We start from the raw sequence: 115,343 nt of genomic DNA, 5'->3' as shown, positions 1-115,343 counted from the left end.
GGCGGGAGGGCTGTGGATCGCCTTGTGGCGCACTCGCGTCCGCTGGGCGGGCGCGTTGCCGTTCGCGATCGGGCTGGGCTGGGCGTTGCTAACGCCGCCGCCCGACCTGCTTGTCACCGGCGACGGCCGCCATCTGGCGATTCGGATGGTGAACGGCGAAATGGCGCTGCTGCGCGATCGTGCGGGGGACTATACCCGCGCGATGCTCGGCGAGAATAGCGGCGCGGAGGAGGATCAGCTCCTCCTGCTCTCCGAGGTGCCGGGCGCGCGATGCAGCCCCGATCTGTGCATGGTCGAAGTTCCGGCAGGCGCGCGGCGCTGGCGAGTCCTCGCCACACGAAGTGGCTATCTGGTGCCGTGGCGTGAGATGATCGCGGCGTGCCGGACCGCCGACGTCGTGGTGAGCGAGCGTCGCCTGCCGCCCGGCTGCTCGCCGCAATGGTTGAAGCTCGACCGCGATACGCTGGCGAAGACCGGCGGGGTGGCAATCACCCTCGCCGACACCAAGGTTCGAACCGTCCGCGGCGGCGGATCGCACCCGTGGCTGGATCCATTGACCGTACAACCGCCCTTCACTGCGCCCGGCAGCGCGCAACGGGCGCCCGGTCGATCAATAGCGCCGCAATAGCCCCGCGAGCTTGCCCTGCACGCGCACCTGATCGGGGCGGTAGCGCTGGGCACTGTAATCGCGATTCGCCGGATCGAGCCTGATCATCGCGCCTTCCTTGCGGAAATATTTGAGCGTCGCCTCGGCATCGTCGATCAGCGCGACGATGATCTCGCCGTCGCGCGCCGTCTCGGTGCGGCGGATCAGCGCATAGTCGCCGTCGAGAATGCCCGCTTCGACCATCGAATCTCCAGCCACCTCGAGCGCATAATGCTCGCCCGCGCCGAGCAAGGCGGCGGGGACGGGAAGCATGGTCGAGCCTTCGAGCGCCTCTATCGGCGTACCCGCGGCGATACGGCCATGGAGCGGGATCTCGACCACGTCGTTGGCCGGGCTGGGCAAAGTTGCGGGAGTCGAGCTCGATTTGTCAACTTTGGCCGCGACGGGCTTCTTCGCCTCGCCACCGCGTTCGGGCACGCGCAGCACTTCGAGCGCGCGGGCGCGATTGGGCAGGCGGCGGATGAACTCGCGTTCCTCGAGCGCGCTTATCAGCCGGTGCACGCCCGACTTGGACTTGAGATCGAGCGCTTCCTTCATTTCCTCGAACGAAGGTGAAACGCCGGTCTCGGCCAACCGATCGGCAATAAAGCAGATGAGCTCGTGCTGCTTGCGCGTGAGCATCCAGATCCTCCTGTCCAGAACAGACAAGGAACGTTTATGCAATGTTCCGGTGGCTTGTCAAGCCAGGTCGAGGATTTCCACCGCTTCGCCCGTCTGTGCGGCCGGAGCATGGGGCTCGCGGGCGATCAGGCACGACGCGCGGGCGAGCGCCTGGAGCATCGCGCTGTCCTGAAGCGTCGAGGCGAGGACGCGACCGTCGCGGAGTTCGGCGCGCAGATAATCGGTGCGTTCGCCATTGGCGGCGAGCGGTTCCCCGAGCGTCGCGGTGCGCGTGCGGGGCAGCGGATCGGCGGCGCCGGCGAGGTGCGCGATGAGCGGGCGGACGAAGAGCAAGGCCGTGACGAAGGCTGAGACCGGGTTGCCGGGCAGACCGAGCACGATCGTATCCCCGAGTGTGCCCGCCATCATCGGCTTGCCGGGGCGGAGCGCGATCCGCCAGAAATCGATCTTGGCGCCGGCGGCCTCGAGCGCGGGACGGACGAGATCGTGATCCCCCACCGACGCACCTCCGCTGGTGACCAGCAGATCGGCATTGACGGCGCGGAAGGCCTCTTTCAGCGCCTCCTGGCGATCGGGCAAGATGCCGAGATCGATCAGATCGACCGGCAGGTCGGCGAGCTGTGCCGCGAGCATCAAGCGGTTGGTCTCGGGGAGCTGGGCTTCACCCACCGGCGCGCCCGGCGCGACCAGTTCGTCCCCGGTTGCAGCGATGGCGACGCGTACCTTGCGGCGCACCGCGAGTTCGCCATGGCCCGCGGTGCCGGCGAGTGCGAGGCGGGCGGGGGTGAGGCGCTCGCCCGCGCGGATGAGCAAGTCGCCTTCCGAAAAGTCGAGGCCGCGGCGGCGGACGTTGCGCCCTGAATTGGGCGGGCCTTCGCCAGCGAGGCGGAGAGTGTCGCCTTCGCGACTCGCCTCTTCCTGAATCAATATCGTGTCGGTGCCCGCGGGCAGCGGGGCGCCGGTGAAGATGCGGACCGAGTCGCCGGCATTCGTCTCGCCCGCGAAGCCGCGCCCGGCCGCGCTCTCGCCGATTACCCGCCACGGGCCGGGCAGGTCGGCGAAGCGAATCGCATAGCCGTCCATCGCCGAGAGGTCGGCGCTCGGCTGGGTTCGCCGGGCGTGAATGTCCTCCGCTGCCCAGCGGCCGGCTGCCAAGGCGAGCGGGACGCGTTCGATCGCCAGCGGGGTGGTCAGCGCGCGCAGGCGCGACCAGGCCTGGGCGAGGGGGAGGAGCGTGGTCATCGCGTCAGCCTTGTGCCGGGAAGCGCGCCCGGCGCAAGGGCTCAACGCGGGGTCTGGCTCGCGGAGACGAGGCTCAACTCGCGCGGGCGCAGCGGCAGGCGGAACTCGCAGAGGATGCGATTGTGCACCGTCTCGATCACATTGGCCGGTGCGCCGCCGATCTCGGGGAGCGACACCCAGAGCTGAGCGCCGGGAGCGAATATGGCGCGGGTCTCCAGCTCGACGAGATGCGCGGTGAGGCCGCGGACCCGCGCATTCCACCAGCGCACGCCTTCGCGGATGCTGGCCGGCGCATCGAGGCGGATCGCGTGCTTGTCGGGGATCATGCCTGCGCTCTCGGGGTTGAGCGGCGTGGGCGCCGGAGCGGCGGGGGTGGCGCTGGTCTGCGCGCGCTGGGCATGGCGCAGCCACGGCATCAGCGTCTGCCAGCCCAGCTCTTCGTTGAAGGCGATGCCGGCATGACCGTCCCGCGCCCAGCGAACAACGCCGTCGAGCGGGCGCAGCGCATCGAAAGTCAGGTGAACCGGATCGCCGGCAGCAAGCGCGAGCTTCGTGTCGATGCCGACGCCGCCATAGGAGATGTTGCGCGTGCGGGCGTGTTCGACCTTGTTGCCGCAGCGGATCGCGACGAGCTGGTGGATCTCGACCCGCGGCATCGAGCGGCGCTCGGCGGGCAGATTCGCCAGCGTGCGCGCAAGCGTGCTGATGATGTCGATCGGATCGTCGAACAGAAAACCGATCTCGCCATCCGCGCACCAGTCGATCTTGCCCTTTATGGTCTGGCCGCTCGCCATTTCGAGGCGCAGCGGTTCCTCTTTGGCGAGCTGTGCATGGATCTGGAGCGTGGCACCCGCGGACGACAGCCGCCCAAGCGAACAGGCAAAGCGCTCGGATTCGCCGACGAGGAAGGCGGCATCGAACGCGGCATGCGCATCGGGCTGATGCTGCACGGCGCGCGGCGGCCCGGACGACAGCGAGAAAATGGTTGCGGACCTGAGTGCTTGAATCATCGCCAATTTTCCACCCCGGTCGTCGGGCGACCTTGATTAGCGGGGCTGAAAGCGGGGTTAATTTACGCGGTTGTAGAATCCCTAATTCAGGTCCGGGAAAAGCGATGCGAGCGCCAGCGCAACAATATGCCCGCGTTCCGGCGGATCAGGCGGTCCAGTCGCCCGACTTGCCGCCTTTCTTCGCGAGCAAGCGGATGTCACCGATTATCATGGCCTTATCGAGCGCCTTGGCCATGTCGTAGAGAGTCAGCAGCGCGACGCTGGCGGCAGTGAGTGCCTCCATCTCGACGCCGGTCTTGCCTTCGGTCGCGGCAGTGGCGGTGACAGTAACGCCGGTCTCGTCGGGGGCGAGATCGACGGCGACGCGGGTGAGCGGCAGCGGGTGGCAGAGCGGGATCAACTCGGCGGTTTTCTTTGCAGCCATGATTCCGGCGATGCGCGCGGTCGCGAGGACGTCGCCTTTCTTGACGGCGCCAGCGCGGATCGCGGCGGCGGCCTCGAGAGACATGGTGATGCGCCCGGTGGCGACAGCCTCGCGCGCGGTGACGGGCTTGCCGGCGACGTCGACCATGTGCGCGGCGCCGGATTCATCGAGATGGGTGAGGTTGGTCATCCGACCAACGCCCGCGTCGCCGCCTCGACATCGGCTTGCCGCATCAGCGACTCGCCGATCAGGAAGCAGCGGATGTCATGCTCGGCCATCGCATCGAGATCGGCGCGGCTGGTGAGCCCCGATTCGGCGACGAAGGTACAGTCCTTCGGCGCATGGCGGACAAGTTCGTAAGTTTTCTTAAGATCGACTTCGAACGTCTTGAGGTTGCGATTATTGACTCCGATCAACCGCGACTCGAGGCGGAGCGCGCGTTCGAGTTCGTCTGCGTCGTGCACCTCGACCAGCACGTCCATGTTCCGATCGATTGCCGCCGCTTCGATCTCGGCCATCTGGCCATCGTCGAGCGCGGCGACGATGATCAGGATCGCATCGGCGCCGATCCCGCGCGATTCCTCGACTTGCCAGGGATCGACCATGAAATCCTTGCGGATCACCGGCAGCTCGCATGCCGCGCGCGCCGCGATCAGATAGTCTTCATGCCCCTGGAAATATTCTTGGTCGGTGAGCACCGACAGGCAGGCGGCGCCGCCCGCCTGATAGGCGCGGGCGTGTGCCGGGGGATCGAAATCGGAGCGGATCAGGCCTTTGGATGGGCTGGCCTTCTTGATCTCCGCGATCAGCCCATAGCCGCCCGCCGCGACTTTGGCATCGAGCGCGGCCTTGAAGCCGCGCGGCGGCGAGGGCTCGCCGTGCGTGGCCGGCGCGGCACGGCGCGCGGCGACTTCGCTGCGCTTGGTGGCGAGGATCTTGTCGAGAATCGTGCTCATGCGAAGGCGATCCAGCAATCGAGCAGCCCGTTGGCAAGCCCGCCGTCGATCGCCTCTGCGGCCTCCTCGACTCCGTCGACCAGATTGTCGGCGCGGCCGGCGACCATCAACGCGGCGGCGGCGTTGAGCAGCACCGCGTCGCGATAGGCGCCGGTCTCGCCGAGCAACAGGCGGCGGAGCGCGAGTGCGTTATAGGCCGGATCGCCGCCACGAATTGCCGCGAGCGGGTGACGGGGAAGGCCGGCGTCCTCGGGGCTGATCCGCGTCGGCAGTCGCGCGCTGCCGACATTGACGACGATGCTGGCGCCTTCGGTGGAGAGTTCGTCGAGATTCTCCTCGCCCGAGACGACCGCGGCCGCTTCGGAGCCGAGCTGGAGCAAGGCTTCGGCATAGATCGGCGCGTAATCGGGGCGGGCGATGCCGATCAGCTGACGGGTGACGTGCGCCGGATTGGCGAGGGGGCCCATCAAATTGAAGATCGTTCGCCGGCCGATGCGGCGGCGCAAGGGGCCGATCCGCGCCAATGCGGGATGGTGATGCTGGGCGAAGAGGAAGGCGATGCCGAGTTCGCGCAGGCTCTCCTCGGCGCGCGCGGCGGCGCGATCGAGGTCGAGGCCCAAAGCCTCGAGCGTATCGGCCGCGCCGGCCTTGGACGATGCGGCGCGATTGCCGTGCTTGGCGACGGGCACGCCGCAGGCAGCGACGACGAGGCTGACCGCGGTCGAGACGTTGAGCGTGTGGTGGCCGTCGCCGCCCGTGCCGCAGACGTCGATCGCCCCATGGGGCGCGGTGATCGGGATCAGCCGATCACGCATCGCGCGCGCGGCTTCGGCGATCTCGATACTGGTCTCGCCGCGGATGCTGAGCGCGATCAGGAACTGCTCGATCGCTTCCTCGGGCACGCTGCCGTCGAGAATGTCGGCAAAGGCCTGCGCCGCGCTCTCGCGGGCGAGTGGCGAAGCGGGGTCGGGGAGGAGCGTGGAGACAGTCACCGCGCCTCTATCCCGAGGGCGGGCGGCTGAGTCGAGCAAATCCTGATGGGGGCGGGCCCAAGTCCGACTGTGCCAGCGGATTTGGGAGAGTCTGCTTTCGACCCTGACCGTGCTGGTTCAGCTATTCAGTGCTGCGCTGATCGCTGCCTCCGCATGGATCCGGGTCGTATCGAAGAGCGGCACCGGGCTGTCCTCCGGACGGACGAGCAGCATGATCTCGGTGCAGCCGAGGATGATCGCCTCGGCCCCGTCCTCGACCAGCCGGGCAATGACGGCGCGATAGGCGTCGCGCGACGAGGCGATGACCTTTCCCGCGACCAGTTCCTCATAGATGATCCGGTGGACGGTAATGCGGTCCGCATCGCGGGGGACGATCACCTCGAGGCCGTGTCGTTCGGAAAGCCGGCCCTTGTAGAAGTCGTGCTCCATCGTGAAGGCGGTGCCGAGCAGCCCGACCTTGCCGAAGCCTTCGGCCTTGATCCGCTCTGCGGTGGGATCGGCGATGTGGAGCAAGGGAATGCGCACGGCTGCCTGAACCTCGGGCGCCATGCGATGCATGGTGTTGGTGCAGATCAGCAGCATCTCCGCGCCGACGGCTTCGAGGCGGCGGGCGGCATCGACCATGCGCGCGATCAGCCCCTGCCAATCGCCCTGGTGCTGGAGCGCCTCGATCTCGGAGAAGTCGAACGACCAGAGCAGGCAACGCGCCGACGCCGTCGGGCCGAGGCGGTCCCGGACCCCTTGGTTCAAGATGCGATAATATTCGGCGGAGCTTTCCCAGCTCATCCCGCCGATCAGGCCTATCATTCGCATTGCGTGTGCTCCGGAGCGGGATCGGCGGACCCTGATGAAGGCCGCACAGAACGCTGCGGCCTAGCGGAGGGGCGCAATCGCGCCAACTCTCTGCAACAGAAGGTATGCACTTGCGCCTGACGGTTGATCCTGTTATTTCTGAAATAACAGAAAGAAACGATATGCCACTGACCGATCTTCCCGCCGCCAGGGCCTTCATCCTTCACTGGGGGGAAATGGGAACGCATTGGGGCGTGAACCGCTCGGTCGCACAGGTCCATGCCTTGCTGTACCTGAGCGATCACCCGGTGCCGGCCGACGACATTGTCGACCAGCTCGTGCTTGCACGATCCAACGTATCGACCGCGCTCAAGGAATTGCATGGCTATGGCATCGTCCGGCGGGTGCATGTCGAGGGCGACCGGCGCGACCATTTCGTCGCCGAGACGGACCTGTGGGAGATGCTGATACGCATCTCGGCGGAGCGCAAGCGGCGCGAAATCGATCCCACCGTCGCATTGCTCGCCGAGCTTGCCGGGCAACTGGCGAGCGATACCAGTGCGCCGGCGCATGTGCGCGAGCGGATAACGCGGATGCACGAATTCATCTCGACCTTGAGCAGCTGGTACGACCAGGTCCGCGGGCTTCCCAAGCCAACCCTCGTCACGCTGATGAAGCTGGGGGGCAAGGTCGCCCGCTTCGTCACGCCGGGCAAGAAACGCAGCAGCGAATAATGGGGGGCCAGCGATGCCGTAGCCGTTCCCGCACGCACATTTATTTCTGAAAGTACAGAAATTACAGAATGAAAGGATGCATCATGATCGAGATTTCCTATGCGCTCTATCTCGTGATCACGCTGGCGGTCACCATCTGGGTCGCACGCACGCTGTCGAAGAATGGCGAGGTGTTCCTGATCGAATGCTTCAGCCATGACGAGCGGCTTGCCAAATCGACCAACCATCTGCTCGTGGTCGGCTTCTACCTCATCAATATCGGTTTCATCACGCTAACGCTGAGCCTCGGTGCCGAGCCGCACACCATCCCCGATGCGATCCGCTTCCTGAGCGGCAAGGTCGGACTGGCGGTGGTCGTGCTGGGCGCGATGCACTTCTTCAACATGGGCGCGATCGCGCATTTCGGCCGCAAGGTGAACGGCTGGCTGGGCGACCAGCACGAGCGGACGGCGCGCGCATGACGAATGGTGCGCGGTCATGCAGGTGGCCGCGCCCCTCCAACCGGGAGGACTGAAGAATGCCGAGAGCTGGAAATCATTGGTCGGGGATCGGCCTGGCCTCGGTCGCTGCCGGACCGGTGTTTGTGCTGACGGCAGCGCTTGCCGATCTCTATCTGAAACTGCCGGCGCCGATTGTCATCGAGCCGCAATCGGTGCTGCTGCTGGTCGGGCTGTGCTTGCCTGCCATGGTGATTGGGACGATCGTAGCGCTGCCGATCAACGGTGTCGGTGCGCTCGCAATGCTCGCCTTTGGCGGATCGTTCGCGCCGGCGCGGAGCCGCACAGCATGGGCGCTTGCCGGTGGCATCTTGGGCGGGGTGGGCGTCTGGCTGTTTGAGACCGACGCCAATTTCAGCTTCGCAGTGGTGGCGACCTCGGTGTTTTGCGGCTGGCTGAGCAGCTGGAGCGATGCCGGGATCGCCGACGCCTGACGCAGGTCGGTCAGGCGAGCGCCTTCGCTTCGATTCCTGCCAGCCGCAGGAAGTTCGCCAGCATCGCATGGCCATGCTCGGTAGCGATGCTCTCGGGATGGAACTGGACGCCGTGGATCGGCAGTTCCTTGTGGCGGAAGCCCATCACCGAGGCATCGTCGGCGGTGGCGTTGACGATGAGGTTGTCGGGAATGTCGGTGACGATCAGCGAGTGATAGCGAGTCGCGGTGAAGGGCGAGGGGAGGCCCTCGAACAGCCCCGTGCCATCATGCTCGACCGGGCAGGTCTTGCCGTGCATCAGCCCTCCGCGCACCACCTGGCCGCCGAAATGCTGGCCGATCGCCTGATGGCCGAGGCAAACCCCAAGCAGCGGCTTGTTCAACTCGGCACAGGCGGCGACGAGATCGAGACTGATCCCCGCCTCGTTGGGGGTGCATGGACCCGGCGAGATCAGGAAGGCCCGGGCGTTGCTGGCGATCGCGTCGCGCGCAGTGAGCGCGTCGTTGCGGACCACCTGCACTTCGGCGCCCAGCTCCATCAGATAATGGACGAGGTTCCAGGTGAAGCTGTCATAATTGTCGAGGACGAGGATCATGCAGGCCCGGTTAAGGCGTTTCGCGCTTTCTCACAATTGCCTTGGCCCAGAATTGCCTTGGCGCGGCCATAGTGCGGCGGCAACGCTGGCCGCGCAGAGGGCCACGTTCGCTGTCTAAGGAGTATCCATGCTTTCCACCTTGCTCTTCGCGGCGCTGATCGCCGGCCCCGCCATGGTCCCCCAGGACAGTGGCCAGGGCGAGGGGCCGCCCAAGCGCGTGCGTTCGATCCTGGTTTACGGCGACGAGCAATGCCCCAAGGCGGAGAGCCCCGACGAGATCGTGGTGTGTGCCAATGCCGGGGAATCCCCGTATCGGATCCCGAAGCGCTTCCGCGATCAGCCCAAGGAAGGGCCCACCTCCAACGCGTGGACCAATCGCGTCGAGAGCGTCGAGCAGTTCAATCGCGCCGGGCTGCCCAACAGCTGCTCGCCGGTAGGGACGGGCGGCCAGACCGGATGCACCCGGGCGGCGATCCGGCAATGGTATCAGGAGCGGCTCGACCAGAAGGCCAAAGCCGCTCGGGCGACGGCGCCGTAATCTTCTCCCTCTCCCGATGGGAGAGGGATTTTATTGCCCGAACCCGGCCTCGCTGGCCCGCGCCACCGCCTCACGCGCGGCGGCGAACAGGGCGCCGGCCTTGGCCTCGCATTCGCGTTGTTCGGAGGCCGGGTCTGAGTCCGCGACGATGCCGGCGCCGGCCTGGACGTGCATCACGCCGTCCTTCACCAACGCGGTTCTGAGCACGATGCAGCTGTCCATCGATCCATCGGGCGAGAAATAGCCGACGCCGCCGGCGTAAGGCCCGCGCGTTTCGGGCTCGAGCTCAGCGATGATCTGGCAGGCGCGGACCTTGGGCGCGCCGCTGACCGTCCCCGCGGGGAAGCCCGCGAACAAAGCGTCGAGCGCGTCGCTGCCGGGGCGGAGCATGCCGACCACGTTCGAGACGATGTGCATGACGTGGCTGTAGAATTCGACGGTATAACTGTCGGTGACGCGCACGCTGCCCGCGTCGGCGGCGCGGCCGACATCGTTTCGGCCGAGATCGAGCAGCATCAGATGCTCGGCGCGCTCCTTGGGATCGGCGAGCAGGCTGGTGCGATTGGCTTCGTCCTCGGCCGCGGTCTTGCCGCGGGGGCGCGTGCCGGCGATCGGACGAATGGTGATCTCGCCGTCGCGCGCCCGGACGAGGATCTCGGGGCTCGAGCCGGTGAGCGCGAAGCCGGGAAGATCGAGGTGGTAGAGGAAAGGTGAGGGGTTCACCCGGCGCAGCGCGCGGTAGAGCTCGAACGGGGGCAGCGCAAAGGGGGTGGTGAAGCGCTGGGCGAGCACGACCTGGAAGATGTCGCCCGCGGCGATATAGTCCTTGGCGCGCGCGACCATCTCGCCATAGCGGCCCGGCGCGAGCACCGGGGTGAGCGCGACTTCCTGCGGATCGGCACGTACCGGCGCGGGGAGCGGGGCGCCGGCGAGGCGGGCGGCGGTGGCGTCGATCCGCTCGGCGGCGGCCTGGATCAGCGCCGCGGCATCACGCGATGCGTCCGGCCAGACGGGGGCGACGAGGAACAGGGTGTCGGCGAGCCGATCGAAGATCAGGATCACCGTTGGCCGCACGAACATCATATCGGGCACCCCGATCGGGTTCGCCGGAGGCCGCGGCAGCTTCTCGACCAGTCCGACGGTCTCGTAGCTGAAATAGCCGACGAGGCAGGCGAGCGCGCGCGGCAGCTCCGCCGGAACCTCCATCCGACAGCTCTGGACGAGGCTACGCAACGCGTCGAGCGTGGGCTCGGGGCAGGGCGCGAAGGCCTCGCGGTCGGTGAGCCAGTGCGGGTTGATCGCCGCCTCCGCTCCCGTCGCGCGGAAAACCAAGTCGGGGGCGAGTCCGATCAGGCTGTGGCGGCCGCGCACCGAGCCGCCTTCGACCGATTCGAGCAGGAAATCGCCGCGGCCCGGCTCGACCAGCTTGAGCGCCGCCGCGACCGGAGTCTCGGTGTCGGCGACCTGGCGGCGCCACAGCAATGCTGGCCGGCCGGCGGCGAGCGCCGCCCGGGCGGCTTCGACGCCTTCGATCACCTCAGCGTGCCGAGCCGGTGCGGCTCAGATCGGTGCGCAGCTGAGCGATCGCCTTGTCGTTGCGCGTGACCTTGAGATGATTGCGGATCGAGGCGATGAACTGGCGCGCATATTCGGGGCCGATCTGTGGGGCGATGTCGCCGCGCACTCGCTGGATCGCGGCGGGATCGCCCGCGGCGCTGTGCTCTTCGACCTTGTCGAGATAGACGACGTAATAGCCCTCGCGATTGGCCCCTTCGACCAGCTTGGCCTTTTTGGGGGCCATGCTGAACGCCATCTGGAGATAGGGCGCCATATTGGGGCCGAGCACTTCGGAGCGCTTGAAGTCGAAGGATTTGGGCGGCGGGCCCTTGGTCACGCCCGCTTCGGCGAGGGCCTGCTGCATCGGCACGCCCTTTTCGAGTTTGGCGATCATCGCCGTGGCGACCGCCCGTGCCTTGGTGAGCGCCTGTTCGACGAGATAGTCCTTCACCACGCGCTCGCGGATCTGTGCGAGCGGACGCGGCGCGGCCGCGACGACGCGCTCGAGCCCGATCAGCGCGAAGCTGCCGTCGGGGCCGAGCGGCGCGATCTGCGGCTCGTCACCGGCCTGCTCGAAGCCGAACCCGGCGCGCATCACCGCTACGATGGCGGGATCGGGCTTGAAATTGGCGTCTTCGGGGTTCGCACCTGCTGCCGTGAGCGCGGGGGTGCGCTCGGCGGTCAGCTTTGCGTCGGCAACGGCCTCATCGAAATTCTTGCTGTCGGCGATCCCGTCCTCGATCGACTGGCGCAGGTTGGCGAGCGTCTGGGTGAGCTTGCGCGCACTGATTTCGGTGGAAAGCTCGGCACGCGCCTGATCGAGCGTCTTCGCGCCGATCGGCTCGACCTTGGTGACGCGGTAGACGAGCCAGTTCGGTCCCATTTTCACCGGGCCGACCAGCGCGTTCGGCGAGGCGCCGAACGCCGCATCGGCAAAGGCCTGGGAGACCTGCGTCGCCACTGCTGCCTTTTCGAGCGCGGTCAGCGTGCGCGCCTCGAGGCCGGTAGCCGTCGCGGCCGCTGCGAGAGAGCCTGCCTTTGCCTTGGCTGCGATTTGCCCGGCGGTATTCTGATCGAGCGCCGTGACGAGCTCCACCGTGCGCTTCTCGGTGGCGGCGAAGCGCTGCCCGGCCTTTTTGTACGCGTCGACGATCTCGGCCTCGGTGGCCGCGGCGCCGGCACGCAGCGCGTCGGGTTTGACCGTCGCATAGCGGACGATGCGGCGCTCGGGCACCATGTAGCGCGCGCGCTTGTTATTGTACCAGGCGGTCAGCGTCTTGTCGTCGGGGTCGGGTCCCGGATCCATCGCGATGGTCGAGACGAGGCCGACGATCCCGGCGCGGCGCTCGAGCGCCAGCGAGGCATAAGGCAGAAGGACGCCCTCGGGCATCTGGTTGCCCAGCGTGGCGCGGTTGATGAACCAGTTGCTGTAGCGCTCGTTGGTCATGCCCTCGCGAAAGGTAGCCGGCGAGATTCGATTCTGCCCGAGCAGCTCTTCGAACTGCTTCTGGTTGAACTTGCCGTCGACGCCCAGGAAAGCAGGATTGCTCGCGATCTCGCCGTCGATCAGCTTCTTGCTGACCTGCATGTCCGACCCTTCCGCGAACTCGACCATCGCGGCACTGTTGATGATCTCGTCGAGCGCCAGTTCGAGCCCGCCCTGGGCGAGGAACTGCTCCATCGTGACGTTCTGGCCGTCGCGCTGGAGATTGCGCAGGAACAGATCGATCCGCTGACGCACCTCGACATCGGTGATCTTGCGATCGCCGACCTTGGCCACGACCTGACCGCCGCTGCCGCCCCCGGTGGCGCGAACGCCGGTGATGTCGCCCGCGGCGAACGCCAGCGCGATCACCGCGAGGAACACGAATACCGCGATCAGGCCGAAGCGCGACTTGGTGAAGCGGCGGAAGAAACTGAGCATGAAGGGCCGTTCTAAAGAGGAATCTGGCGTGCTTTAGGGCGCCGGCGGGCTGCCTTCAAGCTTGTGCAGCGCGTGCGGGTTGGTATCGCCTGCCGCAAAACAGGAGGAGTGGGACATGCGTCGCAGGTTGATCGCCGGAAACTGGAAGATGCACGGGCTGAAGGCGCAACTCGGCGAAGTCGAGGCGATCGCGGCCGCCGCGGCGGCTAATCCACAGATCGATGTCGCCTTGTGCGTCCCCTTCACATTGATCGCCCCGGCGGTGGCAGTGGCAGGGGCGCTGCCGATCGGCGCGCAGGATGTGCATGCGGCCGACAAGGGCGCGCATACCGGCTGCACCTCGGGCGAGATGCTGCGCGAATGCGGCGCGACCCTGACGATCGTCGGCCATTCGGAACGCCGCGGCGACCAGCACGAGACCGGCCACGACGCCTGGGCCAAGGCAGTGGCGGCACGGCGGCACGGGCTGCAGGTGATCCTGTGCTGTGGCGAGACCGCGGCCGAGCGCGATGCCGGACGCGCCGAGCGGATCGTCCAGTCGCAGATCGAGAAGTCGCTGCCCGACGGCGCCTCGGCCGACTGGCTGACGCTCGCGTACGAGCCTCGTTGGGCGATCGGGACGGGCAAGACCCCGACGCTCGAGGACATCGCCGCGATCCACGCGATTGCGCGGGCGAAGCTCCGCGCGATGGTAGGCGACGCGGCCGACGGAATTCGCATCCTCTATGGCGGATCGCTGACCGGCGCGAATGCGGTGGAGATCCTCGCGGTGGACAATGTCGATGGTGCTTTGGTCGGTGGCGCCAGCCTGACGGCGGGCAAGTTCGTGCCGATCATCGAGGCCGCGGCTTCGCTTCCCTGAGCTTTTCTGCGCGTGATTGGCTCGACGGTGTCGAGCCGGGGCCGAGCGTCAGCAGCGCCGCCGCGCTCGATACGGCGGCGAGGCCGGCGCCGACCAGCGCCCCGCCATGGAAGGCGGCGATCAGGCTCGGCCCGGCGCTCGATATCACCGCGCCGGCGATCGCAGTGGCGATCAGCCCGCCGGTGCGCGCGATCGCGCTGTTGAACCCGGAGGCGGTGCCGGCATGGGTGTCGTCGACCGAGGCGAGCACGGCGGTGGTGAGCGGCGCCGCGACGCTCGACATGCCGATCGCGATGATCAGGCAGCCGGGGAACACCGAGGTCCAATAAGGGGCGCCCGCATCGACCAGCACGAGCAATGCGAAGCCGATCGCGACGATGAAAGCGCCGATGGTGAGCGGCCAGCGTGGCCCGACCCGTGCGGTCAGCCGCCCCATCACCCGTGAGGCGAGCCCCATACCGAGCGGCATCGGCAACAATGCAAGACCCGCCTGCAGCGCGGTATAGCCGGCCGCCTCGATCAGCACGAAAGGCAGGAGCAGCAGCACCCCGCCGAGCGCGCCGTAGAGCAGGAAAGTGAGCAGGGTCAGCCCGGCAAAGGCGCGCGAGCCGAACATCGCGAACGGCATCATCGCGCGGGCACCGCGACGATGTTCGATCCACAGGAACAGCAAGATGGCGAGCAGCCCCGAGATGAGGCCGATCGCGACGGTGGAGTCGAAGGCGCCGTGACTCGACCAGAGCGTGAGCGCCCAGGTGAGTGCGCCCAGCGCCACGGTCGCGGCAAACGCGCCGGGCAGGTCGAGCGGCAATTCGCCCTCGGCGCTCTCCTCGACATAGCGCAAAGCGATCAGGATCGCGGCGGCCGCCACCGGCACGTTGATATAGAAGATTGCGCGCCAGCCGATCGCATCGACCAGCCAGCCGCCGAGCGGCGGGCCGACCGCGCCGGCGATCGCGCCGACCCCGGCCCAGGTGCCGATCGCCTTGCCGCGCGCCTCGCCGGTGAAGGCGTGGCCGAGCGTCGCCAGGCTGTTCGGAAGCAGGATCGCCGCGCCGACGCCCTGCACCGCGCGCGCGGCGAGGAGCTGGGTCAGATCCGCCGCCAGCGCGCAGGCCGCTGAAGCAAGGGCAAAGATCGCAATGCCGATGACGAGCAGCTTGCGTCGGCCGAAATGGTCTCCCGCCGCGCCGCCGATCAGCAACAGCGCCGATAACGGCAGCAGATAGGCGTTGATCGTCCATTGCAGCTCGGCTGGAGTCGCGCCGAGATCCGTGCCGATCGCCGGCAGCGCGACATTGGTGACCGAGCCATCGATGAAGGCGAGGCTGGAGGCGAGGATGCAGGCGACGAGGGTGAGCCTGGGATGCGCGGCGGACATCCCCGCACGCTAGCAGGGTTCGGCGCGCCACGGGAGCTCCACGCGTGTCGGCGAGGCGCTCAGTCAAGCCGCTGAATCCTCGCCGGAAACGCAATCGCAACCTTGGTTGCTGCTATATTTGACTATGTTCAGGCGCGCTTCCCTGGCCGTCGGCGTCCGCACCGAGCAGAATCGCGCGATTCTGGTCGAGCAGTTCCGCGCCCTGCGCCAGCAGGTTCCGCTGATGTACGCGCTGATGCTTGTCGACGCGACGTTCCTCAGCTTCGCTTCCCACGGCACCGTGAACATGTGGTGGAGCCTGGGGATGCCGGTCGCGCTGGCATTGCTCGGCGGGGTGCGCGCGGCTTTCTGGCTGCGGCGGCGAAGCGCGGTGCCGGATCCGGAGATGATTCCGCGCTACCTGCTCGGGACCACCATCGTCGCCGTGGTGCTCAGCCTCGGCTTCGGCGGATGGGGGCTGGTCCTGTATGTCCAGGCCGACCTCGTGCGCCGCGCCTGCATCGCGCTCTATATCTTCATCGGGGCGATCAGCTGCTGCTATTGCCTTCAGTCCTTGCCGCGCGCGGGGCATGTGGTGTTGCTCTGCGGCGCTGCGCCGGTCACGCTCTGCCTGCTCTTTTCGGCCGACTGGTTCCTGCGGGGTGTCGGCTTCAACATCGTCGTCGTCACCACCGTGATCCTGAGCATGCTGCGGGCCAGCCATGCCGGTTTCATCGAAGTGCTGACCTCGCGTGCCGACATGGTGACCGAGCAGCGTCGCGCGCAGGGTGCCGAGCAGCGCGCCCACCAGCTCGCTTATCACGATCCGTTGACCGGCCTGCCTAACCGGCGCGCGCTGGCCGAGGCGCTGGAGACCCGGATGGCGGGGGATAAGCCGCTCGGACTGCTGATCATCGACCTCGATCGCTTCAAGTCGATCAACGATGTCCACGGCCATCACGCCGGCGACCAGCTGCTGCGCGACGTCGCGGCGCGGCTCGGTTCGGTGACCGGCGGGCAGGGAGTCAGTTACCGGCTCGGCGGCGACGAGTTCGCCGTGATCGTCGACGCCGATGGCGAGGGCGTGCGCCGTGTCGCCCATGCCATCGTCCAGGCGATGCTCAAGCCGTTCGCCGGTCCCGATCTGGTCCATCATATCGGCGCGAGCGTGGGAATTTCGCTCTATCCCAACGACGCAGCCGACCGCGAAACGCTGATGCGCCGCGCCGACATCGCACTCTACAAGGCCAAGCAATCGGGACGAAGCCAGCATTGCGCGTTTGAGCCGATGCTCGACGCCGAGATTCGCCGTCGCGCCGAGATCGAACGCGAGTTGCGTGAAGCGATGGAGACCGACGCCTTCGTGCCGCACTACCAGCCGATCGTCGCGCTCGCGAGCGGTGTGGTGGTCGGCTACGAGCTGCTCGCGCGGTGGCCGCGCGGCGACCGCGAGGAGATCGGACCCGAGCAGTTCATTCCGATCGCCGAGGAATGCGGGCTGATCAATCTGCTGATGCTTCGGCTGTTGCGCCGCGCCTGCCGCGAGACTCGCGACTGGGACGTCGCGATCTCGATCAACGTCTCGCCGATCCAGCTCAAGGATCCGTGGTTCAGCCAGAAGGTGCTGGCGGTGCTGACCCGCGAGCGGTTCCCGCCGCAGCGATTGACCATTGAGATCACCGAGAATGCGTTGATCGTCGATGCCGACAGCGCGCAGCAGACGATCGCGTCGCTCAAGAACCAGGGAATCCAGCTGGCGCTCGACGATTTCGGCACCGGTTATTCATCGCTCCAGCATTTGCAGATGCTGCCGTTCGACCGGCTAAAGATCGACCGCTCCTTCGTCACCGCGATGGAGCGCGATCCCGCGGCGATGCGGCTGGTCCACGCGATCATCACGCTCGCCAGCACGCTGGAACTGCCGGTGGTGGCCGAAGGAATCGAATCGGCCTCCACCGCGCGCACGCTCGCCCGGCTCGGCTGCGCGATGGGACAGGGCTTCCATTTCGGCTATCCGATGTCGATGGAGGACATCGAAGCGGCCCGGACGGCGGCGGCTCAGCCCGCGTAGCGGTCTTTCAGGACTTTCCACGTCGCGCGCAGGCTGACCGCCTCGGCGCCCTTGGGCCGGCCCGGCTTGGCCGAGCCATTCCAGCAGAAGATGTCGAAATGCGCCCATTGCGCCTTTTCGGGCGCGAATTCCTTGAGGAACAAGGCCGCGGTGATCGCCCCGCCGAACGGCCCCTCGGCCGCATTGACCAGATCGGCGACGTCCGATTTCAGCGCTTCCTTGTACGGATCGTAGAGCGGCATCCGCCACATCGGATCGGCTTCGGTTTCCGCCGCGGCGAGCAATTCGGCTGCCAGCGTGTCGTCATTGGCGAACAGCGCCTGCAGGTCGGCGCCGAGCGCGACGCGGGCGGCACCGGTGAGCGTCGCGAAGTCGAACACCAATTCGGGATTGCTCTCGGCCGCCTTGGTCAGCGCGTCGCCGAGAATCAGCCGGCCCTCGGCATCGGTGTTGCTGTTCTCGACCGACAGGCCCTTGCGCGAGATCATCACGTCGCCGGGGCGGGTGGCCTCGCCGTTGATCGAATTCTCGACCGCGGGGACAAGCATGTGCAGGCGTACGGGCAGGCGATGCTGCATGACCAGTTCGGCAAGCGCCAGCGCGTGCGCGGCGCCGCCCATATCCTTCTTCATCAGCCGCATGCCGGCGGCGGGCTTGATATCGAGTCCGCCGGTGTCGAAGCACACGCCCTTGCCGATGATCGCGATGCGCGGATGCTCGGGATTGCCCCATTCGAGCTCGATCAACCGCGGCTCGCGGCCCACGCCGGCGGCCTTGCCGACCGCCCAGAGCATGCCATAGCCCTTCTCGACGTCCTTGCCCTTCACGACAGTGAGCGTGGCGCCATAATCCTTCGCCAGATCGGTGGCGGCCGCTTCGAGATCGGCGGGGCCCATGTCGTTGGCGCCGGTGTTGATCCGGTCGCGCAGCTTGAAGGTGACGCTGGCAAGACGCAGCGCCTCTTCCATCCGGGCGGGATCGGCGGTGAGCAGGACGCGCGGCCCCTGCGCCTTGTCGTCCTTCTTCTTGTAGCGATCGAACTTATACTGTGCGGTGAGCCAGCCATGAAGCGCCTTGCCGGGCTCGCGCCCATCGACGCGGTAGGTGCCTTCGGGCAGCGTCTCGGCGAGCTTGGCGAGGCACCAGGGGGTGAGCCGCTCGACATTGGCGACCACGGTCACCACCGACCAATCCTCCGGGCCGTCCCCGGCAGGACCGCGCTGGAATAGGCGGCCGGCGCGAGCTTCTGCGCCTGCGCGGCGGTGCGGTGGCGAGGCGGCTGCGCGGCGAGCCACGCGTCGAAGCCCTTGGCGTCGATCAGGTGGATGGTGCGCGCGGGCTGGCCGCGGTCGGGCTGAATCAGCGTGGAGAGATCAGGCATGGCCAGTGATCTAGGGTCGCGAAGCCGCCGCGCCTAGCCCCCGTACTCAAGATGAAATTTTGTTCATTACGGAACCGGCCCCTGTCCGGCCGGTTGCTCCAGCGCCCTGACGCCTCCCGCCCAGTGGGGGCGCCGCGCTCGCGGGAGACAGCGTGTGACCGATGCTCGTGGCTATTCCGACACTCCGTCCGCGCACTCGGATACGCCGATCGGCGGCGCGCGATCCAGGTGGGGAAGCTGGCTGTCGATCCTGATCGGCGCGATCGTCGCGCTGATCGGGCTGGTGCTCGCGATCGGCGGCCTGTGGCTCGCCATACTCGGCGGGTCGCTTTACTATCTGCTGGCCGGAGCGGCGATGATCGGGGCGGGTGTGCTGCTGGCCCGCGGGCGGATGACCGGAGGGTGGCTATACCTCGCGATCGTCGTGCTGAGCCTCGTCTGGGCGTGGTGGGAAGTCGGCGCCAATGCGTGGGCGCAGGTGCCGCGGGTGATCGCGCCGGTGGTGCTGCTGCTCGCCGTGATCGCGGCAATGGCGACGCTGACCCGGCGACCGGATCGCTGGCGGCTGGCGCTGATCGGCGGAGTCGCGGCGCTGGTGCTCACCACCGCCGATTTCTGGCTGGCCGCCGCCGGTGCGCCGGACCCCGTCCTTGCCGCCTTGCCCGTGGCGGGTACGCGTGGGATGGCTGATCCCTCCGGCGAGCAAGTCGGTGCCGACTGGCCGGTCTATGGTGGCACCACCAGCGCGCGGCGCTATTCGCCGCTGACTCAGATCAACGTCGAGAATGTGGGCAAGCTCAAGCGCGCCTGGACGATCCACACCGGCGACCTCCCGTCCTCGCCGCAGATTCGGGGCACCTATGGCGCCGAGAACACGCCGCTCAAGGTGGGCGACAGCCTGTATCTGTGCACGCCGAAGAACATCATGATCGCGCTCGATCCGGCCACCGGCAAGGAGCGCTGGCGCTACGATCCCAAGGTGCCGGACACTGCGATCCCCTACACGGCCGCATGTCGGGGAGTCGTCTATTACGCGGTGCCCGGCATGGCCGCCGACCAGCCCTGCGCGACGCGGGTGATCGAAGGCACGCTCGATGCGCGGCTGATCGCCGTCGACGCGCGCTCGGGGCGGCTCTGCGCCGATTTCGGCACCAACGGACAGGTCGACGCCAAGATCGGCATGGGCAAGGTCCCCGACGGCTTCGTCTCGATCAATTCGCCGCCGACCGTGGTGCGCGGTATCCTCGTCACCGGCCATCAGGTGCTCGACGGGCAGGATCGCTGGGCGCCCTCAGGGGTGATTCAGGGCTTCGACGCACGCACCGGCCAGCTCCGCTGGGCGTGGGACATGATGCACCCTGAGTGGAACGGCGCGCCGCCGCAAGGGCAGGAATGGGCGCGCGGCACCCCGAACATGTGGACCATGGCGAGCGGCGACGAGCAACTGGGGCTCGTCTATCTGCCGATGGGGAACGCGGCGGCGGATTATTATTCGTCGCTGCGCCGGCCGCAGGAGAATGCATTCGCCACCTCGCTGGTCGCGCTCGACGTCACCACCGGCAAGCCGCGCTGGCGCTTCCAGGCGGTGCGCAAGGACGTATGGGATTACGACTTCGGCGCGCAGGCGACTTTGGTCGATTACAAAGGTGCGCCGGCCTTGGTGCTGCCTTCGAAGCAGGGCGACATCTATGTGCTGGACCGCCGCACCGGGCGGCCGCTGACGCCGGTCGGCGAGATGCGCGTCCCCGGCGGCGGCGTCGAGCCCGAACAACGTGCGCCGACCCAGCCGGTCTCGCTCTGGCATAGCTTGCGCAAGCCCGACCTGACCGAGCGTGACATGTGGGGCATGTCGCCGATCGACCAGATGATCTGCCGGATCCAGTTCCGCCGGGCGAGCTACAAGGGCTTCTTCACACCGCCCGAGAGCGATCGCCACTCGATCGAATATCCAGGTTATAATGGCGGGACTGATTGGGGCGGGATCGCGGTCGATCCGGCGCGGGGGGTTATCGTCGCCAATTACAACGACATGCCCAATTACGTTCGGCTGGTGCCGCGTGCGGAGGCAGACAAGAAGGGTTGGGCACCGCGCGATCAGGCGCGCGGCGCAATCGGCGGGGCCGAGGGCGCGGGCGATCCGCAGGCCAACACGCCCTATGCGATCGACGTCAATGCCGGCTGGCGGCTGCCCTTCACTGGAATGCTCTGCAAGCAACCGCCTTATGGCGGGATCCGCGCGATCGACATGGCGACGGGCAAGACGATCTGGGACCGCGCGTTCGGCGAGGCGCGGACCAACGGCCCGTTCGGCATCCCGTCGATGCTGCCGATCACCATCGGCACGCCCAATAATGGCGGCGCGGTGGTGACCGCGAGCGGGCTGGTGTTCGTCGCGGCGGCGACCGACAATTTGATCCGCGCGATCGATCTGCGGACCGGCAGGACGGTGTGGAAGGACGTGCTGCCGGGCGGCGGGCAGGCGACGCCGATGACCTATGAGATGAACGGCAAGCAATATCTCGTCCTCTATGCCGGCGGGCACCATTTCATGGAAACGCCGGTCAGCGACGAAGTGGTGGCGTATGCGCTGCCCTAGCCCGGATGCGCCCTCACATAGTCGATGAAGGCGCGCAGCGGCGCCGGGACGAGGCGGCGGCCGGGATAATATAGGAAGGGGCCGGGAAAGCTCTGCCACCAGTCTTCGAGGACCGGGACAAGAGCGCCGCTGTCGAAATGCGGGCGCAGCAGCCCTTCGAACGAAGTGACGACGCCCGCACCCGCGATGGCGGTGGCGATCAGCAGGTCGAACGCCGTGCTGAGGCTGACGATCAACGGGCCGGCGGGTTCGACCCGCACCGTCTCGCCGTCGCGGGTGAACTCCCAAGAGTGCAGGGCGCGATTGGCGAAGCGGCCGCGCAGGCAGGCGTGATCGAGCAGGTCGCGCGGATGGGCGGGCGTGCCGCGGCGTGCGAGATAATCAGACGACGCGCCAACTGCAAAGCGCTGCACGCGCGGGCCGATCGGCACTGCGATCATGTCCTGTTCGAGCCGTTCGTCATAGCGAATGCCGGCGTCGCACCCCGAGGCGAGCAGATCGACGAAACTGTCCTCGGCGATGATTTCGAGCTGGATCTCGGGATAGGCGGCGAGAAAGCCAGGCAGGATCCCGGGGAGCACCAGCCGCGCGGCGATCACCGGCACGTTGAGCTTGAGCGTGCCGGCCGGCCGATCGCGGAAGAGATTGACCACGTCGAGCGCCGCCTCGACTTCGCCGAGCGCCGGGCCGAGGCGTTCGAGCAGGCGCGCACCGGCTTCAGTTGGCGCTACGCTGCGGGTAGTGCGATTGAGCAGGCGGACGCCCAATCTGGTTTCCAGCCGGCGCACCGCGTCGCTCAGTCCTGATGCGCTGGCACCGGTGATACGCGCCGCATCACGAAACCCCTTCGCTCGCGCTACCGCGAGAAAGGCGTCGAGGTCGCCGAGATCCATTGTGCGAAATTCCGTACAGCCTGTGCCGATTGTGCCGGATTATCGCGCGAAGATGCAAGGCCTAGATGGGCGGGGTCTCGATACAGGAGTGCAGACGATGTCCGATTTTCCGATGACCTGGCAACTGGGCGACCGCAGCGTGAATCGCGTCGGCTATGGCGCGATGCAGCTCGCCGGACCTGGCGTGTTCGGCCCTCCCAAAGATCGCGATCAAGCGATCGCCGTGCTGCGCGAGGCAGTGGCCTCGGGCGTCAATCACATCGATACGTGTGACTATTACGGCCCCCATGTCACCAACCAGATCCTTCGCGAGGCGCTGCAACCGTATCCGGACGACCTCGTCCTCGTGACCAAGGTCGGCGCCAGGCGGGACGAGAACGGCGCGTGGCTGCCAGCGTTCAGCCCGGACGAGATCGAGTCGGCGGTGCACGACAATCTGCGCAACCTCGGGCTCGAGACGATCCACGCGGTCAACCTCCGCGTGATGGGCGATGGCGGCCATGGGCTCAGCGAAGGCACGATCGCGCCGCAGTTCGAGCGGCTGGCGCGCTTGCGCGAGCAGGGGCTGATCCGTCACCTCGGGATCAGCAACGCCACTGCGACGCAGATCGAGGAGGCGCGGAGCATCGCGCCGGTGGCCTGTGTCCAGAACCACTATAATCTCGCACATCGCGACGACGATGCACTGATCGATACGCTGGCGGAGGCGGGGATCGCCTATGTGCCATTCTTCCCGCTCGGCGGATTCTCGCCGCTTCAATCGGGTGTGCTCGATCAGGTTGCGAAGCAACTGAACGCGACGCCGATGCAGGTCGCGCTGGCGTGGCTGCTGCAGCGGGCGCCGAACATCCTGCTGATCCCGGGCACGTCCTCGGTCGCGCATTTGCGCGAAAATCTGGCGGTGCGGGACCTGAGACTGCCGGCGGACGCCGTGGCGGCGCTCGACGCCATCGCCGGCTAGCGCGCCACCGGCCTGACTTTGGGCGCGCACATCGCCAGCGCGCGGTCGATGATGTGGACCAGTCGTTTGCGGCCCTCGGCGAGTCCATCGGCCCCATCGCCGCGGTCGAGCGTCTCGAAGTTGAGATAGTGCAGCCCATGGAGCACCGCATAGTTGGACAAGGAGCGATCGCTAGCGACAACGCGCTCCTGCACCACGTTGAAGTCCGCGGCGATCATCTGATTGCGGCAGAAAGCGGCGGTCGGACTGTCTTTGGTGCGCCAGGTCGCGAATGCGACGGTGTCGTCGTCATCCCACGGCCAGGCACGGCCTTGGGAGGGGCTGGGGGTGAGCACATCGTCGCAATAGCGGATCGAGATCACCCCCTGGCCCGGCGGATCGGACTGATTGCAGCGCGACTCGCCGGTGTCGAAGCCGCGGCCGTTGGTATGGAGCGCGATGATCGGCATGCCGGGCCTCAAATCGGCGAGGATGCGGCGCGCATAGCCGGGGAGCGCGCTGTCGAAGTTGCGATTGGGATCGACCGGGCGGCCATAATCGACTGCGCGGTTCATCCGCGCGCCATCGTCGGCAATGCCGGCGTCGACAGCGATCAGCGTGCCGCCATATCTGCGCACTGCCTCCAGCCCGGCCTCGAACCCGGCATTCTCATTGTCGTGCGGCACGAACCAGAGCGGGCCACGGCGGTGGCGGACGTTTTCGATGCGCCAGAGCCGCCACGCCGCGCGCTCCTCGCGGAACTCGATACGGCTGACGGCGAGGCCTCTCCACTCGGCGGGATCGCGATGCCGCGCGAAATCGTCGTCCTGCACGGTGAGCGGATCGACCCGCATGACCTGCGTCGCGGGATCGCCTGGGGCGGCGCTCGTCAGGCTGAGCCAGGCGAGGCTGGCGAAGAGCGCGAGCCGGTGCATCAGCGCACCCAGCCCAGGTTGAGACGCGTGAGCGTCATGTCATGACCGGAGTCGCCGTGGCTGAACAGCGAGGGGAGTGGCAGCGGCACGTGCATTGATCCTCGATTCAGCGGATGCTGAATGATCGCGGTGTGAAGTTAGTGTCTAATACAGCAAGATGCCATTGCCGCTTGGTGGGGGAGGCATGGCATGCGCGCATGGTTGGCAGGAGCCTTCGGGCTGCCGCTTTTGTTGGGCTGCGGGCAGCAGACATCATCGGACGCGCATCAAGCCGTTTCTAATCCGCAGCAGATCGCACGCGCTGCGGCGGGTAAGGCGCAGCCCGGGACCCCCGAGCCGAAAACGTTGGAAATCACCGGCTATTACCAAACGATTGCGCCGGATGACGACGAGGAGCCGCCGGTCGCGATATGATGCGATACGGACAAGTTCCGGCTGTCGATCCGCCCCGGTTTCGGAAATCGCTCGATTGCAGCTTTCCGGCGCGCCTGGCGATCCCGCTCGCCACGCTGATCCAGCCGAGCGTATCAACAGGCGCGGGCCCGAATGCCTGGGCGCCCGGGCGACACGAATCGATCTCGACTATGAATCGAAGCGTGAAAAGGTGGCGGTCGCGGAGCAGACTTGGTCCTCCTACGAACTCCAGGATGACAGATCGGCGAACCGCGAGCGCAGCGAACGGCGCTACGAGTCGCAGCGCTCGCTGAGCATGTGGGAATCAAGACGAGACGACCGTAAGCAGAAAGCGGCGCGGTCCGCTCAGAGAAGCGGCACGCCGTAGAGATCGTGTTCGTCCGCATCCTCGATCGTCACGCGGACGATGTCGCCCTGTTTGAGGTGCCCGGCGTCGCGCAGGAACACTTCGCCGTCGATCTCGGGCGCGTCGGCCTGGCTGCGGCCGGTGGCGCCGTCCTCGCCGACTTCGTCGATGATCACCTCCAGCGTGCGGCCAATCTTCGCCTGGAGCTTGGCGGCGGAGATCGCCGCGGTCTTTTCCATCACGCGGGCATAGCGCTCTTCCTTGACTTCCTCGGGCACTGGATCGGGCAGGAAGTTCGCCGAGGCGCCTTCGACCGGCTCGAAGCGGAATGCGCCGACGCGATCGAGCTGGGCCTCATCGAGCCAGTCGAGCAGATATTGGAAATCCGCCTCGGTCTCGCCGGGGAAGCCGACGACGAAAGTCGAGCGGATCGTGATGTCGGGGGCGATTTCGCGCCAGCCGCGCAGTCGCTCGAGCACCTTCGCCTCGTTGGCGGGGCGGCGCATGCGGCGCAGCACGCTGGGCGAGGCATGCTGGAACGGGATGTCGAGATAGGGGAGGATCAGTCCCTCGGCCATCAGCGGGATGACCTGATCGACATGGGGGTAGGGATAGACATAGTGCAGCCGCACCCACGGCGCGATCTTGCCGAGCTCGCGGGCGAGATCGGTCATGTGGGGGATCACTTCCTGCCCCTTCCACATCCGCGGCTCCTTGCGGATGTCGACGCCGTAGGCCGAAGTGTCCTGGCTGATGACCAGCAATTCCTTCGTCCCGGCTTCCACCAGCTTTTCCGCCTCGCGCAGGATCGCGTCGGGGCGGCGGCTGACGAGATCGCCGCGTAAGGAGGGGATGATGCAGAAGGCGCAGCGATGGTTGCAGCCCTCGGAGATCTTCAGATAGCTGTAATGCCGCGGCGTCAGCTTGAGCCCGGCATCGGGGACGAGATTGACGAACGGCGAGGGCGGCATCGGCGCCGCTTCATGGACCGCGCCGACGACTTCCTCATATTGATGCGCCCCGGTGACCGCGAGGACGTTGGGGAAGCGCGCGCGGATCAGCTCGGCCTCCTTGCCCATGCAGCCGGTGACGATGACGCGGCCATTCTCGGCGATCGCCTCGCCGATCGCTTCGAGCGACTCTTCCTTGGCGCTGTCGAGAAAGCCGCAGGTGTTGACCAGCACGATGTCGGCGCCCTGATAATCGGGGGACATCGCATAGCCGTCGCTGCGCAGCTTGGTGAGGATGCGTTCGCTGTCGACGAGGTTCTTCGGACAGCCGAGCGAGACCATCCCGATGCGAGGGGACTCAGGGAGTTTGGTTGCCATGATTGCCGCGCGACATAGGCTTTTTGGCGCAAATTGCTAGCCGGGGGTTTCCGGCGTAGCTTCGCTACCCTGCAGATACACGGAGGGGAAGATGCCGTTTCATTGGCTTGCGATTCTGCTGGCGGCGCTGGCCGGCTTCGTGGTGGGCGGGCTCTGGTATGGGCCGCTGTTCGGCAAAGCGTGGATGAAGGCGCGCGGGATCACGCCGGAGAGCGCAGCGAAGGCCAACATGCCGTTGATCTTCGGCGCGACCTTCGTGCTCAACCTCGTCGCCGCGTTCATGCTCGATCATCTTTACGCGACCTATGATGCGCCGCCAGGGCTGCACCATTCGCTGGTGATCGCGGCGATCATCGGGGTGGGCTTCATCGCGACCTCGATCGGCGTGAATTATCTTTTCTCGCGCCAGCCGCGTGTCCTGTTCCTGATCGATGCGGGATACTGGATCACGATCTATCTGGTGATGGGCGCGATTCTGGGGCTGCTGAGGTGAGGTCGTAGAGTCATGGATCGCGCGCTGATTGCCGAAAGCGAGACCCCTTGTCTTGTTCCTCATCCGTTCTAAAGGGCGAGAGAAGATTGGAAGGGGCGACGTAGCGATCTCCTTTCGCAAATGGAGAACGTGCATGACAATCCCGGCCCTCGGCGATCCTTCCCCAACCGGCGAGGCCGAGCTTCTCCGGGAAACCGAACGTGCCAGGCTTCGCGCCCTGGTCCGTGGCGACGTCGATCAGGCACGAAAGTTTCACGCGCCGGACTTCCAGTTGATAACGCCGATCGGCGCTGCTTTGTCCAACGACGACTATATGGGCGCGATCGCCTCCGGGCAGCTCAAATATCTGACATGGCAGCCCGCCGACATCGCGGTGCGGCTATATGGCGGGGGCGCGGTCATTCGGTATCGTGCCCAGCTCGAACTTGTCTTCGGCGGGCACAAGATCCCCCTCAGCGACTATTGGCACACCGACATTTATGAGAAGCATGACGGGCGCTGGATGGTCGTCTGGTCGCAAGCCACCGCCATTCAATAGGTCTTCGGCGCCGCGCCGCGACCTTCGCATTATGAGCCCACAACCTAGGCCGGGGCGATCGGCGCCCGGAACAGGAAGAAGGCGCCCGCGGCGATCAGCGCGAAGCCGATCAGATGGTTCACCGTGATCTTCTGCCCGAGATAAAGGATCGAAAAGGCCGCGAACACCGCTAGCGTGATCACTTCCTGCATGCCCTTGAGCTGCGCGGCGGAGTAGACGCTGCTTCCCCAGCGGTTGGCGGGGACGGCGAGCAGATATTCGGGGAGCGCGATTCCCCAGCTGACGAGGATCACCAGCAGTAGCGGTGCGGCCTTGAACTTGAGATGACCGTACCAGGCGAAGGTCATGAAGATGTTCGAGACGACGAGCATCAGGATCGGAAGGACATGCGCAGAGAAGGCGGGAGGCATGATGCGACCATCACCGACTCGGGCGAGGGGTCAAGAACCAAAGTGACGACATGCGCGGAAGTGGCGGCGCAGCTCCGCGCGATCGGCGTGCGCGAGGGCGGGGTGCTGCTGATGCATTCGAGCTTCCGCGCGGTGCGCCCGGTGGAGGGCGGACCGCTGGGGCTGATCGCCGCGCTGCAGGCGGCGCTGGGGCCGGAAGGCACGCTGGCGATGCCCTCGGCGACAGGCGACGACGACGCGCCGTTCGATCCCGCGACCAGTGCGAACCGCGAGGATCTCGGGATCGTGCCGTGCTTGTTCTGGCAGCAGCCGGGCGTGGTGCGCAGCGCGCATTTCGATGCGGTGGCGGCAGTCGGGCCAAGGGCGGAATGGATCACCGGCGGGCCGTTCGTGTTACCGCCCGCAGCGCCGGGGAGCGCGATCGACCGGATCCGCGAGGCAGACGGCCAGATCCTGCTGCTCGGCGTGGGGCATGATGCCAATACGATGCTGCATCTGGCCGAATTGCTGGGCGGCGCGCCCTATCGCAGCGCCTTCCACTATACCCGCGCCGACGGCGTGCGTGTGGATTATGGCGAGAATGACAGCTGCTGCGAGAAATTCGCACTCGCCGACGAATGGCTGCGTGCAGAAGGGCTCCAGCGCGAGGGGCGGGTCGGGAAAGCCCATGCGCGGCTTATCGAGGCGGAGGACCTCATCCGCGTGGCGGTGCCGCGGATACGCGCGGACCCCTTGGTCTTTCTGCACGACGCCGACGAAGGTTGCGAGGAGTGCGACGAGGCGCGGGAGAGCCTCAGCCGGTGACGATCTCGACGATCAGATCGCCGGCCCTCAACGCTTGGGCTTCGGGTGCCTTGTGGCCGTGGGCGACGCCATCGCGATAGAGGCGGACGCCGAGGCCGGTCTGGATCGCAGTGAGAGGCTTGCCGATCTCTTCGGTGCGCACCGGACGCTCTGAAAGTTCGACCTCGCCGTGAAACGAGGCGAGATCCATCAGATATTCGGAAAGATGCGGGCCCTTGCATGAGCTGGCGAGCAGGAGACCGGCGAAGCTGACCGGATTGACCACCGTGGTCGCGCCCGCGGCGCGCGCGGGCAGCTCGTTATCCTCGTTGCGGACGATGATGCTGATCGGGATCGCGGGAGCGAGGTGGCGGGCGGTCAGGGTGATCAGGATCGAGGTGTCGTCGCGGCCGGCGCAGACGATCATCGACTCGGCACTTTCGATCCGCACGTCCTTGAGCACCTGATCGCGGGTCGCGTCGCCCTGAAGCACGGTGCAGCCGCATTCCTTCGCACGACCGAGATTCTCCTCGCGCGTGTCGATCACGACGATGCGTCCACGATCGGTGCCGCGCGCGATCAGCTCATCGACGGTCTCCGAGCCGGTGGTGCCGTAGCCGGCCACGATGATGTGACCCGAAAGGGTCCGCTGGATCACTGCCATACGCCATTTGTCCCAAGTGCGTTTGAGCACGAAATTATAGGCGGTGCCGAGGAAGAGCAGCACCACGAAGACGCGGATCGGGGTAACCACGAAGGCGTCGAACATCCGCGCCGAATTGCTGACCGGCACGATGTCGCCATAGCCGGTGGTGGTCACCGAAATCGACGTGAAATAGAGGATGTCGAGAAAGCTGACATGCCCGTCAGCGGCGTCCTTCAGCCCGTCGCGCTCGAGCCAGTGGACCCCGACCGCGAGCCCGAGCAACGCAAGCACCGCGAGCACGCGCCAGCCGATCGAGATCCAGACCGGCAGGCTCGATTTGCGCTTGAGCGTCGCAGAGGGAAGCACGGGCATCGGCGCTAGCGCGCGGGCAGCCTCGACACCGGATCGACAGGGGTGCGCCCCTGACGGATTTCGAAATGGAGTTCAGGGCGGTCGGCGAAGCCCGAATTGCCGGAGAGCGCGATCATCTGGCCCTTCTTCACCGATTGGCCGCGCTGCACAAGCAATTGTCCGGCATGGCCGTAGACCGTCGTCGTGCTGTTGCCGTGCTTGACGATCACCAACCCGCCCAAAGCGGGGACGTCGCTGCCGACATAGGCGACGACGCCGTCGGCGGCGGCGAGCACGGGTGTGTCGAGCGGAGCTGCGATCTTGATGCCGTCGTTGCGCTCGCCGCTCTTGCCCGGGCCGAAGCGCTTCACGATCGAGCCCTTGAGCGGCCAGGCGAACTGGCCGGCGACGCGGCTGATCGGCGCGGCGACCGGGGTGGTGGCGGGCAGCACGCGCGACGAGGAGGGGCTGGGCCGGGCCGGCCTGGCGTTGGCCGCGAGCGCGGGCTCGCCGCCGGTGAGAATGTCGTCGATATCGAGATGGAAGCGTGCGGCGCGCTCCTCGATGCTCTCGGGCCGGCTGCCCGGGACCAGCAGCCGCTGGCCGGTTCGGAGAATATACGGCTCGGTGAGCGCATTGGCCGAGACGATGCGCGACCAATCGACGCCGTAAGCGCGCGCGATCGCTATTCCCGTCTCGCCGGTGCGGACCAGATGATAGCGGCCGCCGGGGATGCCCAGCCGCTGGCCGGGCTGGATGACGAAGGGCGCGACGAGATTGTTGGCACGGGCGATCGCCTCGGAGCCGGCGCCGGTCTGAATCGAAATGGTGCGCAACGAGTCGCCCGGCTGGACGACATAGGTCGAGCTCGCCACCTGCTTCGCGTCGGCAGTGACGCGGCGCGCCTCCCAGGCCGGCGGCGGCGCGGGCAGCACGCGGACGTCCTGATCCAGCGACCGGCGCTCGAACTGTTCCTGTTCCCGGTTTTGCTCCGGCGCGTCGTAGCCGCGCGTTCCTCGTCCGGTCTCAGCCGGTATGCAGCCCGCCGTCACAACGACGCCGAACAGCAGTGCCCCCATCCGGCGCATTGCGAACCCCCTTACCCCTTGAAAATTTAATAAGGTAAACGGAGGTGCTTAACAATAGACCGACTTGAGACTTTCCAGCGAGTTGCGATGGGTCAGATCGAGATGGAGCGGCGTCACCGTGATCCAGCCCTGCTCGATCGCCTCGAGATCAGTCTCGGGATCGGGCGTGTGCGGCAGCCGGCTCATCGCCAGCCAATAATAAGGGAAGCCGCGCGGATCGACGCGCTTGTCGAGCCCGGCCCGGCCATAATCGCGCAGGCCCTGCGCGACCGGCTTGATGCCCTTTACCACGTCGGCCGGGATCGACGGGAAGTTGATGTTGACTAAGGTGCGCGGCGCCCAGGGCGCATCGAGCAGCGGGCGCAGCGCGCGTTCGCCCCAAGCTTCGGCGGTGTCGAAGGGGACTTGATCGCCCATGCCGGTGCGTTCGTAACGCTGGCTCAGCGCGATCGAGCGGATGCCCGCAAGCGCGCCTTCCATCGCAGCGGAGACGGTGCCCGAATAGCTGACATCCTCGCCGAGATTGCCGCCCCGATTGACTCCCGAGAGGACGAGATCGGGCGGCGAATCCTTCATCGCCTCGCCGAGCGCGAACATCACGCAGTCGGTCGGCGTGCCGCGTACCGCGTAGCGATTGTCGCCGGCGCGGCGGACGCGGAACGGCTCGGTGAGGGTCAGCGAGCGGCTCTTGCCCGATTGCTCCTCGGCGGGAGCGACCACGGTGATGTCGTCGGAGATCGTTCGGGCAATGCGCTCAAGCACCGCGAGGCCGCGCGCGTGGATGCCGTCGTCGTTGGTGAGCAGGATGCGCATCAGCGCGGTTCGAGCTGGTTCAGCCCGCCGAGATAGGATTGCAGCACCTCGGGCACCGCGACCGAACCGTCTTCCTGCTGATAATTCTCGACCACCGCAACGAGGGTACGACCCACCGCCAGCCCCGAGCCGTTGAGCGTATGGACGAAGCGCGTCGCCTTCTCGCCCCCGGGGCGATAGCGCGCGTTCATCCGGCGTGCCTGGAAGTCGGTGCAGGTCGAGCAGGACGAGATCTCGCGGTAGCGCGCCTGGCCGGGCAGCCATACTTCGAGATCGTAGGTCCGCGCCGCCGAGAAGCCCATGTCGCCGGTGCAAAGCTTCATCCGGCGGAAGGCGAGGCCGAGCTTGGTCAGAATATCCTCGGCGCAGGCGGTCATCCGCTCATGCTCGGCTTCGGATTGGTCCGGCGTGGTGATCGAGACCATCTCGACCTTTTCGAACTGGTGCTGGCGGATATAGCCGCGGGTGTCGCGACCGGCCGAGCCGGCCTCGGAGCGGAAGCACGGCGACAGCGCAGTGAAACGCAGCGGCAGCGCCTCTTCGGAGAGGATCTGTTCGCGCACGCTGTTGGTCAGGCTGACTTCGGAGGTCGGGATCAGCCAGCGGCCGTCGCTGGTCTGGAAGCTGTCCTCGGCGAATTTGGGAAGCTGGCCGGTGCCGAACATGGCTTCCTCGCGCACCAGCAGCGGAACCACGGTTTCCTCATAGCCATGCTCGCGCGTCAGCGTGTCGAGCATGAACTGGCCGAGCGCGCGGTGGAGGCGCGCGGCGCTCCCGCGCAGGAAGGTGAAGCGCGAGCCCGCGAGCAGCGCCCCGGTCTCGAAATCGAGCCCGAGCGCGGGGCCGATCGCGTCATGCTCCTTCGCTTCGAAGGCAAAGGCGGGCGGCGTGCCGCGTTGGTGGACGAGAGCGTTGTCGTCCTCGTCGGCACCCTTCGGCACGTCGGCGAGGGGCAGATTGGGGATCGCGGCCAGCACGCCGGTGAGCTCGGCGCCCACCGCTTTCTCCTCGGCGTCGATCGCGGGCATCCGCTCCTTGAGTTCGGCGACTTCGGCCATCAGATCGGTGGGATCGTCGCGCCGGGCCTTGGCCGCGCCGATCGCCTTCGACGCTTCGTTGCGGCGGGCCTGGACCGTCTGCGCCTCGGTGATCAGCGCGCGGCGGCGCTCGTCGAGCGCGAGCAGTTCGGCCGAACGCGGTTCGAGGCCGCGCTTCGCCAGTCCGGCGTCGAATGCCTCGGGGTTTTCGCGGATGAACCGGATATCATGCATGGCCGGGCGTATGACTGCGCGCTTCGGCCTGCGCAACCCTGAGCGGTGCGGCTGCGTTGGGGACCCACATCCAAAACGAGGAGACGAATAATGCAGGTTCCCCATGATGCAGTCGTTCTGGTCGCCGATGGGCGAAAGATACTGTTCCTGCGGAACGAGGGCGATAGCGCGTTTCCGAACCTGCAGGTCGTCGACAAGGAAATCCACCCGAACCCCAAGGATTCGGACCAGAAGACCGACCTGGCCGGCCAATCCTCCTCCACTCGGTCGGGTCCAGGGGCACCGGCAGCCGCGCAGGGCGGATCGATGCACGCGCAGGGCGGCGGCGCACAGTTCGCGACCGCGGGCGGGACGATGGGCGAGGCGGACTATCACCAGCTCGAGGAAGACAGGTTCGCCGCCGAGACCGCCGAGATGCTCAAGCGGCGCGCGCTCAACAACGAATATGAATCACTGATCATCATTGCCCCGCCGAGGACGCTGGGCGAGCTGCGCAAACATTATCACAAGGAAGTGAGCGATCGGCTGAAGGGCGAGATCGGCAAGGATTTGACCGGGCACACCGTACCGCAGATCGAGGAAGCGTTGTTAAAGGCGGAGTAGCGCGCCGCTGCCCCGGCGAAAGCCGGGGCCTTGGGCAGCGAGCGAACGGCGTGCGGGCCGAGATCCCGGCTTGCGCCGGGATGACGTTCAGGCCTCGGCCGCAGCCTTCTTCTTTGCGAACCGCTTGCGCGCCACCAGTGCCGCCGCGGCGGCGCCGAACAGCAGGACCATCGGCGGGGCAGGGACCGGCTCTGGGCCGCCCGACGAGCCGCTCGAGCCGTGATGGCCGCTCGATCCGCCGCAATGCTTGCCCCATTTGCAGCCCCAGCCGCTCGACGTGCTCCAGCCGCTGGAGGTGCTCCAGTTGCCGCTCGACGTGCTCGACGAGGTCGAGGACGAAGTGGAGGAAGAGGTCGACGAGCTGACGCCGCTCGACGTCGAGGACGAAGTCGACGAGCTGACACCGCTTGAAGTCGAGGAGCTGACGCCGCTCGAGGTCGAAGTCGAGGAACCGCCGGTCGAAGAACCTCCGGTCGAGGTGGAAGTCGACGAACCACCGGTCGAAGTGGACGAACCACCCGTCGAGGTGGACGAGCCACCGGTCGAACTGCTGGTCGACGAGCCCCCGCTCGAAATCTCGATGTTGATGCCGCTGCTGCCCGAGCTGCTCCCCGAGCTGCCGAAGAAGCCACCGGCGAAGAAGCCGCCGCCGAAGCCGCCGCCATAGCCGCCCGAACCGCCGACCACTCCCGCCGCTGCCGCGCTGCTCGCCGCCACTGCCGGCATCTCGCGCTGCGGAAGCGGGATGGGGGCGCCCTGAGTCGTCACGACGACGACCTGAGGCTGCGTCTGGGTCGTGGTCGTGGTGACGCGGCGGACCAGCTTCTTGCGCACGGTGCCCGCGACCGCCGCCTTGCGGACGACACGCTTTTTTGCGACCGTATACTGCTTCACGACGCTGGGCTGCGTCACGCGCTCGACGGCATAAACGCCGCCGCCGCCGATGACTGCGCCGCCACAGGCACATGCGCAGAGTTTCGCCAAAGCCATGCGAACCGACATGATGTCCCACTCTTCCTGTTGCTGGCGCCTCGCTCCCCACGGGACCGTCAGCAGCTTCTGCGCCATCAATGCGCAACAAACGCAAAACAAACTATTAAGCGCAAGCGAAACGAGGGCCATTTACCTTGTTCTTGGACTAATTTTTGCGTCCGGGGCGCAGAGCTTATGGTTAATGTACGGTTTCGGTACGGTTCGCGACCCGCCAGTATCGTTACTTGTGAAGCAACATGGTTAACGAGGGTCGGCCTTCGATGTTGTTCAGCCGAGGCTAATTTCCTCCATGTTACCGGGAATTAGTCAGCGCGCCTGTCATAATAGCGCGCTTGTTTATGCCTCCGCGCGCAAGTATAGGGCGTCCGGGCAAAAGGCAGTCGTCCAGCGGCCAGGCCACTTGGGCGACCGGTGTGGAGAGTGGGGATGGCTACTGTTTTGGAACGCGCCGACGAACCGGAAAAACAATTTCTCGCGGCGGCGAATGACGGCGACGACGACGGATATCGTCCGCGTAACGACGAACCTTTCATGAACCCGCGACAGCAGGACTATTTCCGCGGGAAGTTGCTGGCCTGGAAGGACGCGATCTATCGCGAGGCGGCGGGCACGCTCAACCAGCTTCAGACGGACTCGCTGCGCGAGGCCGATCTCACCGATCGCGCGTCGAGCGAGACCGACTGGTCGATCGAGCTGCGCACCCGCGATCGCCAGCGCAAGCTGATCGCCAAGATCGACGCGGCGCTGCGCCGAATCGACGAAGGCGAATATGGCTATTGCGAAGTGACCGGCGAGCCGATCTCGCTCGCCCGACTCGAGGCGCGGCCGATCGCGACGATGACGGTCGAGGCGCAGGAGCGCCACGAGCGCAACGAGAGGGTTTCGCGCGACGAATAGCGTTGGTCGGGCCGCGCGATTTTTTAGGGCGCGGCCCTTCAAATTTACGCTTTCGTCAAGGATTGCTGTTCTAATTCCGGCAGATCAATTTGCGTTAGAGCAGCTCCGATGGACGACCAGTTCTCTACCGATACCGTGAGCGCGCTTTCCGCGGCCGATTTCGCCGGCCAGCGCAGCGGTTCACGCGACAGCCTGATGCTGACGGCGCAATTCCGCGTCACCGGCGACGACAAGGTCGCGCAGGTGCGCGTGCGCAATCTCTCGTCGGGCGGCCTGATGGCCGAATATGCCGCGCCGGTCGAAATCCGCACCCCGGTCGAGATCGAAGTCCGCGGGGTGGGCTGGGTGAAAGGGCGCATTGCCTGGGCCACCGACGGCCGGGTCGGAGTCGCCTTCGACATCGAGATCGATCCGATGCTGGCGCGCAAGCCGGTGGGCAAGGGCGCGCAAACCACGTCCTACGCGAAGCCGGTGCTCACGCGACGCTGATCGCTCTGGCGATTCTTCATCGATAGTCGGGAAACTTCATCGATAGTCGGGAAAGGTGCGGCCAAGCGGCCACACCTCCCGTAACAAAGCTGTGGACGGCCGCGCTAGCGGCCGAGCTCCTCCTTGACGCGCAGCTTCTGCTTCTTCAATTCCGCGATCAGTATCTGGTCAGGTAAAGGCCGTTGCGACTCGGCCGTGATCCGCTGATCCAAAGTCGAGTGCTTGGCGTTGAGTGCCGCGAAATGCGCGTTCTGCATGGAAGCGTTCCTCCTTCGATAAGCGCCGGGGGAAGCTAATAAATCACCTTTCGAACCGCTTGTCGCCCCCTGTATTGGGCGCAATCGACAGCCCGCGGAAAAGGCGCGATGGTTCGTTACCGGCGATGTGCGTAGACGATGTGATGCGTAAAAGGGGGCGGAGATGGATGACAGCGAGATCCAGCGGCGGCTCGAGGCGCTGAGGACCGAGCACCGCGATCTCGACACCGCGATCGAGGCGCTTGGCCAGACCGGGTCGGCCGATCAGCTCCAGCTCGCGCGCCTCAAGAAGCGCAAGTTGCGGCTGCGCGACGAGATCAGCATGCTCGAGGATGAACTTGTCCCCGACATTATCGCGTGATCCTCCCGGGGCGGGACGCAAGTGCCGCAATATTAAGCATTCAACTGGCGCCCACGATATGGCACTCCTTTGTCATATGACGGAGCAGGCAACCTCGGCGATCCATCGCAGGCTGGTCGACTCGCTCTATGTCGAGGCGATGCTGCTCGCCGACGAGGCGCGTGCCTATTTCGACGTCGTCGGGCGGGCCGAGCGCGAGTCGCTCGAGGCGCTGAGCCGGGTCACTTTCTCGTGCGAGTCGCTCAAGGTCACGACGCGGCTGATGCACATCATCGCGTGGCTGCTCACCCAGCGGGCAGTGGAAGCAGGCGAGCTGACCCCCGGCGACGCGCTGGCCCCGTCGCGCCGGCTGGGCGACGCGCCCGAGACCGACTCGGCGACACTCGACGCGATGCCGACACAGGCGCGCGCGATCATCGCAACCAGCATCGAACTCCACCGGCGCGTCGCACGCCTCGACGCTTCGCTCGACGAGCCGGTCAGAGACGAGAGTCCCGCGCGCCGTATGATCGAGCGACTTTCGGCTTCTTTCTAGGCGGACGCTTCGGACGACGTCGTGTTCTGAGGCGGTTCGGTAGCTGACATCGGCTTCGCCGATGCTATCGATCGTCGCAGGCAGATCGACGGGTGGGGTGACGTGGGGACAAACGCACTTGTGGGCCTGGGGGCCGCTGTCTCAATGATCTTCGCAGCAAATCCGCATGTCCAGGCCCAGAGCGCTGGCTTCAGCACGTTATTGGCCAGTTGGGATCATGACGAGCATCCCGACCTGAGGGGTGTCGTGGTGCTGCGTGACGGGCGGTCAATTGGCGAGCGTTACTATAACGACGCGACGTCTGACGAGCTTCACGATATTCGCTCCGCGGGCAAGAGCGTGACCGCGCTTCTGGTCGGCATCGCCGTCGATCGCGGCGCGATCCGATCGGTGGACGATCCCGTCGTCCGTTACTGGCCTGCCGCGGCAGGCAGCGCGATCGGCGCGGTGCGGCTGCGCGAAGTCCTGACCATGCGTTCGGGTCTGGCCGCATTCGATGACGATCCTGCATCGCCCGGCAACGAGGATCTGATGGACGAATCGCCCGATCCCCTCGCTTTCCTGCGCGCGGTGCCGCGCGCCGGCCCGCCGGGCGCACGCTACGTCTACAACTCGGTCACAGCCTATGCGGCGGGCGTCGTCGTGGCCGAGGCGACCGCGACGAAGATGGGTGCCTTTGCCGGCCGGCGTCTGTTCACGCCGCTGGGGATCACGCGCTGGCGCTGGGACGCCGATGCTTCCGGTGTCACCAAGGGGCAAGGGAATCTGTGGCTCACCACGCGCGGTATGGCGGCGATCGGCGAGATGGTGCGCAACGGCGGGCGCTCGCACGGTCACCGGGTCGTCAGCACCCGCTGGATCGCCGATATGCTTGCACCCAAGGTAAACATCGCCGCCGAAGATCCCTATGCGGACGGATACGGTTACTTCTGGTATCGCAAGGATTACCGCATCGCCGACACCGGTATCGCCGTATCGTTCGCGTCCGGGAACGGCGGCAACAAGATCTACGTGGTGCCAGGCTGCCGCCTTGTCGTGGCAGTCACGTCATCCGCTTATGGGCGCGGCTACGGTCAGCGTCGATCCGAAGCCATCCTGAAGGCCATACTCGCGAAAGAGATTGCGGCCGGCGGGTGCCGAACCTCCAGCAGCTTGCAGCGTGGCGCGATCTGATAGCGGCAGGAGCGCGTCCACCCCGGCCTGCGCGCGTGCACGCTACGGCTGCGACGGGCCCAGCGCCGCCTTCGCGGCTTGATATTCCCGCTTCAGCCGCTCGATCTTGACCGCCGCAGGCTCGATCGCGGTCACCGCGCCGATCCCCTGGCCCGAACCCCAGATTTCCTTCCACGCCTTGGCGCCGCCGAAGTTCATTGCGCTGGGATCGCTCTCGGGCAGCTTGTCGGGGTCGAGCCCCGCCGCGACGATCGAGCTGCGCAGATAATTGCCGTGCACACCGGTGAACAGGTTCGAATAGACGATATCGGCGGCACGGCCCTCGACAATGCCCTGCTTGTAGGCGCCCGGGGCATTGGCTTCGTCGGTCGCGATGAACGGCGACCCGATATAAGCGAGATCGGCGCCGAGCACCTGTGCGGCGAGCACAGCGCGGCCGGTGGCGATTGCCCCCGACAGGATGATCGGACCGTCGAACCACTCGCGGACTTCCTGAACGAAGGGGAAGGGATTGAGCAGGCCCGCATGTCCGCCCGCGCCGGTGGCGACGAGGATCAGGCCGTCGGCGCCCTTTTCGACTGCCTTGTGGGCAAAGCGATCGTCGATCACGTCGTGAAGCGTGATGCCGCCCCAGCTGTGCACTGCCTGATTGAGCTCTGGCCGGGCGCCGAGCGAAGTGATCACGATCGGCACTTTCCATTTGGCACAGGTGTGCAGATCAGCCTCGAGCCGGTCGTTCGAGCGGTGGACGATCTGGTTGACTGCGAAGGGAGCGGACGGCGCGTCCGGGTTGGCGCGGTCCCACGCGGCGAGTTCCTCGGTTATGCGATGCAGCCATTCGTCGAGCAGGGTCTGTGGCCGGGCGTTGAGCGCCGGGAAGGAGCCGACGATCCCCGCCTTGCACTGCGCGATCACCAGATCGGGCACCGAGATGATGAACAGCGGCGAGCCGATGACGGGAAGCCTGAGGCGATCGAACAGCGGGGGAAGAGCCATGGATCGGTTTTGTAGCGCAACCGGAATGCCTGTCTATCCCGCTGTCGGCGACGCTACGGCACGGCCGATCGGCGCATAGTGGCTTCAGCCGACTCGGCGGAGTTCCCGCGCATATTCGCGCTGTTTGGCCGCATAAAGCGCCGCAGATGCCTTGAGCATCGCCTTTTGCACATCGTCGAGCGGCCGGACTGCCCGTGCCGGGGAGCCCATGATCAGGTGACCGGGCGGGAAGGTCTTGCCTTCGGTGACCAGTGCGCCGGCGCCGATCAGACAATCCTCGCCGATCACCGCGCGGTTGAGGATGATGGCACCCATGCCGACCAGCACCCGGTCGCCGATCGTGCAGCCGTGGAGGATCGCATGATGGCCGACGGTGACGTCCTCGCCGAGCGTGCAGGGCGCGCCCGGATCCGAATGCAGCATCGCGCCGTCCTGGATGTTCGTTCGCGCACCGATCAGGATCTGGGTATTGTCGGCACGGATCACGGCGCCGAACCAGACGCTGACGCGTTCGGCGAGCTGGACGTCGCCGATCAGGTCGGCGCTCGGCGCGACCCACGCGTCGGGCGCGATCCGTGGCTGTCGGCCGCCCAGTTCGTAGAGCGGCATGCCTTTAGAAAAGCGGCGCGTCGAAGGCGGGGAGGGGCATGTGCAGCCCCAGCATCAGCGCGAGAACGACGGCGCCGAGCAGGATCGCCAAAGTCGAGGAGAGCGAGAACAATCCCCAGCCGACGAGCGTCACCATCTGCGGATTGGGCCGCTGTTCGCGCTGGTTGCGCTGCATAGCGAACAGGACGAACATCGCCAACAGCGCGTACATGGAGATGAAAAACTCGGTCATTGTCCTAAACCCCGCCCCACGAGATCCCGAGGCTATGGTTAGCGGGCCAAGGTTAAGGCATCAATGCAGGGATTCTGCGGATCGCCGCATTGCAGCAAGCTTTGGTCGCGAAGCACGGCTGGACTGCCTTTGTGAAAATACATAGCATGAATAAAAATATCGGGAGATGATGCTTGAGGTACTTGCCGGGGGTCGCAGCACTTGCCGCCATGCTGATGTCGGGCACGGCATTGGCGTCCGAAGTCGAGCGGGTGGCGCACGGCGTGATCGTCACGCCGGATCAGGGGGCGGCGAAGCGCGTGCGCGTGCTTGCTTATGGCGATGCCAGCTTCCGGGTCACGGCGGTCCCGGCGAGCGATCTCGATTTGCCGAAGAGCCTGATGGTGACCGCGGATGCGGCGGGCGATCCGGCGATCACCGAGGCCGCGGGACTGGTGACGCTCAAGCTGCCGAGGGCGACGGCCGAAATCCGCTTGTCCGACGGGCGGGTGCAGTTCCGCGACGCGGCGGGCAAGCTGGTGCTTGCCGAGGAGGCGCGGCGGCGCTTCACTGCGACCAGCCCCGACGGCAAACCCTTCCTTGCCACCGAGCAGCAATTCAATCGCGGCACCGACGAGGGCTTTTACGGGCTCGGTCAGCACCAGAACCGCCAGATGAACTATAACGGCGAGGACGTCGAACTTGCCCAGCACAATATGGACATCGCGATCCCCTTCGTGGTGTCGACGCGCAATTACGGACTGCTGTGGGACAATGCGTCGATCACCCGGTTCGGCAATCCGGTGCCCTATGCGCATGTCGGGCAGGGGCTGAAGGTCACCAGCGGCGGCAAGCCGGGGTGGAAGGCGGACTATTTCCTGGGCGAGAAGCGCGCGGTCACCCGGCAGGAAGCGTTCATCGACTATCAGTTCATCAGGGACCAGAAGAACTGGCCCGTGGCGGCGAGGGCGCAGACCGTTGCGTCGCCGGAGAGCGGGCAGAACACCGCCGGCGTGGTGGTCGGCAAGCAGAATGTGGTGTGGACCGGCAGCGTCACCCCGGACAAGACCGGGACGCATAAATTCCGGCTCTATTCGTCGAGCTATGTGAAGGTGTTCGCCGACGGCAAGGAAGTGCTGTCGCGCTGGCGGCAGAACTGGAACCCGTGGTTCCACAATTTCGAATTGCCGATGGCCGCGGGCAAGGCGATCGAGCTGCGTGTCGAATGGGAGCCCAATGCGGGCTATCTCGCGCTGTTCCATTCGGATCCGCTGGCGAAGCCCGATCGTCATTCGCTGTGGCTGTCGTCCGACGTGGCCAAGTCGATCGATTATTATTATGTCGGCGGACGCAGCATGGACGAAGTGATCGCCGGCTATCGCGGGCTCACCGGCAAGGCCGAGATGCTGCCGGCCTGGGCCTATGGCTTCTGGCAGAGCCGCCAGCGCTACGACACGCAGGAGCAATTGCTCTCGGTGCTCCGCGAATATCGCAAGCGCCAGATCCCGATCGACAACATTGTTCTCGACTGGCGCTATTGGGTCGACGATCAATGGGGCAGCCATGATTTCGATGCATCGCGTTTCCCCGATCCCAAGGCGATGGTCGACGAGGCGCACGCGCTGAATGCGCAGGTGATGATCTCGGTCTGGGCAAAATTCTATCCCCACACCGAAAACGGCAAGGCGCTAGACGCCAAGGGCTTTCTGTATCGCCGTCCGCTCGACGCCGGGCAGAAGGACTGGGTCGGGCCGGGCTATGCCAACACCTTCTACGATCCCTACGCACCGGGCGCGAGCGACCTCTATTTCAAGCAGATCGCCGACAAACTGGTGTCGAAGGGCTTCGACGGCTGGTGGCTCGATTCGAACGAGCCCGACTGGCATTCGAACCTGTCGATCGAGGAGCGCGCCTATCAGATGGGTCCGACGGCGATGGGTCCGGGCGCCGCGGTGTTCAACAGCTATCCGCTCGTCCATGTCGAAGGCGTGGCCGACAATCTGCGCCGCGCCCAGCCCGAGCGGCGGCCGTTCATCCTCTCGCGATCGGGATTCGGCGGCATTCAGCGGGCCAGCGCGGCCTTGTGGTCGGGCGACGTGACCGCGCGCTGGGACGATTTGCGCGACCAGATCTCGGCCGGAGTGAACCTGTCGATGTCGGGCGTGCCCAACTGGACGCATGACATCGGAGGCTTCGCGCTCGAGGATCGTTACACGAACCAGGACCCTGCGCACGTCGCCGAGTGGCGCGAACTCAATCTGCGCTGGTTCCAGTTCGGCGCATTCTCGCCTTTGTTCCGCAGTCACGGAGAGACCCCGAAACGCGAGATATTCGAGATCGCGGCGGGGGATCCGGCGATGTACGATGCGATGGTCGCTTACGACAAGCTGCGCTACCGGCTGATGCCCTACATCTACACCATCGCCGCCGACACCTGGCACAAGGACGGCACGATGATGCGCGGGCTGGTGATGGACTTCCCGCGCGACCGCAAGACGTGGAATGTCGACGACGCATACCTGTTCGGGCCGGCATTCCTCGTCGCGCCGGTGACGGAGTTCGGAGCGCGTGCGCGCGATATCTATCTGCCCGAGGGTGCCGGCTGGTACGATTTCGCGACCGGGATACTCTACAAGGGCGGCCAGACGATCAAGGCCGCTGCACCGCGCGAGCGCATGCCGCTGTTCGTGCGCGCAGGCTCGATCGTGCCGACCGGCGCCGCGCTCCAACATGTCGGCGAGCAGCCCGACGGGCCGATCGTGCTCCACGTCTTCACCGGCGCCGACGGCAGCTTCTCGCTCTACGAGGATGACGGGACCAGCCCGGCTTACAAGCAGGGCAAGTTCGCGCGGGTGCCGGTGAGGTGGGACGAGGGCAGGGCGACTCTGACGATCGGCGCGCGCGAGGGCGGTTTCGACGGCATGGCGAAGAAGCGCGCGGTTTCGGTGCGTTTCTACAATCCGGGCCGCGCAGTCGTGCCGGACTTTGCCGAATCGCCGCAGAGCTTCGTCTATGACGGGACGGCGATCACGGTGCGGCGGCCCTGACGGCGGACTGGTAAAGCACCGGCGCGCACCCCATATCCGGACCATCGCGCCGACGTCGTTCGAGCAAGGCGCGGCTGAGAGATGTGCATGCTCCCGCTCTGACGGGAGACTTACGTGTCGCGTGCAATCAACATCGATGCCGAGAGCGCCGACGTCATCGCCATGGCCGCCAAGCACAAGGCAGCGATCAGCGCGATCGAGCCTTTGCATCCGCGCGGCACCCGCGTGGTGCTGATGAATATCGAGGGCGCCAATGCCGTCGCCAAGGCCTTTGGCAAGCGCGTGCTCACCGGCGCGGTGACGCGTACCAGGCTGCGGCCGTGACGTCACGGCCGACCGTCCAAGCCTCGGCCGATCCGGATCCGGATCCCACCGGCGCGTGGTTCGAAATCTATCGGGCCAATCGAGTGAAACTCACCTCAATCCTGTTTTCGGGCGAGGATTGGCGCTGGCGCTTTCGCTCGAGCGCGGGTCTCACCATTACCTCCGGCACCGGGTTCGGCAGCCAGCGCGAATGCGAAGCCGCAGTCGATGCGCTGCGCAAAAGCGCGGGAACGGCCACCGTGCGCGCGAGTTCAGCTCAGGGCTGATCCAGCAGGCCGCCTTTGTGCCCGTGCCCTCATCGAAAGGACGTCTCATTCCCCCATCATCGATTTTATGCCGCGCGCAGGAAGCGCTCCAGCGTGCCCGCGCAGCCGCCTCGACGCTCGACAGCGTCCGCATTCAGGCCGAAGCAGCCGCCGCAGCTTGGGCGAAGGAAGCCGTAGCCGCCGAGCACCGCGAGCGGCGCAAGCTCCGTGTCATTGCGACGCGCGATGCCGAGCTTGCGACAGCCGCGCAGGACACCCGCATCTTCAGCGAAAATCCCGACCGCGGTCTCGCCAGCGCCTGATCGGCTAGTTCGCCGCGACACTGCCCTTATCAACGACGAAGCTGGCACTGAAATAGCGTACCGCAGCGGCGGGGACCGAGCTGGAGCGCCCCCTGGGTGCCTCGGCCGAGAAGGTCCGGGTGGCATAATGACAGGCGGTGCGATCGGCGAGAGCACTGCCGCTCGAGGTCATGACCGCACAGTCCCGAGGCGCGCCTGCAGCATAATAGACAAGCTGGACCTTGACCGGTCGATCATAGCCACTTGGCAACTCAGCAACCTGAAGCACCGCCTCGACCGCGGTGCGTGGCTGATGCTCCTTTTCGAGACCCCAGGGCGTGGACAGGCGGTATTGGCCGGCGACCTTGCGGCCGCTCGCATCGGTTGCCGGGGCGAAGCGCGCGCGCCGCGTCAACAAGTTGCACGTCTGTTCATCGAGCGGTTTCGAAAGGCTCGATTCGGTGACTTCGCACTGCGTCACCTTACCTTCGTCGGAAACCTTGAGCAGCACCGAGACGACACCCGCTTCGCCGCGTCGGATCGCTTCGACCGGATAGTCGTCATAGCTGATCGCCGGTTGCGTATCGAGCAACCGCGGCGGCTGCGCTACGGCGACGGGAGCGGACTGCAAGGCTGCGAACAACAAGACGATCATCATCGGCCTCCTTCGAACTGGACGCCTGCAGAATGGTCCGGCGCCAGAGAATAGGCAATGGCGCCTTTAGTTTGCGGCAGGCTCGCGGCGCACGGGCGCAGGGGCGGCTTCCCAGCCGCCGCCCAGCGCATTGAACAAAGCGACCTGCGCCTCCGCCAGCGCGGCGTTCGACTGGGCGAGCGTGGCGCGGGCGCTGGCCCGGTCGCGCTCGGCATCGATGCGCTGGAGCAGGGTATCGCGGCCGGCGGAGAAGCGCAGGCCGGCGATCCGCGCGGCGTTGTTCGCCGCCGCTTCGGCACGACGGAGCGCCACGTTGCGCTCGATCTCACCCGAATAGCGCGCCAATGCCTGTTCGACTTCGCGCAGCGCCGTGAGCACGGTGCCGTCGAAGCTGGCGAGTGAGCCTTCGGACGTCGCCTCGGCTTGGCGGAGGCGCGCGCGCGCCTGGCCCAAATTGGGGAAGCTCCAGCTGATCAGCGGCCCGAGCGAGAAGCTGAACGAGTCGGACTTTGCGAGATCACCGATGTCCTGTGCGCCGAGCGAGACCGAGCCGAGCAGACGGATCGACGGGTAGAGCGCGGCAGTCGCGACGCCGACCCGCGCGGTATCGGCGGCGAGCAAGCGTTCGGCCTGGCGGACATCGGGGCGACGCGCGAGCAAAGCGGCGCCGTCGCCCACCGGGATCAGCCCGCTAACCTGCGGCGGCGTCGCGCACTGCGCGGCGGCGGCATCGGTCTCTGCTGGAGGACGGCCGGTCAGCGTCGCAAGCGCGTACAGCGCAGCACGACGCTCGGCTTCGAACTGTGGGACCTGCGAGCGGGCATTCTCGGCGAGGACGAGCGTCTGGTCGACGTCGCGCTGGGTGCCGCGGCCGGCCTCGAGCAGCCGACGGGTGAGGCCGAGCGTCTGATCCTGCAGCTGCGCGGTCTCGCGCGCTACCGTCGCCTGCGCCGCGAAGCCGCACGCCTGGGCATAGACGCGCGCAGTCTCTGCGGCGACTGCAATGCGGGCTGCGTCGAGCGCCGCCTGCGCCGCGCCGACATCGCCGCGCGCGGCCTCGATCGAACGCGAGACCTGCCCGAAAATGTCGACCTGATAGCCGGCGTCGAGCCCGACCTGGAAGAAGTCGAACTCGGCGCTTTGCGCGCCCGGGATATTGGTCGTGTTCGCGCCGGACCGCTGACGGTTGTAGCGCGCGCTCACATCAGTGGTCGGCAGCCGCTGGTTGCGCGTTTCCGAGAGCAGCGAACGCACCCGGCGCAGATTAGCGGCGGCGACGCGGATGTCGGTATTGTGCGCCAGTGCGTCGACGACGAGGCGGTCGAGCACCGGATCGCGGAACAGTCGCCACCATTCGCCCTCGGCCGCACCGGTCGAGACCTTGGTGACGCCGGGATCGACGAACGTCCCGGCCGCGGTCGGCGGCGTCGCGGGACGCTCATAGTTCGGCCCGACGGCGCAGGCGGAGAGCAGGCCGGCGGCCAGTAGCGAGAGACGCTTCATGCCGTGGCCTCCGCTTCGGGCTTGCTGCGCTTCAACCGTGCCCGTTGCTTCTCCGACCAGCTCGCGAGCTTGCGGACCACGACATAGAAAGCGGGGGTGAACAGCAGGCCGAAGAAGGTCACCCCGATCATCCCGAAGAACACCGCGACGCCCAGCGCCTGGCGAAGCTCCGCCGCCGCGCCGGTTGCGATCACCAGCGGCAGCACGCCGAGGATGAAGGCGATCGAAGTCATGATGATCGGCCGCATACGCTGATGCGCCGCTTGCTCGGCCGCGGCGCGCGGTTCGAGCCCTTGCTCTTCCTCGCCCTGCCGCGCGAATTCGACGATCAGGATCGCGTTCTTCGCGGCCAGGCCGATCAAAACGACGAGGCCGATCTGCGTCAGGATATTATTGTCCATTCCCATTATATTCACGCCCACGATCGCCGCCAGCAGGCACATCGGCACGATCAGGATCACTGCCAGCGGCAGCACAAGGCTCTCGTATAGTGCCGCGAGAAGCAGGAAGACGAACACCACTGCGAGGCCGAACGCGATCACGCCGGTATTGCCCGCCTGGCGTTGCTCGAAGGCGAGCTCGGTCCATTCGAAGCCCATGCCCTTGGGCAAGGTCTGGTTGGCCAGCGCCTCCATCGAATCGAGCGACTGGCCGGTCGAGAAACCGGGCTTGGTGTCGCCCATAAGCTCGGCGGCGGGATAGAGATTGTAGCGCACCACGCGATAGGGACCCGCATCGTTCTTGAGTGCCATCACCGCACTCATCGGCACCATCTTGCCCGAGGCCGAGCGCGTCTTGAGCATCTGGATATCAGACGCGTCGTCGCGATAGGCGGCGTCGGCCTGCGCAGTCACGCGGTAGGTGCGGCCGAGATAGTTGAAGTCGTTGACTTAAGCAGAGCCCAGATAGGAGCCGAGCGTCGAATAGATGTTCGAGACGGGCACGCCCATCCGCTCGGCGCGGTCGCGATCGACGTCGGCGGTGAGGCGCGGCGTGCCGACGTTGAACAGCGAGAAGGCGCCGGCGACGCCCTCGGCCTGGTTCGCCCCCATCATCATCGCGAACGATGCCTGCGCCAGCGCCTGATAGCCTTGGCCGCTGCGGTCCTGGATCATCATCTTGAATCCGCCGCCGGTGCCGATGCCGGGAACGGGCGGCGGCGCGATCACCATGATGTCGCCGCCCTTGATCCCGCCCAGCGCCGGATAGAGCGCCTGCTGGATCTCGTCGGCGCTCTCCTTGCGATCAGCGTGCGGCTTGAGCACGAAGAACACCACGCCGGCGTTGGGCGCGGTCGAGAAGCTCGCGCCGTCGAGGCCGGCGAAACCGATCGAAGTCTGGACCCCGGGCAGCTTCAGCGATTCCTTGATCGTCTCGCGCACCACGGCATCGGTCCGCTGGAGCGACGCGCCCGGCGGCAGCGAGACCACCCCGATCAGATAGCCCTGATCCTGCGGCGGAATGAACCCGCTCGGCGTGGCAGTGAACCGCCAGCCGACGACGAAGATCAATGCGACATAGACCACGCCGACGATCAACAGCATGCGCACCAGCCGCGCGGTGAGGCGGCTATATTTTTTCGAGAGCCAGCTGAATCCGGCGTTGAACTTCTTGCCTGCGCGTCCGGGGAGCCCCAGCAGGCCGGGTCGTGGCGGTTTGTCATGGTCGGGCTTCTTGAGCACCAGAGCGCACAAAGCCGGCGACAGGGTCAGCGAGACGAAGGCCGAGATGATCGTCGCCGAGGCAATGGTGATCGCGAACTGTTGGTAGAAGGCGCCCGAGATGCCGGGGATGAACATCGTCGGCACGAACACGCCGACGAGCACGAGCGAGATCGCGATGATCGCGCCCGACACTTCGTCCATCGTCTTGTGCGCCGCCTCGCGCGGGCCGATATCTTCCTCTTCCATCAGGCGTTCGACATTCTCGACGACGACGATCGCGTCGTCGACGACGATGCCGATCGCGAGGACGAGCCCGAACAGCGACAATGTGTTGAGCGAATAGCCGAAGGCGAGCAGCACCGCGAAGGCACCGACCAGCGAAACGGGAATTGCGATGATCGGGATCAGCGCGGTCCGCCAGCTCTGCAGGAAGATCAGAACCACCAGCACCACGAGGATCAGCGCCTCGATCAGCGTGTGCTCGACTGCGCTGATCGATTCGGAAATATATTCGGTCGGATTGTAGTCGATCGAATATTTCATTCCCGGGGGGAAGCTCGCGGCGAGCGTGTCGAGCTCTTTCTTAACGGCGTCGGCAGTGGCGAGCGCGTTCGATCCGGGCATCTGGAAGATGCCCATGCCGACGGCGCTCTTGCCGCCGAGATAGCCGTTGAAGCTGTAATCCTGCGCACCGAGCTCGATCCGCGCGACATCGCGCAGATAGGTCAGCCGGCCCTCGGTATCGCGCTTGACCACGACCTTGCCGAATTCCTCGGGGGTGCTCAGGCGCCCCTTGGCCTGGACGCCCAGCTCGAAGGCGGGGCTGGCCTTGCCGTAAGGCGGTTGACCGACCGCGCCCGCGGCGACCTGGAGGCTCTGGCCGCGAATGGCGTTGACGACTTCGTCGACGGTCATGTCGCGCGCGGCGGCGAGACCGGGATCGATCCATACGCGCATGTTATAGTCGCGGCCGCCGAAGGCCTGTGCCTGGCCGACGCCGGGCACGCGGGCGATGCGGTCGAGTACCTGCAGCGTGACGTAGTTCGAGATATAGGGAATCTCGAGACTGTTGTCGGGCGAAGTGAAGAACACCACCATCAGGAAGTCGGGCGAGTTCTTGTTCACCGTGATGCCGAGACGGCGGACATCCTCGGGCAGCCGCGGTTCGGCCTGCTGGACGCGGTTCTGGACCAGCACCTGCGCCTGATCGACGTTGGTGCCCTGCTTGAACGCGATCGTGATCTGCGTCTGGCCGTTACCAGTCGACGACGAGGTCATGTAGATCATGTTCTCGACGCCGTTGATCGCCTGCTCGATCGGCGCGGCGACCGTCTCCGCCAAGGTCTCGGCGCTCGCGCCGGGATAGGTCGCAGTGACCACCACCGTCGGCGGCGCGATGCTCGGATATTGCGCGATCGGCAGCGAGGGATAAGCGATCGCGCCGATGATGACGATCAGGATCGACAGCACGGCCGCGAAGATCGGCCGGTCGATGAAGAAATGGGGGAATTTCATCGATCGGTCCTTAGCGGACAGTCGCCTGGCCCGAGGCCGGCTCCTGCGTCGGAGCTGTCGGCGCGGCCTGCTTGGTCGGATCGGCCTTGATCACACCCTTGACCGGAGAGACCGGTGCGCCGGGCTGCAACCGGCCGACGCCGGTAATGACCACGCGGTCGGTCGGCGCGAGGCCATCGCGGATGATGCGCAGGCCTTCCACCGTCGCGCCGACTTCGACGGGACGCGGCGCGGCCTTGTTGTCGTTGCCGACGACATAGACGAGACGGCGGGTCTGGTCGGTGACGATCGCCTCGTCGGGGATCAGCATCGCCTTGTAGGTGCCTGAGCCGAGCAGCCGCGCGCGGCCGAACATGCCGGGCGTGAGGAAGCGGTTCGGGTTCTGCACCACGGCATGCGCGCGAATCGTGCCCGAGTTCGGATCGACGGCGTTGTCGAGGAACTCCATCCGCCCGTTCCAGCGATATTCGCTCTCGTCGGCGAGCTGGATCTGGACCGGGTTGGCAGTGGTGCGCGAAGAGCCGCGCTCGCCGCGCTGATCCTGGCGCAGATTCTTGAGGTAGAAGCTCTCGGCGCCCTCGAACTCGAACCAGATCGGGTCGAGCGAGACGATGCGAGTGAGGATGGTCTGACCGTCGGCGACCGAATCGCCGATGCTCACCTTGCGATCCGACATGCGGCCGCTGAACGGCGCGCGGACGGTGGTGAAGCTCAGATTGAGCTGGGCTGCGTCGATCGCTGCGCGGGCGGCGGCGAGATCGGCTGCGGCGGTGCGCTCGGCGGCGATGTTCGCTTCGAGTTCCTCGGTGCTGACGGCCTGCGCAGTGGCCAGCTTGCGGCTGCGCGCAGTGATCTGGCGGGCGTTCGAAAGCGCCGCGTTGGCGCGCGTCGCCTGTGCCTGTGCCTGGGCGAGCGCGGCGCGATAGGGGCGCGGGTCGATCGTGAACAAGGGCGCGCCCTGACGGACGTCCTGCCCGTCGCGGAAGTGGATCGCAGTGACCACGCCGTTGACGCGCGGGCGGATCTCGACGTCCTGCGGGGCGACGAAACGGCCGGTATAGTCGTCCCAGTCGACAACCTCACGCTGTACCGGCGTGGCGACGGTCACCTGCGCGGGAGGCGGGGCAGGCGGCGCCTGTTCTCCGCCGCATCCGGCCAGCAACGACAATCCGAAAATCCCGAGTACGAGCCGCACAGACTTCCCCTTTCTTGCGCTGCAGCAAGTAACGCCGTCAGCCGGGGTTGCAAGCAGATTCGTACCTATCGGTACGGATGCAATAGGTCGCCCGGCCGTAGCGCCCGGCACGATCGCAGCCGTTCCTTCGTGCTCCCGGCGAAGACCAGGATCCGGGGCTGCGCGGACCTTCGTGCGCTGCCCGGGATCAAGGACTTCGTCAGAAGACGGAGCGCGTGTGGTGTTTCCGCAAAGGAAACGAGGCGCTTTAGTGGTGCCCCGGTCCGTTCGCCGGCAGAATGAGGAAGTTCTGCATCATCCCGGTGTCTTCGTGCGGCAGGATATGGCAGTGAAAGACCGTCTTTCCGGGCCAGCCGATGAAGCGCATCCGCACGACGACGGTGGTGTCCTTGGCCACCCAGATCGTGTCCATGAAGGTGCCCGGCGGCTGCAGCACGCCGTTGATCGAGATGAGTTCGAACGAGATCTCGTGGATGTGAAAAGGATGGCCTTCGGTGCCGCCATGATGCGCGCCCTCGACCACGAGATGCCATTCCTCGGTGTCGCCAAGAGTGACCACGGTCGGCACCGCGCGCTCGCCATATTGCATGTTGTTGATCAGGAAATCGATGCCGACATACGGGTTCACCACCCCCGGGAAGGCGCCGCCGAACTCGATCGTGCGGATGTTCTTGATCTCGGACGGTTTGATCAGCGGATAATAGCGCGCGGCGGGCGGCAGTTTCGTGGGCAGCGCCATGTTCATCGGCGTGCCGGCGACTTCGATCTCGCAGATCACCTTTTGCGGGCTGGCGAGGAATTGCTGCGACTGGGCGAGCTGGAGGATGCGATAGATGCCCGGCTTGCTATTGCCCTTGATCAGGAACTCGGCGCGGTTGGCGGGCGACAGCATCACCTGGCCTGATCCGTCGGCACCATAAGGCGGGATCGTCCGCACCGCGTCGAAATTGATCCCGTCGAGCGCGATCAGATGCAGGTCGTGGCCCTCGACTAGGATCGGCATCAGATTGTCCGAGCAGCCGTTGAGCATGCGGAAGCGGACCACTTCGCCCGGACGCATGCGGATGCGCTGGGGTTTGAGCTGATTCGGAGTCGGGCTGGTCGGATTGGCGTTGTCATGGACTTCCTTGAAGAAGGGCTCGCCGTTCATCAGGTAATAACGCAGCGCATAGTCGCCGGTAGTGAAGCCGCCCTTGAGCTTGGTCGGCTCGGCCTGCCCGGTCTTGGGGTTGTAGATCGTGACGTTGCCGCCGAAGGTCTGCCAGATTGCGTTCTGCTTCGGCTCATAGGTCCACAGATTCGAGTCGGTATCGCTGGGGAACAGCCCCACGTCGCTGATCACCAGCGCGATGTCGCGCGCTGCCTTGATCTCGGGGACCTCGTCGATCTTGCCGCGGACGATGATCGGACCCGCCATGCCGGTGACGACCTGCACCGCGGTCGAGCCGTGATGATGGGGATGGTACCAATAGAGGCCGGGCGGGTGATCGTCCGGAATCTCGAATGTATAGTCGAGATGCTCGCCCGGGCCGATGCCGATCATCGGTGCGAGCGGGTCGCTGGTGCCGAGCGGCTGAAACAGATGCGGGATCACGTCCATGCCGTGGACGTGGAGGTTGGTGGTATCGAGCTTGTGCGGGACATTGTGATCGCCGTTCCACCCGCGTGAATCGTAGCGCGGCAGGTCGTTCTTCAGCCGGATCCGCATCGTGTCGCCCGGCCGCGTGGTGATCAGCGGCCCCGGCACCTGGCCATTATAGGCGCGCAGCCGGACCTTGTTGCCGTCGAGCATCACCTCCTTGAACCCGCAGCGCAGCTCGAAGAACGCGCCGCCGTCCTTTGCCTGCCTTGCTTCGGTCGGCGCGAGCGCGACACCCGAGACCGCCGCGACGGTGACTCCCTTGAGCAGGTCGCGGCGCGATACCGGCGCCGGCATCAGCTCGGATCCTTGCAAGGCTGCGGCGCCTTCGAGGTCGCATATTGGCCATATTGCTGGAGCGCGACTTCGAGCTGGAGCGAGGTGTCGAGCGACATCGCATGCGGATATTTGCCGCCGGGGAAGCTCTGTGGCGGGCGCGTCGTCTGGAAATAGGCGGCGTTGTCGGCCGAATAGGCGGTGCACAGCCCGTCGAACCCGAACGAGGGCGGCACGTTGGTGCCCATCACCGATTTCGCCCCCGGTCGCGCGGCATAGGCGCTGCTGTGGCACGACATGCACGAGGATTGCGGATTGTCGACCGGCCCGGCGAGCCGGCCTTGGCAGCCCATGTGCTGGAAGATATCGAGCTTCGGATTGGCCACCGATTGCTGGAGCGCCAGGCTGTCGCGTTTGGGCACCGCGGGGAAGGTCCACGGATCGGCGCCCCATTGCACCCCCAGCGGAGTCAGCCGGTCCCAGAAGGTCGCGCCCTTCTGGGTGCCGTTATAGGCGTAGGTGCCGTAGACCCAGCCGGTCGGCGAGCGCGGATCGGTGACCGCAACGTCGATTTGGACGATCCGCGAGACCTGAACCTCGCGCTTGCACATATATTCCTTGGTATTGGGGTTCATCACGTGGCGGTTGACCCGCCATTCGGGCGAGCCGGCGAGGAACGGCACGCAATCGACCGGCGCGTTGGTGGTCAGCACCTTGACCACCGCGGTGCCTACCGGGAAGGGCAATCCGTCGGGCATCGGCGCGCCCATATAGTCGACCACCTTGGGCACCCCGTCCTTCGGGATCGCCTTGCCGATCGCATAGCCGCCATGCGGATTGTAATAGCCGACCGACCAGGTCTCGAACCCGCGCGGATAACGTTGCTTGCAGGCTGTCGTCATCTGCGGGAGGAAGTGCGCGGCGCCGATCGAATCCGCGTCCGCCGGCAGCGGCTTGCCGTCGGGGCCGACCAGATCCTCGAGCTCGGCGGTACGCTCGTTGGTGGTGCCGTGGCGGAACTCGCGCCCGACGCTGGGATCATAGGCCATCCACGGCACGTTGAACCAGCGGGTGCCGCCGCCGATATCGGTGCGGAAGCCCACCGCATCGGCCAGATTGGGGTCCTGCCCCTGGCGGACATAGGTCAGGATCGCGCCGATATAATCCGCCCATTTTCCCTGCGTCCATTCGTTCGGCGAGGATTTGGGCGGGAAGTTCGTGTCGAAGCTGACCGGAATATTGAGCCACGCGCATTCGGCGCACGGGCCGGGCATCGCTTTGGGGTAATCGGCGCTGAGCCTGAACACGCGGCCGGGGCCGGGCGGGGGATTGTCGACCGAGTCGCGGAAGGCGAGCGCCGCGGCGGGTGCGCCGCCGCCCTGCGCCTCGGCCTGCTTGCACCCGGCGGTGCCGATCGCGACGAGCCCGAACAGGGCAGCGAGCCCCGTCGCCCGGGTGGCGGTGCCCCGAAACGCTTTCCCCATGTTCGTCCCCTGTTGTTGCGTCACGCCGATCGGGCGAGGCGCGTGGTCACATAATCGTAGAAACCCGGTTGGTCGGCGAAGCTGAGATAGACATTGTGCGCGGGCCGGCCGGACGTCGGCGCGGACTGCAGCCAGCCCTGCTCGAAGCCCCATTGGACGACCTGCAACGGTGTCCGGCGCGGCGCCGAATAGAGTTCTGGCGCATCGAGCCACACCGTCGATGTGACGTTCCACATGTCGTAGAACGGCTCGTCCGAGACGAGGCCATATGCCTCATAGGCGAATTGCGAGAAGCTGTGCTCGGCACCTTGCGCCTGGAGCGTCGCCATCAGCGCCGGGGTGACCGCGGCGGTGTCGGTGATGTCGAGCGGGAACACGGCGATCTCGCTCAGGCTCGCCAGCGCTTCGTCGGCGGCGAAGGGGTCCCAGAAGACATTCCATTCGGCATGCGGGTTGGCGACCGCCGGATCGGTGGTCGCCGGATCGAGGTTGCCCTTCACTTCCAGCGCGCCGCCCATCCATGCGATCTGCCCGATCCCCTGCGCCAGTTCGGGCCGGGCCGAGAGCACTTCGGTGAGCGGCGTGAAGCCGGTGGTGAGCAGGATCGTCAGCGGAGTGCCGGTTTCGATGGCCGCCGCGAGCATCTCCGCCAGCAGATCGTCGCCCGAAGGCGGCGGCGTCGGCACATTCGGCTGGAAGGGCGCGAGAATCGGAATTGCTCCGAGCCGGATGCAATCGTCGCGATAGGGCCAGGGGAAGGGGTTCCAGCCGCGCGCCTTGCTGAGGCCCAGCGGCAGATCGGGCTTGCCCATGAACTGATTGACCCGCGACGCCACTTCGATGCCGGGCTGGGGCACGCAATCGGCATTGGCGATGATCACGCCCTTCAGATCGAATTGCGGCATCGCTTCGATCAGCAGCGTCGCGACGAAATCGTCGATCGCAGCATCGTGAATGAAGACCAGAGGCATCATTGAGTCGACGGCAACAGAAGCAGGCGGGACTTCGGCCATGACAATCCCCCAAGAGCATCAATAAAATTGCGCGCTGGACTCGATGCTATGCCAGTTTTTCACCATGCGCAACTTGTCAAAGTAAATATCGTGTCAAGAATGGGTGGTATTTTGCGTGATTACTGCAGATTCGCGAGTCGCGTCCATGTCAACCAGAGATTCGTCCCGGCTATGTTGCCGCCGGGCGCCTCGTGCGTTCAAATGTTTCGAACGTTCGGGGAAAAGATATGAAGCCGCTCACCGAAGCGCATCTCGCCATCCTTCGCCGCCACATGGTCGAAGTGGTCGACATCGAATTCGATTTGCTGCGCGAGGAAATCGGCCGTCCGGAACCGTCTGTGCGCGTTCGCGAGGCTTTGCTGGCGGTGCCGCGGCATTTGTTCGTGCCTGCGCAATTCGCCCCGCTGGCCTATCAGGACAGTCCGTTGCCGATCGGCTTCGACAAGACGATCTCGCAGCCCTTCATGGTGGCGCTGATGACCGAACTGCTCGACCTCGAGGAGGACGACAGCGTGCTCGAGGTGGGCACCGGGCTCGGCTATCAGACCGCGGTCCTCGCGCAGCTCGTGGCACGGGTGTGGAGCGTCGAGGTGGTCGAGGAATTCGCCGGTATCGCCGAGGCGCGACTGCGCGAGCGAGGGAAGAAAAATGTCGCGATCCGCGTCGGCGACGGATCGCGGGGCTGGGCGGAGCTGGCGCCCTTCGACGCGATCCTCGTCTGTGCGGCCGCGAAGACGCTGCCCGACCCGCTGGTCGCGCAATTGAAACCCGAGGGCGGCCGACTGGTGATGCCGATCGGCGAGCAGGGTGCGCAACGGCTCGTGCGCGCCGTGCGAAACGGCGATACCATGACGGTTCGCGAAGTGATGTCGGTGCAGTTCTCGGAGCTGGAGATGGTCTAGTGGCGGCGCTCGTGCCCCGGTCCGGCAAGTCATCGCTTGACAGCGCGGCCCGGGACAGGCGTTGAGGCGAGGCTATGGCAAAATCGGCTACCGACCTGATGCAGGAGATCCTGTTCTCCACCGTCCTCGATTCGATCGTGGCCCTGAAGGACGCATCCAACGGGCTTCCCAACCCGTTGCTGCGCGAGCTCAACAGCATCCATCCCAATACGACCTATGCCGATCTGCCCAGGGAAGTGCAGTCGGCGATCGCCACCAATGTGCGCTCGGCGTTCACCCGGCTGCTCAAGGAAGGCTATTCGGTCTCGCCGGGCACCGAGCCGCGTCGTGCGCCTCCGGCCGCCAGCGCGCCCACGCATCGCCCGCGAGGCGGCGAGCGCCGGCCTCCGCGGAGCGGCGGGCCAGGGCCGAAGCGCGGACCGGGGTCCGGGTCCGGACCGGGCAACAAGCCGCCGCGCCGGCCCTGACCATGTGCTCCTGCTTTCGCAGGAGCACTGAACTATTTTCCTTCCGGTTTCTGCGCGTCAGCACCGCGCCAACCCAAAGCGGCGCTGATCTCGCGCACCGTCCGCAGGACCTGCGGCGCGATCTCGCCCATCTTTTCCTCGTCGAGATACTGGACCGGGCTGGCGACGCTCAACGCGGCGACGATCGCGCCCGAAGCATCGCGGACCGGCGCGGCGACCGAGCGGATCGTGTCGTCGCTGGTGCTGTGATGGAGCACCACGCCGGCGGCGACATGCGCGCGCATCTCGTCGATCGCGGTGGCTCCGTCATCCTGTTCGGGCCGCGCCAGCATGAACAGCCGCGCCCACGCCGCCGGCGTGTCGTCGAACATCAGTGCCTTGCCGAGGCCGGTATCGGCCAGCGCGCGCCGCGTTCCCGGGCGAGTCGCCACTTCGATGCGTTGCCGGCCCATCGCGCGGTGGAGATGGAGCGCCACGTCGCCGTCGCGCGCGCCGATGAATACGCACAGCCCGATTGTGTCGCACAATGCATCCGCGCCGGCGCGGGCGAGGCCGAGCATGTCGATCTGCTCACGCGCGAGGAAGCCGAGCTGAACGAGCTTGGGACCGAGCGCGAGCTGGCCCCTGGGGAGCTTTTTGAGGAAGCCGCGGTCGATCAGCGCATAGGCCAGCCGCTGGGTGGTCGGAAAGGTCAGCTCGAGCCGGTCCGATACTTCGGCGATGCGCAGCGGTTCGCCGCTCAATTGCTCGATGATGTCGAGGCCGCGCAGCAAGGTCTGGCTGCCGGCGCGTTCGCGGGGCGGCTCGGGGGGATCGGCGTCGCTCATCCGCCGCAGGACTCGCGCACAATAAGCTCGGTTGGCAACCTCTTGCTCTCCTGATGGTCGTCTTTGTCCATGATCCGCGAGACCAGTAGTCGGCCCGCCGCGAACGTATCCTGCCGCACCGTGCTCAGCGTCGGCGTGCTCAGCCGGCTGAGCAGCATATCGTCATAGCCCACCACCGACACGTCTTGTGGCACCGACTTGCCGCCGCGCCGTAGCGCCTGGATCGCGCCGAGTGCAATAAGATCGCTTGCCGCGACAATGCCGTCGAACGCCGTGCCGCGGCGCAGTAGACCGCTCACCGCCGCATAAGCCGATTCGAGCTCGAATTCGACCGAGACGATCAAATCGGGATCCGCTTCGAGCCCGCTGTCGGCAAGTGCTTCCGAATAGCCGCGGCGGCGCTGCATCGCCTCGGGATCGCTGCCGCCGAGAAATAGAATTCGCCGCCGCCCGAGCCGCGCCAGATGCCGCGTCGCGCGCCCGCCGCCGAGCAGATTGTCCGAGCCGATCGAACAATAACGCTGCCCCGGCAGCTGCGCGCCCCATACGACGAAACGCGCATTGGTGTCCGCGAGCCGGTTGAACTCCTCGTGGAGCATGGACTGGCCGAGGAAGATCACGCCGTCGGCGCGGCTGGTGGTGGTGTTCGCGACCAGATCGTCGAAGCTGGTCGGCGCGGTGTGGCTGACGGTGAAGTCGCAGTCGCGCTCGCGCGCCGCCTCGCCGATATTGGCGAGCAATTCGAGGAAGAATGGGTGCGACAGCGGCAGCGGCCGGCCGCGCATCACCGGGGTGACGATCGCGATCGATCCCACCGCACCGATCGGGCCCGAGGGCATCGTGGGCTTGAACGGATAATCATGATCGCGCGCCAGCGCCCAGACGCGCTGCTTGGTGCGTGTGCTGATCAGCGGGTGATCGTTGAGCGCGCGCGACACTGTCGACACCGACACGCCGGCCAGCGTCGCGAGATCCTGCAGGGTGGTATTGTTGTTGCTATTGCTACCCATCGGACCCAGACTGACGGCAACGCCGAAGACGGCCATAGTAGCGCATCGTGAGGGGGACTTTGCAAGCGATCAGAAGGCGATCGTCGGATGCCGGCGGTTCGGATCGCGTTGCCTCGGGCCGCCCCGCCGTCTGGCATCTGTGGAACATGTGCCTCGGCCTGTTCGGCGTGCAGATCGTCTGGGGCCTGCAGAACGTCAACACCAGCCGGATCTTCCAGACGCTCGGCGCCGATGTCGACGAGCTCGCCTTGCTGTGGATCGCCGCGCCGATCACCGGGCTGCTGGTCCAGCCCGTGGTCGGGCATCTGAGTGACCGGACCTGGGGGCGGCTGGGGCGGCGGCGGCCCTATATCCTGGCTGGCGGGCTGCTCACCGCACTGGCGCTGCTGGCGATGCCGAGCGTGACTACCTTGTGGTCCGCTTGCCTGATGCTCTGGGTGCTCACCGCTGCGATCAACATCGCGATGGAGCCGTTTCGCGCGCTGGTCGCGGATACCTTGCCCGAGCCGCAGCGGACCTCGGCCTTTGCGCTGCAGGTTTTCTTCATCGGCGCGGGCGCGGTGTTCGCCTCTGCACTGCCGTGGATGCTGACCAACTGGTTCGGCGTGGGGGGAGGGGGCGACACTGTGTCCGCCGCTTATGCGGTCGGCGCGGTGCTGCTGCTGGTGACCGTAGGCTGGTCGGTCGCGACCACGCCGGAACGTCCGCCGGAACTGCTCGGGGGTCCTGCCGACATCGTCCACCCCGAGATGCCGAGTGCGAGCGGTGCCGCGGCGCTGGCGCTGAGCGGAGTCGGCTGGACGCTGGGCGGGGCGTTGATCGCGGCGCTCACGGCGGCGCTGCGGGCACCGCGCGAACTCTATCTGATCGCCGGCATCGCCGCGGTGTTCGGGCTGCTCCAGCTCGCCGCGGTGGCGCTGCGGCGGCGCGGGCGTACCTCGATCGGCATGGTGGTGATCGTCGAGGACATCCTCCACATGCCGCCGGTGCTCAAGCGGCTGGCGCTCGTCCAGTTCTTCACCTGGTTCGGGATGTTCGCGCTTTGGGTCTATGCGATCCCCGCAGTCTCCGCGCTCGATCCCGCCAGCCGTGACCCGGGGTCGGCCGGCTATGGCCGCAGCGCCGACTGGGTGGGCATGCTGTTCGCCGAGTACAACGCCATTGCGGCGCTGGTGGCGCTGGGGCTTCCTGCGATTGCCCGTCGCATTGGCCGTCGCGCCTGCCATGCGCTCTGCCTGACCTGCGGCGCGCTCGGGCTGCTCGGCTTCGCGAGTTTTGTCCGGGCCGGGGATCTCTGGTTGCCGGCGATTGGCATCGGCATCGCCTGGGCGGCGATCTTGTCCCTGCCCTATGCGATGCTGTCGGACGGCGTGCCGGCGCGGAAGATGGGCGTGTATATGGGCATCCACAACATCTTCATCGTGCTGCCCCAACTCGTCGCCGCGGCGACGCTCGGCGCGCTGGTTCGCATCCCGTTCGGCGGCGCGCCTGCCGGTGCGATGACGAGCGCCGCAGTGGCGCTGGGGATCGGCGCGTGCTTGGCACTGACGATTCCAAGAGCATCGGCCACTTAATGCAAGTTTGCATAAACTATTCGGGCATAAAAGGCGATTTCAATCGAAGTGCCTTATAATAATCCGCTTGCAAGCCGTGCAAAATTACGCAATTCAATGCAGCCGAGGGGCGGCGCACAGCCGGGCTCGAACCGCATCCGCGAAAAGCGGAGCACATGGGGAGGTATGCATGACGAATTTCCATTCAACGCGGCGATTCCGCGCATTGCGAGGCAGCGTCTCGCTTTGCGCGTTGATCGCGATCGGCGCGGCGTCCGCCGCCCTGGCGCAGACAGCCGATGCTCCGCCGGCACAGGGTGAGGCCGAGGCCGATATTGTCGTCGTCGGTGTGCGCGCCGCGCTCGACACGTCGCAGAACATCAAGAAGAATTCCGACACCTTCGTTGACTCGATCACCGCGACCGACATCGGCGCGTTCCCGGACAAGTCCGCCGCCGAAGCGCTGGCGCGCGTGCCGGGCATTACCGTCAGCCGGCTCCAGTCGGCCGACGACAGCACCCACCCGTCGGGCGAGCCCACCGGCGTGCTGATCCGCGGCCTCACCCAGGTGCGCACCGAATTCAACGGGCGCGACAGCTTCTCGGCCGATTCGGCGCGCGGGCTCCAGTTCAACGACGTCTCGCCGGAATTGCTCGCGGGAGTCGACGCCTACAAGAACCAGACCGCCGAGATGATCGAGGGCGGCATTGCCGGCACGGTCAATCTGCGCACGCGACTGCCATTCGATCAGAAGGGGCTGCTCGTCACCGGCAATTTCCGGATGAACTATGGCGATCGCTCGGATCGCTGGACGCCGGAATTCTCGGGGCTGATCAGCAACACCTTCGAGACTGCGGTCGGCCGTTTCGGTCTGCTCGCCAGCTATGCCCAGAGCCATGTCGTCACGCGCACCGAGAGCGTGATCATGGACAAGATCGACACTTATTGCACCGCCGGCTTCGGCACGCCGGCCGCGGGCACGGTGACCGCCGACGGCAGCATCGGCTGCACCGCTAACCCCTTCGGCGGCAGCGGCTTCCGCTTTGCGCCCGATGGCATCCGCTATTCGGAAGTCGATTACGACCGCAAGCGCCGCGGCATCGCGCTCGCCGCGCAATATGAGAACAACGCCGGCACCGTTCGGGCGTCGCTGCAATTCATCGACTCGCACTATCGCAACGGCTGGTTCGAGCGCGCCAGCCACACGGTGCTCGAGGGCAATTATTTCGGAACGCCCGCCTTCAATCCGCGGACGTCGAGCGTGCTCGGCCCGGCGGACGGCAGCGGGGCGCTGGTGTTCGGCGCGAACGGGATGCTCCAGTCGGGCATTCTCACGCAGGGGCACGGCAGCTTCAGCGGTACCTGGGAGAGCACGCAGGCGGCGATCAACGCGGGCTCGGCCATTCCTGGCGTTCCGTTTGTCAACAATTGCGCCGCACCCTCGGTCTGCACGACACTGCGCTACGGGCTGTATTTGCAGAACGAGGCGCGGAACTTCGCCCACCGCGAAGGCACGCGCGACTATTCGGCCAATTTCCAATGGGACGTATCGGAGCGGCTGCACGCCAGTTTCGACGCACAATATATCGATGCCTCGACCTACAATAACGACATCCTCGTCGCCTCGGGATCGATGGCGAATTTCCAGTACAGCACCAATGAGGACGGCACCCCTCAGATCGCACTCTTGCCCGGCTCGAACGTGAATTACGCGTCGGGCGGGCTGGCCAACGCGCATAATTACTGGATCCCGTTCATCCAGGGCCATGTCGAGGATAACGACGCCAACGAACTCGCACTGCGCGGCGACCTCGAATATGAATTCGGCGAAGGCGGCTGGTTCGACTCGATCAAGGCCGGCGTCCGCTATGCCGATCGCAAGCAGAATGTCCGCTATTCGACGTTCAACTGGACGCCGATCGCCGCGAACTGGAACTGCAATGGCCCCGGCTTCAACGCCGACAACACCACCGGCGGCGCCTATCCGACGAACACCGGCAATTGCGGCGGCAATGTCGGCCACCCGGACTTCAAGGGCTATGGCGCGGGTATCTGGGAAAGCTATTCGATGGGCGAGCTTTATGACGAGAAGGTCTTCCCGAACGGACCGCTCGTCTTCCTCAACCGCGACACACTCAAGGATTTCGGCAAGCTGATCACGTCGCTGGGCGGCGCGACCACCCGCTCGCCCGTCGGATCGGGCTACACCGCGATCTGCGACCGTCCCGAGGCGACCGTCGACGACTGCTTCACTCCCGGCGAAGTGCTGCGGGTCCAGGAAAAGACCGAGGCGGCCTATCTGATGCTGCGCTTCGGCGGCGACAACAAGATGATCGGCGGCGTCAGCGTGGTCGGCAATGTCGGCGTCCGCGTCGTCAAGACGCGCGAGACCAGCGACGGCAGCCTTGCTTTTCCGGCGGCGAACATCTTCGACAATCTGCCCGCTTGCGGCACGCCGCTCAGCGGCAACAACATCGTCAATCCGAGCTGCTATCTGACGCCGGCGATCCGCGCCTTCGCCAATGGCGGCTTCACCCCCGACACCTACAAGGCGTCGAGCACCCAGTGGCTGCCGAGCTTCAACGTGCGGTTCGGGCTCGACGACAAGAGCTTCATCCGCTTCGCCTATTCGCGGGCGATGTCGCGGCCCGATATCGGCTTCCTGCGCAACACCGTCGCGATGAACGCGCCGATCCTCAACACCACGCCGGACTCGCCCTATATCGTCTATAATTCGCCCACCGCGGCGCACACCGCGGCGAATGTCACCGGCTATAATTTCGTGTTCCAGGCCAATGCCGGCAACGCCGCGCTCAAGCCGGTGACCGCCGACCAGTTCGACTTGTCGTTCGAGCATTATATGGGGCGAAGCAGCTCGATCACGCTGACCGGTTTCTACAAGAAGCTCAACAACAGCATCAGCTTCGGCCAGTTTTCCCGGACCTTCACCAACAATGGGTCGAGCCAGACGGTGCAGATCCTCGGCCCGAACAATTCGGACGAAGGCGGCAAGCTGACGGGGGTCGAGGCCGGTTTCCAGTCGTTCTTCGACTTCCTGCCCGGGCTGCTCAGTGGGCTCGGCACGCAGCTCAACTACACTTATGTCCACCAGTCGGACATCAACAATTCGAACCTGCTCAATGCCTCGTCGAGTGCCAATCTCGGCGCGGTCGGGGCGGGGCAGCCGGCGTTGGGAGGCACCGGATCGGTGATCGACTCGCACCAGCTCGCGGGGATCTCGAAGCACACCTTCAATGCAGTGGCTTTGTACGAGAAGGGGCCGATCGGCTTCCGCCTCGCCTATAATTGGCGCTCACGCTACCTGACCCAGAATCTCGATTGCTGCATCGGGCTTCCGGTGTTCCAGAAGGCGGCGGGCTATCTCGACGGATCGCTGCGCCTGTCGGTCAATCGCTTCCTCGAGCTATCGGTCGACGCGTCGAACCTGCTCAACACGAAGAGCGTGTACCAACAGCAGATCTTCGGCGACTCCCCGGCGACGCCGGGAGCGCGGCCGGTCTATCTCGACTCGGCATGGAGCCGGGTCGATCGTCGCTTCCAGTTCGGCGTCCGCGCCAAATTCTGAGGACCCTCCTTCGCGCCGCCGCGACTACCCCTGCGGCGGCGCGTTCTTTTTCGGGCTCCGCAAAGGATTTTCCCCATGCGTCTTCGCCGTGCCGCCGTCTCGCTCGCCGTCCTCGCGCACGGCATTGCCGCAGCCGAGGCGCGCGAGTGCGCGCAATCGCCGGGCAAGGTGATCGAGCTGTGCGTCGACGTGCACGACGGCCGGGCAGTGTACGAAGTCAGCCGCCACGGCGTGCCGGTGCTCGCGCCGGGCGAGCTGGGGCTGAGCTTTCAGGGCGAGCAGGTGGCGCGGTTCACTGCGCTCGCCAATCCGCGCCGGGCCTCGGTCGATGCGAGCTGGGAGCAGCCCTGGGGCGAGCAGCGGGTGATCCGCGACCGCCATAACGAGCTTGTGGTCACGCTGGCCGGCGATACCCCGCTAAACCGGGCGGTGGACATCACCTTCCGCGTGTTCGATGACGGCATCGGGCTGCGTTACGGCTATGGCGGGATCCCCGCCGGACAGCCGGTGAAGGTAATCGCCGATCGCACCCAGTTTCGTCCGGTCGGGCGCAACCAGGCATGGTGGTATCAGGCGCTCGGGCAGGAGCGCGACGAATATCTCTACACCCAGACCGACGCGCGACGGGTCACGCTCGCCGAGACGCCGCTGACTCTGAAGGGCGACAATGGCGTCTATCTGTCCTTCCATGAGGCGGCGCTGATCGATTTCCCGAGCATGCTGCTTGCCGGCAACGGCACGGGAACGCTCACTGCGTCGTTGATGCCTGCGCCTGACGGCAGCGCGGCCGAGAAGACGGGCCCGTTCACAACCCCGTGGCGCACCGTGCTGATCGGCGATTCCCCCGCAGCGCTGGCGGACAGCCGGATCGAGCTCAACTTGAACGCGCCCAACAAGCTGGGCGATGTCTCGTGGTTCAAGCCGGGCAAATATATCGGCATCTGGTGGGAGATGCACCTCAACCACGCGACCTGGGGCAGCGGCTGGCGCCACGGCGCCAACACCGCCAACGTGAAACGCCATATCGACTTCGCCGCGAAGCACGGCTTTGGCGGCGTGCTGGTCGAGGGCTGGAACCAGGGCTGGGACGGCGAGTGGATCGCCAATGGCGAGAAGTTCAGCTTCACACGCGCTTATCCCGATTTCGACGCGTCGGCGCTGGCGACTTATGCGCGCGGAAAGGGCGTCCGGCTGATCGGGCACAACGAGACTGCCGGCGCGGTCGAGAATTACGAGGCGCAGCTGGAAGACGCGATGGCGATGTACGCGAAGCTCGGCGTCGACGTGGTCAAGACCGGCTATGTCCGCCACAGCGGCGAGATCGTCGATGCAGCGGGTGGCAAGCAATGGTTCGCCGGCCAATATATGGTCCGCCACCATCAGCGCGTCGCCGAGATCGCGGCGAAGCACCGCATCGCGATCGACGCGCACGAGCCGGTAAAGGATACCGGCCTGCGTCGCACCTGGCCTAACCTGATCAGCCGCGAAGGCGCGCGCGGGCAGGAGTTCAACGCTTGGGGTGTGCCGACCAACCCGCCCGAGCATCTCACCATCCTGCCGTTCACCCGGATGCTCGCCGGGCCGATGGATTTCACGCCGGGCATCTTCGATCTCGCCCATGGCCAGACCGAGCTGACTCGCCGCGTCCAGTCGACGCTGGCGACCCAGCTCGCCGAATATGTCGTGCTTTATTCGCCGGTGCAGATGGCTGCCGATCTGCCCGAGAATTATGAGGCGCGGCCCGATGCTTTCCAGTTCATCAAGGATGTGCCGACCGATTGGGAGCAGTCGCGCACGCTGCAGGCCGAGATCGGCGACTATGTCGTCGTCGCACGGCAGGAGCGGGGCGGCGAGGACTGGTATCTCGGCGCAATCAACGACGAGAATGCGCGCGCGCTGCGCCAGCCGCTGACCTTCCTGTCGCCCGGTGCGCGCTACGAAGCGCAGATCTATGCCGACGGTGCGCAGGCCGATTATCGCACCAATCCGCAAGCCTATCGGATCGAGAAGCGCATCGTGACTCGCGCGGATGTGCTCGACCTTTCGCTTGCGGCGGGAGGCGGCACGGCCATCCGCTTTCGGCAGCTCCGCTGATCGTCCGGCCGCCGGGAAGGCGGGAAAGGGGGCTTCAGCCGGACGGTGCGGGAGCGAGGGCGCGGTGCAGCGGTTTGCGCGCGAGGAAGATCAGCAGCGCGCCACCAAAGGCGATTGCGGCGTCGAGCGTCCAGAATGCGGTATTGCTCATCTGGTCATAGAAGGTGCCGACCCAGCCCATCAGCGTCGAACCCACGAACAGCGACAGATAAGCGCCGCCCATCAGCGTCGACTTGAACTTCGCCGGTGCCGCCTGCGAGATCAAAGCGAGCAGGATCGGCCAGAACCACATGAACGCCACACCCATGCCGATAAAGCCGGCGAGTGCCCATAATACTGAAACCCGGCCGTCCGCGGTGGCGGCGAGACAGCCCAGCGCGAACAGCGAAGCCGCGGCTCCGACGATCGCCGACCCCAGCCCTATCTTGACGATGCTGCCGGGCTCGCGCCCGCGCCGCGCCTGCCAGGCCCACAGCGCCACCAGCGGCGCCGCGACGGCAATGCTGGAAAAGCTCTCGACCGAATTGAACCAGCTCGCCGGGACCGCACCGAAGGGCGAGAGCAAGTCGACATGCTGGTCGATCCAGACGATCCCGATGTTCCAGATCATCGGATAGGCGATGTTCGCCGGAATGGTCAGTGCGATCAGGCCGAGCAGTGCCCAGGTCCTGCGGCGCTCCTCGGCGGTTAGCGGGGGCAATACCAGACGGTCGCCGCGTTTCGGGCCGGTGTCGCTGAAGTGACGCTGCCCGGCGAGATAGATGCACAACGCCACCAGCATCAACGCGGCCGCCAGTGCGAAGCCGGCGTGCCATCCGTACAGCGTCGCGACGCTGCCCGTCGCCAGCGGGCCGAGGACGGCGCCGATGTTGATGCCGGTTGCGTAGAGCGTGAAGCCGCGGGCGCGCAGCGATTCGGCGTCGGGGGGATAGAGCGCGCCGACCTGCGCCGCGATATTGCCCTTGAGGCAGCCCGAGCCGAGGATCAGCATGACCAAAGCGGCGAGGAAGCTCGCATCGAACGACATTGCGAGATGGCCGCCGACCATGAGCAAGGCACCGAGGATCACGGTACGCCGCGCGCCCAGCCAGCGATCCGCAAGCAGCCCGCCGAGGATCGGAGTGAAATAAACGAGGCCGCCATACCAGCCGAAGATCAGCGAGGCGAAAGCCTGGTTCGAGATCGGGCCGCGATACTCGAACAGGGCGCGCAATTGCGCAAGGCCGAGGACCTGCCCGGCGTGATCGGGCAGGAGCAATTGCTTGACGAGGTAGAGCGCGAGCAGCGCGGTCATCCCGTAATAAGAGAAGCGCTCCGCCAGCTCGGTGGCGGCGAGAAAAGCCAGTCCCTTCGGGTGGGCGGTACGCTCGCTATGCGTTGCGGCTGCCTCGGTCATTTACGCCACACATAATTGGGAGTGGAAGTGACTTCGGGCGGAGCATTTGTCAGATCGGCGCCGCGTTTGGGATCGCGCACCATCGCCTGCTCGACGAAGCCGGAGAAGACACCGCGGGCGAAGGAGGCGCCGCGCTGCTCGACATCGCCGATGAGCTGTGCGTTACCCGAGAGCACGATGTTCTTCTCATATTCGCCGATCCCGAGGAAGGTCGTGGCGACGCGGGCGTCGTCCTTCACGATGGTGTTGCCGCGAATGATCGACAGCGCGGAGACGCGGGCCTTGCCAAGCAACTGCCCGCCATCGACCACGGCGTGGTCCTCGACGCGGGCATGATCGCGCACGCTGCCGGACAGCACGCGGGCGTAAGGGCCGACATAGGCAGTCGCGTCGACGCTCGCGCCCGCGGCGACCCAGCCGCCGCCGTTCGGATGACGCTTTCCGCCGGCGATCCGCGCTGAATCCGCGGGCATCGCGCCGGCGAGCTGCACCATCCACGGATAGCGGTAGATCGAATGATAGGGCTGTTCCCAGCGGATATGGTGGAATTGCGAGGGCGTGCCGACAACGACCATGTACAGGCCCTGGTCGCCGGGCCGCCGGGCGATCGTGGCGGTGCCGTCGGCGCCGCGCTGGAGTGGCGAATAGCGGCTTTTGCCCGCGGCATCGACCGCGACCAGTCCCCAGCGCCAGTCAGAAGCGGGGGCGGGGAGGGTGATCGGCTCGTCCGCGAGGCCAGGCAGCGTCGCGGCGGCGGCGGGCTGGACGACGCCCCGGAAAGTGGCGGTGACGCTTGCCGCGCCGGCATCGGGGTTAAGTTTGACGATGTTGTAGCCCCAGCGCTGCGGCGCCCAGGCGGCGGGCACCGCGAAGCGGCGCAGGGGGAGGTCGAGCGGGTCGAGTATGGTGGTGCGCAGCAGCCGGTCGGCGAGTTGCGGCGCGTACCCGCCATATTCGCGGCGATAGACCGCGCCCTGATCCGATCCGTCGGGGTTGGTGTAATCCCAATGGGCGTTGTGCATCGCCCAGTCGCCGAATGCGTCGTTGAGCTGCGACAGCGTCCAGCCCTGGTTGCGCATCAGCACTTCGACCGGATCGGCTTGGTCCGCGTCGGGAGTTCCCTGTTTGGGCGCCTTGCGCCAGATGTCGTTGACCACGGCATAGCCGAAGCGGTTCTTGAGATATTCGAGGAACTGCCAGTTGCAGTAGCGCACCCGGCTCGAGCCGTAATAGAGATGCGGATAGTTGACCGACAACACCGAGCAATGCGTGTTGCCGCGGAATTCGGGGAGTTGGGTGGTCATCCAGTTGGCATGGCTCTCCCACAGCCAGCCGCCATAAGGCGTGTCGCGGAACGATCCGGTGCCGCCCTGGAGCGAATGCGTCAGCTCATGCGCGAGGCCGAAGCGGTCCTTGAGCCCGCCCGGCCCGATCCACATGCCGATATTGCCGGCGTCATCGACGCCGCCGGTGAGGCCGTAGCTGGCGTCGATGAACACGTTCGCCTTGCGCTTCGCTGCCGTGCCGCAATCGGGCTCTGGAAAACCGAGCGTGCCGAGGAAATAGGACCAGACATATTCAAGGTGTTCGCCGGCCGCCTTTGCAATTTCGGGCGACACGAGGTCGCCCGACCAGTGAAAGGCGAAATGCGGCGTCTCGTAGCGCAGCGGCAGCTTCGCATTGGGGTCGGCAGGGTTGGTGGCCACCGGCGACCATTTGCCCGCGACGCATACGGGCGCCGCGTGCGCGCTGCCGCCGGCCACGACCAGCGCAACCCCGAGGGCGAAAAGGCGCATCAGCGCGGGCTGAGCTTGATGAAGGTCGGCGCGCTGCCGAGCGGGATGGTGTAGCCGTCGCGCTCCAGCGTGCCGGTCGAAGGCGTCAGCGTCTTTGCGCCGGGGATGGTCGTCTCGATCCGCAAACGCGCCGTCGGCGTCGTCGCGGTGGCCGGATCGAGCATCAGCATGATCGCGCCGTTTACGGGCGTGTAGACCACATTGGCGATCTTGCCGGCGTCGAGCGTGATCCACGCACCCGCCGGTGCGACGAAGACGCGCGACCGCGCGCCGTCCTTCGGCTGCACTTGCACGCCGTCCTTGCCCAGCGTCACGTCGCCGCCGAAGCCGAGCCAGCCGAAGGTCGGGTCGTTGACGAGGTAGGTCGCCGCGGTCAGCGCATGGCCGTAAAAGCCCATGCCGTAATCCCCGCTGATTGGATCCCATTTCATCATATCGGGCCAGGCGTGGAACGCCGCCGACGAGAAGCCGGTCTGGTCGATATTAGTGATGCCGCCCATCATCCCGCCATAAGCGACACGCAGCAGGTGCAGATCCTTCGGGTTCTGGCGGTAGGCGTCGAACAGCGGCACGGCGTTGAGCGCCGAACCGTAATGGTGGATCTGGCGCTCGATCCGCGAATATTTGCCGCCGTAGAGGAAGTCCCAATAGCGGCGGGCATTGCCGTTATAGCCCCAGCTCGGGATCGTCGGATCGTAGCCAAGGATCACTTCCTTGGTCACGTCCGCCTGCGGCTGGTAACCGAAATAGCGCATCCATGCATAGACTTCGGGCTGGCCGGTGGAGTCCCACGGCATCTCGGACCCGAACGGGAATTTTAGCGTGCGCCAGTGATCGGCGCGCTTCTTCATCAGCCGCTCCATCTCGGTGGCTTCGGCAGTCAGCCCCTCGCGCTTGAGGTCCTTGAGGATGTCGACGAACACGTCGCCCTCCATCAGCCCGAACTCGGCATAGTAAGGCGCGTCGCGCATCATCGCGACGGTGGTGACGTAGGCCTTGTCGAGATACCAGCGCCAGTCGTGCGTCTTGACCAGCCCGGGATGGTTGCGCGCGGTGCGATAGAGCACCCAATGCCCGATCGCGACGTGCGGGTAGTTATAGGCGCGGCCAAGGTCGTTGGCGTCCTTTTCCTTCCACGAGGTCCACGACTTCCACTTGTCGGGGTCCTTGTAGAGGTTCGGGAACTTGACCGGGTCGTAATAGAACAGGCTCTTCTTGACTGCGCCAGCCTGCGGCCCCTCGGCGACCTGGAGGTTGCCCACCACGGTCTCGGTCACCACGCGCTCGAGGCGGGCGACTTCGGCGGGGTCGGGATTGTCGAGCTGCTTCATCATCGCCGCGACCCACGAGCCGCCGCCGCCCTCGTCGCTCATCCCCGCGACCCACACGCGTGGATCCTGATCGACGATCTTCTTCGCCTCGTTGTCATAGGTCAGGATCGCCGGCGAGCGGCCGAACGGATCGCCCTTGCCTTCGAACCACTGCTTCGTGGTCGAGAAGCGGCCGAGATCGGCCATGGTCTGCTCGAGCGGCTTGGTGACGAAATAGCTGACTGTCTGCACCTGGCCGTCGGCGTACGTGAGGGTGAGACGTGCCTGCCCCCATTGCTTGCCGCGGACGTTGAGCTTCGCCCAGCCCTTCTGGTTGCCGGCGGGCGTCGCTTCTACCGCACCGGCGGGAAAGCTCTCAATCTGGCGGATCGCGCTCGGTGCCTTCACGAACAGAGTCGCGGTCTGGTCGGCTGGCACGACATAGCCGGGGATGCCGACGGCGACCGGGCGCTTGCTGGCGATCAGCCTGTCCTCGATTCCGCGGATCGACGGCGTTTGCGTCATTCGCACACCGACTTCGATCGTCTGGCCGGGCGCGAGGGTGCGGCCGGTGGGGGCGTTCCACTGCTCGCCGGCATCCTTCCACTCGCGGCCGGCATAGCCGATGCTGTGGACGGTCCAGTCGTAAAAGCCTTCCGAGGTCTGGCCGCGCTGGCTCTTGTCAGTGAAGATCGACTCCTTGGCCTCGCGCGGGTTCTTGAGGGGGGCATAGGCCTCGAGCGGGCTCCCCTTCTCGGGGAGCACCAGCAGCGCCGGACCCTGGCCGTTGAGCCGGGTGACCTGGAGATAGCCGGCGTCGCGGCCGATATAGGGGTCGACGAAGCTCGCCTCGGCATGCGCCTGGTCGAGATTGCGATCGGTGATGATGTTGTCGAACACCATCGGCATGCCGAGCGCGCCGATCTCGAGCGGCTGTTTCGAGCTGTTGGTGATGCGGAAGCGCAGCCCGAGCAGCCCGGCCTCGTCCACCCAGCGGCGCTCGACCTTGAACGGTGCGTCGGCGCCCATGCTCGCGGTGATGTCCGCCGCTGCGATCACCTTGCCGCTTTTCGGAAGCAGCCGGATCGGCTTGCGCGCGTGCGCCGAGGCGAAGTCGCGCCATTCGCCGCCTGGCGCACGGACACGCAGGTTCAGATCGCCGATATGATTGTAACCGTCGCCCGCGCGCTCAGGCTCACGCGCGGTGGGGACGAAGCTGAACGCGGGCTCGGCGGCGGGGGAGAGACGCGCGAGCGTCTGGGTGTCGCTGCGCAAGGCGACTTCGAAGCTGCCCACCTTGTAAGGGGTTGTGTGGACCGGCGGGTAGACCGGCTTGGGCTGCTCCTGCGCCACCAGCGCGGGAACGCAGACCACCGACGAGGCGCCGGCGAGGAGGAGGGCCGCGGGGCCGAAGATACGGGCAGTGCGCATGATGTCTCTCATTTCGTAGTTGCGCCGATCGCGGGCATGGCAGGGGCGGGCGCCGGGAGCGGCAGCACCGGTGGCTTTTCATCGAGCAGATGGCGAGTGAAATAGTCGCGCAGCTTGCGCCAGAAGAAGGGCTGGGCGACGCGGTGGGTGGTGTTGGGCAGGATTACGACGTCGACGTCGCGTCCTGCAGTGATCAGCGCGTTGGCGAGCCGCATGCTCTCGGTCACCGGCACATTGTCGTCGATGTCTCCGTGGATCAGCAGCAATTTACCTTGGAGATTTTTCGCCACCGACATGTTGGAGTTGCGCTCCCACACGGCTTCGTCCGGATTGCCCATCGAGACTTCGGGCCACCACGCCTTGTCGAGCCGCAGATCGTGATTGCCCGACGAGGCGACCGCGACCTTGAAGAATTCCGGCCGGCGCAGCACGAAACGCGCGGCATCGTAGCCGCCCGCCGAGCCGCCATAGACGCCCACGCGGGTGGTATCGATATACGGGTATTTCACGGCCATCTGGCGGATCATCGCGATATGATCGTCGAGCCCGACCTCGCCGAGATTCTGCCAGGCGGGCATGCGGAAGGCCTGGCCGCGGCGCGAAGTGCCGGTGCCGTCGATAGTGACCACGATCGCACCCAATTGCGCGACGCTGCCCGCGCCCGCGGTGACTGCGCCGTTCCAGCTGGTCGGCACGTTGGTCGTCGTCGGCCCGGTATAGACCGCGTCGATGATCGGATAATGCGCCTTGGGATCGAAATTGGCCGGGCGCCAGATCATCCCGTAGAGCCGGGTCTTGCCATCCGCGGCGACGCCGGTGAACGGCTCGGGCGGAGTGTAGCCGCTCGCGAAGAGCGCGGCGCCGTCGGCTTGCGCGAGTTCGTTGACGATGCGGCCATCCCGCGCGTCTCGCACCACCGTTCGGGTCGGCACTGTCGGGCTCGACATCGCGTCGATGAAGTATTTGCCGTCGGACGACACCTCGATCTCGTGATCGAGCGGTTCGGGGGTGAGCAGTACCGGCGCCTTGCCGTCGAGGGTCACCCGATAGAGCGCGCGGTAATAGGGGTTGCGGTCGCGTTCGCGCCCGACCCCGGTGACCAGCATGGCGCGCTCCTTGGCGTCGAGATGCGCGATGTCGAGCACTTCCCAGTCGCCACGCGTGAGCGGGATGCCGCCTTGGGGATCCTTGGGGCTGACGAAGTAGAGCTGCGCCCAGCCCGAACGTTCGGAGATCGCTAGTTCGCCGCCCAGCTCGGGCGCGGGACGCAGATTGCTGGAGGTCACCGTGACGATCGGCTTGACCGCCTCGCGCGCGGTGACGGTCGCCTTGCCGGTCTGCGGATCGGCTTGGTAGACGACGAGCTGCTTGTAGCCGCGCTCGGTCCACTGGAGGCGCGCCTTGCCGCCCGACCAGCCCATGTCCGGCGGCGAAGGGTAGAGGATCGATTCCGAAGGCACGTCGAGTGGCACGATCTTCGCCCGCTTGCGCTTCAGCGCCTCCTCGACATCGATCGCGAGGCGAGTCGCCTGGGGCAATCTGGCGGCACCGGCGAGCGGGTACACATAACGGAAGCTGCGCGGATAGAAGCTGCCCGGCGGGCTTTCCTGGGTGATCGACATCCGTTCGACGCCGCGCGTGTCGAGCCGCCAGCTGAGAATGCGGCGGCTGTCCGGCGACCACACCACCGACACGGGCATTTTCGGTTCTTCGGTCCCGGCCTTGAGGATGTCGGCGAGCTGCGGAATGCTGCGGCCATAGGGTTGTTCGCGGGTGCCGTCGGTGGTCAGTGCCACTTCGCGGCCGGACTTCCGGTCCCGTGCGAATAGATTGTAGTCGCGCGCGACGATCTCGAAGCGCCCGTCGGGTGAGACCGCGCCCTCGCCGTCGGGCGCGCCCTTCTTCGCCTCGACCAGCGCCCCTGCGTTGGTCAGCGTCCATTGCTTGTCGGCGACGCCGAAGGTGAGGGTGCCGTCCTTCGCGCTATAATCGGGGTCTTCGAGCCGCAGCGCGAATGCATCGACTTCCTTGCCGGTCGCCTTTGCCAAGAGTTCGGCGAGGCGCGCTTCATCGATGATCGCGCGCGACTGGCCGGTGGCAAGCTCGAGATAGAGGATCTGCCGCTTGCCCGCGCTGCCGAGCCGATAGAGGATGCCGGTGCCGTCGCGGGTGAAGGTTGCGCGCAGATCGGCGTTAACGATCAATTTGTCGAGTTCGGGACGCAGATAGCGATCGGCGCGGGCGTAACGATCGGCGATGCTCGGGGTTGGCGTCGGGCCAGCATGTGCCGGCAATAGCGGCGCGGCAACCAGCGTGAACGCAGCGCCGATCGCCTTTGGCTTCCACTGTCGATTACTTGGCATTCGCGCCCTCCCTCACAGGTGCATATCCACCCCGCCAAGCTAGCTCAACAAAATTATACGGTATATGGTATGACGGATTGTATTTGCGGCTGCATAAGATAGCGTTGTCAGCGGAGAGGGGGCAGGATTGGCTGGATACAGCACCCATATCAGGAAGGGATCGGTGCTGCAGAGCGACAGCGCACAGCGGCTTAACGGCTCGCTGGCGCAGCAGCTCGCGGTGATGATCCTGTCCGGTGAGCTGCCCGAGGGGCATGTCTTCCCGAGCGAACTCGATTATTCCGAGCAGATCGGCATCTCGCGCCCGGCGCTGCGCGAGGCGTTTCGGATGCTCGCGGCCAAGGGGCTGGTCGACAGCCGGCCCAAGGCGGGGACGCGGGTGGCGCCGCGGCGGCAATGGAGCCTGCTCGACCCCGATCTGCTCGCCTGGCAGTTCGAGGCGGAGCCCAGCCTCAAATTCGTCGCCGACCTGTTCGAGCTGCGCATGGTGGTGGAGCCCAGCGCCGCGGCGTTCGCTGCCCAGCGGCGCAGCGAGGCGCAATTGTCGGCGATGCGCGAGGCGCTCGACGCGATGGCGCTGCACGGGCTCGCTACAGATAAGGGGCGCTACGCCGACCAGCGCTTCCACATGATCATGATGGAGGCGACGCACAACGACGCGATGATCGCGCTGGCGACCTCGATCCTCGCGGCGATCGCGTGGACGACGATCTACAAGCAGCGCAAGCGCGCGCTGCCGCGCGACCCGATTCCCGACCATCGCGCGCTTCTCGACGCGATTGCGGCCAGCGATGTCGAGGCGGCGCGCGGCGCGATGACCGAATTGGTCCGCCTCGCGCTGGCGGATACCGAGGTCTCGCTTCTCGACGACTGAATTCCACTAGTCTCCGTCCCGATCGAGGATTGACGCTCCTGATCTCGCCGCTTAATCGTATACGGTATTCAGGAGAATGAGATGCAGACGATGCGCGCTTCCCGCCGGGAATTGATGTTCGGAGCCGCGGTGCTGGCGGTAACGGCGCAGACCGGGATCGCGCGTGCTGCTGCAGCCGGTGCATTCGCGCCGAAGGGCGTCAAGCCGTTGCCGCTTGCCTCGGTCCGCTTGCGCCCGTCGGACTATGCCACGGCGGTCGAGGTCAACCGCAAGTACCTCCACCGGCTGAGCCCGGACCGGCTGCTCCACAATTTCCGCAAATATGCCGGGCTCGAGCCCAAGGCGCCGATCTATGGCGGGTGGGAGAGCGATACGATCGCCGGCCACACGCTCGGCCATTATCTGACCGCTTTGGTGCTCACCTGGCAGCAGACCGGCGATGTCGAGATGCGCCGCCGCGCCGATTACATCGTCGACGAACTCGCCGAGGCGCAGGCGAAGCGCGGCACCGGCTATGTCGGCGCGCTGGGACGCAAGCGCAAGGACGGCACCGTCGTCGACGGCGAGGAGATCTTCGGCGAGGTCATGAAGGGCGAGATCAAGTCCGGCGGATTCGATCTCAACGGCTCGTGGTCGCCGCTTTATACGGTGCACAAATTGTTCGCGGGGCTGCTCGACGTCCATGGCGGCTGGGGCAACAAGAAGGCGCTGAGCGTCGTCGAAGGACTGGGCGGCTATTTCGAGCGCGTGTTCGCGGCACTCACTCCGGCGCAGACCCAGGAAGTACTGGGCTGCGAATATGGCGGGCTCAACGAGAGCTATGCCGAGATGCATCAGCGCACCGGCAACCCGCGCTGGCTCAAGATGGCGGAAACGCTGTACGATACCCGCGTGCTCGATCCGCTGAGCAACCGCGAGGACAAGCTCGCCAATTTCCACGCCAACACCCAGGTGCCCAAATTGATCGGGCTGGCGCGGATCTATGACATCACCGGCGACGAGAAGCGGCGGACCGCGGCGACCTTCTTCTGGGAGCGCGTCACCGGGCATCACAGCTTCGTGATCGGCGGCAATGCCGACCGCGAATATTTCTTCACGCCCGACACCGTCGCCGACCACATCACCGAGCAGACCTGCGAGCATTGCAACACCTACAACATGCTCAAGCTGACCCGGCACCTTTATGGCTGGCAGCCCGACGGGGCGCTGTTCGACTATTACGAGCGCGCGCATCTCAACCACGTCATGTCGGCGCAGGATCCGGCGACCGGCGGGTTCACCTATATGACGCCGCTGATGACCGGCAGCGAGCGCGGCTATTCGACGGTGGACGACGATGCCTTCTGGTGCTGCGTCGGCAGCGGCATGGAGGTCCATGCCAAGCACGGCGAGTCGATCTTCTGGGAAGACGATGCCGGCGGGCTGATCGTCAATCTCTACATTCCCGCCGACGTGACCTGGGCGAAGCGCAACGCCGCGCTGACGCTGGAGACCAATTATCCGTTCGCGCCCGAAAGCACGCTGACCTTCACCAAGGTCAAGGCGGGCCGCTTCCCCGTGGCACTGCGCGTTCCGGGCTGGGCGGCGGGCAAGGCGGTGGTCACCGTCAACGGCCAGCCAGCGCAGCCCGTGTTCGAACGCGGCTATGCCGTGGTCGACCGGCGCTGGAAGGCGGGCGACACGGTCTCGATCACGCTGCCGCTCGAGCTTCGCATCGAATCCGCGCCGGGTGACGCAAACACGATCGCGGTGCTCAGCGGCCCGATGGTGCTCGCCGCCGATCTGGGGCCGAAGGACGTCAAATGGGAACAGGCCGATCCAGCTTTGGTCGGCGCCGATCTGCTTGCGGCCTTTAGCCCCGCCGATGCGGCCAAGGGCATCTTCAATACGCGCGGCGTGGTGCGCCCCGCCGACCTGCAGTTCGTGCCGTTTTACCGCCAGTATAACCGCCGCAGCGCGACCTATTTCAAGCGCTTCTCGGAGAGCGCCTGGGCGGCCGAGGAAAAGGCGTTCCTCGCCGAGCAGGCGCGGCTCAAGGACATCGCCGCGCGGTCGGTCGACGTGATGTTCCTCGGCGAGATGCAGCCCGAGCGCGACCACAATCTCACTTCCGAAATCTCCTATCCGGTCACCTATCGCGGCCGGCAGGGGCGCGATGTGCGCTCGGGCGGGTTCGTCGAGTTCACGCTCAAGACCAAGGACGGTCCGCTGATCCTCCAGGCGACCTATTGGGGCGGCGAGCGCAAGCGCGGCTTCGACATCCTTGTCGACAATGTGAAGGTCGCCACCCAGACGCTCGACAATGACAAGCCCGGCAAGTTCTTCGACGTGGAATATCCGCTCGCCGAGGCGCTGACCAAAGGCAAGAAATCGGTGCAGGTGCGGATCGTGCCGCACGACCGCAGCACCGCAGGGCCGATATTCGGCGTGCGTCTGTTCACTGCCAAGACGGGCGCCGCGATTTGAGCGGCGTCGCGATGACTCTCGACGCATTGCGCGAACTCGCCCGGGCCAAGTTGCGCGCGGCGGGCCTTGCGGGTGACCATGCCGATGCGGTCGCCGAGACGATGGTCGCGGGGGAGCGCGACGGTTGCGCCAGCCATGGCATCTATCGGCTGCTCGTCGCCGATCGCAGCATTCGCGCCGGGGTGGTGGTGCCCGACGCGGTGCCGCAAGTCTCGGAGCCCAAGGCCGGGTTGGTCCGCGTCGACGGCCGCGGCGGGTTCGCCCAGTTGGCCTTCGAACGCGGCATGCCGCTGCTGGTCGAAAAAGCGCGGGCCAACGGGATCGCGGCATTGGCGCTCAACAATGTCGTCCACTTCGCCGCATTATGGCCCGAGGTCGAAATACTGGCCGAGCAGGGTCTGGTCGCGCTGGCCTTCACGCCCAGCCATGCCTGGGTCGCGCCTGCTGGCGGCACGAAGCCGGTGTTCGGCACCAATCCGATCGCGTTCGGCTGGCCGCGACCGGGACGCGAGCCGTTCGTGTTCGACTTCGCAACCAGCGCAGTGGCACGCGGCGAGATCGAGCTGCACCGCCGCGAGGGCCGGGCGATCCCCGACGATTGGGGTGTTGACCCCGAGGGACGCAGCACAACCGATGCCAAGGCCGTGCTGGACGGGGCGATGCGGACCTTTGGCGGGCACAAGGGTTCGGCGCTGGCGGCGATGGTCGAACTGCTCGCCGGGCCGTTGATCGCCGATATGACCAGCGCGGAATCGATCGCGGCGGATGCCGGGCGCGGTGGCTCACCGATCGGCGGCGAGCTGATCCTCGCGATCGATCCAGCGGGCTTCCTTGGCGATGCCGTGCAGGCACACCTCGAACGCGCCGAGGCGATGTTCGCGGCGATCGAAGGGCAGGGCGCGCGGCTCCCGTCGCAACGGCGCTATGCAGCGCGGGCGCGCAGCCTGACGGAGGGGGTCACCATCCCCTCGGCGCTATATGCGGACATCATGGCGATCGGAGTTTGAGCGTGGCGGAATGGCGCAAGGCAGTGATTTTGCTCGCAGGAGCGGCGATGCTGACCGCCGCGGCGCCCGTGCCCGGCGCAGACGCGCAATTCCGCAAGCTCTATACCGAGGAATATGCATGGCGGCAGCGCCAGCAGGCGCCGAACGAGGACAGCCCCAAGGACCAGAAGCAGGGCCTGCCCGATGTCGGCCCCGCCGCGCAGGCGGAAAGGCTCGCGCGCTGGACCGCGACGCGGGCTGCGCTCGCCAGGATCAAACCGTCGGCGCTCTCGCCGGCCGAGCGGGTCAATTACGCGGTCTATAAGGGCCAGATCGAGGCGCTGCTCGCCGAGCAGCAATATCGCGATTACGAGAAGCCGCTCAACGCCGACTCGAGCTTCTGGGGCGACCTCGCCGAATCCGCCCGCGGCGATTTCGTGCGTGAAGAGGATTATCGCCGCTACCTCGCCACGCTGCGCGATGTGCCCCGCTATTTCGACCAGCAGATCGTCAACATGCGCGCCGGGCTCAAGCGTGGTTTCACGCCGTCGCGGATCACACTGCAGGGCCGCGACGCCGGCGTCGCCAAGGTCGCCGAGGCGAAGACGCCGGCGGACTCGCCCTTCTTCGCGCCGTTCGCCAAATTCCCTTCGGCACTGCCGGCGGAAACGCAGACCCGGCTGCGTGCCGAGGGCGAGGCGGCGATCCGCGGAGCAGTGGTGCCGGCGCATGCCAAGCTGCTGCGCTTTCTGCGCGACGAATATATCCCCGGCGCCCGCACGGCCCTCGCCGCCAATGACCTTCCCGACGGGCGGGCCTACTACCAGTCCAAGGTCGCCGAATACACCACGCTCGACCAGACTCCCGAGCAGGTCCATGCGATCGGCCTGTCCGAAGTCGCCAAGATCCGCGCGCGGATGCACGGGGTGATGCAGCAGGTCGGGTTCAAGGGCGATCTCGCCGCCTTCCTCACCTTCCTGCGCACCGATCCGCAATTCTACGCCAAGACCCCGCAGGCTTTGCTCGACCGCGGCGCGTGGATCGCCAAGACCTTTGACGGCAAGGCATCGCGCTATTTCGGCCGGCTGCCGCGCAGCCGCTTCGCGATCATTCCGGTCCCCGACGATATCGCGCCCTTCTACACCGGCGGGCGCGGCGGGCCGGGCGTCTACCTGATCAACACGTATAATCTGCCGGCGCGGCCGCTTTACTCGCTGCCGGCGCTGACGCTCCACGAAAGCGCGCCGGGCCACGCCTTCCAGATGCCGCTCGCCGCCGAAAACAAGGATCTGCCCGCATTCCGCCGCGACACCTATCTCTCGGTCTATGGCGAGGGCTGGGCGCTCTATTGCGAGGCGCTGGGCGAGGAAATGGGCATGTACCAGACGCCGTACGAGGTGTTCGGCATGCTTTCCTACCAGATGTGGCGCGCAGCGCGGCTGGTGGTCGATACCGGTATCCACACCAAAAGCTGGACCCGCGAGCAGGCGCAGCAATTCCTCATCGACAATACCGCGCTCGCCAGGCACGAGATCGAGACCGAGGTCGATCGCTACATCGCCTGGCCGGGGCAAGCGCTCAGTTACTATACGGGCGAACTCGCGATCTTGAAGGCCCGTGCCCGCGCCGAAAAGGCGCTGGGGGCGAAGTTCAACATCCGCGCCTTCCACGATGCGGTGCTCGCATTGGGATCGGTGCCGATCCCCGAGATCGACCGCCGCATCGACCAGCTCATCGCCGACGGCGGCAAGGGCCCTTATCCCGACGAGGAATGACATGACCCGACTGCCTGCCTTCGCCACTTTGCTGGCGATGCTGCCGTGTGCCGCCTGCGCCCAGACCGCACCCGAGACGGTGACGTCGAAGGGCAATCCGATCCTTGCCGACGGACGTTATTACACCACCGACCCGGCGCCTTTGGTCGACGGCGATACGCTCTATATCCTGACCGGGCGCGACGAGGCGGCGCCCGAGGTCAACGACTTCATCATGCCCGAGTGGCAATTGCTCGCGACCAAGGATCCGGCGTCGCGCAATTGGCAGCACACGCCCGGCTTCATCCGCCCCGAGAACGTCTTCGCCTGGGCCGAGCCGGCGCGGGCCTATGCCGGACAGATCGCCAAGGGCGCCGACGGGCGCTTCTATTTCTATGCGCCGGTGCTCGAGAAGAACAGCGACGCGAAGGACCGCTTCGCGATCGGCGTGGCGGTGGCGGATCGCCCGACCGGACCGTGGCGCGATGCCCATCCTTCGGGGCCGATCGTCTCGCAGAAGGTGCCGGTCGCCAACGACATCCAGAATATCGACCCGACCGTGCTGCTCGACGACGACGGGCGGGTGTACCTCTATTGGGGCACGTTCGGCAGGATGCTCGGGATGGAGCTGGAGCGCGACATGGTCACGCCCAAGGGCCCGCAGCGCAGGATCGAAGGGCTCACCGGCTTCTTCGAGGCGCCATGGGTGCTGAAGCGCAAGGGCGTCTATTACATGCTCTACGCCGGCAACAAGGCCGGCCCCGACAGCGACTGCACGCCGGCGGTCTACCATGCCTGCCAGGCCTGGGGCACCGCGACTTCGCCGCTGGGTCCGTGGACCTATCGCGGCGTCGCGCTGCGGCCGGTTTCGTCGACCACCTCCCATGCGGGCGTCGTCGAATTCAAGGGCAAATGGTACATGGCCTATCACACCGCCGATGCGGCCGGGGGCGGGCATTTCCGCCGCAGCGTCGCGATCGACGAGATGCAGTGGGACGACAGCGTCTCGCCCGCAGCGATCCGCCCATTGGTGCCGACGCGCGCGCCGCAGCCCGCACCGGTGCCCACACGCAACATCGCCGGTTCGGCGTCGGCGGCGTCTTCCAACGTCGTGCCGGTGCAATATTGGATCGCCGCGCTCAACGACGGCAAGGTACGGGCAAATCCGTTGCCCCCCGAGATGTGGGGCACGTGGAACGGCAACAACCCGAAACAGCCCTGGATCGAATATCGCTGGGACAAGCCGGTGACGATCGACGGCTCCCGGATCCAGTTCTTCGCCGACCAGCCGGCGGGTTCGGGAATCGGGGTTGCGCCGCCCGCCGCGTGGCACCTCGAATATTGGGACGGCGGCTGGAAGCCGGTGCCGGGCACCGGCGGCTATGGCACCGTGGCCGGCACGTTCCAGTCGGTCCGCTTCGCGCCGGTGACGACGCGGTGCCTGCGCGCGGTGTTCGACGCGTCGGGCAGCGGGCCCTACGCAGGGGTGGGCGTACAGGAATGGGAAGTGCTGGCGCCGCAGCCCCGCGTGCCGGCGGCAGCGCCCGGCGTGGCGGCTGCGGCCTGTGGGAAGGACTAGCCTGCGGTTGACGCTTGACTCGTTGACGCTTGACTCGGTTGGCACTTTTTATCGGCGGCGATATAAGGTAAGTATCTATGTTATATAGATAAAAATTGTGGCGAAGTTGACTCGGTCCAGTTCGGTTGACTCGATCCGTTGACTCGAGTCCGTGGATCAATCCGACGATGTCAAAGAGCGGGCGGCAGGGCCGACCGCCCGAGGCAAGCAGATGAAATCCTACATTACAAGGCCGCGATCGGCGGCGGCGCTGGGGCCTCCATCACCCGATCAGCAGACCTCGGCGGTGCTCGTCGGGATCGGGCCTGCCGGCACGCGGGCCGGGTGCTTGTAGAAGGGATCCCCCGGTAGCCGGTGCCGGTCGCCATAGACCGCGCGGAGCACTGCCGCGAGCGCCGGGTCGTGCCGCGCAAGATCCTTGTCGGACAGGATGCGCACGCCGTCCACCACGGCGAGCTTGTTCGAATTGAACCAGAATTGGGTGCCCTCGGCCCAATATTCCTGGACCGTGGTGGAGCCATATTCGCCGGTCCACAGGCCCTTGTCCTTTGCCGCGGCATAAGCCTGCTCGACCCGGGCATAGAGCGCGGGGTCGACCGCCTCCACGGCGTAGAGGATCGCGTGCGAGAATTCGTGAACGAGGATCGTCTCGCCATAATATTTGGTGCCGGGGATCGCGAGCAGGTTCTCGGTCGCGGCGCTGGTCAGCAACCCGCCCATGCCGCGGGCGCGCTTGCCCCAATATTCGCGGTCGGTGAGCCGGCCGATTCGTTCGTCGTAGAGCTTGCGTTCGCAGCGGGTGAGCCGCGGATCGTCGATCGTCGGCTTCTTCCAGTCGCGCTGCTCGGGGACGTCGGTCGTCAATTCGTCGACACCCATCACCATCACGCGCTGCCCGGCCCGCACCAGCTGGCGGGCAATGTCGGGGCGGCGCGCGAGCATCGCCACCATCATCCGCCGGGACACCTGCAGCGCCGCGTCGGGGACCGCTTGCGACGCGGTTATCGGTATGCCGTTCGCATCGACCGATTTGACGTAGAAGGGATCGAGCTTGAGCGCCGCCGGCGGCGCTCCGACCGGCGCGGGCTTGCCTGCGCATGCGGCGAGCGCAGCGGCGGCGGCCAGCGGGAGAAACGCGCGACTCATGTGAAGGGCCGATCGAGCGAATGCTGCGGCTCGGTGAACCATGCGGCCCCGGTCTCGGTCACGTACATATGGTCCTCCAGCCGGATGCCGTAGCGCTCCGGCACGACGATCATCGGCTCGTTCGAGAAGCACATGCCGGGCGCGAGCGGAGTGCGGTCGCCGCGGACGAGATAGGCGGGCTCATGGATCGCGAGGCCGATGCCGTGGCCGGTGCGATGAGGCAGGCCGGGGAGGCGATAGTCCGGGCCGAGGCCAGCGCGTTCGAGCACGCGGCGGGCCGCCGCATCGACGCTTTCGCACGGGGCGCCCGGCTCCACTGCCGCGAAGGCAGCGGCCTGGGCCTCTTTCTCCAGCTCCCAGACTGCGCGGATCTCGTCATCGACGCTGCCGAACCCATAGGTGCGGGTGATGTCCGAATGATAGCCGTCGACGGTGCAGCCGGTGTCGATCAGCACCAATTGCCCCTCCTCGAGCGCCTGATCGCCCGGCAGCCCGTGCGGATAGGCGGTCGCGGTCCCGAACTGCACGGCGCAGAACGTCGAGCCGGCAGCGCCCAGCGCGCGATGCGCGTCGTCGATGAAGCGCTTGACCGTGCTCGCGCGGATGCCGGGGACGAGGATGCGCGCGGCGCGGCGGTGGACCTCGAGCGTCATCTGCTTGGCCTGCCACATCAGCGCGAGCTCGGTGGTGGATTTGACCATGCGCAACCCGTCGATCACCCGCGCGCCGGACACCGGCCGGAACGACGCGCGGAGCGGCTCCGACCAATGGAACGGCAGCAACGGATCGAGCGCGAGCACTGCGTTAGGCGCAAGGCTGTCGGCGATCAGCGCGAGCGGGCTTTCATCCTCCTCCCACAGCAACAATTCGGCGTGGATCGCCAGTTCGGCTTCGAGTGAGCCGCGCTCGAAAGCGGGGCAGACGATCCACGGCTTGCCGCTGACCGGGAGCAGCATCGCCACGAGCCGCTCGGTCGGCGACCACGAAATGCCAGTGAAATAGCGCAGGCTCGGCCCGGCATTGACCAGCAATGCGTCGGCGCCGGTCGCCGCCAGCAGCTCGCGGGCACGCGCCAGCCGCGCATCGCGTTCGTCCTTGCCGATTGCGGGCTCGGGAGAGTGCCATGGCTCCAGTGCAGCCAGTTCTGCCGCGATGGTCGAGCCGCCGATGGTCATGCGTATCCTCCTTTGCCGCCGAATCGCTCGAGGTCGAACGGCGTGAGATCGATGGGGGAGTGGCGCCTTGCGCCAGCGCCGTCACCAGTTCGGCGGTGATAGGCGCGAGCGTGAGGCCGAGATGCTGGTGCCCGAAGGCGTAAATCAGGTTGCTCGCGCGGCGCGAGCGGCCGATCGCCGGCAGATAGTCGGGCAGGGTAGGGCGCGCGCCCATCCAGCGGGTGAATGGCGGGCGCATCGGCAGGCCAAGTTCGGCGACTTGGCGTTCGAGCCGCTCCCATTTGCGCGGATCGGGCGGCGCATCGGCGCGCGCGAGTTCGACGAAGCTCGCCGCCTGCACGCTATCGGCATAGCGGGTGACGATCATCGATCGGTCCTCGAACACGATGGGCGGCAAGTCAGCGGGCCAGGCGTCCGCGGCGGCGCGGATATGATAGCCGCGCTCGGCGATGATCGGCGCGCTGTGGCCGGCGCGCTCGACCAAAGCCTTGCTTTGCACGCCGGCAGTGACGAGCACGAGATCGGCGTCGTGACCGGGAACCTGCGCCGCGCCGCTCTCGACGATCAGGGTGCCGGTCTCACGGAGGATACGGCCACCGCGCTGGACGATATCGCGCTCGAGCGCGGCGGCGAGCAGGTCGAGATCGGTGACTTGCCCGGTGCCGTCGAAGCGCAGCGCGCCGGCGATCGGCGCACAGGTTACCGCCCGGATCCGCTCGATGTCCTGCGGCGCGGCATCGTCGACGCGCGCAGTGCCGATGTCGGCGGTCCGCCACGCGGCTTTGCCGGTTGCAGCCCTGGCCGGGTCACTCCAGAGTACGAAATGCCCTGCGGTCTTCACCAGCTCGGGCGCCCAGGGCGTACGCTGCCACGCGGGAAGCGCCTCGGCCAGAAGCGTGCGCAATGCGTCGCTGCCGGCGCGGAAGCGCCTGGGCCGCGCGGCGGCGAGGAAGTGCAACGCGAACGGCAGCCAGCTGCGCACTTCGCGCACCGGCAAATCGAGCGCGCCGCCCGCGGCGAAGCGCCGGCTCCATGCCGATCGCAGGCTGGTCATGGATGCCAGCGGCGCCACCTGCTCGGTCGCGATATGCCCGGCATTGCCCCACGACGCCGCCTTGCGCGTTGCGTCGGGTTCCAGCACGGTGACGGCGTGCCCGGCGCGCAACAATGCGGATGCGCAGCTCAGCCCGACCACGCCGCCGCCTATGATCGTTATTCGCCTCAACCATTTATCCTCTATTGCAACGCAAAAACCAGTATCGTATACGTTATTCGACTTCAAGAACGGGGTATCAAATGACGATCGGTTGGAAGGGCGTTTTTCCTGCAGTGACGACTCAGCTGAGGGAGGATCTGTCGATCGACCTGGCCGATACGCAGCGCGTTGTGGACGATTTGATCCGCGATGGCGTCACCGGCGTGATCGCGCTGGGGACGGTGGGCGAGAACAATTCGCTCGAGCAGGACGAGAAGGTCAGTGTGCTCTCCGCAATCGTGGAGGTGGTGAATGGCCGGGTTCCGGTGATCACCGGTGTCTCCGAATATGACACGCGCCGCGCGATTAGCTATGCGCAGGCGGCTGAGAAGGCTGGCGCCGATGGCCTGATGCTGCTGCCGCCGATGGTCTATGTGCCCAAGCCGCACGAGATGGTCGCGCATTTCAAGGGCGTGGCCGAGAAGACCGGGCTGCCGATCATGCTCTACAACAATCCGCCGGCCTATCGCTCGGTGATCGACAACGAAGTGCTCGAGGCGCTCAAGCCGGTGAAGAACATCGTCGCGGTCAAGGAATCGGCGCCGGACACGCGCCGCTTCACCGATTTCCGCAATGCCTTTGGCGATCGCTACGTGCTGTTCGCCGGCCTCGACGATGTCGCGCTGGAGGGGCTCTTCCTCGGTGCGCAGGGCTGGGTGTCGGGCCTGACCAATGCCTTCCCGAAGGAATCGGTCGAGCTCGTCGCGGCATTCGAGCGCGGCGATTACGCCAAGGCGCTCGAAATCTATCGCTGGTTCATGCCGTTGCTCCACCTCGACGCCGAGCACGACCTCGTCCAGTCGATCAAGCTCGCCGAGCAGGTGATGGGCCGCGGCTCCGAGCGCGTGTTGCCGCCGCGTTATCCGCTCGAAGGTGCGCGGCGCGCGGAAGTGATCGCCATGGTCGAGAAGGCGGCGGCGACGCGGCCCAGTCTGACTGTCGCGCAGGCCGCCTGACGCGCAAGATGCGGCATACCTTCTTCTGCATCGACGGCCACACCGCCGGTAATCCGGTCCGGCTGGTGGCCGGCGGTGCGCCGCTGCTCAAGGGCGCGTCGATGTCGGAGAGGCGGCAGGACTTCCTCGCGCGCTTCGACTGGATCCGCACCGGCCTGTGCTTCGAGCCGCGCGGGCACGACATGATGTCGGGCGGGTTTCTCTACCCGCCGACCCGGCCCGATGCGGATGTCGGCATCCTGTTCATCGAGACCTCGGGCTGCCTGCCGATGTGCGGCCACGGCACGATCGGCATGGTCACTTTCGGGCTCGAACATGGCCTGATCCAGCCCGCCGAGCCGGGCAAGCTGCGGATCGAGGTCCCCGCCGGGGTGATCGACGTCGTTTATACCCGCGAGGGCGACAAGGTCACCGCGGTGCGGATCACCAACGTGCCGGCTTATGTCGCCGCGCGCGGCATCGAGGTCGATGTCGAAGGCATCGGCCCGCTGTCGATCGACGTCGCTTATGGCGGCAATTATTACGCGATCATCGAGCCGCAGGGTGGCTATACCGGGCTCGACGATCTCGGTGCGTCGCGGCTGATCGATCTCAGCGGGCGTATTCGCGAAGCGGTGCGCGCAAAGTTCGAGCCGGTGCACCCGCTCGACCCGACGATCCGCGGCGTCAGCCATATCCTGTGGGCCGACAAGCCGCGCGGGGACGGCGCCGACGGGCGCAACGCGGTCTTCTATGGCGACAAGGCGATCGATCGCAGCCCGTGCGGCACCGGGACCTCCGCCCGGCTCGCCCATCTGGCGGCGGCGGGGAAGCTGGCGGTGGGCGATCGCTTCGTCCATGAAAGCTATATCGGCAGCCGCTTCATCGGCCGCGTCGAGGCGGAGACCCGCCTCGGCGATCAGCCGGCGATCATCCCTTCGATCGAGGGATCGGCCGTCGCAACCGGCTTCAACACGATCTGGATTGATCGCGCTGATCCATTCTGGGAAGGGTTTCAGGTCAAGTAATGCTTCCGATTCCGCGCCGTTCATTCGAACACGGGCGCTCCCATAAGGAGAAGCGGCCATGAGCATCGTCGTACGTACGCTTGCCGAGCGTGTCTTTGAAATCGTGCGCGAGCAGATCGTGACCGGACAATTGCCCAACAATTTGCCGATCCGCCAGGACGCGCTGGCCACCGAGCTGGGCGTCAGCAAGATCCCGCTGCGCGAGGCGCTGGCGCGGCTCGAGCAAGAGGGATTGCTGACCAGCCACGCCAATCGCGGCTATTTCGTCCAGCCCATGTCGGCGCAGCAGGTTGACGAGATCTACGTGCTTCGTCTGGCGATCGAGCCGCCCGCCGCGGTCTATGCCGCCGAACGCGCGACCGAAGCCGATCACGCCGCGGCGATCGAGGCGTTTCACAAGCTGGACGGCGCGGCGACGAGCAACCTTGCCGAAGTCGCCGTGCGCAATCGTGATTTTCACACTGCATTGGTGCGCCCCGGCGGGCGTTTGCTGACCACCCAATTGGTCGAGCGGCTGTCGATCCTCGCCGAACGCTATGTGGTCGCGCATCTGCAGCCCGCGGGGCGTGAATCGCGGGCACATACCGAGCATCAGGACCTGATCGACGCATGGCTGGCACGCGACGGCGCGAGGCTGACCACGCTGCTCACCGAGCATCTTCAGGGCACGCTCGACGATTTGCGCCAGCAATTCGAGTCGACGGCCTAGTCAGAACAACAAGGGGGAACTGCATGTTTGGTCCGCGCAAGTCGCTCGATTCAGTCACGAAGCACGCGGAGGGCCATGCACTCGCCAAGACGCTCAGCTGGCCCCATCTGATCGCCCTGGGCGTCGGCGCGATCGTCGGGACCGGCATCTACACGCTGACCGGCGTCGGCGCCGAGCGTGCCGGGCCGGCAGTGATCCTCGCCTTCGCCATCGCCGGCGCAGTCTGCGCCTGCGCCGCGCTCGCTTATGCCGAGCTGGCAACGATGATCCCCGCCGCGGGAAGCGCCTATACCTTCAGCTATGCCGCGCTCGGCGAGAAGGTCGCGTGGGTCGTCGGCTGGAGCCTCGTGCTCGAATATTCGCTGGCCTGCTCGACCGTCGCGGTCGGCTGGTCGGGCTATCTGGTCGGCTGGCTGACCGCGGCCGGGATCCATTTCCCCCCCGAGCTTCTCGCCGGCCCGCATGCCGGGGGCATCATCAACCTGCCTGCGGTGTTCGTCGCATTGGGCGTGATGGGGATGCTGGTCGCCGGCACCCGCGAAAGCGCGACGCTCAATATCATCCTTGTCATCATCAAGCTGGTCGCTTTGGGCGTGTTCGTCGCCTTCGCGCTCCCGGCGTTCGACGGCAGCAATCTCGAGCCCTTCATGCCTTACGGTTTCGGCTCGACCGAAGTCGGCGGCGAGAAGCGTGGCGTGATGGCCGCCGCGGCGATCGTGTTCTTCGCCTTTTACGGGTTCGACGCAGTCGCCACCTCGGCCGAGGAGGCGAAGCGCCCGGGCCGCGACCTGACCATCGGCATCATCGGCTCGATGCTGGTCTGCACGATCATCTACATGCTCGTGGCAATCGCAGCGGTCGGCGCGCTGCCCTATCAGCAGCTCGGCAATTCGGCCGAGCCGCTGGCTTTGGTGCTCCGCTCGCTCGGGCAGCCGGTGGCGGGGCATCTGATCGCGCTCGCCGCAGTGATCGCGCTCCCTTCGGTGATCCTCGTCATGATGTATGGCCAGAGCCGGATCTTCTTCGTGATGGCACGCGACGGACTGCTGCCGCGCAGCCTCGCCAAGGTGAGCCCGCGCACCGGCGCGCCGACCCGGATCACGCTGATCACCGGAATCGTCATCGCCGCGGTCGCCGGATTCTTCCGGCTCGACGAGATCGCCGAGCTCGCCAATGCGGGGACCTTGCTCGCCTTTATCGCAGTCGGCGCCTGCCTGATGGTGCTGCGCCGGCGCGCGCCCGATGCGCCGCGGCTGTTCCGCTGCCCCGCGCCTTATGTCGTCGGCACCCTCGCGATCCTCGGCTGCATATACCTGCTGTTCAGCCTGCCGAGCGCGACGATCCTGCGTTTCCTCGCGTGGAACGCGATCGGGCTGGCCGTCTATTTCGCTTATGGCTGGCGCCACAGCGAAGTGAAGCGACAGGCGCTGCCGGCCTGAGCTGAGTTTCGCGTTTCCATTATTGTCCTGCCAACATGGAGTAGCCCCGTGCGACACCTGCTCACCACGCTTGCCCTCGCCACATCGCTGACTCCGGCCGGGGCGGCGCTCGCCCAGACCCGCTATGACGGCGTCTGGCTGTTCGATGATGCCGGACCCAATCCGGGCGTCACCATGCTGCAGGTCGCCAGCAACGGCGACCGCATCACCGGCGCGGTGACCACGCAGTGGTATGGCCCGGTGACGATGCAGAATGCGCGGCTCGACAAGGGCGTGCTCACCTTCGAGGTGCGCAACCTCAACGACCGCGAACACCCGACCCGCATTTGGACCGTGCGGCGCACCCCGAAAGGCGTGCAGCTCGACGGACAGCTATGGGAGTCGAAGATCCACGCCGGCGGCCGCAAGGGAACGGTCCGCGACGCGGAAGCGCGCGCCTTCCGCTTCCAGACGCTTCCGGACTGGAAGACGGTCGAGCAGGTGCCGCTCGCGCCGCGGCCACCGATGGGCTGGAGCAGCTGGAACAAGTTCGGCGCCAATATCGACGACAAGACGATCCGCGCGATGGCCGACGCGATGGTGTCGACCGGGCTGCGCGACGCCGGCTATATCCACGTCAACATCGACGACGGCTGGCAGGGGACGCGTGGCCCCGACGGCCGCATCCGCCCGAACGCCAACTTCCCCGACATGAAAAAGCTGGCCGATTATGTCCATTCGAAGGGGCTCAAGCTGGGCATCTACAGCTCGCAGGGGCCGCGCACCTGCGCCGGGTTCGAGGGCAGCTATGGGCATGTCCAGCAGGACGCGCAGACCTTTGCCGATTGGGGCATGGATTATCTCAAATACGACCTGTGCTCGGGCGAATATTTCTATGCCGACGCAGACACGGTGAAGCGCAGCTATGCCGAGATGGGCGCGGCGCTCAAGGCGACCGGGCGGCCGTTCATTTACTCGCTGTGCGAATATGGCCGCTTCGAGGTCGGCAGCTGGGGACGCGATGTGGGCGGCCATCTCTGGCGTACCACCGGCGACATCACCGACGATTATGCGGCGATGGCGCGGATCGGCTTCGACAAGAACGGCAAGCCCGAACATGCCGGGCCGAACGGGTTCAACGATCCCGATATGCTCGAAGTCGGCAATGGCGGCATGTCGCTGGACGAATACACCACGCACATGACTTTGTGGGCGATGTCGGCGGCGCCGCTGCTGATGGGGCATGATTTGCGCCAGACCTCGCCGGCGATGCTGGCACTGCTCGAAAATCGCGACGTGATCGCCGTCGACCAGGACGCGAAGGGCATCCAGGGCAAAGCGGTGCGCAAGGACGGCGCGCTCGAGATCTGGTCCAGGCCGCTTGCCGACGGCGCGGTCGCGCTGGCGCTGTTCAATCGCGGCGACGCGGGGGCGAAGATCGAGGCGCGGGCGGCGGATGCCGGCTTCGGCGCGATCACTGCGGCGCGGGATCTGTGGCGTGGACAGTCGGTTGCGGTGGACAAGCTGACGTTCGAGGTGCCGGCGCACGGCGCGGTGATGCTGCGCGTCGAGGGCAAGTGAGGGAAGGGGGCGTCGCGCACGCCCGCTCTCGACAGTCTGTCTGGCAGGACGACGACTACCGATAGCGCGCCGCTGTCGGCGGCAAACTTGACGTCGTTGAACCCCAGCGTCAGCGCCATGGCCCGATCCGGGATGATCACCCGCACGCCCTTGCTGACACCTTCACGGTCACTTCGCCGGCGCTGTCGTCAGCAGGGCGCCCAATGCCGCCAGCGCAATCGCATGCGTTCGCATCGCCATCGAACCTTTCTCAAAAGAAAAAGCGGGCCGCGGCATATGCCGCGACCCGCCAAAGTTAAGAGCGGGGTGGCTCTTCCTGCTAGAAACGGAACCGGGCGCTCGCCTGCACCGTGCGCCCCAATGTGCGCACGCCGAGCGGCAGGAGCTCCTGCTGGCCGTGATAGCGGTACACGTCACTCCCCAGCAGGTTGCCGCCTTCGAGCGACAGCGTCAGGAACTTGTACGGCGTCACGTTAATCGCCGCATCGAGGCGCTGGGTCGAGGCTTGGTAAGGCGAATATTCGGGCGTCTCGACCCAGATGCCCATGCGATAGCTGGAGCGGTAATTGTACGCGACGCGCGCGCTGAACGTCGGCGTGTCGTAATAGAGTGCTGCGTTGGCCGTCCATTTGGACGTGTTCGGCGAGTCGAAAGCGCCCGGGAAGTCCTCGGGATACGGATATTCGACGCGCGCCTTGGCGACATAGCTGGCGTTCACGCTGGCGCCGAAGTTGCGCCAGAAGCCGGGGAGGAAGTCGAAGAAGCTCTGCGCCGCGACCTCGATGCCCGCAAAGGTGCCGTTGCCGGCATTGCGTTGCTGCTCGACGAGACCGACACCCGTCTGGCCATACGGTATCAGGCTCTCTTCCTCGCGACTGTAATAGAGGAAGCCGGTGGCCTTCTTGTAATAGCCCGCGAGCGTGACGAGACCCCCGCGGCCGAAATAATGCTCAAGGCTGGCGTTGAAGCTCTGCTCGTCCTGCGCCTTGAGATCGGGGTTGCCCGCGTAGACGACGACCGGGTTGGCGCGGGTCTCGACGAAGGCGAAGGGACGCGTGTCGTAGAAGCTCGGCCGCTGCACGTTGGTGCTGTACGACAGACGCAGCTGGGTTTTCGGCGTGAAGTGCAGGATCGCCGTGGCGGTCGGCAGCACGTCTACATAATTGCCCTTGCCGAAGGAACGCCGGACGATGTCCTGGAAGTCGGTGGTGATGTCGCCGGGGCGAAAATCGTAGCTCTCGATATTGCCCCAGGTGTTGGTGTAGCGCACGCCGAACAGGCCATCGACGGGGAAGCCGACGTCGAACGCATAATTGACCTGCGCGTAAGCCGCGAACACGTTCTCGACCGAGTCCCAGGTCTGGCCGAGATCGCCGAGCGGGATCTCGCTCGCGAAACGTGCCGCGTTGCCGGGATCGTTCGCCTGGATATAGGCGCGGATCGAGTCGATATTGTCGAGCAGCACCGAGCCGGGAACCCGGTACCACGACGCCCCGGCATCGCCGATCGTTGCCGAGACCAGAGCTGCCTGATCGGCACCCGGGAACGTCGAGAGCGGCGCCATCTGGCCGCCGATGCGCGGGAGGCCGTCGCGATAGCCATAATAGCGCGAGGTATCGCGCTTATTGTACCGCGTGCCGACCTGCAACGAGCGGAGCAGCGAGGCGTCACTGAGCTTGAGCGTCAGGTCGACCTGACCGGACAGCTCTTTGTTGTGCGACTTGCCGATGCGATCCTGAAAGCGATCGACGCCGTAATTGGCGATGTTGCTGAGGTCCGTCGCACCGAAGTCGATCTTGGGCACGCCGCGCGGATACTCATCCGAGTCGAAGTCGACGTTGACCGAGGTTTGGTTGCGCAAGCGCAGGATCTGCTGGACGTTGTAATCGTTGGAGTCCGACCAGTTATACTGTGCGCTGGCGTTGATCTGCGCGCGCTCGCTACGCCAGTGCATCTCGAAGTTGCTGGTATAAAGATCGTTGTCGAACGCATTGAGCATGCTCTCAAAGCCTGCCGGTACGCCGTTGGGGTTGCTCTCGGTCAGCGAGCGGATGGTGCGGCCGTCCTCGCCGAGGACGATGTTGCTCAGCGTCGATCCGAATTCGCGGGCCTGGACGTACATGCGATCGATCGTGCGCCGCTCGCGCGACCCGAGATAGCCGCCCTCCAGCACGAAATCGAGATTGTCGTTTGCGCGCCACTGGCCGACGATGTTGATCGAAGGGCGCTCACTATAGCCACTCTCGGTGCCGTAATATGCACGGTATGGGATCACGACGTTGCGCAGGTTGGCCGGCAGCGAGGCGAAGGGTGAATTTGGATCGCCCTCGCAACAGGGGATCGAGGGCGATTCGCTCTCGATATAGGTCTCGAGATAGTTCGTCTTGGTCCACGACGCGTTGACCAAGAAGCCGATCTCGCCGATCCCGGTCTCGAAGCGGTTGCCCACCAAGATGCTGGCATAGGGGCTGACCTTTTCGGCGATGTCGTCATAGACGCCGCGGATGCTGCCCGCGAGCGTGAGGCCCTTCTTCAGGTCCAGCGGGCGGCGCAGCTCGATGTTGACCGTGCCGGCGATGCCGCCTTCGACCTGATCGGCACTGCGCGTCTTGTAGACATCGACCGACTTGAGCAGTTCGGCCGGGATGTCGGCGAGGTTCATCGAGCGATCGGCGCCGAGATTGGTCTGGTTGCCGTTGATCGTGGTCTGAATCTCGCTGAGGCCGCGGATGGTGATGCCCTGGCCTTGGCCACGGGCGCGATCAATCTGGACACCGGTCACGCGGGATAGCGCTTCGGGAACGTTGTTGTCGGGTAATTTGCCGACATCCTCGGACACCACCGAGTCTACGATCTGCTTGGCGTTGCGCTTCTTGTCGGCCGCGGAGGAAATGCTGCCGCGGATGCCGACGACGAGGATGTCCTCCGGCCGCTCCTGTGCCGTATCGGCAGCTTCGCCGTCCTGAATTTCCGCCGGCGCGTCCTGCGCCATTGCCTGTGTGGCGCTCAGCGCGCCTGCCGAGACCGTGGCAAGCGCGAGGGCGCGTGCGACGTATCGAAATCCACCAACCCGAGTGTTCATGTCTTCTCCCCCTGTGCCTTGTTTGGCCAGCTATACTATATAATGTATACCATATGACAGCCGGCGCCGCTGTCAAGAGACTGAAACACCTCGATGCAGATACGCCTGGAGGCGGCGGCGAGGCGGCAATCTGCCCGCCGGCGCGAGCGCTCTACGGACCTTGGAAACCGACCCGAGCAGCAATTTGGCGCGGGCGACGCGCGCTCCAGCGAGGGGCGTCGGGGAGGGCGGCATGGCTGCGTTACAATCCCGTTGCAAATCCCCAAATTCGCTGACATTGTATACAGTACACGATATGAAATATATGAAGGGGACGGAAATGACTGATCGTCGTGCATTGCTCGTCGGAAGTGCCTTGGCTGCGGCGCTCGTCGCCTGTGCCTCTTCGGCTGCCGCCCAGACCATTTCGTCCGCGCCTGACGAAGGCGCGGCGCAAGAGTCCACCGATACCGAAATCACCGTGACCGGAACGCGCATCCAGCAGCCCGGCCTGATCAGCAACAGCCCGATCACTGCCGTCGACTCGGCCGAAATCCGTCTTCAGGGCGCGACCAACATCGAGAATGTGCTCAATCGGCTGCCCCAGATCACCCCCGACGCCAACGAGAACGTATCCAACGGGTCCGACGGCACCGCCCGGATCAACCTGCGCAATCTCGGCAGCAACCGGAACCTGATCCTCGTCGACGGACAGCGCCTGTTGCCGATGCAGGCCACCGACGTGAACTTTCTGCCGTCGTTTCTGGTCGAGCGCGTCGACGTGGTCACCGGTGGCGCTTCGGCGGTGTACGGTTCGGACGCGATCTCTGGGGTGGTCAACTTCATCCTGCGCAAGGATCTGAACGGCGTGCTCGCCGACGTTCAATACGGCTTTTCGAACCACCACAATGACGATCAGGCGCGTCGCAGCCTGGTCACCGCGAGCGGCTATCAGAACGCCTTGTCCTCGCCTATCGACGGGCAGCGCTTCGATGCGAACATCGCAGTGGGCAAGAGCTTCGCCGACGGGCGCGGCAACGTCATGGCCTATTTCGGCTATCGCGAGGTGCAGCCGATCACCCAGTCCAACCGCGACGTATCGGCCTGCGCGCTGGATCCGGCGCAGAACAATACGGTGTTTACCTGCGGCGGCTCGTCGAACAACGAATTCGGGCTGTTCCAGCCGCTGACCGGCCCCAATGCGGGGACCGCCTTCAACAATACGCGCGACGGTGCGCGGACCTGGGTCCCGTACAATAGCAGCTTCCGCTACAATTACGCTCCGCTGGTCTATTTTCAGCGCAACGACAAACGCTACACCGCAGGCGCCTTCGCCCGCTTCGAAGCCGATCCGGCGGCCGAATTCTACGCCAGCTTCATGTTCATGGACGACCGGACCAACTCACAGGTCGCACCGTCCGCATTGTTCCAGGGCTCGACCTACACCATCAATTGCGACAATCCGCTGCTCGGCCAGCAGCAGGGCCAATTGTTGTGCGGGGGCGCCTATGGCACCGCCGCGTCGCAGAACCTGTTCATCGGATACCGTCCGGTCGCCGCGCCGGCCCGGCCGCGCCGCGACGACCTGCGCCACACCGACTTCCGCGTCACCGGCGGCGTGCGTGGCGAGATCGCGCCGGGAATCCGCTACGATCTGAACGGGCTCTTCTCGCGCGTGCTGTTCAACGAGAATTACCAGAACGACATCGATCCGGTGCGCGCCAATCGCGGCCTCCAGGTCGTCAATGTCGGCGGCGTGCCGACCTGCAAGTCGGTGGTCGACGGCACCGACAAGAACTGTGTGCCGCTCAACGTCTTCCAATATGCCGGGCTGTCCGCCGAGTCGCTCGACTATATCTATTCGCCGACCTTCACGCGCGGGATGGACAAGGAGACCGTGCTCAGCGGCACGATCAGCGCCGATCTGACTAATTATGGCGTGAAGAGCCCGTGGGCCGATCAGGGCGTCGGCGCGGTGTTCGGCGTCGAGCATCGCCGCGAAAGCCTGGTGTTCCACGCCGACGCACTCGCCCGCCAGAAGGGCACGCTCGAAAGCCGGGGCGCGTTCAACGTCACCGAGTACTTCACCGAAATCCGGGTACCAGTCTTCGAGAATCGGCCCTTCGCCGAGGAACTCACGCTCACCGGCGGTTATCGCTTCTCGAAGTACAGTACCCGCGACGACGGCATATCGACCTACAAGGGTGAGATTGCCTGGGCACCGATCCGCGACATCCGCTTCCGCGCCGGCTATAACCGCGCGATCCGCGGGCCGAACATCTCGGAGCTGTTCGCGGCACAGGGGCTCGGCAACATTTCCGCGCAGGACCCGTGTTCGGGCGCAACGCCTGCCGCCACCGCGGCCCAGTGCGCGGCGACCGGCGTCTCGGCGGCACAATATGGCACGATCATCGCCTGCCCGAGCGAAGTCTGCGTGGCACAGGGAGGCGGTAACCCGGCGCTTCGGCCCGAACAGGCCGATACCTACACCGCGGGCGTCGTCCTCTCGCCGGGCTTCCTGAAGCGCTTCTCGCTGTCGATCGACTATTTCGACATCAAGGTGCGGGACTATATCTCGTCGATCCCCGCGTCGCTGACGATCAGCCAGTGCATCGCGACCGGAGACCCGTTCTTCTGTTCGCTCTTCCATCGCGATCCGCGCAATGGTGTGCTGTTCGGCGAGCAGGGTTATGTCGTCTCGACCACGCAGAACACCGGATCGCTCAAGACCTCCGGCATCGACGTCGGCGCCAATTATGCGTTCGATACCGGAATCGGCGGATTCAGCGCATCCTTTGTCGGCACCTGGCTCAAGGAGCTCCGCAACGAGCCGCTGCCGGGGCTCGGAAGCTATGATTGCGCCGGGCTGTTCGGCCCGACCTGCGGCCAGCCCAGCCCCAAATGGCGGCATCAGGCGCGGCTCAGCTGGTCGGACACGACCGACATCGCGTCGGTCTCGCTCAACTGGCGCTATATCGGCGGGACCAAATTGACCAACAACACCGACGATCCGTTCCTCACCGGCCCCACCTATGTCCTCAACGCGCGCCTGCCGGCGTACAGCTATTTCGATCTGGCGTTCACTGCGAAGGTCCAGGGAGGCATCACCTTCCGCGCCGGCGTGAACAATCTGCTCGACAAGGATCCGCCGGCGATCGCGCAGGGCCTGCTCTACAGCTTCGGCAACGGCAATACCTATCCAGGCACCTATGACGTGGCAGGCCGCACCTTCTTCATCGGGATCAACGCGGAGTTCTGATCCGCGAACCGCTGATCGTCGCGCATACCGGCCAGACCTGCGCCCGTTGGATGTTCCGCACATCCAACGGGCGCATGGCGGCTATCGATCGCCGACCTTCATGATGTTGGGCGGGTTTCGGAAGCGATCCGGAAGGGTCTGACTGTTGCCGATCGCGACGCGATGGCGAGGACGTGTCCGGCATTACACCAGTGCCACATCCCGGCGCGCTAATTCGCCCCGGACAATCCCGGCGTGTGGTTCAGAATTTCGTCGAACCAGCGCGCGGGCGGGGTTCGTGGTTCGGGCCAATCGCTCGCGAGCGACAGGGGATCGTAGCTTCGGCCGTTCTTGATCACCGCAGCGATCGCCATCGTATTGCGGATATCCGCAAGCGGATCGGCCGTGAGGATAACCAGATCGGCGAACTTGCCCGGCACGATGCTGCCCACGTCGTCGGCGTGGCCGATGATCGTCGCGCCGTCGATCGTCGCCGCCTGCAACACCTCCAGCGGCGTGGCGCCACCGTGTGCCAAGGCTTCCATTTCCCAATGCAGGCCGAGCCCCTGGATTTCGCCATGGCTGCCGATCCCCACCAGCCCGCCCGCCTGCTGGACCCGCACGGCGTCGCCGGCGAAGCGGGACCAGGATTGCGATTCGTCCGCCATCCAGTGCCGGTTGCGCAGCTTCTCGGCGAGCACCGGGCCCGGCATGAAGGTGCGCAGCTTGGCATCCTGCTCGGGATGCTGGCGGATGATGAAGTCGAACAGCCCCGGCCCGCCGCCATAGAGCACCGAGATGGTGGGCGTGTAGCCGATCCGGCTCGCCGCCAGCAGCCGGATCACGTCCTCGCGCAGCGGAGTCACCGGCAGGCTGTGCTCGTTGCCCGCAAAGCCGTCGATCGCGTGGGTGAGGCCGAGCACCAGATCACTCGCGCCTTCGGTCGTCGGCATCATGCCGAGTTCCTGCGCCGCCTGGATGGTGAATTGCCGCGCGGCGCGGTCGCCGACCATATAGGCCTTGATGTTGCGCGTGCGGTAATGGTCGCGGTAGCGGCGCAGCACGTCGACCGCGTCGGCGCGCGAATGGATTTCGCTGTTCACGAACACGCCCGGCCCGGTCGACCAGACCCGGGGGCCCGGCATCATCCCGGCATCGATCATGTCCTGATAGGCGAAGATGTCGGTGGTGAACGGCTGCAGCTCGAGCGCCGACGTGACGCCGAAAGCCAGATCGGCTGCGAACTCCCAATAACCGCGCTCGTGCACGCCGCGGCGGATGCCGAAGAAATGGGCGTGGGCGTCGATGAAGCCGGGTATGATGAAGCGGCCGCGCATATCGCGGATGGTGGCGCCGGCCGGCACCGCGACGGTACCGGTGGGGCCAACCGCGGCGATGCGATTGCCCTCGATCACCACATCGGCGTTTTCGATCTGGACGACGCCTTCCATCGGCAGCACCGTGGCGCCGCGCAGGACGAGCGTGCCCTTCGGCACGTCGCGCGGCACCTCGACCGCCAGCGCGCGACTTTGCGCGGCGGCTTCGGCCGCGCCGGTGCCACCGGTCTCGGCCGCCGCCGCGGCGACCGCGCGGAACGTCGAGCCGACCGACCAGGTGATGCGCGCGCCGTCCTGCGCCCAGCCGGAGAAATCGGCGCCGTCGCGGGTGAGCCGCGCCCGCGCCGCGCCGGGAATGCTGATATCGACCGTCGCGGGCTTGCCGCCGGTGCGCGCGGGCATGTCGACCAGATAGAGCTGCGATGCCGCCCGCGCGAGGATGCGGGTGCCGTCGGGACTGACCTGCGCGTCCTGCACCGGCAGTGGCACGCCGACATATTGCCCCATCGCCCGTGCGACGACGGCCACTTCGCTGCGCACCACGCCCGACACGGGATCTAGCGAACGCAGCGCGCCGGCACCGTAGAACCACAGCCGGCCGTCGCGGGTGAAGGCCGGCGAGCGGGCGCCGGCCACATGCGCGATCAGGCTGGCCGCGCCGCCCGCGGCGGGAAAGCGGACGATGTCCGAGGGGCGATCGGGTTCGAGTTCGTTGAGGGCGCGCAGCCGGTCATAGTGATTGGCCCGGATCGCCACCACGCCGTTGCCGTCGGGGGTGAACAAGGGTTCGGTGAAGAATGCGCCCGAGGCCAGCCGGCGCGGCGTTCCGCCGGCCGCGGGGATCGTCCACAGGCTGCCCCCCGCCGGATTCCAGGTGACATAGGCCAATGTGCGCCCGTCGGGCGACCAGCTCGGCTGGAACGCGTCCTCGGCGACGAGCTTGCGGGGCGCCGCGCCGTCGCGCTGGACATATAGCGCGCCCAAAGCAGTGAAGGCCACCTCCCGCCCGTCGGGCGACAGCTTCGGCGCCTGGGCGATGCGCGGCCGGACCGGGCCGGTCTCCTCGCGCTGACGCACCCGCGTCGACGCCGCGAGATCGAGCCGCACCGGCGCCTCGAACGCGATCGGGGTCACCCGGCCGCTGGCGAGATCGAGCCGGCGGATCCCGCCATCGACGCTCAGGACGATCGAACGATCATCGGGCGCGAACACGAAGCGCGGCAGCAGCCCGTCATAATAGCCGCCCTCCTGCCCGTCGCGGTCGAGCGGGTAAGCGAGCCGGCGATCCTCGCCGGTCTCGAGGTTGCGCAGCCGCAGCGCGGTCTGCCCTGCTTCACGGGTGGCATAGGCAATCGCATTGCCGTCATGCGATATCTGCGGCGCGATCGCGCCGCCCAGCGGAGTGAGGAAGGGTTCGTCGGTTCCCGCAGCCAGATCGCGCCGCGCGATCGTCCAGTTGGGCGGATCGCCCTCGGTCCATGTGTGGCCGTGCTTGGTGGCGTAATAAGCATAGCGGCCGTCGGGGGAGATCACCGCGCCCATCGCGTTTACGCGCTTGTCCCAATCGTCGTCGCCGTTCGGCTGCGCCTTGACCACCACGGTGCCGGCGCCGCCCGCGGCGGGGAATTGCCACAATTCGAAAGCGAGCACTGAATGGACCGCGCGCGAGACATAGACGCTCCGGCCGTCGGGCGACCAGGCGGGGGCGGCGTAGAGCGTCAGCGCGGTGTCTTGCGACAGCTGGCGCAGCCCGCTGCCATCGGCATTGGCGACCCAGAGATTGGTCACGCCCGAGCGATCGGAGACGAACGCGATGCGCTTGCCGTCGGGCGAGAAGACCGGGTTGCGCTCAAATGCCATGCCGGTGAGCAAGGGCCGGGCGGTCCCGCCCGCGGCGTCGAGCGCGTAGATGTCGCCGAGCAGGTCGAGCGCGATCGTCTTGCCGTCCGGCGAGAGATCGAGCTGCATCCACGTCGCCTCGCGCGCAGTGAATTCGAGCACACGCGCCGGGGCCAGCGGCAGCCCCGGGGTCTGGGCAAGCGCCGTCGAGGCAATCGGCAATGCCGCGAGGAGAGCGAGGACCCGGATCATATGCGATTGCTTCGCCAAACAGCGCCGCCTCCGCAAGCTTATCGCTCGCGGAGGCGGCATTTCGGTCAAAGCGACCAATCGAGGCGAAGGCCGATCGTGCGCGGCCGCACGATCGATCCCGCCGGCGCCACGGCATCGGTGAAGGGGGCGTTGAGGATGCCGTATTCGTCGAGCACGTTGTTAGCGAATGCCAGCAGCTTCACCTTGTCGAACGCGGTGATCGCCACGCGCAGGTCGACGATGTTGAAATTGCCGCGCGTGTTCGGATTGCCGAACGCCACCGGCGCTTCGGAGAGATAGCGGTGCGCGACCTCGAAGCTGGGCGCGAGGGGCGAATCCGCCAGTTCGAACCGGAGGTTGTTGGCGATCGACCAGTCCGAGGATCCCGGCAGCGTGGTGCCCGATGCATAGCCCCCGCCCGGCGCAAAGGTATCCGGCAGGAAGTCGGTCAGCTGCGCGTCCTGATAGGTGATGTTGGTGGAGAAGCTGGCGAAGGGGGTGAGCTGCACCGTCGCCGCAAGCTCGACGCCGCCGACATTGGCACCGCCGGCGTTGGACACATAGGAATAGTAATTCGGGCCGGGCCCGAACAGCCGCGCCTGGATGCCCGACCAGTCGATGGTGAACGCCGTCGCCTCGATATAGAGCTTGCGGTCGAACAGCGAGAATTTGACCCCCGCTTCGTAATTGTCGGTGGTGTCGCTGCCATAGCTGCCGGGGATCGTCGGCAGGAAGCCGGCATTGGGATTGATCCCGCCGACACGGTAGCCTTGCGAATAGGTCAGATAGGCCATGAACGTCTCGTTAGGCCGCAGCGCCAGCGTCACCTTCGGAGTGAAGCCGTCCTCCTTCTCCTCGACCGTGGCGGTGCTGCCGGTGGCGCTGCCGCTCACCGCGCCGGGCTGGTTGGCGACGGTGGCCTGATAGCGATTCCAGTAATAGCGTCCGCCCAAGATCAGCTCGAGCGCCGGGATCGGCTTGATCGAGAGCTCGCCGAACACGCCGAGATCCTCGTTCACGCCGTCCGAGATATAGCCGTAGATACGGTCGCCGGGGGCGAGAACGCTGCCCGAAACCCCGCCGAAGCCCGCCGGATTGGCGTTGATGAACGCTTCGGCGCCCTTCTGGAAGATCTGGTCATAGCTGGATTTGTCGGCGCGCATATAGCTGGTGCCGATCAGCCAGTTGATCATGCCGGTGCCGGGCGAGGTGAGCCGGGCCTCGATCGTCTTGATCGTGGCATCGGCGGTGCCGAACGAATAGGCCGCCTCGTCGCCGGTCGTGTCGCCGGTCACGTACGGATAGGGATAAGAGAAGACGGTCTCGTTGTTCTTCCTGGTGACTGCGCCGAGCACCGTCAGCTTGGCGAAGCCGAGCCCCTGATCCAGCCGCAGCGAATTCAGCCAGAAATCGGTCTTCTGGGTCTCGGCGCGCTGGGTGATGCGGATATAGGGCGTGTCGGTGTCGAGATAGGATTGATCGTCGAACCGGGTGTCCTGATAGGTCGACAGCCAGGTCAGCGTGGTGTCCGGACCCGGCGTGAACACCGCCGAACCGCGCAGCCCGCGGGTGCGAAAGTCGTTCGATCCCTCGACGCCGATCCCCGTATTGTCGAGATAGCCGGCATCGACGCGCTGGAGCGCCATCACCCGCACCGCCAGCGTGTCCGCGATGATCGGCACGTTGATCATCGCCTTGGCGGCATAATTGAGTTCGCCGTGCGAATTCTTGGTTACACCGACGAGGCCCGAGGCGGCGGCGTCCAACTTCGACGCATCCGCCGTCTTGACGACATAGTTGACCAGCCCGCCGAGCGACGACGAGCCGAACAAGGTGCCTTGCGGACCGCGCAGCACTTCGACGCGCTCGAGATCGAAGGTGTCGATATCGGGGATACCGATCGGGAAGCCTGGCTCGACCAGCGGAATCTCGTTGAGATAATAGCCGACGGTCGTCTGGCCCTGCTCGTGATAGGTGGTCGCCGCGATACCGCGGATCACCACTTCCGAAACCCCGGGCTGATAGTCGTTGAACACCACGCCCGGCAGCCGGACGATATAGTCGGCAAGGCTGTTGGCATTGGCGTCGGCCAGCGCTTCGCCGGTCACCGCGCTGATCGCCAGCGGCGCCCGGCTGATCGCCTCTTCGCGCTTGGTGGCGGTCACGACGATCTCGTCGCGGGCTTCGCCGACGACTTCCTGCGCCTGGGCGATGCCCGCCGCGCCTGAGATTGCGAGTGCCAGCGACGAAACCCGCGCCAGCTGCAACCAGTGATTCCGGATCATTAACTTCCCCTTCGCTCGTTGGGGTGCCGCGTCTTCGCGTACCTCCCCGAAATCCTCAGGCCTCCCCAGCGGCCTATTGCTCACGCCTCGCCGAAGCGCTGCGTGCCGTCGACGATCGTCCGCAAGACCCTGGTGTTCGCGATCCCCGCGGGGTCGTCGCGCGCAAGGTCGCGGTCTAGGACGGCGAGATCGGCGATCTTGCCGACCTCAAGGGTGCCCAGCCGGTCTTCCTGAAAGCCGGCATAGGCATTCTCGGCGGTATAGGCATGGAGCGCCCGGGCGAGGCTGACGCGCTCCCCGGGCAGCCAGCCGCCCGGATTGGCGCCGTCGATCGTCTGGCGCAGCACCGCCGCGGCGATGCCGGTGAGCGGATCGACCGGCGCCACCGGCCAATCCGATCCGAAAGTCACGTGTGCGCCGCTCGCGATCAGCGAATGGAAGGCATAGGTGCCGTGGAGGCGCTGTTCGCCGATGCGCTTCACTGCCCAGCGGCCGTCGTCGATCGCGTGATAGGGCTGGACCGACGCGATCACGCCCTGCGCGGCGAAGCGCTTCATGTCCTTCACGTCGAGATGCTGGGCATGCTCGATCCGGAAGCGACGGTCGCGCCTGCCGTTGGCCTTCGCGACGCGCGCATAGATGTCGAGCAATTGTCCGTTCGCCGCGTCGCCGATCGCATGCGTGGTGACATGGAGGCCGGCCTTGTCGGCGCCGGCTATCCATTGCTCGATCTTGTCGAGCGGATCGAGCGCGATGCCATGGCTGTCGGGCGCGTCGGTATAGGGCTGGCGGAACAATGCGGTGCGCGAGCCGAGCGAGCCGTCGACCAGCCCCTTCATCCCGCCCCAGCGAACCCAGTCGTCGCCGCGCCCTTCGGTTGCGACGATGGCGGCCATCTTCTCCCAATCCTTGAGCGGCACGAACGAATAGAAGCGCATCGGCAAGGCCGAGCGTGCACGGATGCGCCGCAAGGCGTGCTGCGTCGTCCAGTCGAGTTCGGTGACATGCGCCTGGGTGACGCCCTTCGACAGCGCATAAGCCGCACCCTGCGTCAGCGTCGCGTCGATCTCGCTGTCGGTGAGCGGTGTGATCACCCGGTCGATCAGGTCCTTGGCGGCGTCCTTGACGATCCCGGTCGGCTCGCCATTGGCATCGCGCACGATCACCCCGCCGGCGGGATCGGGGGTGTCGCGGGTGATCCCGGCGAGCTTGAGCGCCAAAGCGTTGCACAGATACATGTGGAGATCGAGCCGGGCGACCGCGACCGGCGTCTCGGGGGTGAGCGCATCGATCCACGCGCGGTGTGGCAGCTCGCCGCCCCAGAGCTGCTCGTCCCAATGCCCGCCCTCGAGCCATTTGCCTTTGGGCAGCTTCGCCGCCGCCTCGCCGATGCGACGCGCGAATTCCTGCGGGGTGGCGGCGTCGCGCAGGCTCGGCTGCGAGAGCATCGCCGAACCGCGCAGGAAGTGGGTGTGGTTGTCGATGAAGCCGGGCATCACGAAGGCGCCCTTCAAGTCGATCACCTGGGTGCCGCGCCCGCTCGCCGCGCGGACCGCGCCGGCGCCGAGGGCGGCGATGCGATTGCCCTTGATCCCGATCGCATCGGCGCGGGGCGTGCGCGCGCCGGTCCAGACGCGCGCGTTCAGATAGGCGATGTCGAGATCGCCCTCGGCCGCCCAGGCGGCGCGCGCCAGCAGCGATGCGGGAACGGCACCCAGCAAGAGGCGACGACTGATCGTGGCGTTCACTTCGCGGTCTCCGGGCTGGCGAGATCGGCGAGCCGATCCGCATTCATGCGGCGCATCCATTCGGCCAGCCCGCCCTCGGGCAAGGCGGCGAGCAGATCGGACACGGTCGCAGCGCTTTCCTCCTGCCCCAGCTTGAAGCGGGCGTCGATGCCGCGGACATGCGCGCGAAACGCGATGATCCGCGGCAGCAGCGCCGCGACGCGCTCGCCGGCATCGGCCAGGGTCCAGGGCCGGGCGCGGCCCGTCTCCATCGCATTGGTGAGCGAGTCGATCGCGGCGAGCGTCTCCTCCTCGACGAATTCGACTTCGACGGCGATCGCCGCCACTGCGAAGTTCCATGTCGGCACCCAGCGCGGCTGGCGCACCGGCTCGGGTGACATATAGGCCTGTGGCCCCGTGAACAGCAGCAGCGCCGACGGGTCGGCCCGCAGGTCATCGACCTGCGCATTGAAGCGCGAGCAATGGCCGAGCAGCGACACCAATGCGCCGTCCGCGTCGGTCTCGGCGAGCATCGGCAGCGGCGTCGCCTCGAACCTGCCCGCGCCGCGCGACACCAGCCAGGCGAGCGGATGCCCGGCGATGAGTTTCAAAAGGTCGGCGTTGCTACCCGGATCGAACTGCATGTTGCGATGGTGTTACGATCCTGACCCCTTTGAAACGTCCAGATTTGCAAAGTCGATGGGTCCAGCAACTGGCTATGCGCGTGCGGCCTGGCCCAGCGCCGCGATCGCGGCCTCGGCATCGGCTTCGTCGAGGCTCGCAAAGCCGAGCCGCAGGCCCCGCTCGGCACCCGGATGCACCATATGGCTATGCGATGGCGCGAAACTCAGGCCGAGTTCCGGCGCGCGGCGCTCGATACGATCGAGCGCGGCGTGATCGCGAAAGGCGAGCCACAAGGCGAGGCCGCCCTGCGGCAGGCGCATCTCGCACACCCCGCCGAGATGCGTTTCGACCGCACGCGCGAAGGCATTGCGCCGCCCCGCATAGATTTGCGTCGCCTTGCGCGCGTGGCGACGGACTTCGCCGCTGTCGATCAGTTCTGCGGCGGCGTCCTCGGTGATCGTGTTGCCCATCCCGTCGAGCATCGACACTTCATGGGCGAGCGAGTCGATCAGCGGCTGTGGCGCGGCGATATAGCCGATCCGCAGTGCCGGCATCAGCAGCTTGGACAGCGAGCCGAGGTACAGCACATGCTCGGGCGCATAGCTCGCCATCGGCAGCAGCGGCTGCGACCCGAAGCGGAATTCGTGGTCGTAATCGTCCTCGATCACTGCGAAGCCGAACTGGCGGGCGAGTTCGAGCAGCCGCAGCCGGCGTTCGGGGCGCAGCGAAACTGTTGTCGGAAATTGATGGTGCGGCGTGAGGAAGATCGCGCCCACCCGATGCGCCCGGCATTGGCGTTCGACATCCACGACATCGAGCCCTTCGGCATCGAGCCGCACCGGCACCACCGAAGCGCCGCACGCGCGGAAGGCGGCCACCGCGGGCTCATAGGTCAGTTCCTCGACCAGCACGACGCTGCCCGGCCGCGACAGCACCCGCGCGGCGAGGAATATCCCCATCTGACTGCCGCGCGTGATGCAGATATTCTGGGGCTCGACCAGCAGCCCGCGCTCGCGATGCAGCATCAATGCGATGCTCCGGCGCAGCGCCGGCGATCCGCGCGGGTCGCGATAAAGCAGCCGCCCCTCGCGTGAGGCGGAGAGTATCGCGGTGCGATAGGCGCGCGCGAGCAGATCGGCGGGGAACAGCCGACCATCGGGAGCGCCTTCGTCGAGTTTGAGCCACGCGCCGCCCGGCACCGCCAGGGGGCGCTCCGGGGGCTGGCGGAAGGGATAAGCGATGGGCCGCTCGGGCTCGAAGGCCGAGGGCAATCCGGGCGCGCGCGGCGCGGCGTCGCTCTCCGGCAACGAACTCGAGACGATCGTGCCGCGACGGCCGAGCGACTGGAACCAGCCTTGGGCGACCAGTTCCTCATAGGCGGTGACGATGGTCTTGCGATTGACCGCCAGCGCCTCGGCAAGATCGCGGGTTCCGGGAAGGAAGGTCCCGGGCGGCAGCCGCCCGCGCTGGATCTCGTGGATCATCGCGTGAACGATCTGCATGTAGAGAGGGGTATCGCTTTCGGGTTGCAGGCGCTGCGCCAGCACCACTTTCCATGGCCGCAGCATTGGACCCCCTGATTGGCTTTCTGGCGGTAGCCGACGGAGCCAACCTGCTCGGTGCCAACCCACGCGTCAACCCGCGCTGATCAAACAGCGTCGCGTGCAGCCTCGATCAGGGCTGGCGCCCCGGTCCTGTCGGAGGTGTTGGCGGAGCGGCGCGCCGCTATCGACGCGCGGAATGCTGGCCAACGATGTGGTTGGCTTACGCGTCAGCATGGCGCTCAAGGTGGCGGGTAACCGCGTCCTTATTTCTCCGCTGGAGAAAGTACTGCGCGTTGAACCCAGCCTTGATAAGCACTGTCCTTTAAATGAATCCAGGTTTTCCCATCGATAGTCGTCGATGCGTCGCCGGCCGTGCTCGCGCCACGCGGGAGAGCATGGACTCTCAGAGCTGAAACAGACGGGCTTGCTCTCAGAATTGTCGGCAAAACCACCTTCCACCGTCGCTTCTGGAACCGAAGATTCTTGCAGTTTACCGCATCAGAAAACGGCTGTGGTGCTTGAGAACACCCGTCGGGAGCAACGGTCGACGATTGAGCCGGGGACAAAGGGGAAGCAAGAACCGTCGCGGTTGATGCTATTGGGATCGGCGAACTCGCCGCGCCGACGGCTATCATCGCTGTTGCCAAACTGATCAGCATCCCTGTTCTCCCAAAGTTGTCAAAGCAGGCCGGTTTCGTCGACTGTTTGTCAAGTAACTTGTGGTAGCCAGGACGGCTAAGCTGCATGCGATCAGTGCGCTGCTGTCAATCGTTCTTAACCCATTCACTTCGCCCAAGCAGAGCCGGCGCGTCTGATGATCGATTGTAGTGTCGCCATCCGTATTCGGTGCATTGCCCGGTGCGGAAACTAAGGCCATGGCGGCGACGAGCGCGGCCGCAGCGAACGACCGATGTGGGTCATGGCTTTACCTCGCTCGCTTTGGCCCTTTCGAGCCAGCGGCTATATTCGCCCAGCAAGGGCGACGTGGGATCAACGAGCGCGAGCATCCCGGGCATCGCTTCGAGCGCACGGCGGTTGGGCGCGTTCAGGAAGATGATCACACCGTCTCTCGAAGGCTTGTAGAAATAGGCGACGGCCAGTTGCGCCCAGTCGGCGCCGCCATGCTCGAGCACCGTGACGCCATCATATTTCAGGACGTTGAAGCCCAGACCATAGCCCTGCTCGACGGGGCACGGCGACTTGGCCGCATCCTCGCAATGGACCACGCGCTCACTGCCCTTGTCCGATTGCACGCGATCGCGATCGCTGGCAATCGCCGGGCCGTAACCGTCCGCGTCCATCACCGCGACGAGGAACGCGGCGTAGTCCTGAACCGTCGTCGTCATATCCGCGGCCGCGGACCAGTCGCCTTGCTTGCGGCAGAAGGCCTTGCCTTCGGGGCGGCAGAAATAGCCGTAGAAGACGCCGCCCTCGTCGATCGGGCGCGCGATCTTTTCCGCATTTTCGGCGCGTACCGTGAAATCGGTGTGTGCCATGCCCACTGGCTTCAGGACTGTCTCATCGACGAGCTGCGGGAAAGGCTTGCCCAGCTTTTTCTCCGCAAACCGCGCGAGATACTGAAACCCCTCTCCGGAATAGCCGTAGCTGACGCCGGGCGCGCGCTCGAATGCGAGCTTGCCGTCGCGCCGGAAGAACCGCCAATTGGCGAAACCCGTCTTATGCGTAAGCGCGATGCGCGGGGTGAGGTCGAAGCGGCGCGGATCTCCGGCAATGTCAGGATCGACCCAATATTTCGCCATCGATTCGTCAAGCGAGAGCCTCCCTTGCCCCACGAGGCGCAATATCGTTTCGGCAGCGACCGTCTTGGTGATCGACGCCGCATTGAAGCGTGTCGCGGCGCTGGCGGGCACTCCCGGCGACTGCGCACCGAAATAGGCGCTCCAGACGAGCTTGCCGTGCTTGATCACGCCGACGCCGGCGGTGACCACATTCTGTTCGGCAACGATTTCGCCGAGCCGGCGCTCCAGAAGCAGCGCCGCAGAGCCGCGGGGCGCTGCGACTTCGCCGAAGGGTGGCCCGGATAACTGGCGCGTCGTGGCACAACCGGTGAGCGCGAGTGCCGCCATTGCCCCGAGGCCATGGCGCCTGGTGAAACGCCATTCCAATTGCTTCATCGCTTGTCCTCCACGTGCTCGGCCACCGTGTACCGAGCTTGGCGCAGCGCTAGCGACGCGTGGCTAGCGGTGAGAAAAAACCTTTGAAATGACCCAGGCGACGGTGAAGCGACCCGCCTGAAGATTCAAACGGCACGCTCTTTCAAGGCCCGCGCGCCCGTTCGGCTGGTGCTCACCATGTCGCCATTCTCCATGTGGAGAAGCAGCTTGCCGTTGCCGGCCGGTTCGGCGTGCCGGATCGCGCCCAGGCGGGCGATGTGCGACCGGTGCACCCGGACGAACTGTTCGAGAGGAAGGATCGCCTCGAAGCGCGCCAGAGTCGTGGTCGAGAGCAGCCGGCGCGCATTGGTGACGACCTCCGCATATCCGTCGACGCCCGAAATGATCACGATATGGTTCAGCGCGACCGGAACCACCTCCCTGTCGCAGCGCACGAGAAGCGAACCGACGGTTTCGCGCGCAGGGGGAGGGGCGCTCGTCGCTTGGTCGGTTGCCGCAGTGCGCCCGGCCCGAAGGCTTTCAAGCCGGGCCATCGCGTCGCGCCAATAGGCAAAGAGCGCCAGCGCGGCATAAAGGGTCACTCCCTGGAACATCTGCCACGCCAACGCTACCGGACCGAAGGGGGCCACCGAGATTCCGGCGCGGATCCAGGATGGCGTCAAGCCAAAGCTCACGATCGTGCACAGGTACCAGCTCAGCGCGAATGCGACCGCCAGCGGCACGTGCAACACCGCGGCAACCGCAGGCCGCCGACGCAGCACAAAGCGCGCGAGCAACTGGTAGAATCCAGCGCCTGCTAAACCGATGCCGACGGTGTTGTTGACCGCATAAAACACCGAAGAACCGATCGATTGATCGAGCGTCGCGACGAATGCCGCCGCATAGCCGGCGAAGATCAAGAAGAGAGCGATCAGCGCCACGGATACGGTCCGCGACGCCCGGAGCGAAGCTATGGCCTGGCTGAATGAACGTGAAACCGTCTCGGCAACGCGTTGAAATTCGAAATGCAGCCGCCTCATTCGATCAGTTTGCATGAGAGGCCCAGCCATGCGCAACTCCATAGCACGGCCATGTCCACACGCTACGGGAACCTTGTTTGGAGCGTGGCCAGCGTCCCGGTTGTCGGCATGCGCGACCCAAAGCCGACGGGGAGGAATCGGCCTACAATCAGACATCGACGCATGGCGCATGCGTCGCCCAGATCCAGCACTCAGGCTAGCGCCAAAGGTCTCAGCGCGTCGTATCTCGGTCGCTAGCTTGAATGCTATCTTGAGAAGGGGCCGCTGCTCTCGATGGGCGTTAAGTCATTGAAAATATGTTGGACGCACTTGGGCTCGAACCAAGGACCGCTGATTAAGAGTCGACGTCCACTGAGCAAACGGACAGTGATTTTCCTAGATATTCTCGTGGTTTAACGCCGCCGTGCTGCAGATTTGCTGCAGTCCGTAGAGCGTCTGCGACGCAGCTCCTTACTCAAATCTCTCCTGGTCGGCGATATCAGATCCACCGTCCCGCTCGGCTTTTGCGCTCTCGTGTAGATCCTCTGCCAGCTCTGCCATCAGCGAATTGTCGGTGTTGGCGAGGGCTCGAGGAGCCGGTTGCGTTCGCGCGCCCGCTGGCCCAGCCGGCCATCGCGCTTGCGAGCATCGGCTTCGGCGCTCACTTGAGGGAGCACTATGAGCAGGACCGGTCCAGCTGAGATCGCCGACCGTCAACCGATCCCGAAACCGGTCGTTTCCGCCACTCACCGGCGCGGTGCGCGGTTTCGAACTGCGTCGAACGCGTCCCGAGGTGTTGCGCCTCGGCAATCAGCCGATCGCTGGAGTTCCTGACAAGTCAGCGGCAGGTCAGGTAGATTGGATTGCCGATCAACAGCGGATGTTTGGCCGCATCGCGAACGTTCACCGCCGCCCAGCCGCAGCTGCGCGCATCCAGTTGGAAAGCGATCCGCGCATCAGGGCCCTCGACGCGGCGCCGCCGCACGACGACGCCGTTGACGACCAGTTCGGCCGAACCGTCAGCCACGCCGACGGCGTGCGCGCGAAACACCGTTCCGCTTGCCGCTTCGATCGCGCCGCCCATCGCGACGTGGCGCCCCCCTGCTTCGGCATCGACTTCGAGCATCCGGCCGCCCTTGCCCGTGACGTCGATGAAGGCATTGCCCGCCGCAATCCCTGCCAGGATCGCGGGTTGCGACAGCCGCGCGGCGTGGACGACCGTGGTCGGCCGCCCGATCGGCGCCTTGCCTTCGGGCGCGTCGGGATCGTGATTGTCGCTCCCCGCGATGCCCGTCAGCCGATGCCCCTCGTTGAGCCGCGCATACCAATAACCGATTCCGGCGAGTGGCCCTTCGGCGATATTGCCGTTGACTGCCTCGATGGCAGTGACGCGCGACCAGTCGGTCTTCGGCCACACCCAGCCACAGCCCATGCACGCCTCGCCCGAAGGCAAGGCGGGATGATTGATCGACAGGATGGCGCCCGCCGCCGTGACGTCCTTTTGCAAGGCGCGGATGTCGGGAACCGCCGCGCTGCCGACGCGGAAATCGACGAAGCGCCGCGGCCCGAAAATGTTGGCGTGCCCGCCAAAGGTGGTGATTTCGATACCGGGAATCAGCAGCATCTTGTCGAACCATGGCTGTAGCTCGCGCAGCCCTCCGAAATGCGCGGTGCTATTGTGATCGGTGACCGCGATGAAATCGAGGCCCGCCGCCGCGGCCTTCTCCACTGTCCGGAACAGCGGGCAGGGGACCCGCTTGCCCGACTGGCTGGCGCAGCTGCCATCGCTGTTCGCGTCATGCATATGCAGGTCACCGCGATACCAGCCGGGCGCATCCCTGATCGGCGGCTCGGCAATTGCCGCGCTGGCGTCGCGCCGCCCCTCCCGATCGAACCGCACCGTGACGCGATAGGCGGCGCGGCTGTTCGGCCGGGCATTGGGCACGCCGAGCATCACTCGCCATTTGCCCGCGGGCAGCGCGCCGGGAAGATAGCCGGGCGTCGCGTCGCTCGCGCTCAGGGTGAACCGGCTGCGCGCGCCGCCGCTCCAGCCGCGGAACCGCTCGGGATCCCACAGCCCCAGATCAATGACGGTCTTGTTCGCTTTGTCATAGTCGAGTGTCACCGTGATCCGCTCGACTCCCTTGGGAACGTCGAACGACAGCGGCTTGTAACGCTCGTGATCGGCGCCGGTGATGTCGCCGGTCAGGACGACGTCCGGCACTCGCTCCTGCGCCGCCGCCGCGGGAGCCAGTGCGGCGAGCAGCGCAGGGGCGAGCCAGCGCATCAGAACTTGAAGTCCACCGCGAAGCGGAAGTTGCGTCCGAGGATCGGCCGGCCGATGAACAGCAGGTCGTTGGCCTGGCCGCTGGTCAGCTCGCCCGCGCGCGGATTGCCTTCGGTGAGCCCGATCGTATTGGTAAGATTGTCGCCATAGGCCCATAGGCTGATCTGGTCGGTCACGCCCAGCCGCACGCTCGCATTGAGCACGGTGTACGCCGGCAGCTGGGAGGTGTTCGCCGCATCGGCGTAGCGTTTGGTATAATGCTCGACGTCGAGCTGTGCGCGGAAGCGGCCATCGAACAGATGGACCGCCGGGGTCGCGCGCAGCGCCAGCCTGGGCACGCGGAGCAGCTGGTTGCCTGAATAGTCGCGCGGGATCAGCGTGGTGCCGGACAGTTCATTGTATTTGAGGTTGCGGAAGGTCGGTTCCTGCCACGTCGCGTTGAGCGTAAAGTCGAGGAACGACGTAGGCCGGATCGTGCCTTCGAACTCGACGCCGTAAGCGCGCGTATCGGTGTACACGGTCTGCTGGGTATAGCCGTTGGTGGCGGTGTTGAAGAAGGTGTTGCCGATCGAATAGGAGTCGAAGTCGGTCAGGAACCCGGTCGCATACAGACTGACCAGCGGCGAAGCGTATTTGACGCCTGCTTCCCACATCTCGATGCCCTGGATCACTGGTTGCGCAGTGGCATTGGTGATGAAGCTGCCGACGCTCGGCAAGCGGAAAGTCGAGGTGTAGCGCGCGAAGATCCCGGCGCGGTCGGCGAACTGCCAGTCGGCGCCGAGCGTCCAGCCGACCCGGTCGAAGGTGCGGCTATACGGCACGAACACGCCGCTGCCGGTCAGCACGTTGTCGTCCGCCAGCGTCTGGGGATTGCCGAGGTTGACGGTGCGGCTATTCTCCTGCGCCCCGCGCGCAGACACTTGCTCGAAGCGTACGCCGCCGTCGACGCGGAAGCCGGGCGCGATCTGCCACTCGTCCGAAGCATAGACCGCGACCGTGCTCTGCGTGCCATAGCCGTTGGCGAATTCGGACCCGTAGCGCGCGACACCGCCCTCGGTCAGCGCGCCGACCACCGCACCGGCGCCATTGAGCGCGACGAGATCGAGCAGCCGTGAATTGCCCGATACGTCCTGGATCGTCGACGCCGAATAGCGGGTGAAGGTCTCCTTGATGTACGCGTAATAGACGCCGACCGCGAAGTCGTGCGTGCCTGCCGCCTCGAATTGATGCGCGATGCGCAAATCGTTGAGCAGCTCGCTTTCGTTCACCGTAACCGGCCGGGCCTGGTTGATGAAGACGTCGCCATTGCCGTTCTGCCCCGTCACATCGAACGCCTGCCCGCTATCGACATAGCGCAGCTGGATCGAGGTCGCGGTCGGGAAGGCGGTGAGCAGCTGCGAGCGATAGGTGCCCAGCAGCAGCGCCGTCGCCGTGCTCACCGAAGCGGGATAGACGCCATTCCGCACCGTGCTCGAGTCGCGGTAGCGCAGCTTGTGGCTGAGCTTCCAGGTGTCGGCGAGTTCCCAATCGGTGAGCCAGCTCGCCTGGTCGAGCCGGATGCGCGTGCCCTGGTCTTCGCGGAAGTCGACTGGTCCGGTGGCGCTCTTCAGCGTCATGCGGCGCAGCTGGCTGCTCGCGGTGGTGCCGTAATGCGGATCGAAGCCGGGCAGGCCGACAATGTCGCCCTCGCTGTCCTTGGTCAGCGGGATGCCGGTGTAGAAGATCGCATTGTCGGCCAGGTGCTTGTAGCTCAGCGTGGTGCGGCCGGTGCCCCAGTCACCATGCAGGTCGGCGCGGATCTGGCCGCCCTTGTTGCCGGTGAAGCCCGGATCACGCACGCCTCGCTCGTTGCGGTAGAAACCGCCGACGCCGATGCCCCAGCCCTCGGTGATCGGCACGCCGACCCAGCCGTCGAAGCGATAGAGGTCGGCGGTCGGGCCATAGAGCAATCGGGCATTGCCCGAGATCGAGTCGCCCGGCTTGCGCGTGATGAAGTTGATCACGCCGCCCGGCGCGTTCGAATAGAAGATCGACGACGGGCCGCCGCGCACGACTTCGATCCGGTCGATCGACTCGTCGACGCGGAAGGCCTGGTCGGCATTGAGATAGCCGAGCGCCGGGTCGTGCTGTACCGGCAGCCCGTCCTCGAGCAGATTGATCGAGCCAAAGCCGTCGACCGGAATGCCACGGGCGCGGACGTTGCCGCTGCCTTCGCCGCCAGATGCCTCGACCCAGAAGCCCGGCACGGACTTGAGCGTCTCGGTGACGCTCGACGGCGCGCGCGAGCGCAGCATGTCGTTGTCGATCGTCGTGACCGCGTAGCTCGTCTCGACCTTGGTGCGCTCGCCGGCGCCGGCGCGGCCGGTGACGATGATGTCGTCGCCGGTCGCCTCCGCGTCGCTGGCGGGATCGGCGGTGGTCTGGGCCAAAGCGCTGGTACTGCAGCTGATGAGCAGCGCCGCCACGATGGTGCGGATTGGGTGCGCGACTTTCATTTGAATTCCCCGGCTGTGAACCCGTTATGTGCGGTTGCGGCCGCGCTTAGGGTTGGCGCATGACGGTTCGGCGGCGCGGTTGCTGCACTGCGATGACGAGCATGTTGCAGATTTGATGCGCGGTGAGAGCCCATAGCCAGCGGCTATGCAGCACCGTGACAACGCTCTGGCCACGGAGGTGCGAGATCGAATTGAGCGGCCAAACGGCGAGGCGCCGTTATCCGCCGCATCTTTGGCCGTCACGAAATCGCAACGGGCGCGTCACCGGACTAGCGCAAAATCTATCTAACGACCCCCGGGGCTGCATTGTGCTTTGCAGCAAAGGGAAAGATAGAAATGACTCGCACCTCGGCTTCGCTATTGGCCCTGACGATTTCGCTGTTGCTGCCCGCCGCCGCGCTGGCGCAGGACAATGACGGACCAGACTCCGCCTCGCCAGCGGAAGCGGCGACGCCGGAGACCAGTGAATCGTCCACGATTGTCGTCACCGGCCGCGAGACCCGCACATCCGTGGTGCTTCCGGGTACCGAGATGCAGAAGATCCTCCCAGGCGTGAGCCCGCTGAAGGCGATCCAGACGCTCCCGGGCGTGCTCTACATTACCGCCGATCCCTGGGGCTATAACGAGCAGAACGCCCAGATCTTCATTCACGGATTCGCCGCCAACCAGCTCGGCTATACGATGGACGGCATTCCGCTGGGCGATCAGAGCTACGGCAATTACAACGGCCTCTCACCGCAGCGCGCAGTGATTTCGGAGAATGTCGGGCGCGTGGTCGTGTCGACCGGAGCCGGCGATCTGGCCACGGCTTCGAACAGCAATCTAGGCGGCACCGTCGAGACCTATTCGTCGGATCCGCGGCCCGCTCTCGGCATCGATGTCGCTCAAACGATCGGCAGCTACAGCACCTCTCGCAGCTTCGTCCGGGTCGACAGCGGCACCTTCGGCGGCAACAATTCGGCCTATATCGCGGCAGCGCGGCAACGCGCCCGCGCCTGGGATTTCAGGGGCTATCAGGGCGGCTGGCAGGCCAACGCCAAGTTCGTCCACGACGATTCGATCGGCAAGCTGACGCTCTATTTCGACTATAACGACATGACCCAGCCGAACGAGGACGCGACGGTCTTCTTCAAGCCCTCCGCCGGGGGCACGGCCACGCCGGTCCAGCTCTACACGCCCTATACCAAGCCATTCTTCTATCCGGAGTTAGACACCTACCGGAGCTCGTATCTGAGCGCGCTCGGCAATTCGCCCGCGCCGGAAGGCAGCAACTACCGCAATTACTATTCGGATGCGCAGCGGACCGACTATCTCGCTTATGGCCGCTACGATGCGCATATCTCGGCCAGCGCGACCTTGTCGACCACGGCATATTTCCATCACAATGATGGT

General features: G+C 66.0%; 89 protein-coding genes and 3 pseudogenes (2 of these 92 only partly in view). 41 read left to right on the top strand and 51 right to left on the bottom strand.

Going from position 1 to position 115,343, the window contains the following annotated elements; all coding sequences use genetic code 11:
• Window positions 1-628 carry the 3' portion of a ComEC/Rec2 family competence protein gene (locus CVN68_RS06375; protein WP_199560223.1) on the top strand. The gene continues 1,520 nt to the left of window position 1, outside the view, so 628 of the gene's 2,148 nt are visible here — the last part of the coding sequence; its start codon lies beyond the left edge, outside the window; its stop codon occupies window positions 626-628.
• Here the strand turns inward: CVN68_RS06375 and lexA are convergent.
• The 7 genes from lexA to CVN68_RS06340 all read right to left on the bottom strand — a co-directional run bounded on the left by lexA (window position 611) and on the right by CVN68_RS06340 (window position 6,725).
• Complete coding sequence (lexA, locus tag CVN68_RS06370; RefSeq protein WP_100281449.1) at window positions 611-1,288, bottom strand: transcriptional repressor LexA; 678 nt, start codon at window positions 1,286-1,288, stop codon at window positions 611-613. The two genes, CVN68_RS06375 and lexA, sit on opposite strands and share 18 nt — an antisense overlap.
• 57 nt (window positions 1,289-1,345) lie before the next feature.
• Window positions 1,346-2,530, bottom strand: a complete 1,185-nt coding sequence (locus CVN68_RS06365; RefSeq protein WP_100281448.1) for a molybdopterin molybdotransferase MoeA — start codon at window positions 2,528-2,530, stop codon at window positions 1,346-1,348.
• A 41-nt stretch (window positions 2,531-2,571) separates the two neighbouring features.
• Window positions 2,572-3,540 (bottom strand): PilZ domain-containing protein, encoded by a 969-nt coding sequence (locus CVN68_RS06360; RefSeq protein ID WP_100281447.1) that lies wholly within the window; start codon window positions 3,538-3,540, stop codon window positions 2,572-2,574.
• A 145-nt stretch (window positions 3,541-3,685) separates the two neighbouring features.
• On the bottom strand, window positions 3,686-4,153 hold the full coding sequence (gene moaC, locus CVN68_RS06355; RefSeq protein ID WP_100281446.1) for a cyclic pyranopterin monophosphate synthase MoaC: 468 nt from the start codon (window positions 4,151-4,153) through the stop codon (window positions 3,686-3,688).
• On the bottom strand, window positions 4,150-4,920 hold the full coding sequence (gene trpC, locus CVN68_RS06350; protein ID WP_100281445.1) for an indole-3-glycerol phosphate synthase TrpC: 771 nt from the start codon (window positions 4,918-4,920) through the stop codon (window positions 4,150-4,152). The genes moaC and trpC overlap by 4 nt, the downstream gene beginning before the upstream one ends.
• A complete protein-coding gene (trpD, locus tag CVN68_RS06345) occupies window positions 4,917-5,912 on the bottom strand; it encodes an anthranilate phosphoribosyltransferase (protein WP_100281444.1) in 996 nt (331 codons plus the stop codon). Before trpD ends, trpC begins: the two co-directional genes overlap by 4 nt.
• A 117-nt stretch (window positions 5,913-6,029) precedes the next feature.
• A complete protein-coding gene (locus CVN68_RS06340; RefSeq protein ID WP_100281443.1) occupies window positions 6,030-6,725 on the bottom strand; it encodes an aspartate/glutamate racemase family protein in 696 nt (231 codons plus the stop codon).
• A 161-nt stretch (window positions 6,726-6,886) separates the two neighbouring features.
• On the opposite strand from CVN68_RS06340, the gene CVN68_RS06335 reads away from it, so the two are divergent.
• From CVN68_RS06335 to CVN68_RS06325, 3 genes are all read left to right on the top strand, one after another.
• Window positions 6,887-7,438, top strand: coding sequence for a GbsR/MarR family transcriptional regulator (locus CVN68_RS06335; RefSeq protein ID WP_100281442.1), 552 nt, complete (start codon window positions 6,887-6,889; stop codon window positions 7,436-7,438).
• An 83-nt stretch (window positions 7,439-7,521) separates the two neighbouring features.
• Window positions 7,522-7,899 (top strand): hypothetical protein, encoded by a 378-nt coding sequence (locus CVN68_RS06330; RefSeq protein WP_100284249.1) that lies wholly within the window; start codon window positions 7,522-7,524, stop codon window positions 7,897-7,899.
• A 56-nt stretch (window positions 7,900-7,955) separates the two neighbouring features.
• Complete coding sequence (locus tag CVN68_RS06325; RefSeq protein WP_158298765.1) at window positions 7,956-8,369, top strand: hypothetical protein; 414 nt, start codon at window positions 7,956-7,958, stop codon at window positions 8,367-8,369.
• Window positions 8,370-8,379: 10 nt separating this feature from the next.
• On the opposite strand, the gene CVN68_RS06320 is transcribed toward CVN68_RS06325, so the two are convergent.
• Window positions 8,380-8,964, bottom strand: coding sequence for an anthranilate synthase component II (locus CVN68_RS06320; protein WP_100281440.1), 585 nt, complete (start codon window positions 8,962-8,964; stop codon window positions 8,380-8,382).
• A gap of 127 nt (window positions 8,965-9,091) precedes the next feature.
• On the opposite strand from CVN68_RS06320, the gene CVN68_RS06315 reads away from it, so the two are divergent.
• Window positions 9,092-9,502 carry a hypothetical protein gene (locus CVN68_RS06315; protein WP_100281439.1) on the top strand — a complete coding sequence of 137 codons (411 nt, stop codon included), beginning with the start codon at window positions 9,092-9,094 and terminating at the stop codon, window positions 9,500-9,502.
• A 30-nt stretch (window positions 9,503-9,532) separates the two neighbouring features.
• On the opposite strand, the gene trpE is transcribed toward CVN68_RS06315, so the two are convergent.
• Both trpE and CVN68_RS06305 read right to left on the bottom strand, forming a co-directional pair.
• Window positions 9,533-11,038 carry an anthranilate synthase component I gene (trpE, locus tag CVN68_RS06310; RefSeq protein WP_100281438.1) on the bottom strand — a complete coding sequence of 502 codons (1,506 nt, stop codon included), beginning with the start codon at window positions 11,036-11,038 and terminating at the stop codon, window positions 9,533-9,535.
• A 1-nt stretch (window position 11,039) separates the two neighbouring features.
• The gene (locus tag CVN68_RS06305; protein WP_100281437.1) at window positions 11,040-12,983 is read right to left on the bottom strand and encodes a peptidylprolyl isomerase; all 1,944 of its coding nucleotides are present in this window, start codon (window positions 12,981-12,983) and stop codon (window positions 11,040-11,042) included.
• A gap of 115 nt (window positions 12,984-13,098) precedes the next feature.
• Here CVN68_RS06305 and tpiA point away from each other — a divergent pair, with 115 nt between their 5' ends.
• On the top strand, window positions 13,099-13,845 hold the full coding sequence (gene tpiA / locus CVN68_RS06300; RefSeq protein WP_100281436.1) for a triose-phosphate isomerase: 747 nt from the start codon (window positions 13,099-13,101) through the stop codon (window positions 13,843-13,845).
• Here the strand turns inward: tpiA and CVN68_RS06295 are convergent.
• Window positions 13,817-15,226, bottom strand: a complete 1,410-nt coding sequence (locus CVN68_RS06295; RefSeq protein WP_100281435.1) for an MFS transporter — start codon at window positions 15,224-15,226, stop codon at window positions 13,817-13,819. The two genes, tpiA and CVN68_RS06295, sit on opposite strands and share 29 nt — an antisense overlap.
• Before the next feature lie 124 nt (window positions 15,227-15,350).
• On the opposite strand from CVN68_RS06295, the gene CVN68_RS06290 reads away from it, so the two are divergent.
• Entirely contained in the window at window positions 15,351-17,276 is a 1,926-nt protein-coding gene (locus tag CVN68_RS06290; protein WP_100281434.1) for a putative bifunctional diguanylate cyclase/phosphodiesterase, read from the top strand.
• Here the strand turns inward: CVN68_RS06290 and CVN68_RS06285 are convergent.
• Window positions 17,264-18,657, bottom strand: a pseudogene (locus CVN68_RS06285) (leucyl aminopeptidase family protein). The gene CVN68_RS06290 and the pseudogene CVN68_RS06285 sit on opposite strands and share 13 nt — an antisense overlap.
• Before the next feature lie 208 nt (window positions 18,658-18,865).
• On the opposite strand from CVN68_RS06285, the gene CVN68_RS06280 reads away from it, so the two are divergent.
• Window positions 18,866-21,253, top strand: a complete 2,388-nt coding sequence (locus CVN68_RS06280) for a membrane-bound PQQ-dependent dehydrogenase, glucose/quinate/shikimate family (RefSeq protein WP_100284248.1) — start codon at window positions 18,866-18,868, stop codon at window positions 21,251-21,253.
• Here the strand turns inward: CVN68_RS06280 and CVN68_RS06275 are convergent.
• A complete protein-coding gene (locus tag CVN68_RS06275) occupies window positions 21,250-22,146 on the bottom strand; it encodes a LysR family transcriptional regulator (protein WP_100281433.1) in 897 nt (298 codons plus the stop codon). The two genes, CVN68_RS06280 and CVN68_RS06275, sit on opposite strands and share 4 nt — an antisense overlap.
• A 97-nt stretch (window positions 22,147-22,243) precedes the next feature.
• On the opposite strand from CVN68_RS06275, the gene CVN68_RS06270 reads away from it, so the two are divergent.
• The gene (locus CVN68_RS06270; protein WP_100284247.1) at window positions 22,244-23,107 is read left to right on the top strand and encodes an aldo/keto reductase family oxidoreductase; all 864 of its coding nucleotides are present in this window, start codon (window positions 22,244-22,246) and stop codon (window positions 23,105-23,107) included.
• Here the strand turns inward: CVN68_RS06270 and CVN68_RS06265 are convergent.
• Window positions 23,104-24,021, bottom strand: coding sequence for a hypothetical protein (locus CVN68_RS06265; RefSeq protein ID WP_100281432.1), 918 nt, complete (start codon window positions 24,019-24,021; stop codon window positions 23,104-23,106). The two genes, CVN68_RS06270 and CVN68_RS06265, sit on opposite strands and share 4 nt — an antisense overlap.
• A 189-nt stretch (window positions 24,022-24,210) precedes the next feature.
• Between CVN68_RS06265 and CVN68_RS06260 the strand changes: the two genes are divergently transcribed.
• Entirely contained in the window at window positions 24,211-24,435 is a 225-nt protein-coding gene (locus CVN68_RS06260; RefSeq protein ID WP_100281431.1) for a hypothetical protein, read from the top strand.
• Between the two features lie 55 nt (window positions 24,436-24,490).
• Entirely contained in the window at window positions 24,491-24,802 is a 312-nt protein-coding gene (locus CVN68_RS23080) for a hypothetical protein (protein ID WP_158298764.1), read from the top strand.
• Here the strand turns inward: CVN68_RS23080 and rimO are convergent.
• Complete coding sequence (rimO, locus tag CVN68_RS06255) at window positions 24,781-26,109, bottom strand: 30S ribosomal protein S12 methylthiotransferase RimO (protein ID WP_100281430.1); 1,329 nt, start codon at window positions 26,107-26,109, stop codon at window positions 24,781-24,783. The two genes, CVN68_RS23080 and rimO, sit on opposite strands and share 22 nt — an antisense overlap.
• 91 nt (window positions 26,110-26,200) lie before the next feature.
• On the opposite strand from rimO, the gene CVN68_RS06250 reads away from it, so the two are divergent.
• Window positions 26,201-26,602, top strand: coding sequence for a DUF1761 domain-containing protein (locus CVN68_RS06250; protein ID WP_100281429.1), 402 nt, complete (start codon window positions 26,201-26,203; stop codon window positions 26,600-26,602).
• Window positions 26,603-26,735: 133 nt separating this feature from the next.
• Entirely contained in the window at window positions 26,736-27,140 is a 405-nt protein-coding gene (locus tag CVN68_RS06245; RefSeq protein WP_100281428.1) for a nuclear transport factor 2 family protein, read from the top strand.
• A 44-nt stretch (window positions 27,141-27,184) separates the two neighbouring features.
• Here CVN68_RS06245 and CVN68_RS06240 read toward each other — a convergent pair whose 3' ends face one another.
• A complete protein-coding gene (locus CVN68_RS06240; RefSeq protein WP_100284246.1) occupies window positions 27,185-27,550 on the bottom strand; it encodes a DMT family protein in 366 nt (121 codons plus the stop codon).
• Between the two features lie 42 nt (window positions 27,551-27,592).
• On the opposite strand from CVN68_RS06240, the gene CVN68_RS06235 reads away from it, so the two are divergent.
• The gene (locus CVN68_RS06235) at window positions 27,593-28,354 is read left to right on the top strand and encodes an AAC(3) family N-acetyltransferase (RefSeq protein WP_233503607.1); all 762 of its coding nucleotides are present in this window, start codon (window positions 27,593-27,595) and stop codon (window positions 28,352-28,354) included.
• Here CVN68_RS06235 and CVN68_RS06230 read toward each other — a convergent pair.
• Genes CVN68_RS06230 through serS form a run of 4 tightly spaced genes read right to left on the bottom strand, consistent with a single transcriptional unit; the run spans window position 28,344 to window position 32,502 of the window.
• Window positions 28,344-29,351, bottom strand: a complete 1,008-nt coding sequence (locus CVN68_RS06230) for a potassium channel family protein (protein WP_100281427.1) — start codon at window positions 29,349-29,351, stop codon at window positions 28,344-28,346. The genes CVN68_RS06235 and CVN68_RS06230 overlap by 11 nt on opposite strands.
• A 5-nt stretch (window positions 29,352-29,356) precedes the next feature.
• Window positions 29,357-30,418 (bottom strand): M23 family metallopeptidase, encoded by a 1,062-nt coding sequence (locus CVN68_RS06225; RefSeq protein ID WP_100281426.1) that lies wholly within the window; start codon window positions 30,416-30,418, stop codon window positions 29,357-29,359.
• 48 nt (window positions 30,419-30,466) lie between these two features.
• Window positions 30,467-31,231, bottom strand: a complete 765-nt coding sequence (gene surE / locus CVN68_RS06220; RefSeq protein WP_100281425.1) for a 5'/3'-nucleotidase SurE — start codon at window positions 31,229-31,231, stop codon at window positions 30,467-30,469.
• Window positions 31,231-32,502 (bottom strand): serine--tRNA ligase, encoded by a 1,272-nt coding sequence (serS, locus tag CVN68_RS06215; RefSeq protein ID WP_100281424.1) that lies wholly within the window; start codon window positions 32,500-32,502, stop codon window positions 31,231-31,233. The genes surE and serS overlap by 1 nt, the downstream gene beginning before the upstream one ends.
• A 90-nt stretch (window positions 32,503-32,592) precedes the next feature.
• Between serS and CVN68_RS06210 the strand changes: the two genes are divergently transcribed.
• Entirely contained in the window at window positions 32,593-33,105 is a 513-nt protein-coding gene (locus CVN68_RS06210; RefSeq protein ID WP_100281423.1) for a host attachment family protein, read from the top strand.
• 87 nt (window positions 33,106-33,192) lie between these two features.
• Here the strand turns inward: CVN68_RS06210 and CVN68_RS06205 are convergent, their stop codons facing one another.
• Window positions 33,193-34,173, bottom strand: coding sequence for a hypothetical protein (locus CVN68_RS06205; RefSeq protein WP_233503606.1), 981 nt, complete (start codon window positions 34,171-34,173; stop codon window positions 33,193-33,195).
• 351 nt (window positions 34,174-34,524) lie between these two features.
• Between CVN68_RS06205 and dksA the strand changes: the two genes are divergently transcribed.
• Together dksA and CVN68_RS06195 are read left to right on the top strand one after the other, a co-directional pair.
• Window positions 34,525-34,995, top strand: a complete 471-nt coding sequence (gene dksA, locus CVN68_RS06200) for an RNA polymerase-binding protein DksA (RefSeq protein WP_100281422.1) — start codon at window positions 34,525-34,527, stop codon at window positions 34,993-34,995.
• Between the two features lie 108 nt (window positions 34,996-35,103).
• The gene (locus CVN68_RS06195) at window positions 35,104-35,484 is read left to right on the top strand and encodes a PilZ domain-containing protein (RefSeq protein ID WP_100281421.1); all 381 of its coding nucleotides are present in this window, start codon (window positions 35,104-35,106) and stop codon (window positions 35,482-35,484) included.
• Window positions 35,485-35,588: 104 nt separating this feature from the next.
• On the opposite strand, the gene CVN68_RS06190 is transcribed toward CVN68_RS06195, so the two are convergent.
• On the bottom strand, window positions 35,589-35,741 hold the full coding sequence (locus CVN68_RS06190; protein ID WP_100281420.1) for a YdcH family protein: 153 nt from the start codon (window positions 35,739-35,741) through the stop codon (window positions 35,589-35,591).
• 163 nt (window positions 35,742-35,904) lie between these two features.
• Here CVN68_RS06190 and CVN68_RS06185 point away from each other — a divergent pair, with 163 nt between their 5' ends.
• From CVN68_RS06185 to CVN68_RS06175, 3 genes are all read left to right on the top strand, one after another.
• Window positions 35,905-36,102: a YdcH family protein gene (locus CVN68_RS06185; protein WP_100281419.1), complete on the top strand. Its 198-nt coding sequence runs from the start codon at window positions 35,905-35,907 to the stop codon at window positions 36,100-36,102.
• A 76-nt stretch (window positions 36,103-36,178) separates the two neighbouring features.
• Window positions 36,179-36,637, top strand: coding sequence for a DUF1465 family protein (locus tag CVN68_RS06180; RefSeq protein ID WP_100281418.1), 459 nt, complete (start codon window positions 36,179-36,181; stop codon window positions 36,635-36,637).
• A 120-nt stretch (window positions 36,638-36,757) separates the two neighbouring features.
• Window positions 36,758-37,810, top strand: coding sequence for a serine hydrolase domain-containing protein (locus CVN68_RS06175; protein ID WP_199560222.1), 1,053 nt, complete (start codon window positions 36,758-36,760; stop codon window positions 37,808-37,810).
• 42 nt (window positions 37,811-37,852) lie between these two features.
• On the opposite strand, the gene CVN68_RS06170 is transcribed toward CVN68_RS06175, so the two are convergent.
• From CVN68_RS06170 to CVN68_RS06160, 3 genes are all read right to left on the bottom strand, one after another.
• Window positions 37,853-38,806, bottom strand: coding sequence for an NAD(P)H-dependent flavin oxidoreductase (locus CVN68_RS06170; protein WP_100281416.1), 954 nt, complete (start codon window positions 38,804-38,806; stop codon window positions 37,853-37,855).
• A gap of 84 nt (window positions 38,807-38,890) precedes the next feature.
• Entirely contained in the window at window positions 38,891-39,415 is a 525-nt protein-coding gene (locus tag CVN68_RS06165) for a gamma carbonic anhydrase family protein (protein WP_100281415.1), read from the bottom strand.
• 4 nt (window positions 39,416-39,419) lie between these two features.
• Window positions 39,420-39,647 carry a hypothetical protein gene (locus tag CVN68_RS06160; protein WP_100281414.1) on the bottom strand — a complete coding sequence of 76 codons (228 nt, stop codon included), beginning with the start codon at window positions 39,645-39,647 and terminating at the stop codon, window positions 39,420-39,422.
• Window positions 39,648-39,856: 209 nt separating this feature from the next.
• On the opposite strand from CVN68_RS06160, the gene CVN68_RS06155 reads away from it, so the two are divergent.
• From CVN68_RS06155 to CVN68_RS23075, 4 genes are all read left to right on the top strand, one after another.
• Window positions 39,857-42,673, top strand: coding sequence for a glycoside hydrolase family 31 protein (locus CVN68_RS06155; RefSeq protein ID WP_100281413.1), 2,817 nt, complete (start codon window positions 39,857-39,859; stop codon window positions 42,671-42,673).
• A gap of 114 nt (window positions 42,674-42,787) precedes the next feature.
• Window positions 42,788-42,997: a hypothetical protein gene (locus tag CVN68_RS06150; RefSeq protein ID WP_100281412.1), complete on the top strand. Its 210-nt coding sequence runs from the start codon at window positions 42,788-42,790 to the stop codon at window positions 42,995-42,997.
• A complete protein-coding gene (locus tag CVN68_RS06145; RefSeq protein ID WP_100281411.1) occupies window positions 42,994-43,263 on the top strand; it encodes a YegP family protein in 270 nt (89 codons plus the stop codon). The genes CVN68_RS06150 and CVN68_RS06145 overlap by 4 nt, the downstream gene beginning before the upstream one ends.
• Before the next feature lie 17 nt (window positions 43,264-43,280).
• Complete coding sequence (locus CVN68_RS23075) at window positions 43,281-43,565, top strand: hypothetical protein (RefSeq protein WP_158298763.1); 285 nt, start codon at window positions 43,281-43,283, stop codon at window positions 43,563-43,565.
• 4 nt (window positions 43,566-43,569) lie between these two features.
• Here CVN68_RS23075 and CVN68_RS06135 read toward each other — a convergent pair whose 3' ends face one another.
• From CVN68_RS06135 to CVN68_RS06110, 7 genes and pseudogenes are all read right to left on the bottom strand, one after another.
• The gene (locus CVN68_RS06135; protein ID WP_233503605.1) at window positions 43,570-44,199 is read right to left on the bottom strand and encodes an energy transducer TonB; all 630 of its coding nucleotides are present in this window, start codon (window positions 44,197-44,199) and stop codon (window positions 43,570-43,572) included.
• Between the two features lie 66 nt (window positions 44,200-44,265).
• Window positions 44,266-45,702 (bottom strand): efflux transporter outer membrane subunit, encoded by a 1,437-nt coding sequence (locus CVN68_RS06130; RefSeq protein WP_100281408.1) that lies wholly within the window; start codon window positions 45,700-45,702, stop codon window positions 44,266-44,268.
• Window positions 45,699-48,881, bottom strand: a pseudogene (locus CVN68_RS06125) (efflux RND transporter permease subunit). Before CVN68_RS06125 ends, CVN68_RS06130 begins: the two are co-directional and overlap by 4 nt.
• Before the next feature lie 10 nt (window positions 48,882-48,891).
• Entirely contained in the window at window positions 48,892-50,076 is a 1,185-nt protein-coding gene (locus CVN68_RS06120; protein WP_199560221.1) for an efflux RND transporter periplasmic adaptor subunit, read from the bottom strand.
• Between the two features lie 247 nt (window positions 50,077-50,323).
• On the bottom strand, window positions 50,324-52,012 hold the full coding sequence (locus tag CVN68_RS06115; RefSeq protein WP_158298762.1) for a multicopper oxidase family protein: 1,689 nt from the start codon (window positions 52,010-52,012) through the stop codon (window positions 50,324-50,326).
• Window positions 52,012-53,475 carry a hypothetical protein gene (locus tag CVN68_RS23070; RefSeq protein ID WP_158298761.1) on the bottom strand — a complete coding sequence of 488 codons (1,464 nt, stop codon included), beginning with the start codon at window positions 53,473-53,475 and terminating at the stop codon, window positions 52,012-52,014. The genes CVN68_RS06115 and CVN68_RS23070 overlap by 1 nt, the downstream gene beginning before the upstream one ends.
• Before the next feature lie 20 nt (window positions 53,476-53,495).
• Window positions 53,496-54,446, bottom strand: coding sequence for a nucleoside hydrolase (locus tag CVN68_RS06110; RefSeq protein WP_158298760.1), 951 nt, complete (start codon window positions 54,444-54,446; stop codon window positions 53,496-53,498).
• A 269-nt stretch (window positions 54,447-54,715) separates the two neighbouring features.
• On the opposite strand from CVN68_RS06110, the gene CVN68_RS06105 reads away from it, so the two are divergent.
• Both CVN68_RS06105 and CVN68_RS06100 read left to right on the top strand, forming a co-directional pair.
• Window positions 54,716-55,390 carry a protein-L-isoaspartate(D-aspartate) O-methyltransferase gene (locus CVN68_RS06105; protein WP_100281405.1) on the top strand — a complete coding sequence of 225 codons (675 nt, stop codon included), beginning with the start codon at window positions 54,716-54,718 and terminating at the stop codon, window positions 55,388-55,390.
• Window positions 55,391-55,464: 74 nt separating this feature from the next.
• Entirely contained in the window at window positions 55,465-55,857 is a 393-nt protein-coding gene (locus CVN68_RS06100) for a hypothetical protein (protein ID WP_100281404.1), read from the top strand.
• Between the two features lie 32 nt (window positions 55,858-55,889).
• Here the strand turns inward: CVN68_RS06100 and CVN68_RS06095 are convergent, their stop codons facing one another.
• Window positions 55,890-56,684 carry an IclR family transcriptional regulator gene (locus CVN68_RS06095; RefSeq protein WP_100281403.1) on the bottom strand — a complete coding sequence of 265 codons (795 nt, stop codon included), beginning with the start codon at window positions 56,682-56,684 and terminating at the stop codon, window positions 55,890-55,892.
• Entirely contained in the window at window positions 56,681-57,694 is a 1,014-nt protein-coding gene (locus CVN68_RS06090) for a LacI family DNA-binding transcriptional regulator (protein WP_100284242.1), read from the bottom strand. Before CVN68_RS06090 ends, CVN68_RS06095 begins: the two co-directional genes overlap by 4 nt.
• 47 nt (window positions 57,695-57,741) lie before the next feature.
• Here CVN68_RS06090 and CVN68_RS06085 point away from each other — a divergent pair, with 47 nt between their 5' ends.
• The 3 genes from CVN68_RS06085 (at window position 57,742) to CVN68_RS06075 (ending at window position 64,927) form a co-directional block, all read left to right on the top strand.
• Window positions 57,742-59,268: an MFS transporter gene (locus CVN68_RS06085; protein WP_233503604.1), complete on the top strand. Its 1,527-nt coding sequence runs from the start codon at window positions 57,742-57,744 to the stop codon at window positions 59,266-59,268.
• A 169-nt stretch (window positions 59,269-59,437) separates the two neighbouring features.
• Window positions 59,438-62,833, top strand: coding sequence for a TonB-dependent receptor (locus CVN68_RS06080; protein ID WP_100281401.1), 3,396 nt, complete (start codon window positions 59,438-59,440; stop codon window positions 62,831-62,833).
• Window positions 62,834-62,908: 75 nt separating this feature from the next.
• The gene (locus CVN68_RS06075; RefSeq protein ID WP_100281400.1) at window positions 62,909-64,927 is read left to right on the top strand and encodes a glycoside hydrolase family 97 protein; all 2,019 of its coding nucleotides are present in this window, start codon (window positions 62,909-62,911) and stop codon (window positions 64,925-64,927) included.
• Between the two features lie 34 nt (window positions 64,928-64,961).
• Here the strand turns inward: CVN68_RS06075 and CVN68_RS06070 are convergent, their stop codons facing one another.
• From CVN68_RS06070 to CVN68_RS06055, 4 genes are read right to left on the bottom strand one after another with little or no spacing between them, the layout of a single operon-like run.
• Window positions 64,962-66,323 carry a peptide MFS transporter gene (locus CVN68_RS06070; RefSeq protein ID WP_100281399.1) on the bottom strand — a complete coding sequence of 454 codons (1,362 nt, stop codon included), beginning with the start codon at window positions 66,321-66,323 and terminating at the stop codon, window positions 64,962-64,964.
• Window positions 66,320-68,119 carry an Svx/AvrXca family virulence/avirulence protein gene (locus CVN68_RS06065; protein WP_100281398.1) on the bottom strand — a complete coding sequence of 600 codons (1,800 nt, stop codon included), beginning with the start codon at window positions 68,117-68,119 and terminating at the stop codon, window positions 66,320-66,322. The genes CVN68_RS06070 and CVN68_RS06065 overlap by 4 nt, the downstream gene beginning before the upstream one ends.
• Window positions 68,119-70,860 carry a DUF5695 domain-containing protein gene (locus tag CVN68_RS06060; RefSeq protein WP_199560220.1) on the bottom strand — a complete coding sequence of 914 codons (2,742 nt, stop codon included), beginning with the start codon at window positions 70,858-70,860 and terminating at the stop codon, window positions 68,119-68,121. The genes CVN68_RS06065 and CVN68_RS06060 overlap by 1 nt, the downstream gene beginning before the upstream one ends.
• An 8-nt stretch (window positions 70,861-70,868) precedes the next feature.
• On the bottom strand, window positions 70,869-73,223 hold the full coding sequence (locus CVN68_RS06055; protein ID WP_100281397.1) for a S9 family peptidase: 2,355 nt from the start codon (window positions 73,221-73,223) through the stop codon (window positions 70,869-70,871).
• Window positions 73,224-73,350: 127 nt separating this feature from the next.
• Here CVN68_RS06055 and CVN68_RS06050 point away from each other — a divergent pair, with 127 nt between their 5' ends.
• The 5 genes from CVN68_RS06050 to CVN68_RS06030 all read left to right on the top strand — a co-directional run bounded on the left by CVN68_RS06050 (window position 73,351) and on the right by CVN68_RS06030 (window position 80,882).
• Window positions 73,351-74,097 (top strand): FadR/GntR family transcriptional regulator, encoded by a 747-nt coding sequence (locus CVN68_RS06050; RefSeq protein WP_233503603.1) that lies wholly within the window; start codon window positions 73,351-73,353, stop codon window positions 74,095-74,097.
• An 81-nt stretch (window positions 74,098-74,178) separates the two neighbouring features.
• Window positions 74,179-76,563 carry a glycoside hydrolase family 127 protein gene (locus CVN68_RS06045; protein ID WP_233503602.1) on the top strand — a complete coding sequence of 795 codons (2,385 nt, stop codon included), beginning with the start codon at window positions 74,179-74,181 and terminating at the stop codon, window positions 76,561-76,563.
• Between the two features lie 11 nt (window positions 76,564-76,574).
• A complete protein-coding gene (locus CVN68_RS06040) occupies window positions 76,575-77,570 on the top strand; it encodes an Ldh family oxidoreductase (RefSeq protein ID WP_100281396.1) in 996 nt (331 codons plus the stop codon).
• Between the two features lie 47 nt (window positions 77,571-77,617).
• Window positions 77,618-79,324 carry a DUF885 domain-containing protein gene (locus tag CVN68_RS06035; RefSeq protein ID WP_100284239.1) on the top strand — a complete coding sequence of 569 codons (1,707 nt, stop codon included), beginning with the start codon at window positions 77,618-77,620 and terminating at the stop codon, window positions 79,322-79,324.
• Window position 79,325: 1 nt separating this feature from the next.
• Window positions 79,326-80,882: a family 43 glycosylhydrolase gene (locus CVN68_RS06030; protein ID WP_100281395.1), complete on the top strand. Its 1,557-nt coding sequence runs from the start codon at window positions 79,326-79,328 to the stop codon at window positions 80,880-80,882.
• Between the two features lie 270 nt (window positions 80,883-81,152).
• On the opposite strand, the gene CVN68_RS06025 is transcribed toward CVN68_RS06030, so the two are convergent.
• The 3 genes and pseudogenes from CVN68_RS06025 to CVN68_RS06015 all read right to left on the bottom strand — a co-directional run.
• Window positions 81,153-82,028, bottom strand: a complete 876-nt coding sequence (locus CVN68_RS06025) for a glycoside hydrolase (RefSeq protein ID WP_100281394.1) — start codon at window positions 82,026-82,028, stop codon at window positions 81,153-81,155.
• Window positions 82,025-83,203, bottom strand: a complete 1,179-nt coding sequence (locus tag CVN68_RS06020) for a M24 family metallopeptidase (RefSeq protein ID WP_100281393.1) — start codon at window positions 83,201-83,203, stop codon at window positions 82,025-82,027. The genes CVN68_RS06025 and CVN68_RS06020 overlap by 4 nt, the downstream gene beginning before the upstream one ends.
• Window positions 83,204-83,336: 133 nt before the next feature.
• Window positions 83,337-84,398 (bottom strand): annotated as a pseudogene (locus tag CVN68_RS06015) (NAD(P)/FAD-dependent oxidoreductase); the annotation flags it as partial.
• A gap of 101 nt (window positions 84,399-84,499) precedes the next feature.
• Here CVN68_RS06015 and CVN68_RS06010 point away from each other — a divergent pair.
• From CVN68_RS06010 to CVN68_RS05990, 5 genes are read left to right on the top strand one after another with little or no spacing between them, the layout of a single operon-like run.
• Window positions 84,500-85,414, top strand: coding sequence for a dihydrodipicolinate synthase family protein (locus CVN68_RS06010; protein WP_100281392.1), 915 nt, complete (start codon window positions 84,500-84,502; stop codon window positions 85,412-85,414).
• A gap of 8 nt (window positions 85,415-85,422) precedes the next feature.
• Window positions 85,423-86,421, top strand: coding sequence for a 4-hydroxyproline epimerase (locus CVN68_RS06005; RefSeq protein ID WP_100281391.1), 999 nt, complete (start codon window positions 85,423-85,425; stop codon window positions 86,419-86,421).
• 58 nt (window positions 86,422-86,479) lie between these two features.
• The gene (locus tag CVN68_RS06000) at window positions 86,480-87,130 is read left to right on the top strand and encodes a GntR family transcriptional regulator (RefSeq protein ID WP_100281390.1); all 651 of its coding nucleotides are present in this window, start codon (window positions 86,480-86,482) and stop codon (window positions 87,128-87,130) included.
• Between the two features lie 23 nt (window positions 87,131-87,153).
• The gene (locus CVN68_RS05995) at window positions 87,154-88,569 is read left to right on the top strand and encodes an amino acid permease (protein ID WP_100281389.1); all 1,416 of its coding nucleotides are present in this window, start codon (window positions 87,154-87,156) and stop codon (window positions 88,567-88,569) included.
• 48 nt (window positions 88,570-88,617) lie between these two features.
• Window positions 88,618-90,129, top strand: coding sequence for a glycoside hydrolase family 27 protein (locus tag CVN68_RS05990; RefSeq protein ID WP_233503601.1), 1,512 nt, complete (start codon window positions 88,618-88,620; stop codon window positions 90,127-90,129).
• A 319-nt stretch (window positions 90,130-90,448) separates the two neighbouring features.
• Here the strand turns inward: CVN68_RS05990 and CVN68_RS05985 are convergent, their stop codons facing one another.
• Window positions 90,449-93,211, bottom strand: a complete 2,763-nt coding sequence (locus CVN68_RS05985) for a TonB-dependent receptor (RefSeq protein ID WP_100281388.1) — start codon at window positions 93,209-93,211, stop codon at window positions 90,449-90,451.
• Between the two features lie 319 nt (window positions 93,212-93,530).
• Here CVN68_RS05985 and CVN68_RS05980 point away from each other — a divergent pair, with 319 nt between their 5' ends.
• Window positions 93,531-96,449 (top strand): TonB-dependent receptor domain-containing protein, encoded by a 2,919-nt coding sequence (locus tag CVN68_RS05980; RefSeq protein WP_100284237.1) that lies wholly within the window; start codon window positions 93,531-93,533, stop codon window positions 96,447-96,449.
• A gap of 209 nt (window positions 96,450-96,658) precedes the next feature.
• On the opposite strand, the gene CVN68_RS24430 is transcribed toward CVN68_RS05980, so the two are convergent.
• From CVN68_RS24430 to CVN68_RS05935, 9 genes are all read right to left on the bottom strand, one after another.
• Window positions 96,659-96,973 (bottom strand): amidohydrolase family protein, encoded by a 315-nt coding sequence (locus CVN68_RS24430; RefSeq protein ID WP_407695547.1) that lies wholly within the window; start codon window positions 96,971-96,973, stop codon window positions 96,659-96,661.
• Window positions 96,974-99,921: 2,948 nt separating this feature from the next.
• Complete coding sequence (locus CVN68_RS05970; RefSeq protein WP_100281387.1) at window positions 99,922-102,141, bottom strand: TonB-dependent receptor; 2,220 nt, start codon at window positions 102,139-102,141, stop codon at window positions 99,922-99,924.
• An 80-nt stretch (window positions 102,142-102,221) separates the two neighbouring features.
• Window positions 102,222-103,889, bottom strand: a complete 1,668-nt coding sequence (locus CVN68_RS05965; RefSeq protein WP_233503599.1) for an amidohydrolase — start codon at window positions 103,887-103,889, stop codon at window positions 102,222-102,224.
• Window positions 103,886-104,512: an FMN-binding negative transcriptional regulator gene (locus tag CVN68_RS05960; protein WP_100281386.1), complete on the bottom strand. Its 627-nt coding sequence runs from the start codon at window positions 104,510-104,512 to the stop codon at window positions 103,886-103,888. The genes CVN68_RS05965 and CVN68_RS05960 overlap by 4 nt, the downstream gene beginning before the upstream one ends.
• Window positions 104,513-104,584: 72 nt before the next feature.
• The gene (gene pdxR / locus CVN68_RS05955; protein WP_100281385.1) at window positions 104,585-106,060 is read right to left on the bottom strand and encodes a MocR-like pyridoxine biosynthesis transcription factor PdxR; all 1,476 of its coding nucleotides are present in this window, start codon (window positions 106,058-106,060) and stop codon (window positions 104,585-104,587) included.
• An 893-nt stretch (window positions 106,061-106,953) separates the two neighbouring features.
• Window positions 106,954-108,171 carry a serine hydrolase domain-containing protein gene (locus tag CVN68_RS05950; protein WP_100281384.1) on the bottom strand — a complete coding sequence of 406 codons (1,218 nt, stop codon included), beginning with the start codon at window positions 108,169-108,171 and terminating at the stop codon, window positions 106,954-106,956.
• 125 nt (window positions 108,172-108,296) lie between these two features.
• Window positions 108,297-109,190: a LytTR family DNA-binding domain-containing protein gene (locus tag CVN68_RS05945; RefSeq protein ID WP_233503598.1), complete on the bottom strand. Its 894-nt coding sequence runs from the start codon at window positions 109,188-109,190 to the stop codon at window positions 108,297-108,299.
• 817 nt (window positions 109,191-110,007) lie between these two features.
• A complete protein-coding gene (locus CVN68_RS05940) occupies window positions 110,008-111,456 on the bottom strand; it encodes a CehA/McbA family metallohydrolase (RefSeq protein WP_100281382.1) in 1,449 nt (482 codons plus the stop codon).
• Complete coding sequence (locus tag CVN68_RS05935) at window positions 111,456-113,951, bottom strand: TonB-dependent receptor (protein WP_100281381.1); 2,496 nt, start codon at window positions 113,949-113,951, stop codon at window positions 111,456-111,458. The genes CVN68_RS05940 and CVN68_RS05935 overlap by 1 nt, the downstream gene beginning before the upstream one ends.
• Window positions 113,952-114,287: 336 nt before the next feature.
• Here CVN68_RS05935 and CVN68_RS05930 point away from each other — a divergent pair, with 336 nt between their 5' ends.
• Window positions 114,288-115,343 carry the beginning of a TonB-dependent receptor gene (locus CVN68_RS05930; protein WP_100281380.1) on the top strand. Its footprint extends 1,509 nt past the window's final position, so 1,056 of the gene's 2,565 nt are visible here — the first part of the coding sequence; the start codon lies at window positions 114,288-114,290; the stop codon falls past the right edge of the window.

Source organism: Sphingomonas psychrotolerans, from assembly GCF_002796605.1.
Lineage (GTDB): Bacteria > Pseudomonadota > Alphaproteobacteria > Sphingomonadales > Sphingomonadaceae > Sphingomonas > Sphingomonas psychrotolerans.
The sequence above is the reverse complement of the archived record's forward strand: the minus strand, read 5'-3'. Positions and strand labels throughout refer to the sequence as shown.

Excerpts from the sequence above, each read along its gene's own strand:
- rimO (WP_100281430.1), bottom strand. The coding sequence starts at position 26,109 with ATGGCAACCAAACTCCCTGAGTCCCCTCGCATCGGGATGGTCTCGCTC.
- CVN68_RS06025 (WP_100281394.1), bottom strand. The coding sequence starts at position 82,028 with ATGAGTCGCGCGTTTCTCCCGCTGGCCGCCGCCGCTGCGCTCGCCGCA.
- CVN68_RS06035 (WP_100284239.1), top strand. The coding sequence starts at position 77,618 with ATGCTGACCGCCGCGGCGCCCGTGCCCGGCGCAGACGCGCAATTCCGC.
- CVN68_RS05935 (WP_100281381.1), bottom strand. The coding sequence starts at position 113,951 with ATGAAAGTCGCGCACCCAATCCGCACCATCGTGGCGGCGCTGCTCATC.
- CVN68_RS06340 (WP_100281443.1), bottom strand. The coding sequence starts at position 6,725 with ATGCGAATGATAGGCCTGATCGGCGGGATGAGCTGGGAAAGCTCCGCC.
- CVN68_RS06080 (WP_100281401.1), top strand. The coding sequence starts at position 59,438 with ATGACGAATTTCCATTCAACGCGGCGATTCCGCGCATTGCGAGGCAGC.
- CVN68_RS06030 (WP_100281395.1), top strand. The coding sequence starts at position 79,326 with ATGACCCGACTGCCTGCCTTCGCCACTTTGCTGGCGATGCTGCCGTGT.
- pdxR (WP_100281385.1), bottom strand. The coding sequence starts at position 106,060 with ATGCTGCGGCCATGGAAAGTGGTGCTGGCGCAGCGCCTGCAACCCGAA.
- CVN68_RS06210 (WP_100281423.1), top strand. The coding sequence starts at position 32,593 with ATGCAGGTTCCCCATGATGCAGTCGTTCTGGTCGCCGATGGGCGAAAG.
- CVN68_RS05960 (WP_100281386.1), bottom strand. The coding sequence starts at position 104,512 with ATGCAGTTCGATCCGGGTAGCAACGCCGACCTTTTGAAACTCATCGCC.
- surE (WP_100281425.1), bottom strand. The coding sequence starts at position 31,231 with ATGCGCATCCTGCTCACCAACGACGACGGCATCCACGCGCGCGGCCTC.
- CVN68_RS06160 (WP_100281414.1), bottom strand. The coding sequence starts at position 39,647 with ATGACCGAGTTTTTCATCTCCATGTACGCGCTGTTGGCGATGTTCGTC.
- CVN68_RS06270 (WP_100284247.1), top strand. The coding sequence starts at position 22,244 with ATGTCCGATTTTCCGATGACCTGGCAACTGGGCGACCGCAGCGTGAAT.
- CVN68_RS06165 (WP_100281415.1), bottom strand. The coding sequence starts at position 39,415 with ATGCCGCTCTACGAACTGGGCGGCCGACAGCCACGGATCGCGCCCGAC.
- CVN68_RS06000 (WP_100281390.1), top strand. The coding sequence starts at position 86,480 with ATGAGCATCGTCGTACGTACGCTTGCCGAGCGTGTCTTTGAAATCGTG.
- CVN68_RS06195 (WP_100281421.1), top strand. The coding sequence starts at position 35,104 with ATGGACGACCAGTTCTCTACCGATACCGTGAGCGCGCTTTCCGCGGCC.
- CVN68_RS06190 (WP_100281420.1), bottom strand. The coding sequence starts at position 35,741 with ATGCAGAACGCGCATTTCGCGGCACTCAACGCCAAGCACTCGACTTTG.
- CVN68_RS06040 (WP_100281396.1), top strand. The coding sequence starts at position 76,575 with ATGACTCTCGACGCATTGCGCGAACTCGCCCGGGCCAAGTTGCGCGCG.
- CVN68_RS05980 (WP_100284237.1), top strand. The coding sequence starts at position 93,531 with ATGACTGATCGTCGTGCATTGCTCGTCGGAAGTGCCTTGGCTGCGGCG.
- moaC (WP_100281446.1), bottom strand. The coding sequence starts at position 4,153 with ATGACCAACCTCACCCATCTCGATGAATCCGGCGCCGCGCACATGGTC.
- dksA (WP_100281422.1), top strand. The coding sequence starts at position 34,525 with ATGGCTACTGTTTTGGAACGCGCCGACGAACCGGAAAAACAATTTCTC.
- CVN68_RS06305 (WP_100281437.1), bottom strand. The coding sequence starts at position 12,983 with ATGCTCAGTTTCTTCCGCCGCTTCACCAAGTCGCGCTTCGGCCTGATC.
- CVN68_RS06155 (WP_100281413.1), top strand. The coding sequence starts at position 39,857 with ATGCTGATGTCGGGCACGGCATTGGCGTCCGAAGTCGAGCGGGTGGCG.
- CVN68_RS06090 (WP_100284242.1), bottom strand. The coding sequence starts at position 57,694 with ATGGGTAGCAATAGCAACAACAATACCACCCTGCAGGATCTCGCGACG.
- CVN68_RS06135 (WP_233503605.1), bottom strand. The coding sequence starts at position 44,199 with ATGATCGTCTTGTTGTTCGCAGCCTTGCAGTCCGCTCCCGTCGCCGTA.
- CVN68_RS06185 (WP_100281419.1), top strand. The coding sequence starts at position 35,905 with ATGGATGACAGCGAGATCCAGCGGCGGCTCGAGGCGCTGAGGACCGAG.
- CVN68_RS06335 (WP_100281442.1), top strand. The coding sequence starts at position 6,887 with ATGCCACTGACCGATCTTCCCGCCGCCAGGGCCTTCATCCTTCACTGG.
- CVN68_RS06230 (WP_100281427.1), bottom strand. The coding sequence starts at position 29,351 with ATGCCCGTGCTTCCCTCTGCGACGCTCAAGCGCAAATCGAGCCTGCCG.
- CVN68_RS06290 (WP_100281434.1), top strand. The coding sequence starts at position 15,351 with ATGTTCAGGCGCGCTTCCCTGGCCGTCGGCGTCCGCACCGAGCAGAAT.
- CVN68_RS06250 (WP_100281429.1), top strand. The coding sequence starts at position 26,201 with ATGCCGTTTCATTGGCTTGCGATTCTGCTGGCGGCGCTGGCCGGCTTC.
- CVN68_RS06060 (WP_199560220.1), bottom strand. The coding sequence starts at position 70,860 with ATGCGCACTGCCCGTATCTTCGGCCCCGCGGCCCTCCTCCTCGCCGGC.
- lexA (WP_100281449.1), bottom strand. The coding sequence starts at position 1,288 with ATGCTCACGCGCAAGCAGCACGAGCTCATCTGCTTTATTGCCGATCGG.
- CVN68_RS06320 (WP_100281440.1), bottom strand. The coding sequence starts at position 8,964 with ATGATCCTCGTCCTCGACAATTATGACAGCTTCACCTGGAACCTCGTC.
- CVN68_RS06105 (WP_100281405.1), top strand. The coding sequence starts at position 54,716 with ATGAAGCCGCTCACCGAAGCGCATCTCGCCATCCTTCGCCGCCACATG.
- CVN68_RS06170 (WP_100281416.1), bottom strand. The coding sequence starts at position 38,806 with ATGGCTCTTCCCCCGCTGTTCGATCGCCTCAGGCTTCCCGTCATCGGC.
- CVN68_RS05950 (WP_100281384.1), bottom strand. The coding sequence starts at position 108,171 with ATGAAGCAATTGGAATGGCGTTTCACCAGGCGCCATGGCCTCGGGGCA.
- CVN68_RS06245 (WP_100281428.1), top strand. The coding sequence starts at position 26,736 with ATGACAATCCCGGCCCTCGGCGATCCTTCCCCAACCGGCGAGGCCGAG.
- CVN68_RS06275 (WP_100281433.1), bottom strand. The coding sequence starts at position 22,146 with ATGGATCTCGGCGACCTCGACGCCTTTCTCGCGGTAGCGCGAGCGAAG.
- CVN68_RS06260 (WP_100281431.1), top strand. The coding sequence starts at position 24,211 with ATGCGCGCATGGTTGGCAGGAGCCTTCGGGCTGCCGCTTTTGTTGGGC.
- CVN68_RS06265 (WP_100281432.1), bottom strand. The coding sequence starts at position 24,021 with ATGCACCGGCTCGCGCTCTTCGCCAGCCTCGCCTGGCTCAGCCTGACG.
- CVN68_RS06130 (WP_100281408.1), bottom strand. The coding sequence starts at position 45,702 with ATGAAGCGTCTCTCGCTACTGGCCGCCGGCCTGCTCTCCGCCTGCGCC.
- CVN68_RS06330 (WP_100284249.1), top strand. The coding sequence starts at position 7,522 with ATGATCGAGATTTCCTATGCGCTCTATCTCGTGATCACGCTGGCGGTC.
- CVN68_RS06295 (WP_100281435.1), bottom strand. The coding sequence starts at position 15,226 with ATGTCCGCCGCGCATCCCAGGCTCACCCTCGTCGCCTGCATCCTCGCC.
- CVN68_RS06365 (WP_100281448.1), bottom strand. The coding sequence starts at position 2,530 with ATGACCACGCTCCTCCCCCTCGCCCAGGCCTGGTCGCGCCTGCGCGCG.
- CVN68_RS24430 (WP_407695547.1), bottom strand. The coding sequence starts at position 96,973 with ATGGAAGCCTTGGCACACGGTGGCGCCACGCCGCTGGAGGTGTTGCAG.
- CVN68_RS06005 (WP_100281391.1), top strand. The coding sequence starts at position 85,423 with ATGCGGCATACCTTCTTCTGCATCGACGGCCACACCGCCGGTAATCCG.
- CVN68_RS06110 (WP_158298760.1), bottom strand. The coding sequence starts at position 54,446 with ATGCCTCTGGTCTTCATTCACGATGCTGCGATCGACGATTTCGTCGCG.
- CVN68_RS06065 (WP_100281398.1), bottom strand. The coding sequence starts at position 68,119 with ATGCGCCTTTTCGCCCTCGGGGTTGCGCTGGTCGTGGCCGGCGGCAGC.
- CVN68_RS23070 (WP_158298761.1), bottom strand. The coding sequence starts at position 53,475 with ATGGGGAAAGCGTTTCGGGGCACCGCCACCCGGGCGACGGGGCTCGCT.
- CVN68_RS06075 (WP_100281400.1), top strand. The coding sequence starts at position 62,909 with ATGCGTCTTCGCCGTGCCGCCGTCTCGCTCGCCGTCCTCGCGCACGGC.
- trpC (WP_100281445.1), bottom strand. The coding sequence starts at position 4,920 with ATGAGCACGATTCTCGACAAGATCCTCGCCACCAAGCGCAGCGAAGTC.
- serS (WP_100281424.1), bottom strand. The coding sequence starts at position 32,502 with ATGCATGATATCCGGTTCATCCGCGAAAACCCCGAGGCATTCGACGCC.
- CVN68_RS06100 (WP_100281404.1), top strand. The coding sequence starts at position 55,465 with ATGGCAAAATCGGCTACCGACCTGATGCAGGAGATCCTGTTCTCCACC.
- CVN68_RS06325 (WP_158298765.1), top strand. The coding sequence starts at position 7,956 with ATGCCGAGAGCTGGAAATCATTGGTCGGGGATCGGCCTGGCCTCGGTC.
- tpiA (WP_100281436.1), top strand. The coding sequence starts at position 13,099 with ATGCGTCGCAGGTTGATCGCCGGAAACTGGAAGATGCACGGGCTGAAG.
- CVN68_RS06225 (WP_100281426.1), bottom strand. The coding sequence starts at position 30,418 with ATGCGCCGGATGGGGGCACTGCTGTTCGGCGTCGTTGTGACGGCGGGC.
- CVN68_RS06115 (WP_158298762.1), bottom strand. The coding sequence starts at position 52,012 with ATGCCGGCGCCGGTATCGCGCCGCGACCTGCTCAAGGGAGTCACCGTC.
- CVN68_RS06020 (WP_100281393.1), bottom strand. The coding sequence starts at position 83,203 with ATGACCATCGGCGGCTCGACCATCGCGGCAGAACTGGCTGCACTGGAG.
- CVN68_RS06180 (WP_100281418.1), top strand. The coding sequence starts at position 36,179 with ATGACGGAGCAGGCAACCTCGGCGATCCATCGCAGGCTGGTCGACTCG.
- CVN68_RS06070 (WP_100281399.1), bottom strand. The coding sequence starts at position 66,323 with ATGACCGAGGCAGCCGCAACGCATAGCGAGCGTACCGCCCACCCGAAG.
- CVN68_RS05985 (WP_100281388.1), bottom strand. The coding sequence starts at position 93,211 with ATGAACACTCGGGTTGGTGGATTTCGATACGTCGCACGCGCCCTCGCG.
- CVN68_RS06205 (WP_233503606.1), bottom strand. The coding sequence starts at position 34,173 with ATGGCGCAGAAGCTGCTGACGGTCCCGTGGGGAGCGAGGCGCCAGCAA.
- CVN68_RS06010 (WP_100281392.1), top strand. The coding sequence starts at position 84,500 with ATGACGATCGGTTGGAAGGGCGTTTTTCCTGCAGTGACGACTCAGCTG.
- CVN68_RS06315 (WP_100281439.1), top strand. The coding sequence starts at position 9,092 with ATGCTTTCCACCTTGCTCTTCGCGGCGCTGATCGCCGGCCCCGCCATG.
- CVN68_RS05945 (WP_233503598.1), bottom strand. The coding sequence starts at position 109,190 with ATGAGGCGGCTGCATTTCGAATTTCAACGCGTTGCCGAGACGGTTTCA.
- CVN68_RS05995 (WP_100281389.1), top strand. The coding sequence starts at position 87,154 with ATGTTTGGTCCGCGCAAGTCGCTCGATTCAGTCACGAAGCACGCGGAG.
- CVN68_RS06055 (WP_100281397.1), bottom strand. The coding sequence starts at position 73,223 with ATGCCAAGTAATCGACAGTGGAAGCCAAAGGCGATCGGCGCTGCGTTC.
- CVN68_RS05940 (WP_100281382.1), bottom strand. The coding sequence starts at position 111,456 with ATGCGCTGGCTCGCCCCTGCGCTGCTCGCCGCACTGGCTCCCGCGGCG.
- CVN68_RS06045 (WP_233503602.1), top strand. The coding sequence starts at position 74,179 with ATGCAGACGATGCGCGCTTCCCGCCGGGAATTGATGTTCGGAGCCGCG.
- CVN68_RS06240 (WP_100284246.1), bottom strand. The coding sequence starts at position 27,550 with ATGCCTCCCGCCTTCTCTGCGCATGTCCTTCCGATCCTGATGCTCGTC.
- CVN68_RS05970 (WP_100281387.1), bottom strand. The coding sequence starts at position 102,141 with ATGATCCGGAATCACTGGTTGCAGCTGGCGCGGGTTTCGTCGCTGGCA.
- CVN68_RS06095 (WP_100281403.1), bottom strand. The coding sequence starts at position 56,684 with ATGAGCGACGCCGATCCCCCCGAGCCGCCCCGCGAACGCGCCGGCAGC.
- CVN68_RS06360 (WP_100281447.1), bottom strand. The coding sequence starts at position 3,540 with ATGATTCAAGCACTCAGGTCCGCAACCATTTTCTCGCTGTCGTCCGGG.